Annotated in this window: 112 protein-coding genes and 1 riboswitch (1 of these 113 running past the window's edge); of the genes, 60 read left to right on the top strand and 52 right to left on the bottom strand. The window is 63.3% G+C overall.

The annotated features are described in order from the left end of the window. Positions 1-346 precede the first annotated feature (346 nt). Genes CXP40_RS15770 through CXP40_RS15780 form a run of 3 tightly spaced genes read left to right on the top strand, consistent with a single transcriptional unit; the run spans position 347 to position 3,909 of the window. Entirely contained in the window at positions 347-1,006 is a 660-nt protein-coding gene (locus CXP40_RS15770) for a paraquat-inducible protein A (protein WP_106734535.1), read from the top strand. Beyond that, a complete protein-coding gene (locus CXP40_RS15775) occupies positions 993-1,610 on the top strand; it encodes a paraquat-inducible protein A (protein WP_106734536.1) in 618 nt (205 codons plus the stop codon). Before CXP40_RS15770 ends, CXP40_RS15775 begins: the two co-directional genes overlap by 14 nt. Next, entirely contained in the window at positions 1,603-3,909 is a 2,307-nt protein-coding gene (locus CXP40_RS15780; RefSeq protein ID WP_106734537.1) for a PqiB family protein, read from the top strand. Before CXP40_RS15775 ends, CXP40_RS15780 begins: the two co-directional genes overlap by 8 nt. A gap of 104 nt (positions 3,910-4,013) precedes the next feature. On the opposite strand, the gene mksF is transcribed toward CXP40_RS15780, so the two are convergent. The 3 genes from mksF to mksB form a co-directional block, all read right to left on the bottom strand. Then, positions 4,014-6,845, bottom strand: coding sequence for an Mks condensin complex protein MksF (mksF, locus tag CXP40_RS15785; RefSeq protein ID WP_106734538.1), 2,832 nt, complete (start codon positions 6,843-6,845; stop codon positions 4,014-4,016). Beyond that, on the bottom strand, positions 6,842-7,534 hold the full coding sequence (gene mksE, locus CXP40_RS15790) for an Mks condensin complex protein MksE (protein WP_106734539.1): 693 nt from the start codon (positions 7,532-7,534) through the stop codon (positions 6,842-6,844). Before mksE ends, mksF begins: the two co-directional genes overlap by 4 nt. Before the next feature lie 158 nt (positions 7,535-7,692). After that, complete coding sequence (gene mksB / locus CXP40_RS15795; RefSeq protein ID WP_106734540.1) at positions 7,693-8,934, bottom strand: Mks condensin complex protein MksB; 1,242 nt, start codon at positions 8,932-8,934, stop codon at positions 7,693-7,695. A 305-nt stretch (positions 8,935-9,239) separates the two neighbouring features. Between mksB and CXP40_RS15800 the strand changes: the two genes are divergently transcribed. Both CXP40_RS15800 and CXP40_RS15805 read left to right on the top strand, forming a co-directional pair. Further along, complete coding sequence (locus CXP40_RS15800) at positions 9,240-10,337, top strand: carboxynorspermidine decarboxylase (RefSeq protein ID WP_036998618.1); 1,098 nt, start codon at positions 9,240-9,242, stop codon at positions 10,335-10,337. Between the two features lie 133 nt (positions 10,338-10,470). Further along, positions 10,471-11,715 (top strand): saccharopine dehydrogenase family protein, encoded by a 1,245-nt coding sequence (locus CXP40_RS15805; RefSeq protein WP_106734541.1) that lies wholly within the window; start codon positions 10,471-10,473, stop codon positions 11,713-11,715. Between the two features lie 60 nt (positions 11,716-11,775). Here CXP40_RS15805 and CXP40_RS15810 read toward each other — a convergent pair whose 3' ends face one another. From CXP40_RS15810 to CXP40_RS15820, 3 genes are read right to left on the bottom strand one after another with little or no spacing between them, the layout of a single operon-like run. Then, positions 11,776-13,083 (bottom strand): CitMHS family transporter, encoded by a 1,308-nt coding sequence (locus CXP40_RS15810; RefSeq protein WP_106734542.1) that lies wholly within the window; start codon positions 13,081-13,083, stop codon positions 11,776-11,778. A gap of 49 nt (positions 13,084-13,132) precedes the next feature. After that, entirely contained in the window at positions 13,133-13,453 is a 321-nt protein-coding gene (locus CXP40_RS15815; RefSeq protein ID WP_106734543.1) for a hypothetical protein, read from the bottom strand. Continuing rightward, positions 13,453-14,802, bottom strand: a complete 1,350-nt coding sequence (locus tag CXP40_RS15820) for an acyclic terpene utilization AtuA family protein (protein WP_106734544.1) — start codon at positions 14,800-14,802, stop codon at positions 13,453-13,455. The genes CXP40_RS15815 and CXP40_RS15820 overlap by 1 nt, the downstream gene beginning before the upstream one ends. 110 nt (positions 14,803-14,912) lie before the next feature. Here CXP40_RS15820 and CXP40_RS15825 point away from each other — a divergent pair, with 110 nt between their 5' ends. From CXP40_RS15825 to rimI, 3 genes are read left to right on the top strand one after another with little or no spacing between them, the layout of a single operon-like run. Beyond that, a complete protein-coding gene (locus CXP40_RS15825) occupies positions 14,913-15,851 on the top strand; it encodes a LysR family transcriptional regulator (protein WP_106734545.1) in 939 nt (312 codons plus the stop codon). A 20-nt stretch (positions 15,852-15,871) separates the two neighbouring features. Next, on the top strand, positions 15,872-16,660 hold the full coding sequence (locus tag CXP40_RS15830) for an energy transducer TonB (protein WP_106734546.1): 789 nt from the start codon (positions 15,872-15,874) through the stop codon (positions 16,658-16,660). Between the two features lie 32 nt (positions 16,661-16,692). After that, positions 16,693-17,145, top strand: coding sequence for a ribosomal protein S18-alanine N-acetyltransferase (gene rimI, locus CXP40_RS15835; RefSeq protein ID WP_021488733.1), 453 nt, complete (start codon positions 16,693-16,695; stop codon positions 17,143-17,145). A 101-nt stretch (positions 17,146-17,246) separates the two neighbouring features. On the opposite strand, the gene CXP40_RS15840 is transcribed toward rimI, so the two are convergent. The 3 genes from CXP40_RS15840 to hmpA are packed head-to-tail and all read right to left on the bottom strand — an operon-like array spanning position 17,247 to position 19,860. Next, positions 17,247-18,422 carry an NnrS family protein gene (locus CXP40_RS15840; RefSeq protein WP_106734547.1) on the bottom strand — a complete coding sequence of 392 codons (1,176 nt, stop codon included), beginning with the start codon at positions 18,420-18,422 and terminating at the stop codon, positions 17,247-17,249. Next, entirely contained in the window at positions 18,409-18,660 is a 252-nt protein-coding gene (locus CXP40_RS15845; protein ID WP_106734548.1) for a transmembrane sensor/regulator PpyR, read from the bottom strand. The genes CXP40_RS15840 and CXP40_RS15845 overlap by 14 nt, the downstream gene beginning before the upstream one ends. Positions 18,661-18,678: 18 nt before the next feature. Further along, on the bottom strand, positions 18,679-19,860 hold the full coding sequence (gene hmpA, locus CXP40_RS15850) for an NO-inducible flavohemoprotein (RefSeq protein WP_106734549.1): 1,182 nt from the start codon (positions 19,858-19,860) through the stop codon (positions 18,679-18,681). A gap of 192 nt (positions 19,861-20,052) precedes the next feature. On the opposite strand from hmpA, the gene norR reads away from it, so the two are divergent. Beyond that, positions 20,053-21,603 (top strand): nitric oxide reductase transcriptional regulator NorR, encoded by a 1,551-nt coding sequence (norR, locus tag CXP40_RS15855; RefSeq protein ID WP_106734550.1) that lies wholly within the window; start codon positions 20,053-20,055, stop codon positions 21,601-21,603. 56 nt (positions 21,604-21,659) lie between these two features. Here the strand turns inward: norR and CXP40_RS15860 are convergent, their stop codons facing one another. From CXP40_RS15860 to CXP40_RS15870, 3 genes are read right to left on the bottom strand one after another with little or no spacing between them, the layout of a single operon-like run. Continuing rightward, positions 21,660-22,589 (bottom strand): class I SAM-dependent methyltransferase, encoded by a 930-nt coding sequence (locus CXP40_RS15860; protein WP_106734551.1) that lies wholly within the window; start codon positions 22,587-22,589, stop codon positions 21,660-21,662. Next, entirely contained in the window at positions 22,582-22,920 is a 339-nt protein-coding gene (locus tag CXP40_RS15865; protein ID WP_106734552.1) for an FKBP-type peptidyl-prolyl cis-trans isomerase, read from the bottom strand. The genes CXP40_RS15860 and CXP40_RS15865 overlap by 8 nt, the downstream gene beginning before the upstream one ends. A gap of 1 nt (position 22,921) precedes the next feature. Further along, positions 22,922-23,350 (bottom strand): group II truncated hemoglobin, encoded by a 429-nt coding sequence (locus CXP40_RS15870; RefSeq protein WP_177429683.1) that lies wholly within the window; start codon positions 23,348-23,350, stop codon positions 22,922-22,924. Positions 23,351-23,499: 149 nt separating this feature from the next. Here CXP40_RS15870 and CXP40_RS15875 point away from each other — a divergent pair, with 149 nt between their 5' ends. The 5 genes from CXP40_RS15875 to CXP40_RS15895 all read left to right on the top strand — a co-directional run bounded on the left by CXP40_RS15875 (position 23,500) and on the right by CXP40_RS15895 (position 29,187). Further along, positions 23,500-25,863 (top strand): DNA polymerase II, encoded by a 2,364-nt coding sequence (locus tag CXP40_RS15875; RefSeq protein ID WP_177429684.1) that lies wholly within the window; start codon positions 23,500-23,502, stop codon positions 25,861-25,863. Between the two features lie 198 nt (positions 25,864-26,061). After that, entirely contained in the window at positions 26,062-27,048 is a 987-nt protein-coding gene (locus CXP40_RS15880) for a TerC family protein (RefSeq protein ID WP_099526620.1), read from the top strand. 64 nt (positions 27,049-27,112) lie between these two features. After that, a complete protein-coding gene (locus tag CXP40_RS15885) occupies positions 27,113-27,415 on the top strand; it encodes a hypothetical protein (RefSeq protein ID WP_106734555.1) in 303 nt (100 codons plus the stop codon). Positions 27,416-27,492: 77 nt separating this feature from the next. Further along, positions 27,493-27,664: riboswitch (yybP-ykoY riboswitch) on the top strand. A gap of 6 nt (positions 27,665-27,670) precedes the next feature. Further along, the gene (mntP, locus tag CXP40_RS15890; RefSeq protein WP_106734556.1) at positions 27,671-28,240 is read left to right on the top strand and encodes a manganese efflux pump MntP; all 570 of its coding nucleotides are present in this window, start codon (positions 27,671-27,673) and stop codon (positions 28,238-28,240) included. Positions 28,241-28,242: 2 nt separating this feature from the next. Beyond that, entirely contained in the window at positions 28,243-29,187 is a 945-nt protein-coding gene (locus CXP40_RS15895; RefSeq protein WP_106734557.1) for a hypothetical protein, read from the top strand. On the opposite strand, the gene CXP40_RS15900 is transcribed toward CXP40_RS15895, so the two are convergent. The 7 genes from CXP40_RS15900 to CXP40_RS15930 form a co-directional block, all read right to left on the bottom strand. Further along, on the bottom strand, positions 29,168-29,449 hold the full coding sequence (locus tag CXP40_RS15900) for a hypothetical protein (RefSeq protein ID WP_256579462.1): 282 nt from the start codon (positions 29,447-29,449) through the stop codon (positions 29,168-29,170). The two genes, CXP40_RS15895 and CXP40_RS15900, sit on opposite strands and share 20 nt — an antisense overlap. A gap of 142 nt (positions 29,450-29,591) precedes the next feature. Continuing rightward, a complete protein-coding gene (locus CXP40_RS15905) occupies positions 29,592-30,731 on the bottom strand; it encodes an FAD-binding oxidoreductase (RefSeq protein ID WP_106734558.1) in 1,140 nt (379 codons plus the stop codon). Between the two features lie 73 nt (positions 30,732-30,804). Beyond that, on the bottom strand, positions 30,805-32,253 hold the full coding sequence (gene rhlB / locus CXP40_RS15910; RefSeq protein WP_106734559.1) for an ATP-dependent RNA helicase RhlB: 1,449 nt from the start codon (positions 32,251-32,253) through the stop codon (positions 30,805-30,807). Between the two features lie 110 nt (positions 32,254-32,363). Then, the gene (locus CXP40_RS15915) at positions 32,364-33,527 is read right to left on the bottom strand and encodes a dipeptidase (protein WP_106734560.1); all 1,164 of its coding nucleotides are present in this window, start codon (positions 33,525-33,527) and stop codon (positions 32,364-32,366) included. Between the two features lie 62 nt (positions 33,528-33,589). Then, on the bottom strand, positions 33,590-34,528 hold the full coding sequence (locus tag CXP40_RS15920) for a GGDEF domain-containing protein (RefSeq protein ID WP_106734561.1): 939 nt from the start codon (positions 34,526-34,528) through the stop codon (positions 33,590-33,592). 191 nt (positions 34,529-34,719) lie between these two features. Beyond that, positions 34,720-36,621: an acyl-CoA synthetase gene (locus CXP40_RS15925; protein ID WP_106734562.1), complete on the bottom strand. Its 1,902-nt coding sequence runs from the start codon at positions 36,619-36,621 to the stop codon at positions 34,720-34,722. A 24-nt stretch (positions 36,622-36,645) separates the two neighbouring features. Beyond that, positions 36,646-37,305 carry an alpha/beta hydrolase gene (locus tag CXP40_RS15930; protein ID WP_106734563.1) on the bottom strand — a complete coding sequence of 220 codons (660 nt, stop codon included), beginning with the start codon at positions 37,303-37,305 and terminating at the stop codon, positions 36,646-36,648. A 477-nt stretch (positions 37,306-37,782) separates the two neighbouring features. Between CXP40_RS15930 and CXP40_RS15935 the strand changes: the two genes are divergently transcribed. The 4 genes from CXP40_RS15935 (at position 37,783) to CXP40_RS15950 (ending at position 42,113) form a co-directional block, all read left to right on the top strand. After that, positions 37,783-38,811: an amino acid ABC transporter substrate-binding protein gene (locus CXP40_RS15935; RefSeq protein ID WP_106734564.1), complete on the top strand. Its 1,029-nt coding sequence runs from the start codon at positions 37,783-37,785 to the stop codon at positions 38,809-38,811. A 239-nt stretch (positions 38,812-39,050) separates the two neighbouring features. Then, on the top strand, positions 39,051-40,235 hold the full coding sequence (locus tag CXP40_RS15940) for an amino acid ABC transporter permease (protein ID WP_177429685.1): 1,185 nt from the start codon (positions 39,051-39,053) through the stop codon (positions 40,233-40,235). 9 nt (positions 40,236-40,244) lie between these two features. Beyond that, positions 40,245-41,342 (top strand): amino acid ABC transporter permease, encoded by a 1,098-nt coding sequence (locus tag CXP40_RS15945; protein ID WP_099526610.1) that lies wholly within the window; start codon positions 40,245-40,247, stop codon positions 41,340-41,342. 9 nt (positions 41,343-41,351) lie between these two features. Next, positions 41,352-42,113: an amino acid ABC transporter ATP-binding protein gene (locus CXP40_RS15950; protein ID WP_017675242.1), complete on the top strand. Its 762-nt coding sequence runs from the start codon at positions 41,352-41,354 to the stop codon at positions 42,111-42,113. A 57-nt stretch (positions 42,114-42,170) separates the two neighbouring features. On the opposite strand, the gene CXP40_RS15955 is transcribed toward CXP40_RS15950, so the two are convergent. After that, positions 42,171-43,112, bottom strand: coding sequence for a GlxA family transcriptional regulator (locus CXP40_RS15955; protein ID WP_106734565.1), 942 nt, complete (start codon positions 43,110-43,112; stop codon positions 42,171-42,173). A gap of 200 nt (positions 43,113-43,312) precedes the next feature. On the opposite strand from CXP40_RS15955, the gene CXP40_RS15960 reads away from it, so the two are divergent. The 4 genes from CXP40_RS15960 (at position 43,313) to CXP40_RS15975 (ending at position 45,878) form a co-directional block, all read left to right on the top strand. Continuing rightward, positions 43,313-43,783 (top strand): nuclear transport factor 2 family protein, encoded by a 471-nt coding sequence (locus CXP40_RS15960; RefSeq protein ID WP_106734566.1) that lies wholly within the window; start codon positions 43,313-43,315, stop codon positions 43,781-43,783. 99 nt (positions 43,784-43,882) lie between these two features. Then, positions 43,883-44,602 carry a phosphatidylcholine synthase gene (pcsA, locus tag CXP40_RS15965; protein WP_099526607.1) on the top strand — a complete coding sequence of 240 codons (720 nt, stop codon included), beginning with the start codon at positions 43,883-43,885 and terminating at the stop codon, positions 44,600-44,602. Then, on the top strand, positions 44,599-44,880 hold the full coding sequence (locus CXP40_RS15970; RefSeq protein WP_099526606.1) for a GIY-YIG nuclease family protein: 282 nt from the start codon (positions 44,599-44,601) through the stop codon (positions 44,878-44,880). The genes pcsA and CXP40_RS15970 overlap by 4 nt, the downstream gene beginning before the upstream one ends. 62 nt (positions 44,881-44,942) lie before the next feature. After that, positions 44,943-45,878 (top strand): glutathione S-transferase family protein, encoded by a 936-nt coding sequence (locus CXP40_RS15975; protein ID WP_106734567.1) that lies wholly within the window; start codon positions 44,943-44,945, stop codon positions 45,876-45,878. 18 nt (positions 45,879-45,896) lie between these two features. Here CXP40_RS15975 and CXP40_RS15980 read toward each other — a convergent pair whose 3' ends face one another. From CXP40_RS15980 to yjeH, 4 genes are all read right to left on the bottom strand, one after another. Then, positions 45,897-46,217, bottom strand: coding sequence for a glutaredoxin family protein (locus CXP40_RS15980; protein WP_106734568.1), 321 nt, complete (start codon positions 46,215-46,217; stop codon positions 45,897-45,899). Positions 46,218-46,292: 75 nt separating this feature from the next. Continuing rightward, entirely contained in the window at positions 46,293-47,300 is a 1,008-nt protein-coding gene (gene yejK / locus CXP40_RS15985) for a nucleoid-associated protein YejK (protein ID WP_106734569.1), read from the bottom strand. Between the two features lie 286 nt (positions 47,301-47,586). Next, positions 47,587-48,912 (bottom strand): TAXI family TRAP transporter solute-binding subunit, encoded by a 1,326-nt coding sequence (locus tag CXP40_RS15990; protein ID WP_106734570.1) that lies wholly within the window; start codon positions 48,910-48,912, stop codon positions 47,587-47,589. Positions 48,913-49,064: 152 nt separating this feature from the next. Continuing rightward, on the bottom strand, positions 49,065-50,318 hold the full coding sequence (gene yjeH, locus CXP40_RS15995; RefSeq protein ID WP_106734571.1) for an L-methionine/branched-chain amino acid transporter: 1,254 nt from the start codon (positions 50,316-50,318) through the stop codon (positions 49,065-49,067). Positions 50,319-50,441: 123 nt separating this feature from the next. Between yjeH and CXP40_RS16000 the strand changes: the two genes are divergently transcribed. Further along, positions 50,442-50,861, top strand: coding sequence for an Lrp/AsnC family transcriptional regulator (locus CXP40_RS16000; RefSeq protein WP_106734684.1), 420 nt, complete (start codon positions 50,442-50,444; stop codon positions 50,859-50,861). After that, positions 50,858-52,078 carry an exonuclease subunit SbcD gene (gene sbcD, locus CXP40_RS16005; RefSeq protein ID WP_106734572.1) on the top strand — a complete coding sequence of 407 codons (1,221 nt, stop codon included), beginning with the start codon at positions 50,858-50,860 and terminating at the stop codon, positions 52,076-52,078. The genes CXP40_RS16000 and sbcD overlap by 4 nt, the downstream gene beginning before the upstream one ends. Positions 52,079-52,151: 73 nt before the next feature. On the opposite strand, the gene CXP40_RS16010 is transcribed toward sbcD, so the two are convergent. Further along, the gene (locus CXP40_RS16010; RefSeq protein WP_106734573.1) at positions 52,152-53,114 is read right to left on the bottom strand and encodes an integron integrase; all 963 of its coding nucleotides are present in this window, start codon (positions 53,112-53,114) and stop codon (positions 52,152-52,154) included. A 213-nt stretch (positions 53,115-53,327) separates the two neighbouring features. Here CXP40_RS16010 and CXP40_RS16015 point away from each other — a divergent pair, with 213 nt between their 5' ends. From CXP40_RS16015 to CXP40_RS16050, 7 genes are all read left to right on the top strand, one after another. Beyond that, entirely contained in the window at positions 53,328-53,810 is a 483-nt protein-coding gene (locus CXP40_RS16015) for a hypothetical protein (RefSeq protein ID WP_106734574.1), read from the top strand. A gap of 98 nt (positions 53,811-53,908) precedes the next feature. Continuing rightward, on the top strand, positions 53,909-54,214 hold the full coding sequence (locus CXP40_RS16020) for a hypothetical protein (protein WP_106734575.1): 306 nt from the start codon (positions 53,909-53,911) through the stop codon (positions 54,212-54,214). 846 nt (positions 54,215-55,060) lie between these two features. Continuing rightward, positions 55,061-55,666 carry an N-methyl-D-aspartate receptor NMDAR2C subunit gene (locus CXP40_RS16030; RefSeq protein ID WP_106734577.1) on the top strand — a complete coding sequence of 202 codons (606 nt, stop codon included), beginning with the start codon at positions 55,061-55,063 and terminating at the stop codon, positions 55,664-55,666. Positions 55,667-55,753: 87 nt separating this feature from the next. Then, positions 55,754-56,851, top strand: a complete 1,098-nt coding sequence (locus tag CXP40_RS16035; protein ID WP_106734578.1) for a diguanylate cyclase — start codon at positions 55,754-55,756, stop codon at positions 56,849-56,851. Between the two features lie 68 nt (positions 56,852-56,919). After that, on the top strand, positions 56,920-57,285 hold the full coding sequence (locus CXP40_RS16040; protein ID WP_106734579.1) for a hypothetical protein: 366 nt from the start codon (positions 56,920-56,922) through the stop codon (positions 57,283-57,285). Positions 57,286-57,338: 53 nt separating this feature from the next. After that, positions 57,339-60,773: an AAA family ATPase gene (locus CXP40_RS16045; RefSeq protein WP_106734580.1), complete on the top strand. Its 3,435-nt coding sequence runs from the start codon at positions 57,339-57,341 to the stop codon at positions 60,771-60,773. A 2-nt stretch (positions 60,774-60,775) separates the two neighbouring features. Continuing rightward, entirely contained in the window at positions 60,776-61,318 is a 543-nt protein-coding gene (locus CXP40_RS16050; protein WP_099526589.1) for a hydrolase, read from the top strand. Positions 61,319-61,423: 105 nt separating this feature from the next. On the opposite strand, the gene CXP40_RS16055 is transcribed toward CXP40_RS16050, so the two are convergent. After that, on the bottom strand, positions 61,424-62,212 hold the full coding sequence (locus CXP40_RS16055; RefSeq protein ID WP_106734581.1) for an ABC transporter substrate-binding protein: 789 nt from the start codon (positions 62,210-62,212) through the stop codon (positions 61,424-61,426). Positions 62,213-62,468: 256 nt separating this feature from the next. Here CXP40_RS16055 and CXP40_RS16060 point away from each other — a divergent pair, with 256 nt between their 5' ends. Together CXP40_RS16060 and CXP40_RS16065 are read left to right on the top strand one after the other, a co-directional pair. Beyond that, positions 62,469-63,242 (top strand): ABC transporter substrate-binding protein, encoded by a 774-nt coding sequence (locus tag CXP40_RS16060; RefSeq protein WP_106734582.1) that lies wholly within the window; start codon positions 62,469-62,471, stop codon positions 63,240-63,242. A 95-nt stretch (positions 63,243-63,337) separates the two neighbouring features. Continuing rightward, positions 63,338-64,582 (top strand): SLC13 family permease, encoded by a 1,245-nt coding sequence (locus CXP40_RS16065; protein WP_106734583.1) that lies wholly within the window; start codon positions 63,338-63,340, stop codon positions 64,580-64,582. A gap of 59 nt (positions 64,583-64,641) precedes the next feature. On the opposite strand, the gene rlmF is transcribed toward CXP40_RS16065, so the two are convergent. The 9 genes from rlmF to CXP40_RS16110 all read right to left on the bottom strand — a co-directional run bounded on the left by rlmF (position 64,642) and on the right by CXP40_RS16110 (position 76,818). Next, complete coding sequence (gene rlmF / locus CXP40_RS16070) at positions 64,642-65,643, bottom strand: 23S rRNA (adenine(1618)-N(6))-methyltransferase RlmF (protein WP_106734584.1); 1,002 nt, start codon at positions 65,641-65,643, stop codon at positions 64,642-64,644. 160 nt (positions 65,644-65,803) lie between these two features. Continuing rightward, the gene (locus CXP40_RS16075; RefSeq protein WP_106734585.1) at positions 65,804-67,633 is read right to left on the bottom strand and encodes an SLC13 family permease; all 1,830 of its coding nucleotides are present in this window, start codon (positions 67,631-67,633) and stop codon (positions 65,804-65,806) included. 32 nt (positions 67,634-67,665) lie between these two features. Then, complete coding sequence (locus CXP40_RS16080; RefSeq protein WP_106734586.1) at positions 67,666-67,962, bottom strand: helix-turn-helix domain-containing protein; 297 nt, start codon at positions 67,960-67,962, stop codon at positions 67,666-67,668. A gap of 180 nt (positions 67,963-68,142) precedes the next feature. Further along, positions 68,143-69,519, bottom strand: coding sequence for a sodium:proton antiporter NhaD (gene nhaD / locus CXP40_RS16085; RefSeq protein ID WP_106734587.1), 1,377 nt, complete (start codon positions 69,517-69,519; stop codon positions 68,143-68,145). A gap of 188 nt (positions 69,520-69,707) precedes the next feature. Then, positions 69,708-71,138 carry a Na+/H+ antiporter NhaC gene (gene nhaC / locus CXP40_RS16090; protein ID WP_106734588.1) on the bottom strand — a complete coding sequence of 477 codons (1,431 nt, stop codon included), beginning with the start codon at positions 71,136-71,138 and terminating at the stop codon, positions 69,708-69,710. A 138-nt stretch (positions 71,139-71,276) separates the two neighbouring features. Then, entirely contained in the window at positions 71,277-74,108 is a 2,832-nt protein-coding gene (locus CXP40_RS16095) for a valine--tRNA ligase (protein WP_106734589.1), read from the bottom strand. A 177-nt stretch (positions 74,109-74,285) separates the two neighbouring features. After that, positions 74,286-74,714 (bottom strand): DNA polymerase III subunit chi, encoded by a 429-nt coding sequence (locus tag CXP40_RS16100; protein ID WP_106734590.1) that lies wholly within the window; start codon positions 74,712-74,714, stop codon positions 74,286-74,288. Between the two features lie 60 nt (positions 74,715-74,774). Continuing rightward, entirely contained in the window at positions 74,775-75,194 is a 420-nt protein-coding gene (locus tag CXP40_RS16105; protein WP_106734591.1) for a DNA polymerase III subunit chi, read from the bottom strand. 136 nt (positions 75,195-75,330) lie between these two features. Continuing rightward, on the bottom strand, positions 75,331-76,818 hold the full coding sequence (locus CXP40_RS16110; protein WP_106734592.1) for a leucyl aminopeptidase: 1,488 nt from the start codon (positions 76,816-76,818) through the stop codon (positions 75,331-75,333). Between the two features lie 143 nt (positions 76,819-76,961). On the opposite strand from CXP40_RS16110, the gene lptF reads away from it, so the two are divergent. Beyond that, the gene (gene lptF, locus CXP40_RS16115) at positions 76,962-78,086 is read left to right on the top strand and encodes an LPS export ABC transporter permease LptF (protein WP_106734593.1); all 1,125 of its coding nucleotides are present in this window, start codon (positions 76,962-76,964) and stop codon (positions 78,084-78,086) included. Then, positions 78,079-79,143, top strand: coding sequence for an LPS export ABC transporter permease LptG (lptG, locus tag CXP40_RS16120; RefSeq protein ID WP_106734594.1), 1,065 nt, complete (start codon positions 78,079-78,081; stop codon positions 79,141-79,143). The genes lptF and lptG overlap by 8 nt, the downstream gene beginning before the upstream one ends. A 60-nt stretch (positions 79,144-79,203) precedes the next feature. On the opposite strand, the gene CXP40_RS16125 is transcribed toward lptG, so the two are convergent. Further along, positions 79,204-79,701 (bottom strand): RDD family protein, encoded by a 498-nt coding sequence (locus CXP40_RS16125; protein WP_106734595.1) that lies wholly within the window; start codon positions 79,699-79,701, stop codon positions 79,204-79,206. A gap of 168 nt (positions 79,702-79,869) precedes the next feature. After that, entirely contained in the window at positions 79,870-80,082 is a 213-nt protein-coding gene (locus CXP40_RS16130; protein WP_003459665.1) for a cold-shock protein, read from the bottom strand. Between the two features lie 604 nt (positions 80,083-80,686). Between CXP40_RS16130 and CXP40_RS16135 the strand changes: the two genes are divergently transcribed. Next, positions 80,687-81,589, top strand: a complete 903-nt coding sequence (locus CXP40_RS16135; protein ID WP_256579463.1) for a site-specific integrase — start codon at positions 80,687-80,689, stop codon at positions 81,587-81,589. On the opposite strand, the gene CXP40_RS16140 is transcribed toward CXP40_RS16135, so the two are convergent. From CXP40_RS16140 to CXP40_RS16210, 15 genes are all read right to left on the bottom strand, one after another. Further along, the gene (locus CXP40_RS16140) at positions 81,590-81,913 is read right to left on the bottom strand and encodes a hypothetical protein (protein ID WP_106734597.1); all 324 of its coding nucleotides are present in this window, start codon (positions 81,911-81,913) and stop codon (positions 81,590-81,592) included. Next, positions 81,910-83,796, bottom strand: a complete 1,887-nt coding sequence (locus CXP40_RS16145) for a DNA cytosine methyltransferase (protein ID WP_106734598.1) — start codon at positions 83,794-83,796, stop codon at positions 81,910-81,912. The genes CXP40_RS16140 and CXP40_RS16145 overlap by 4 nt, the downstream gene beginning before the upstream one ends. Continuing rightward, entirely contained in the window at positions 83,793-84,197 is a 405-nt protein-coding gene (locus tag CXP40_RS16150; RefSeq protein WP_106734599.1) for a hypothetical protein, read from the bottom strand. Before CXP40_RS16150 ends, CXP40_RS16145 begins: the two co-directional genes overlap by 4 nt. After that, complete coding sequence (locus CXP40_RS16155; RefSeq protein WP_177429686.1) at positions 84,194-84,961, bottom strand: phosphohydrolase; 768 nt, start codon at positions 84,959-84,961, stop codon at positions 84,194-84,196. The genes CXP40_RS16150 and CXP40_RS16155 overlap by 4 nt, the downstream gene beginning before the upstream one ends. A gap of 1 nt (position 84,962) precedes the next feature. After that, positions 84,963-85,187 carry a hypothetical protein gene (locus CXP40_RS16160; protein WP_256579464.1) on the bottom strand — a complete coding sequence of 75 codons (225 nt, stop codon included), beginning with the start codon at positions 85,185-85,187 and terminating at the stop codon, positions 84,963-84,965. Next, a complete protein-coding gene (locus tag CXP40_RS16165; RefSeq protein WP_106734600.1) occupies positions 85,184-85,975 on the bottom strand; it encodes a hypothetical protein in 792 nt (263 codons plus the stop codon). The genes CXP40_RS16160 and CXP40_RS16165 overlap by 4 nt, the downstream gene beginning before the upstream one ends. A gap of 70 nt (positions 85,976-86,045) precedes the next feature. Then, positions 86,046-86,348 carry a hypothetical protein gene (locus tag CXP40_RS16170; RefSeq protein ID WP_106734601.1) on the bottom strand — a complete coding sequence of 101 codons (303 nt, stop codon included), beginning with the start codon at positions 86,346-86,348 and terminating at the stop codon, positions 86,046-86,048. 3 nt (positions 86,349-86,351) lie between these two features. After that, complete coding sequence (locus CXP40_RS16175) at positions 86,352-86,678, bottom strand: pyocin activator PrtN family protein (RefSeq protein ID WP_106734602.1); 327 nt, start codon at positions 86,676-86,678, stop codon at positions 86,352-86,354. Next, a complete protein-coding gene (locus tag CXP40_RS16180; protein WP_106734603.1) occupies positions 86,675-87,142 on the bottom strand; it encodes a hypothetical protein in 468 nt (155 codons plus the stop codon). Before CXP40_RS16180 ends, CXP40_RS16175 begins: the two co-directional genes overlap by 4 nt. Continuing rightward, the gene (locus tag CXP40_RS16185; RefSeq protein ID WP_106734604.1) at positions 87,139-87,345 is read right to left on the bottom strand and encodes a hypothetical protein; all 207 of its coding nucleotides are present in this window, start codon (positions 87,343-87,345) and stop codon (positions 87,139-87,141) included. Before CXP40_RS16185 ends, CXP40_RS16180 begins: the two co-directional genes overlap by 4 nt. Beyond that, positions 87,335-87,625, bottom strand: coding sequence for a phage antirepressor KilAC domain-containing protein (locus CXP40_RS16190; RefSeq protein ID WP_106734605.1), 291 nt, complete (start codon positions 87,623-87,625; stop codon positions 87,335-87,337). Before CXP40_RS16190 ends, CXP40_RS16185 begins: the two co-directional genes overlap by 11 nt. An 8-nt stretch (positions 87,626-87,633) precedes the next feature. Then, complete coding sequence (locus tag CXP40_RS16195; protein ID WP_106734606.1) at positions 87,634-88,236, bottom strand: hypothetical protein; 603 nt, start codon at positions 88,234-88,236, stop codon at positions 87,634-87,636. Beyond that, positions 88,233-88,556 carry a hypothetical protein gene (locus CXP40_RS16200; RefSeq protein WP_106734607.1) on the bottom strand — a complete coding sequence of 108 codons (324 nt, stop codon included), beginning with the start codon at positions 88,554-88,556 and terminating at the stop codon, positions 88,233-88,235. The genes CXP40_RS16195 and CXP40_RS16200 overlap by 4 nt, the downstream gene beginning before the upstream one ends. After that, a complete protein-coding gene (locus tag CXP40_RS16205) occupies positions 88,553-88,774 on the bottom strand; it encodes a hypothetical protein (RefSeq protein ID WP_106734608.1) in 222 nt (73 codons plus the stop codon). The genes CXP40_RS16200 and CXP40_RS16205 overlap by 4 nt, the downstream gene beginning before the upstream one ends. A 99-nt stretch (positions 88,775-88,873) precedes the next feature. Beyond that, positions 88,874-89,590, bottom strand: coding sequence for a LexA family transcriptional regulator (locus CXP40_RS16210; protein WP_106734609.1), 717 nt, complete (start codon positions 89,588-89,590; stop codon positions 88,874-88,876). Between the two features lie 106 nt (positions 89,591-89,696). Between CXP40_RS16210 and CXP40_RS16215 the strand changes: the two genes are divergently transcribed. The 24 genes from CXP40_RS16215 to CXP40_RS16340 all read left to right on the top strand — a co-directional run. After that, on the top strand, positions 89,697-89,954 hold the full coding sequence (locus CXP40_RS16215) for a YdaS family helix-turn-helix protein (RefSeq protein WP_106734610.1): 258 nt from the start codon (positions 89,697-89,699) through the stop codon (positions 89,952-89,954). A gap of 405 nt (positions 89,955-90,359) precedes the next feature. After that, positions 90,360-90,875: a phage regulatory CII family protein gene (locus tag CXP40_RS16220; protein ID WP_106734611.1), complete on the top strand. Its 516-nt coding sequence runs from the start codon at positions 90,360-90,362 to the stop codon at positions 90,873-90,875. A 484-nt stretch (positions 90,876-91,359) separates the two neighbouring features. After that, positions 91,360-93,600 carry a VapE domain-containing protein gene (locus CXP40_RS16235; RefSeq protein ID WP_106734614.1) on the top strand — a complete coding sequence of 747 codons (2,241 nt, stop codon included), beginning with the start codon at positions 91,360-91,362 and terminating at the stop codon, positions 93,598-93,600. Beyond that, a complete protein-coding gene (locus CXP40_RS16240) occupies positions 93,597-93,971 on the top strand; it encodes a hypothetical protein (RefSeq protein ID WP_106734615.1) in 375 nt (124 codons plus the stop codon). The genes CXP40_RS16235 and CXP40_RS16240 overlap by 4 nt, the downstream gene beginning before the upstream one ends. A 579-nt stretch (positions 93,972-94,550) precedes the next feature. Further along, positions 94,551-94,913 (top strand): phage holin, lambda family, encoded by a 363-nt coding sequence (locus CXP40_RS16245; protein ID WP_157831690.1) that lies wholly within the window; start codon positions 94,551-94,553, stop codon positions 94,911-94,913. Beyond that, positions 94,906-95,298 (top strand): HNH endonuclease, encoded by a 393-nt coding sequence (locus CXP40_RS16250; RefSeq protein ID WP_371916966.1) that lies wholly within the window; start codon positions 94,906-94,908, stop codon positions 95,296-95,298. Before CXP40_RS16245 ends, CXP40_RS16250 begins: the two co-directional genes overlap by 8 nt. Before the next feature lie 100 nt (positions 95,299-95,398). Next, the gene (locus CXP40_RS16255; RefSeq protein ID WP_021442038.1) at positions 95,399-95,923 is read left to right on the top strand and encodes a P27 family phage terminase small subunit; all 525 of its coding nucleotides are present in this window, start codon (positions 95,399-95,401) and stop codon (positions 95,921-95,923) included. After that, positions 95,886-97,700, top strand: coding sequence for a terminase large subunit (locus tag CXP40_RS16260; RefSeq protein ID WP_106734617.1), 1,815 nt, complete (start codon positions 95,886-95,888; stop codon positions 97,698-97,700). Before CXP40_RS16255 ends, CXP40_RS16260 begins: the two co-directional genes overlap by 38 nt. Further along, positions 97,697-97,876 carry a hypothetical protein gene (locus CXP40_RS16265; protein ID WP_106734618.1) on the top strand — a complete coding sequence of 60 codons (180 nt, stop codon included), beginning with the start codon at positions 97,697-97,699 and terminating at the stop codon, positions 97,874-97,876. The genes CXP40_RS16260 and CXP40_RS16265 overlap by 4 nt, the downstream gene beginning before the upstream one ends. A gap of 2 nt (positions 97,877-97,878) precedes the next feature. Beyond that, positions 97,879-99,150, top strand: a complete 1,272-nt coding sequence (locus CXP40_RS16270) for a phage portal protein (protein WP_106734619.1) — start codon at positions 97,879-97,881, stop codon at positions 99,148-99,150. Further along, entirely contained in the window at positions 99,147-100,109 is a 963-nt protein-coding gene (gene sppA, locus CXP40_RS16275; protein ID WP_106734620.1) for a signal peptide peptidase SppA, read from the top strand. The genes CXP40_RS16270 and sppA overlap by 4 nt, the downstream gene beginning before the upstream one ends. A gap of 62 nt (positions 100,110-100,171) precedes the next feature. Next, the gene (locus CXP40_RS16280) at positions 100,172-101,494 is read left to right on the top strand and encodes a phage major capsid protein (protein ID WP_106734621.1); all 1,323 of its coding nucleotides are present in this window, start codon (positions 100,172-100,174) and stop codon (positions 101,492-101,494) included. A 58-nt stretch (positions 101,495-101,552) separates the two neighbouring features. Then, entirely contained in the window at positions 101,553-101,873 is a 321-nt protein-coding gene (locus CXP40_RS16285; RefSeq protein WP_106734622.1) for a hypothetical protein, read from the top strand. Further along, complete coding sequence (locus tag CXP40_RS16290) at positions 101,873-102,430, top strand: hypothetical protein (RefSeq protein ID WP_106734623.1); 558 nt, start codon at positions 101,873-101,875, stop codon at positions 102,428-102,430. Before CXP40_RS16285 ends, CXP40_RS16290 begins: the two co-directional genes overlap by 1 nt. A gap of 1 nt (position 102,431) precedes the next feature. Then, on the top strand, positions 102,432-102,977 hold the full coding sequence (locus CXP40_RS16295) for a hypothetical protein (RefSeq protein ID WP_139804682.1): 546 nt from the start codon (positions 102,432-102,434) through the stop codon (positions 102,975-102,977). Then, positions 102,974-103,579 carry a hypothetical protein gene (locus CXP40_RS16300; protein ID WP_106734624.1) on the top strand — a complete coding sequence of 202 codons (606 nt, stop codon included), beginning with the start codon at positions 102,974-102,976 and terminating at the stop codon, positions 103,577-103,579. The genes CXP40_RS16295 and CXP40_RS16300 overlap by 4 nt, the downstream gene beginning before the upstream one ends. Next, positions 103,579-104,046 carry a hypothetical protein gene (locus tag CXP40_RS16305; protein WP_106734625.1) on the top strand — a complete coding sequence of 156 codons (468 nt, stop codon included), beginning with the start codon at positions 103,579-103,581 and terminating at the stop codon, positions 104,044-104,046. Before CXP40_RS16300 ends, CXP40_RS16305 begins: the two co-directional genes overlap by 1 nt. Before the next feature lie 9 nt (positions 104,047-104,055). After that, positions 104,056-104,238: a glycogen branching protein gene (locus CXP40_RS16310; protein WP_106734626.1), complete on the top strand. Its 183-nt coding sequence runs from the start codon at positions 104,056-104,058 to the stop codon at positions 104,236-104,238. A gap of 60 nt (positions 104,239-104,298) precedes the next feature. Beyond that, the gene (locus CXP40_RS16315) at positions 104,299-105,072 is read left to right on the top strand and encodes a hypothetical protein (RefSeq protein WP_106734627.1); all 774 of its coding nucleotides are present in this window, start codon (positions 104,299-104,301) and stop codon (positions 105,070-105,072) included. Positions 105,073-105,152: 80 nt separating this feature from the next. Then, positions 105,153-105,635, top strand: a complete 483-nt coding sequence (locus CXP40_RS16320; RefSeq protein ID WP_106734628.1) for a DUF4124 domain-containing protein — start codon at positions 105,153-105,155, stop codon at positions 105,633-105,635. 57 nt (positions 105,636-105,692) lie between these two features. After that, positions 105,693-108,950 carry a phage tail length tape measure family protein gene (locus CXP40_RS16325; protein WP_106734629.1) on the top strand — a complete coding sequence of 1,086 codons (3,258 nt, stop codon included), beginning with the start codon at positions 105,693-105,695 and terminating at the stop codon, positions 108,948-108,950. Then, positions 108,950-109,393, top strand: coding sequence for a hypothetical protein (locus CXP40_RS16330; protein ID WP_256579465.1), 444 nt, complete (start codon positions 108,950-108,952; stop codon positions 109,391-109,393). Before CXP40_RS16325 ends, CXP40_RS16330 begins: the two co-directional genes overlap by 1 nt. 2 nt (positions 109,394-109,395) lie before the next feature. Beyond that, complete coding sequence (locus CXP40_RS16335; RefSeq protein ID WP_106734630.1) at positions 109,396-109,656, top strand: hypothetical protein; 261 nt, start codon at positions 109,396-109,398, stop codon at positions 109,654-109,656. Positions 109,657-109,720: 64 nt separating this feature from the next. Next, positions 109,721-111,311 carry the start of a hypothetical protein gene (locus CXP40_RS16340; protein WP_106734631.1) on the top strand. Its footprint extends 1,991 nt past the window's final position, so 1,591 of the gene's 3,582 nt are visible here — the first part of the coding sequence; the start codon lies at positions 109,721-109,723; its stop codon lies beyond the right edge, outside the window.

Consider the following 111,311-nt stretch of genomic DNA (forward strand, 5'->3'; position numbering starts at 1 on the left):
CAGATCGCGAAAGCGGTCTGGGGTTTCTTCTATCTGCGCAAAAAATGGTGTGTGGCGGTGAGAGTCCCGGGGCGCCGGCCGCCGGAGCGCCGGCCGGAACATCGTCAAGCTCCTATACGAAACCTCTGATCGCACACGCGGTCTGGGGTTTCTTCTTTGTGGCGTGGAAAATGTGCTCAGGCCATCGCGTTGGGGGCGCTGCGCGCACCGACCAAGATGCGGTGGCCGTGGTGCACATGGCGCACCCTACGTAGCTTCGCGAGCAGAGCTCGCTCCTACAGGCTTGGGGCACGCACCAATAAAAGCGCCGCTCGGGTAGAATGCGCGAATTCTGCTGGGGACTTTCATGTCTGACTCGCCGCGCGAACCGTCCTTGTCATCCTTGCCGATCGAGCAGTTGGTCGCCTGCCATGAGTGCGATCTGTTGATGCGTAAGCCGGTGTTGCAGGATGGCGAGAGTGCCGAGTGCCCGCGTTGTGGTTATGAGTTGTTCAGCCACCGTCACCATGTGGTTCGGCGCAGCCTGGCCTTGGTGCTGACGGCTCTGCTGCTCTATGTCCCGGCCAACTTCCTGCCGATCATGCAACTCAACCTGCTGGGGCAGACTTCGCAGGACACCGTCTGGAGCGGTGTCATCGGGCTGTATGAAAGCGGTATGCAGGGCATCGCCGTGGTGGTGTTTCTGTGCAGCATGGCGGTGCCACTACTCAAGCTGCTTTGCCAGTTGTTGGTGCTGCTCAGTATTCGCATCGACTTTGGCCGTAGCTATGGATTGTTGCTCTACCGGATTTACCACCACATGCGTGAGTGGGGCATGCTCGAGGTTTATCTGATGGGCATCCTGGTGGCGATGGTGAAACTCATGGATATGGCTGACCTGAGTCTTGGTCTTGGCCTGTTCTGTTTCATCGCGCTGTTGCTGGTGCAGGTCTGGCTGGAGGTCACCATGTCGCCGCATCAGATTTGGGAAGCCTTGTCCGGGGAGGATATCCATGCGGGCGATTGAGGCTGGATTGCTGGTCTGTCACGAGTGTCATCAACTCAATCCAGCCGACGACGCGGCCAAGCACCAGTACTGCAGTCGCTGTGGTGGGCAGATTCATGCCCGTCGTCCCAACAGCCTGATCAGGACATGGGCATTGTTGCTGACGTCGGCGATTCTCTATATCCCAGCCAATTTGCTGCCTATCATGACGGTCAACAGCCTCGGCAAAGGTTCACCTGCGACTATCATGGGCGGCGTACTGGAGCTTATCCACTTTGGCATGCTGCCGATTGCCGCGGTGGTATTTATCGCCAGTATTCTGGTGCCCACCTTCAAGCTGGTGGGCATTGCCCTACTGTTGTATTCGGTGCAGCGCCATCAACCGATGTCTGCCAAGCAGCGGATCCTGATGTATCGCTTCATCGAGTGGATTGGCCGCTGGTCGATGCTCGATATATTCGTCATCGCCATTCTGGTGGCGATAGTGAATTTTGGCAGCCTGGCAAGTATCGAAGCTGGAGCTGGTGCTGCCGCCTTTGCCAGTGTGGTGATACTGACCATGCTGGCTGCACTGACTTTCGACCCTCGCCTTATCTGGGATAACACGGAAACCGATCATGACTGACCTTCCTCTGGCCAAGACGCGCCCTGCTTCGAATTGGTCAGCCATCTGGGTTCTGCCGCTTATTGCATTGCTTATTGGCGGCTGGTTGGCGTGGCGCGCATACAGCGAAGCCGGCATACAGGTGGAGCTGATATTCGCTAGCGGCGAAGGCATTCAGGCTGGCAAGACCGAACTGATTTACAAGGGCATGGCAGTGGGGAAGGTAACGGCCACCAGTCTTGATCAGAGCGGCAAGAATCGAGGCGTTGTCGCTCAGTTGGAGGTCAATAAGGAGCTTGAGCAGTATCTGCGTGAGGGCACTCGCTTTTGGCTGGTCAAACCCAACGTCAGTCTGGCCGGTATCAGCGGTCTGGAGACACTGGTTTCCGGTAACTACATTACCTTCAGCCCCGCTACTGAGGGGGAGCCGACCTATAGCTTTACCGCTTTGGCTCAGGAGCCCCCCATGGGGGACGATGTCCCGGGGCTGCACATCACGCTCAAGGCAGAGCGGCTTGGTTCGCTCAATCGGGACAGCCCGGTTTTTTATCGGCAGATCCAGGTTGGTCGAGTGAAGAGCTACATCCTCAGTGACGATCAGAACACTGTTGAGGTGAAGGTCTTCATCGAACCCGCTTATGCGCATCTGGTGCGTAAACATACGCGCTTCTGGAATGCCAGCGGGATCAGCGTCGATGCCGACCTCTCCGGGTTCAAACTGCGTAGTGAGTCATTGGCCAGCATCGTCGCTGGCGGTATCGCCTTTGCCACGCCCGAGCATCGCAAGGACAGCCCGCCCACCGATCCAGCCCTGCCGTTTCGGCTTTATGAGGACTACGACGAGGCTCAGGCAGGTATCAAGATCGTCGTGAGACTCAGCGATTTTGACGGGTTGCAGGAAGGCCGAACGCCAGTCATGTACAAGGGCATCCAGGTCGGTTCGCTGAAAGCCATGAAGGTTGACCGTGACCTCAATAGCGCCACGGCCGAGCTGACGATCAATCCACTGGCCGAAGAGTACCTGGTGGAGGGCTCGGATTTCTGGGTGGTCAAACCCTCCATTTCGCTGGCTGGTATCACCGGCCTGGAGGCGTTGGTCAAAGGTAACTACATCGCTGTGCGGCCGGGAGAAAAGGGCAATCCGCCGGCACGCAACTTTGTCGCGCGGAGCAAGGCGCCGCCTTTGGATCTGGGGGCACCGGGACTGCATCTGGTGCTGTTCACCGATCAGCTCGGCTCTATCGAGGTCGGTAGTCCGGTGCTCTACAAGCAGCTCAAGGTGGGCTCGGTGCAGAGTTATCAACTGGCCCGCGACAACAGCCAAGTCGTGCTGGGCGTGCATATCGAGCCGGACTACGTACACCTGGTCAATACTTCCACGCGTTTCTGGAACGCCAGCGGCATCACCCTCAAGGGTGGATTGTCCGGTGTCGAGGTCAAGAGCGAGTCGTTGCAGACTCTACTGGCGGGCGGTATCGCTTTCGAGACGCCAGACCTGCAGGCGGCGAGGTCGGACCGCCAGGTGCAGCGCTTCGCTTTACATGCTGATCGCGACAGTGCCTTGCAGTTGGGGCAGCAGATCACCATACGCGTGGCCGATGGCGATGGCCTGCAACCGGGCACGCTGCTGCGCTACAAGGGGCTGGAGGTAGGCAAGGTCGAGAACCTTAGCCTGACCGATGACCTGCAGGCGGTGATTCTCAATGTGCGTATCACTCAGGCGGCGGAGCAGATCGCCCGTGAGGGGACGCAGTTCTGGGTGGTGAAGCCGGAGCTGAGCCTGACTCGTACCGCGAACCTCGGCACGCTGGTCAGCGGTCAGTATCTGGAGGTGCAGTTGTCGGCGCAGAAAGGCGCCCGCCGTACCGAGTTCACCGCCCTGACCAGTCCGCCGAACCAGACTGTGCGCGAGGAAGGCTTGCGCCTGGTGCTGAGCGCGCCACGGCGGGGGTCGATCAAGCCGGGGGTGATCGTTAGCTACCGCGAGGTGCCGGTGGGCAAGGTGGTGGATTTCGAGCTCGGACCGACCTCAGATCGTGTATTGATCCATGTGCTGATCGAGCCACGCTATGCGCCGCTGGTGCGTTCGGGCAGCCGCTTCTGGAATGCCAGTGGTATCGGTGTCGATGCCGGCCTGTTCAAGGGGCTGAAGGTGCGCACCGAGTCGCTGGAGGCATTGATCGAGGGCGGTATCGCTTTCGCCACGCCGAACAATCCGGAGATGGGCGGGCCGGCATTGCCGGGGCAGACGTTTGCCTTGTTCGACGAGCCTGTTGACGGGTGGCTGGATTGGGCGCCGAAGATCGTGTTGGAGCAATGAGCCAATCATTTTTGCGGCTATAAAAGCTCGCGGCTAAAGCGGAATGCCGCCCAGCCGCTCCTACACGTGCGTGAGTCGTAGGAGCGGCTTCAGCCGCGATGCGGTCAGGCAGGCTCGGCAGTTTCCTCCTGCACAGGCTCTTGGACCTTGGCACTTTCGCGTGGCTTGATGAACTTCCAATCCGCCTCGTCGATATAGATGCCGTTGGGGCCGCTGCCGCCTTCCAGGTCGATGGCCACATGGGCCGAGACCTGCGGCTTCACCGAGGCCAGGATCGGCACGAAGCCGAGCTGCAGACTGGTCTCGATCAGGGCCTGCTGGTTGCGTTCATCGATATCCGCCGCCTCGTCGAGGTAGTAGGGCAGACGCACGCGTCCGGCCTGCTCGCGATCCATCAGGTGCAGCAACAGGTACATGTTGGTCAGCGCCTTGATGGTCATCGTGGTGCCGTTGGAAGCAGCGCCATCGATGTCGGTGTGGATGATCGGCTGGCCATGCACCTTGGTGATCTCGAAAGCCAGTTCGAACAGATCCTTCAGGCCCAGCTGGTTGCCGTTGGCGGCGACCAGGCGCGACAGGTAGTCCTTGGCTTCCTCGTTCTTCGCATCCTGATCGGCCGATTGCGACAGGTCGAATACCGACAGGGTTTCACCTTCCTCATACTGGCCGGCGCTGTGGATGATCTGATCGATGTGGCGCAGGGCTTCCTTGTTCGGTGCCAGGACGATGCGGAAGCTTTGCAGGTTGGAGACCTGGCGCTTGTTGATCTCGCGGTTGAACAGCGCCAGCTGGTGTTCCAGGTTGTCGTAGTCGCTGCGGATATTGCGCAGGGTACGGGCGATATCGGTGACCGCCGCACGGCGCGCCTTGGCCAACGTCAGCGCCTCGTCCTGGCGATGGGCGTAGGCGTTGACCAGCAATTGCAGGCGTCGCTCTACATCATCTTCGCTGTCGAACTTGGCCACGCCCTTCAGGCGTACCTGGGCGTAGAGCGCCTCGATCTGGCCGTCGATGCGCTGCAGCGCCTGCCAGGTGTCCTGGTAGTCGTTGAGCAGCGGCAGCAGGTTGTCCAGCGAGTCGTCCACCGGGTCCATGAACGGTGTGCCGAAGGGCAGGTCGGCTGGCAGCAGCTGGCGACGACGCAGGGCGTCTTCCAGGGTGCGCTCCTTGGCTTCCAGATCGGCCAGTTGACGGCCAACCAGTTGCAGCTTGGCGGACAGCTGCTGCACGCGCTCGGCGAAGGCATCGCTGGCGCGCTTGAGCTCGTCCTGCGCGCCTTCCAGTTCGGCCAGGCGCTCCAGCTTCTGCGGCTCTTCGGCAGTCAGGGTCTGGCTCTTGCGGAAGTCTTCCAGGGCCTTCTGCGCATCCAGTACGGCTTGGTACAGCGTCTCGGCCTGGGCCTTGCTGGCGGCGCGGTCGGCGGCGACCGACTGCTGGGTCTTGAGCTGCTTGAGTTCGCGTTCCAGACGATCCTTCTGGTCGCGCAGGGCCGCGCGGTCGGCCAGGGCCTGCAGCGCCGGTGGCTCGATATGACTGAGGTCGATGGACAGGCCCGGCACGGCGAAGGTGTCGCCCTTGAAGCGATCCAGCACCGCTTCGACCGCCTTGACCCAATCGTCGCCCTCGGCCTGGATGCCTTTTTCGCCCAGCGGCAGGCTGAACAGCTGGCCGTTGAACAGGCGCATCAGGCGATCGACGTCCTGCTGGCTGAACTCCTCGCGCAGGCGTGAGTAGCTGTTGTTGTCGGCGTGATCGAGCTGCTGCTTGACCGACTTGAGGCGTTTTTCCAGATCGCGCAGGCGCTCGTCGAGGTCTTCGCTGGAGAACTGGCGCGACTGCGCCAGGGCACCGGCCAGTTCATCGTGGGCGTCCTTGGCGGCGAGTAGTTGCTCTTCCAGCACCTTGGCGTTTTCCACCAGGGCGAAGCGGTTCTTCAGCACCGACAGTTCGCCCAGCCAGCGCTGGATCTCGCTGATCTCGCGCTCCAGGCGCATCAGCTCGCTGGTACCACCACGCTGTTCGTTCTGTAGGCCGTCCTGCTCGTTGCGATAGTGCTCGGCCTGGATCACCAGCTCTTCCTTGCGCGCATCGGCGTAGTCGTGCCAGGTGCCCAGCAGGTTGTCGAGCAGCGGCGAGAGGCGATGCAGCTTGCCGCGCAGAGTCTCGCGCTGAGTGACGCCCGAGGCCAGTGCCTCGATCAGCGGGCCGGCAGTCACCAGCGCCTGGTAGTCCTGCTCCATGCGGCGCACATCGCGAAACGCCTCTTCCGTCGCGGCGATATAGTCGACGCTGCCCGAGCGCAGGCTGTGCTCGAAGGCGTCGAGGAACAGCTGCTTGAGTTTCGCCGCGGTGATCTCCCTCATATGGAGGAGGTTGATAAACAGGGCGCGGAAGGTTTTCAGACTCTGCTCGCTGGTCGAGCGCAGCGGGATCAGCGTCAAATCCAGAGGGATGCTAGTGTGACCGCCGACCAGCAGGCGACGCAGTTCGTCGGGCTTCAGTTCGTAGGCGGTGATGCCGGCCTGGCCAAGGTTCTTGAACAGTTCGCGCTGACGCAGGCAGGTGCCGTTCTGCTGGTAATGCTGCAGATCCAGCTCGCCGGCATAGGCGAAGAACTGGTGGCCGAAGCCGCCTCCCGGGCCGCGACCGGCCACGCCGATCACGTGCGGGCCGTGGGGCAGGGCAACTTCGACGAGGATGTAGCTGGTGTCGCTGGCGAAGTAGAACTTGCGCGAGGCTTCCAGGCTGTACTTGCCGAAGCTCATGTCCGACATGCGCGCCAGGATGGGGAACTGCAGGGCGTTGATCGAGGCGGATTTACCCAGGTTGTTGGCGCCGTAGACCGACAGCGGGTTTTCCAGCGGGAACAGGCCGAGGCTGTAGCCGGCGGTGTTCAGCAGGGCGAAGCGGCGGATGCCGTAGCGTTCCTGGCTCATGCGTCCATCTCCTGTGCGGCGCGTTCTTCGGCCATGGCGCGGGCCAGGGCGTCTTCCTCGGATTCTTCGACGTCCACGGCTTCGGCCGGATCGGCGTCGCCTTCATCGTCCAGCAGTACCGGCGCCGGCAGTGGCAGGTCGCTGCTGTGCAGGCTGGCGGCCAGGTCGCGGTCGTGTTGCACCGACAGGCAGACGTCGAGGAAACGGTGCATCGGTGGCAGGAAGCGGTACACGCCGTTGCTGTCCTCGGCGAAGCCGAGCTGGATGAGACGACGGATGATCTTGTCTTCCAGCTCCTCGAAGGTGGTGACTTCGGCCTGCAGGAACAGATCGCGGTACTTCTCCAGCAACGCCGGCAACTCGTCGCGACCGATGCTGCCGCCGTCGAGTACCGAGAGTGGGTCGCGGCCCTGGTCAGCCAGGTGCTCGACCAGAATGAAGGTGAACAGCGCCAGGCGTTGGGCGGTCTTGTTCACCTGCGGCGCCACCTGCTCGGGTACGAAGTAGTAGAAGCCGCGCGGGTCGCACACCAGCTCGAAGCCGAGGGCGCGGAACAGTGCACGATACTGATCCTGCATGCTGGACAGCTGGGCGTAGCACTCTGGCTCGCTGCGCGAGATGTGGTAGCCCTTGAACAGGTCGCGGAAGGCGGCCGCGAGTTGGGTCATTTCTTTTAGATCGATGTTCATACGCAAGTCATCTGACGAATGTGGGAGCGAGCTCTGCTCGCGAAGCGTCCCGTAGTCGTTCGCGAGCAGAGCTCGCTCCTACAGGCTCGATCAAGGCAATCAACAAGGTGGAGCAAAGAAGGCGTCGGCTGCGCACCCCGGTCCACCCTACGTAAAAATCAGGCACTGGGGCGGCCCACCAACGCATAGGAGCTGATGCTGATTTCATGCTCGCGGGTCAGGTAGGTCTGGCGCTCCAGACGGTCGCGCTGGAAGCGGCCCTCGCGCGACAGACGCGAGAACCAGTAGAGCAGCTCGTCGGTGGCACCTTCCGGCTCCTGTTCCAGCAGCCAGGTCATCAGGTCCGGTAGCGGCAGGGCCTGCTCGCAGCGCTCGATCATTTCCCGCGCGGTTTTCGGCGCCTTGGGCGCGCCGCCCTTGCGGCTGCTACTGGCCTTTGGGAAATGCGCCGGCTTGGCTTCGAAGCGCGCCAGGGCGTAGACGTAGGCCTCGACCTGGCTGGCCGAACCGAGGAAGTTGCTTTGCGGCCGGGTGAACAGCGGCATGGCTGCCTGCGGCACGGCGTCGATGCCTTTTTTGCGGATTACCGACAGCGCCAGTGCGGCTCCGCGGGTCACTGCGTTGTGCCGGCGGGCTTCCTCGCGCAGCGGCAGGAGCAATTCGCGGGCCTTGCGCAGGGTGAGTTGGGCGGTGGTCTGCATTTCCAGGATGCGCGCATGGGTGCGCAGCAGCAGGTCGTCGTCGACCAACTGGCCGAGGCGCTGTTGATCGCCGAGCAGGCGCAGCAGCACCTGTTCGACGCGGCGCACGCCCTGCTCGAAGGCGCCGTCAGCGGCGACCAGCTGGATCATCGGCTCGACGTATTCGTCCCAGGTGGCCAGCACCTCGGCGTAACGTTGGCGCAGGGGAATCTGCCGGTCGCTGGTCTTGGCCCGGTCGGCCACGCTGACCAGCGCTTGTTCATCGTTGGCCAACTTCTTCAGTACGTCGCGCACGCGCATGTCGAGCAGGCGCAACTGACGCGCCAGGTCGTGGGCGTCGCGCACCTCGAAGGCGTCCTGGATGTAGCCGGCCAGGCGCTCCAGGTGGCGCAGGTAGGCTTCGATCTCCAGGCACAGGCCGAGGCGGTGCTCGCGGCGCAGGTAGGCGAGAAAATCATGGATCTGCGCGTTGAGCTCGAAACGGTTGGGGCTCTTCGCCACTGGCACGAGGATGTCCAGGCGAATCCAGGTGTCGAGCAAGGCAGTGGTGTCGCTGGGCGTGGCATCGGGCAACTGCGTGGCGAGCTGGCCGCGCAGTTCGACCAGGCTCAGGGTGCCCGCGTCGAAACGTTCGCAGAGCGGTTCGAGCAACGTCCAGTGTTCGGCGAGGGCGCGCAAAACGCGCTTGGGATCGATCATCGAGGCGCCGGTTCCAGGCAAGTGAAAAAGGAGCAATTGTACTGCAAGGTGGATGCCCGGTTTGAGTCCGAATCGATCAGAGGCAGGTGTTGCGATGCAGGGCAAGGTGATCGCGCAGCGTCATCGGCCTGTAACCCCAGGTTCTTAGCCTGTCAGCTCGAACAGGCCCAATATTGGTCATGGCCTGTTGTACAAAAAATCCCCAATGCCCTTTCGATATTCGCCGGTTATCGGCACAATTCGCGTCCACTTTTTTCAGGGTGCCTTTTATGGTGCCCATTGGCCGACCTTGCTGGGGCGACGAGATGATCCAGACGCCGTACTACCTCATCGACAAACAGAAGCTTCTGGTCAACCTGGAGAAGATCGCCTACGTGCGCGAGAACTCCGGTGCCAAGGCGCTGCTGGCGCTGAAATGCTTCGCCACCTGGTCGGTGTTCGACCTGATGCAGCAGTACATGGACGGCACCACGTCGTCGTCGCTGTATGAGCTGAAGCTGGGCCGGCAGAAATTCGCTGGCGAAACCCACGCCTATAGCGTGGCCTGGGCCGACGACGAGATCGAAGAGATGGTCGCCAACTGCGACAAGATCATCTTCAACTCCATCGGCCAGCTCGAACGCTTCGCCGAGCGTACCGAAGGCACCATCCGCGGCTTGCGCGTCAACCCGCAGGTGAGCAGCTCCGACTACCTGCTGGCCGACCCGGCCCGTCCATTCAGCCGCCTCGGCGAGTGGGACCCTGCGAAGATCGAGCAGGTCATGGGGCAGATTTCCGGCTTCATGTTCCACAACAACTGCGAGAACGGCAGCTTCGAGCTGTTCGACAAGATGCTCACCACCATCGAAGAGCGTTTCGGCCACCTGATCGCTCAGGTCGAGTGGGTCAGTCTCGGTGGCGGCATCCACTTCACCGGCGAGGGTTATCCGATCGATGCCTTCTGCGCGCGCCTTAAAGCCTTCTCCGAAAAATACGGCGTGCAGGTGTATCTGGAGCCGGGCGAAGCGGCGATCACCCTGAGCGCCTCGCTGGAAGTGACCGTGCTCGACACCCTGTACAACGGCAAGCATCTGGCGGTGGTCGACAGCTCCATCGAAGCGCACATGCTCGATCTGCTGATCTATCGCCTCAACGCCAAGATGGCGCCGAACGATGGCGAACATACCTACATGGTCTGCGGCAAATCCTGCCTGGCGGGCGATATTTTCGGCGAGTACCAGTTCGACAAGCCGCTGCAGATCGGTGATCGCCTGTCGTTCATCGACGCGGCCGGTTACACCATGGTCAAGAAGAACTGGTTCAACGGTCTGAAGATGCCGTCCATCGTGGTGAAACAACTCGACGGTAGTGTCGAGGTGGCGCGCAAGTTCGAGTTCGACGACTACCTGTCCAGTCTGTCGTGATCTTGTCGTAGGGTGGATGACGCTTTTCCCATCCACCATGGCGCATGTGTTCGGTGGACGAATGAAGCGTCGTCCACCCTACGATTTCCAACGTAATAATTGTCCAAAACGCAGTACCCAGGAGGTGAAACAATTGAAGAAGAATGTTCTGATCATTGGAGCAGGAGGTGTTGCCAAGGTGGTGGCCCATAAGTGCGCGCAACACAATGACGAGTTAGGTCGCATTGCAATTGCGTCGCGCAACATCTCCAAATGCCAGGCCATCATCGACAGCGTGCAGGCCAAGGGCGGGCTCAAGCAGCCCGGCGAGATCAAGGCCTATGCACTGAACGCCCTGGACGTGGAAGCGACCAAGGCACTGATCCGCGAAACCGAATCGCAGATCGTCATCAACGTCGGTTCGGCGTTCCTCAACATGTCCGTGCTGCGCGCCTGTATCGACACCGGCGTCGCCTATCTGGACACCGCCATCCACGAAGATCCGAGCAAGATCTGTGAAACCCCGCCGTGGTACGGCAACTACGAGTGGAAGCACCTGGCCGAATGCCAGGACAAGGGCGTGACCGCGATCCTGGGCGTCGGCTTCGACCCGGGCGTAGTCAACTCCTATGCCGCTCTGGCGCAACAACAGTACTTCGACACGATCGAGTCGATCGACATCCTCGACGTCAACGCCGGTTCGCACGGCAAGTACTTCGCCACCAATTTCGACCCGGAAATCAATTTCCGCGAATTCACCGGTACGGTCTACAGCTGGCAGAACAGCCAGTGGACACCCAACAGCATGTTCGAGGTCAAGCGCACCGACGACCTGCCCGTGGTGGGCGTACAGAACCTGTACCTGACCGGCCATGACGAGGTGCACTCGCTGTCCAAGCACCTCGATGTACCGAACGTGCGCTTCTGGATGAGCTTCGGCGATCACTACATCAACGTGTTCACCGTGCTGAAGAACCTCGGCCTGCTCTCCGAGCAGCCGGTCAAGACCGCCGAAGGCCTCGAAGTGGTACCGCTTAAGGTGGTCAAGGCCGTGCTGCCGGACCCCGCCTCGCTGGCGCCGGGCTACACCGGCAAGACCTGCATCGGCGACCTGGTCAAGGGCACCAAGGATGGCCAGCCGCGCGAGCTGTTCATCTATAACGTGGCCGACCACGAAGACGCCTTCGCCGAGACCGACAGCCAGGGCATTTCCTACACAGCTGGCGTACCGCCAGTCGCCGCAGCGCTGCTGGTCGCGCGTGGCGAATGGGATGCCAAGCGCATGGTCAATGTCGAAGAGTTGCCGGCCGAGCCGTTCCTCACGCTGCTGGACGTAATGGGCCTGCCGACGCGCATCAAGGATGAGCACGGCGACCGTCCGTGGAATCAGCCCGCCTGATTCGCCCTGCAGAATGAAAAAAGGATCGCCTCGGCGATCCTTTTTCGTTTCGGAGCAGTCTCAGATTGTCACCACACCAAACAGCACGGCCGCTGCCAGCATCACCAGGCTGATGCCCCAAGCCCACAGCACGGTATAGCGGATGTGCTTGTACAGCTCGACGCCGGCCAGGCCGATGGCCAGGTAAACGCTCGGCACTACCGGGCTGATGCCGAAGCCGGTGTTCTCACCGATCAGCATGGCGCTGGCTACGGCTTGGGCGTCGACACCCGCAGCCACGGCGACATCGCGAATCACCGGCAGCAGGGCGAAGTAGTAGGCGTCCGGCGAGAACAGCATGCCCAGCGGCACGCCGAAGGCGCCGATGATCACGTGCAGCCAGTTGGCCGAGCCTTCGGGCAGGACGTTGATCATCCAGTGCGCCATGCCATCGGACATGCCTGCGCCGGATAGCACGCCGAGCAGGATGCCGGCCGCGAGCATTACCAAGGCCATCTGCATGGCATCGCTGGCGTGGCGCAATACGGCCTGGTTCTGCTCCGCCAGGCTCGGGTAGTTGAGCACCAGGGCGACGCCGAGGCCGACCATGAAGCAGGCGAACAGCGGAAAGGCACCAGTGAACAGGCAGGCGAGGATGATCAGGGTCAGCGCCAGGTTGGCCCAGTAGCGCCAGCTCATTGGACTCAGCTGACGGCTGTCGTCGCCAGATTCATCCGCATGCGCGGTTTCGTGACCGGCGATCACGCCATGGCCCTGGAAGCTGCGCTGGGCACGCAGGCCAAGGAACACCGCCAGCGCCATGACCAGTGCCAGGCCGACTGCCTGCACGGGAATCAGCGAGATCCACAACTGCGAGGCGTCGATGCCGGTTACCGCCGAGGCGCGCGCCGTGGTGCCGCCCCAGGGCACCATGTTCATCACCCCGGCGCTGAGCACCACCAGGCACAGGAGCATTTCGCGCTTCATGCCCAGGCGCAGGTAGAGCGGCAGCAGAGCCGGAATCACCAGCAGAAAGGTCGCGGCACCTATGCCGTCCAGATGGGTCACCGCCGTTACCGCGACAGTGACTACCGCTACCGCCAGCGGCTTGCCGCCGGTACTGCGCAGCAGGAAATTGACCAGCGGCGCGAACAGGCCACGCTCGCGCATGACGCCGAAGTAGAGGATTGCGAAGATGAACAGCGTGGCTGTTGGAGCCACGGCTTTCAGCCCCTCGGTGATGAACTTGCCGATTTCGCTCAGGCCGAAACCGGCGAGGGCGCTGGCGATCACCGGCAGGGTGACGAAGGCGACCAGTGGGCTGATTCTGCGCAGCAGGATCAGGGTGACGATGAGAAACATCAGGCCGAAGCCCAGGGCGGTGATCATATCGATCTCTCCGGTGTTGTTATTGTTGGAGACAGGGTGAAATGCCGGCTCAGTCTGGAGGCGGCAGCCTCAGGCCGAGCAGGGCGTAGCTGAGGCTCTTGCCGTGCCGGTCCAGTCCGGGGCTGGCGTTGACGCCGCCTTCCAAGGCGTTTTCCACCACGAAGTTGAGGCCGCCCAGGTTCGGCAGCTCGTAGCGTTTCACCGTGCCAATGGCGCGGTGGTTCAGGCATTCGGTCACCCGTTCGCAGGTCAACTCACGAGCCAGCCAGGCATAGTGCTCGGCGGCGAAGGCGAATACCGCCACGCTCAGGGTGTTGCCCTTGTCGCCAGCGCGAGCGTGGGCGTAGTCGCACAGCAGTACATCGGTCATCAGAACCACTCCAGCTGTTGCCGCACCGCGGTGCGTTCGATGAGGAAACTGGCGGTGCCGAGGGATTCGCCGATATGCCGGCGTACACCGCCACCGCCGGCGGGGCCGTTGGTGTAGAGCGATTCGGCATCGAGCAGCAGGCGCTCCAGCAGGGCCTTGTCACGATTCAGAAAGCTGATGCGCAGGCGCACATCCTGGCAATCGGCCGCCTGTGCCAGGTGCCGCTGCAGCCACTGACCGCCAGCGTCGTTGAACAGGCTGGCAACGCCGATCACATCGATCCAAGGCGTGAGCTGCGGCGCCAGCTTGGCGCAGCGTTGCAGCAGGATGTCGCGCGCCAGCGCTGCCCGAGCCACGGCGCCGGGGCCTGCGTAGGAAATCTCTGCTTCGGCGAACCACTTGCCGCGCAGGCCGACCAGGCCCTTGAGGTGTGTCGGCTGCGGCTTGCCGAGCACGCCCTCGACCGCCACCTGATTGGTTGCGACCTGCCGAACATGGGCCTGGCTCAGGTCCATGACCACGTCCGGTGTCAGGTAGCTGGCTGGGTCGTGGACCTCGTAGAGCAGTTGTTCCTTGACCGTGCGTTCGGTGACGCAACCTCCGGTGCCGGCCGCTTTGCTGATGATGATCTGTCCCTCGGCCGATACGCTGGCGATGGGACAGCCGACATTGGCCAGGTCCGGTACGTCCTTCAGGCCGGGGTGAGCGAAGTAGCCGCCGCTGACCTGGGTGCAGCATTCGAGCAGGTGGCCGACTGCCGTGGCCTGGGCGATGCGGTCCCAGTCATCGGCCTGCCAGCCGAAGGCATGGCGCAGCGGTCCGACCGCCAAGCTGGGGTCGGCGACACGGCCGCAGAGAACGATGTCGGCGCCCTGATCTAGCGCCTGGACGATGCCATCGGCACCGCTGTAGACATTGACCGAGACCACCTCACCATCGAGTTGCGCGGGCAGCCACTGCTGCAGATCGATGTCGCTGTCGAGCAGGTCGTCACCCAGTACGCAGGCGATGCGTGCCGAAGCGTGTCGCGTGCCCTGCAACTGCTGACGCAGACGTGTGGCGGCGGCGGTGGGGTTGGCAGCGCCGCCGTTGGTGACGATGGCGATGCCAGTGTCCAGGCAGGTCTCCAGCACCGGTTCGAGAAAGTCGAACAGACGCAGGGCGTAGCCGCTCTGGGCATCGTTGAGGCGGCGTAGCTGGGCTTCGGCCAGGGTGCGCTCGGCCAGCAGTTCGAAGAACAGGAAGCGTCGGCCGTCGCGACCAGCGAGGTCGTTGGCTAGCGCCAGCGCGGCATCGGGGCGATCATTGGCGAAGCCCGCGCCGCACCCGATATGGACTGTTGTGGTCATTGTCGATCCATTTCACGGTCAGGTATGCAGCAAGGGTGATGCCTATGGATTTAGTTGTGAATTCGAAATGTGATATGAATTGATAAGATAATTTTATAAGTTGCCGAACCATGGACATCAGCTTTCGCCAGCTTCAGGCCTTCGTCCTGATTGCCGAACACCGCAGTTTCAGTCGCGCCGCCGAGCGGGTTCACCTGTCGCAACCGGCGCTTAGCTACAGCCTACGCAAACTCGAAGATGCCCTCGGCTTGTCGCTGCTGGCGCGCAACACGCGCAGCGTGGAGCTGACCGCCGCCGGCCTGCGTTTTCTCGAGCAGGCTCGCCGTCTGCTGCGTGACATGGACAACGCGGTGCACGACGCGCATGAGCAACTGCATCTGGAGAGTGGCTCGCTGCGCATCGCCGTGTTGCCGTCGGTGGCCATCGAGCCCCTGCCACGGGTGTTGCAGGAATACCGGCGACGCTATCCCGGTATCGACATCAGCCTGCACGACGGCCGCGCCGGGGAAATCCGTCAGTGGGTGAGTGCGGCCGAGGTGGATTTCGCCATCACCTCGACGGCCGACGACCTCGGCGCGCTGGATTTCCAGCCGCTCTACGACGACAGCCTGGTGCTGCTTGTGCGCGGTCAAGAGCGCCTGCGCGGCAAGGCGTTACTCGCAGCGCTACGTGAGCAGGACTACATCGCCACCACCCGCGACACCAGTCTGCGTGGCATGGCCGATGAAACCCTGCAGCGTATGGGATTGCTGCGTGATCCTGCCTGGGAAGTGGCTTACATGAGCAGCGCCGCCGCGTTGGCGCGTGCAGGATTGGGCTTCGCCCTGCTGCCGGCCAGCGTCGCCGATACCTTCAACAGCGACGGTAGCCTCGCTGTGCACGTGCTCAGTCAAGCGCCAGCGCGCAGCATCGGCCTGCTGCAGCGCAAACCTTGCTACCTGAGCCCGCCGGCGCAGGTCTTCATTGCCTTATTGCGGCAACAGGTGGGCGACGCTCAGGGACTATCCGCGTCCCTCGATTCACGCGACAATCGCTCCCCTATCGAATGACTGCACTGGATACTTCTGGTTTGAATGCCGAGCTGCGCCGTCGCGCCTACCTCGATGCCATGCAGGTAGCCACCTGGCTGCCGCGTACCGAGCTGCCCTTTGCCGCGCCATCGCGTGCCGAGTTGCTGGCGCCGCCGCCTGCCGAACCGCCGCTGGCTATCGTGAGCGAACCGCTGGCTGCGGTGGCCGAGCCGGTACGCGAGACGCCGGTCGAGCGGCCGAAGATCGAAATTCCGCGCCCGGGCGCACAGCCCCGCCAGGCGTCTGTCGAGCCGGTGGCGGAACCGGAGCAGGTCGAGGAAAAGCCGGCTCGTGTCAGTGTCCCGCCGCCGCGTTTTTCCCTGCAGTTGCTGCGGGCCGGCGATTGTGCCTTGCTGGTGGAGCTGCCCACCGGGCAGCCTTTCCAGAGTCGCGACCCGGCCTACATCCTGCTCAAGGATTTGCTGCGCGCCGCCGGCCTGCCGGACAGCCCGCAACTGCTCGGCGAGCCGGTGCGCTGGCCGCTGCTGGTGCGCGGCAATATGGATCAAGGCCCGCAAGCGGCGCTGGAGTTCGTGCAGAGCTTCGTGGCTGCGCGTCTGGAAGAGCAGCCGAGCGCCTGCCTGTGGCTGGTTGGCCTGCCGGCTATTCGTTTCGCTGGTGAGGGTGACGAGCACAGCTACAATCGCGAGTTGCAGGTCGAGGGGCTGGGTACCTGCTGGGCCTTGCCGGGCCTGGAGCTGCTGATGGAAGAGCCAACGCGCAAGCGCGAGCTGTGGCAGGCGATGCGGCGTGTTCGTCAGCGCTGGCTAGCGCCTGCACATTCCTGAGAATCCCCGTCTTTGCCCTCGAGTTTTCCTTAATGAGCGATGCGATTTCCTTCCGCCCGATGACCGAGGCGGATCTCGATGCCGTGCTGAAGATCGAATACGCCGCCTTCAGTCATCCGTGGACGCGCGGCATCTTCACCGACAGCCTCAAGTCCTATAACTGCTGGCTTATGTTCGAAGGTAATCAGCAGGTCGGTCACGGCGTGATCAATCTGATCCTCGACGAAGCGCACCTGCTCAATATCACCGTCAAGCCGGAAAGCCAGGGCCGTGGTCTTGGCTTGCGCCTGCTCGAACATCTGATGAAAGAGGCTTACGAGTTGGGTGGACGTGAATGCTTCCTTGAAGTGCGCGCCAGCAACCAGAGTGCCTATCGCCTGTACGAGCGCTTTGGCTTCAATGAAGTCGGTCGGCGTCGCGATTACTACCCGGCTGTTGGCGGCCGCGAAGACGCGCTGGTGATGGCCTGCACGCTGGTTGATTGAGGTCTGGCTGCATTGGGCTTAGAACCGTTCGCGGTAGCAATCGGCTGACTGTTCGCTTGCGCTCCTGAGTCCTCCCTACGGTGTTGGCACTGCCAGTCCAGTCACCCTGGATGTCCGTCGACCCGTGCCCGATACAGCATCGGCGCGTAGTGCCAGGCGAACAGGGCGAAGGCTACGGCCCAGCAGAGCGCCGCCAGCCATAACCCACTGCTGCCTGCCGAGACCCGAATCAGCGCGCCTAGATTGAGTAAGCCGAAAGCCCACGACATCGCCCGGGGCGGTTGCAATGCGCGGCCGGTGTGGCCGAGGCTGACCCGCGCCATCATCGCCAGGATCAGCCCACCCATCGCACCCACCGCCAGGGCGTGGTTGGCCAGGCTGGGTTGCGTCAACCAGCCTAGGTGCCACGCAGCCATGCCGAGCGTCGCGAGTAGAAGCCAGGCGTAGCCCAGGTGGAGCGACCACAGCAGCGGCACGCCCCAGATGCAGCGCAGATGCCAGCGCCAAAGACGCAGGCCGTGCAGCACGCTCAGCACGATGAACGGCACGGCCAGCCAGGAGCGGGCCAGCAGGTTATGCCCGCTGGCGAACAGGGCGGCGACCAGCACGCCGCAGACCAGCAGCAAACGATCCTGCCGGGGATGGGCGGCGAAGGCCTCGACCCGACCCAGGCCGCGCTGGGTGAAGAAGGGAATCACCCGGCCACCGATCAGGCTCAGCATGACTGCAATCAGCCACAGTGCGGCCAGTGCGCCACGGCGTTGCAGGCTATCGTCGCCGTGTACCAGGCCGGCGAGCGTGACGGACTGACACAGCGCGAGCAGGCTCAGCACCAGCAGGATCGGGTAGTTGTTGCGTTGCCGGGCGGTGATCAGCTGGCGTGCCATCTGAGCAATGAACAGGCCGATAAAGGCCAGTTGCAGTGCGATCAGCAGTGCCAGTGGCACGGGGAAGAACCACACCAGGCGCGCGGCCAACCACAGCCCGAACAGTGCGACCAGAAGGCGGCCGCTGAGGCCCGGACTCCCAGTCCAGGTCTGCACGGCAGTGAGCAGGAAGCCGGCGATGATCGCCAGGCCGAAACCAAAGGGCATTTCGTGGCGATGCCAGGCCAGCATGCCACCCGGCACCGCCGGGTTGGTCAGCCCGTGCAGCGCCGCCGCCCAGAGGGCGATGGCGAGCACGGCGAACAGGGCTCCGGCGACAAAGAACGGGCGAAAGCCCAGGCGCCAGAAGGGCGCGATGGCCAGTGCCCGCTTGCGATCAAGCAATTGCATGTGCGCATGCCTCGTCTTTCAGGCGTTGCTGCGCGACCAGGCGCAGCACATAACCGATCTTCAAGATGCTGGGACCGAGTAGTGTCAGGCTGTGCGCCAGCACCAGCGTCGGCATGTTCAGGTGCTTCTCCAGGCCATAGGCTGCCACCAGCCCCACCAGCAGCAGGATCAGGCCGGCCCAGAGCAACTGGCTGGACAAGTGCAGAATCTGCAGCGGTGGAAGATTCAGTGGGTACATGGTTCACCTCCTCATCGTTCAGCTATCCAGAGCCGAGGCCGGGCCGAAGAACTCATAGCGGCTCTGCTCGGCCGGTACGCCCAGTGCCTGCAGGTGGCGCTTGACCTGCGCCATGAAGGGTTTCGGGCCGAGGAAGTAGGCGTCCAGATCGCGCTCGGCCGGCAGCCATTGCTCCAGCAGATCGCGGCTGAGAAAACCCTCGGCGTCGGCCCGGTCACCCGCGCGCGGCTCGCTGTAGCACACGTAGTGGCGAATCTGCGGATGCTCGGCGGCATGGGCATCGACCCAGTCGCGGAAGGCATGCACCTCGGCATTGCGTGCGCAGTGGATGAAATGGATGGGCCGGCCGCTGTGCCGCGCCGCGTCGAGCATGGCCAGTGCCGGGGTGATGCCGACGCCGGCGCTGATCAGGGCCAGCGGCTTGTCCGACTCGCTCAGGGTGAACTCGCCAGCGGGCGGGAACAGGTCCAGCACATCGCCGACCTGAACCTCGTCATGCAGATGGTTGGACACACGGCCGCCAGGCTCGCGCTTGACGCTGATGCGGTATTCACGGCCGTTGGCCAGGGACGACAGTGAGTAGTTGCGGCGTACCTCTTCGCCGTCCAGCAGCAGGCGCATGCCGATGTACTGGCCCGGCTGGTAGTCGAGCAGGGCACCACCATCGACAGGTAGCAGATGGAAGGAGGTGATCTCGGCGCTTTCGACGACCTTGCGTGCTACGCGGAAGGCCCGCGCGCCACGCCAGCCGCCAGGCGCGCTGGCGTTGTCCTGATAGAGCTGCTCCTCGGCACCGATAAAGATATCGGCCAGTTGCTGGTAGGCCACGGCCCAGGCATCGATCACCGCATCGGTGGCGATCTCGGCACCCAGCACCTCTCGAATCGCGCGTAGCAGACAACTGCCGACGATGGGGTAGTGCTCGGGGAGGATCTGCAGGGCGACGTGCTTGTTCACCACCTGGCGTACCAGCGGGCCGAGGGCTTCGAGTCGGTCGATATGGCGCGCGTACATCAATACGCCGTTAGCCAGGGCGCGCGGCTGATCGCCGCTGGCCTGGTGCGCCTGGTTGAACAGCGGGCGCACCTCGGGGTACTCACTGAGCATCATCCGGTAGAAATGGGTGGTGAGCGCTTCGCCGCCGCTTTCCAGCAGTGGCACGGTGGCTTTGATCAGGTCACGTTGAGCGTTGGTCAGCATTAGGGTATCTCCGCAAGGCAAATAAAGACGCCGGTGTGGCTCGTCTGGCCGGTTGTGGCGTGCTAGCGTTAGCGGTAGATACCTATCAGTAAGCGTGCCAGGTAAATAATCCTTAAATATCAGTGGCTTGCTTTTATTGTTGTTTTAATGACTCGCTCTGTTTACGGGTCATAAAGACTTTGAGTAGTCGAAATGACCGCTAATCCTCTGCTGGAAACTCTTATTCCCTTGGTCGCCGATCTGTCTCGCGAGCTGGACGATGGCGAGCGTTATCGCCGACTGCTCGCGGCCTTGCGCCAGTTATTCCCTTGCGATGCCGTGGCGCTGCTGCGGCTCGACGGAGAAATTCTGGTGCCCCTGGCGGTTGAGGGGTTGAGCGCCGATACCCTGGGACGACGTTTCAAGGTCAGCGAGCATCCGCGTCTGGCTGCGTTGCTGGAGCACGCCGGGCCGACCCGTTTCGCTGCTGATTGCGGCCTGCCTGACCCCTACGATGGACTGGTAGAGGGGCTGCATGGCCACCTGGAAGTGCACGATTGCCTCGGTTGCCCGCTGTACCTGGACGAGCAGCTCTGGGGTTTGCTGACCCTGGACTCGCTCGATCCAGCCAGCTTCGGGCGGCTCGATCTGGACAGCCTCGACGCCTTTGCTAGCTTGGCTGCGGCCACGGTCAAGGTCAGCCAGCGGATCAGCGGCCTGGCGCAGCGGGTCGAGGCCGAGCGCCAGCTCACCGAACTGTACAAGCAGGCGCGTCAGCAGCCGCGCGAGCTGGTGGGGCAGAGCGCGGCGCTGCGCAAGCTGCAGGACGAAATCCGCCTGGTCGGCGACAGCCCGCTGACCGTACTGATCACCGGTGAAACCGGTGTCGGCAAGGAACTGGTGGCCGAAGCCATCCACGCCGCCTCGCCGCGTGCGCAGCGGCCGCTGGTCAGCATCAACTGCGCGGCGTTGCCCGATGCATTGGTAGAGAGTGAACTGTTCGGCCATGTACGCGGCGCCTTCTCTGGCGCGATGAGCGAGCGCAGCGGCAAGTTCGAGCTGGCCGATGGTGGCAGCCTGTTCCTCGACGAAGTAGGTGAGCTGCCGCTGGCGATTCAGGCCAAGCTGTTGCGCGTGCTGCAGAGCGGCCAGTTGCAACGGGTTGGCTCGGATCGCGAGCACCGCGTCGATGTGCGAGTGATCGCCGCCACCAACCGCGATCTGGCGGCCGAAGTGCGTGCCGGACGGTTTCGCGCCGATCTCTATCACCGCCTGAGCGTCTACCCGTTGCCGGTGCCGCCGCTGCGGGAGCGCGGCCGCGATGTGCTGTTGCTGGCCGGCTACTTCCTCGAAGAGAACCGCGCCCGGCTCGGGCTGCGCAGCCTGCGCCTGAGTGCCGAGGCGCAGAAGGCGCTGCTGGGCCACGACTGGCCAGGCAACGTGCGCGAGCTGGAGCACCTGATCGGCCGCGCGGCGATCAAGGCGCTGGCGCGCCATGGCGAGCGACCGCGCATTCTCAGCCTGGATATGCAGGATCTGGACTTGCCGAGCAGTGAGGCGAGCGCAGCCGTCGAGGCCGTGTTGGCGTCCGGCGAGCCGGTGCCGGAAGGTGTGGAGCTGCGCACGGCGGTTGACGCTTTTCAGCGCCAGTTGATCGAACAGTGCCTGGCGCGCCATCAGGGCAAGTGGGCCGATGCGGCGCGTGAGCTGGGCGTGGATCGCGCCAACCTCAGCCGCTTGGCCAGGCGGCTGGGCATTCGGTAGGGTGCGCTGTGCGCACCGGGTCTGTCAGCGTTGGCTGGCGGTGCGCACGGCGCACCCTACGGAGCCTGGAACACCAGCGCCTTCAGGCCGCTCTCGGGCGAAATGTCGGGAAACTCCGGCGGGTTGTCCAGGCGCTCGACGAAGCGCAGTTGCGGCGCTTCGGCTGCCATGCCGTCGATGATGAAATCTGGGCCGATATCTGGGTCGTTGACGCAGGCCAGCACGGTACCGTGTCCGGTCAGCAGCTCAGGCAGGCGCCGGAGAATCTTGGCGTAATCTTGGGTGAGGGCGAAGCTGCCTTTCTGGAAGCTTGGCGGGTCGATGATCACCAGGTCGTACGGGCCGCTTTTGCGAACCTTGCCCCAGGACTTGAACAGCTCGTGACCGAGAAACTCCACTCGGGAGAGGTCGTGCCCGTTCAGGCGATGGTTGTCGCGCCCGCGCGACAGGGCCGCACGGGCCATATCCAGATTGACCACATGCGCGGCATCGCCAGCGATGGCGGCCACGGAGAAACCGCAGGTGTAGGCGAACAGGTTGAGCACGCGCTTGCCGGCGGCCTGCTCGCGCACCCACTGGCGGCCCAGGCGCATATCGAGGAACAGCCCGCTGTTCTGCTTGCTGCCCAGGTCGAGCAGGTAGTGCAGGCCGTCCTCGATGATCGGCCATTGCGCCTGCGGCTCGCCGGCCAGCCATTCACTCTCGCTGCCCAGCACGTAGCGGTGTTGCAGCAACAGGCCGCGTGCGCCGCTGGCATGCCATTGCGGCGTTTCCAGCAGTTCCATAAGCAGCGGTCGCAGTGCCGGCGACGGCTCGCGAAACAGCATCACCAGCACAACGCCGGACAGCCAGTCGACGGTGATCTGCTCCAGCCCCGGCCAGCAGCGACCACGGCCATGGAACAGGCGGCGGGTCTCGGTACCGGGGTGATTCTCCAATGCCAGCAGCAGGGGCTCGCGCAGGGTGGCGAGGGCGGTATCAGTCATCGCGGGTCAGCACTTCTAGCAGCTCGATTTCGAAGGTCAGGTCGGAGTTGGGCGGAATCGCGCCCATGCTGCGCTCGCCATAACCCAGATGCCCCGGCACTTGCAGCTTGCGTTTGCCGCCGACCTGCATGCCCATCAGGCCCTGATCCCAGCCCTTGATTACCCGGCCAGTGCCGATCACGCACTGGAACGGTTTGCCGCGCGAGTAGGACGAGTCGAACTCGCTGCCATCGGTCAGCCAGCCGCGATATTGAGTTGTGATCAGGGCGCCCTTGACCACGGCCTTGCCGTCGCCCAATTGCAGGTCTTCGATGATCAGTTGGTCAGTCATGTCAGGTTTCCTTGCGGTGACGGTTTTGGCTGGCTTGCACGGAGCGTTCGGCGGGCACGCGCAGTTGAACCAGCAGGTAGTCGGCGAACGCCGGGTCATAGTTCTGCAGGGCGATGGCGCCGGCCATGCAGCTCAGCCAGCTTTCGGCCAGTGTCTGGTCGATTGGCCACTGCGCATGAAAGGCCGGGATGCTGATGCTGCCGTATTTCTCGGCAAACAGCCGTGGCCCGCCAAGCCAGCCACTGAGGAAGCACGCCAGCTTGTCGCGTGAGGCGCTCAGGTCGGCTGGGTGCAGGGCGCGCAGGGCGGCGGCTTCGGGGTGTTCGTCCATCAGCCGGTAGAAGTTATCGACCAGACGGCGCAGGCCGTCGATGCCGCCAGCGGCCTGGTAGGACGCATCGCCGGTGCCGTAGGGAGGTGTGTCGCTCATCGCGTTGTTCCGCGGAAAAGGCGCCATTGTAACCGCTGGCGTAGAATGCTCGGCCAGTTTGGTTCGAGGTAATGGGCAACTGCAGAGGCTGTTTTCTCCCCTCTCCCATTCATGGGAGAGGGGGCTGATCGTGCTTGCCTGAAACGATGATGACGCAACCCCAGCAAGGCTTCGTGCTTAGCCGCCATTGGCGTGACACGCCGGAGGGCACTGAAGTGGCCTTCTGGCTGGCGACCGATGCCGGCCCGCGCCAGGTGCGCCTGCCATGCCAGGACGTGGTGGCGTTCATCCCGGCCGAGCAGCGTGCCTGGGCCGAGCCGTTGTTGCGTAATGAGAAAGGCATTGAGCTGCGCGAGTTGGCCTTGCGCGATTTCAAGCGTCGCCCGGTGTTGGGCCTGTACTGCCGCCAGTACCGTCAGTTACTGCAGCTGGAGAAGAAGCTGCGTCAGGTCGGCGTGGATGTGTACGAGGCCGATATCCGTCCGCCAGATCGCTACCTGATGGAGCGTTTCATCACCGCTTCAGTCAGCTTCGAGGGCGTTGAGCAGCAGGACGGCAGCCTGCTCTGCAAGTCGCTGAAACCCGCGCCTGATTACCGCCCGACGTTGCGCCTGGTGTCGCTGGATATCGAGACCAGCGCCCGTGGCGAGCTGTATTCCATCGCCCTGGAAGGCTGCGGTCAGCGCCAGGTGTATATGCTCGGTCCGGCCAATGGCGATGCCCGCATCGTCGACTTCGACCTGGAGTACTGCGACAGCCGCAAGGTGCTGCTCGAACGTCTGAATGACTGGCTGCGGCGGCATGATCCGGACGCCATCATCGGCTGGAATCTGGTGCAGTTCGACCTGCGCGTGCTGCGCGAGCATGCCGAGCAGTTCAAGGTGCCGCTGCTGCTGGGGCGTGGCGGTGACGTGATGGGCTGGCGCCAGCACAACAGCAGCCAGCACTACTTCGCCGAAGCGGCCGGGCGGCTGATCATCGATGGCATCGAGGCGCTACGTTCGGCGACCTGGAGCTTCCCCTCGTTCAGTCTGGAGTCGGTGGCGCAGACGTTGCTCGGCGAGGGCAAGGCCATCGATACGCCCTATGCGCGGATGGACGAGATCCAGCGCATGTTCGACGAGGACAAGCCGGCGCTGGCCCTGTACAACCTCAAGGATTGCGAGCTGGTCACGCGTATTTTCGCTTATACCGATCTGCTCACCTTCCTCCTGGAGCGCTCCAGTGTCACCGGCCTGGCGGCCGATCGCAGCGGCGGCTCGGTGGCGGCCTTCACCCACTTGTACCTGCCGCCCATGCACCGCCTGGGCTACGTCGCGCCGAACCTCGGCGATATTCGTGGCGAGAACAGCCCTGGCGGCTTCGTCATGGACTCGCGCCCCGGTCTCTACGATTCGGTGCTGGTGCTGGACTACAAGAGCCTGTATCCATCGATCATCCGCAGCTTTCTGATCGACCCGCTAGGCCTGGTCGAAGGCTTGCACCAGCCGGATGACGAGCACTCGGTGGAAGGTTTTCGCGGCGCGCGCTTCTCGCGTACCCGGCATTGCCTTCCGGCCATCGTCGAGCGCGTCTGGCAGGGGCGTGAGGCGGCCAAGCGCGACGGTAATGCGGCCTTGTCGCAGGCGCTGAAGATCATCATGAACGCCTTCTACGGCGTGCTTGGCTCCAGTGGCTGCCGCTTCTTCGACCCGCGCCTGGCGTCGTCGATCACCCTGCGCGGGCACCAGATCATGAAGCGTACCCGCGAGCTGATCGAAGCCGAAGGCCATGCGGTGATCTACGGCGACACCGACTCCACCTTCGTCTGGCTCGGTCGCGCTCACGATGAGGATGAGGCGACGCGCATCGGCCGCGCGCTGGTGGCCCGTGTGAATACCTGGTGGCGCGAGCATCTGCAGAATGAGTACGGCCTGACCAGCGCCCTGGAACTGCAGTTCGAGACCCATTATCGGCGCTTTCTCATGCCCACCATTCGCGGCACCGAGGAGGGCAGCAAGAAGCGCTACGCCGGCCTGGTGCTCGGCGCCGACGGCAGCGAACGCATGGTGTTCAAGGGCCTGGAAACGGTGCGTACCGACTGGTCGCCGCTGGCCCAGCGCTTTCAGCAGGAGCTGTACCGCCTGGTGTTCGCCGGCCAGCCCTATGAGGACTACGTGCGCGAGTATGTCAAACGCACCCTGGCCGGTGAGCTGGACGAGTTGCTGGTGTATCGCAAGCGCCTGCGCCGACGCCTCGACGACTACCAGCGCAACGTGCCGCCGCACGTACGCGCCGCGCGCCTGGCTGACGAGCACAACCAGCGCCTTGGCCGGCCCCTGCAGTACCAGCGTGGCGGCTGGATCAGCTACCTGATCACCACCGGCGGGCCGCAACCGCTGGAGCGCCTGCTGTCGCCGGTGGACTACGAGCACTACATCAGCCGCCAGCTGAAACCGGTGGCCGACGCCATCCTGCCGTTCGTCGGCGGCGAGTTCGAGCGCCTGGTGGACGGGCAGCTCGGGCTGTTCTGAAATTCGCTGGCGGCCGCTCTGGGCAGGCCATCCGCGCCGAGAGACGGGCTAATTGCCTTGAAATACCTTGTAAAATTCGCCTCGTTGAGCGGCGCTCGCGGCCTGAATATATTTGCGCCCGTGATGCCGGGCCCCTCTGGCGGTTAACACCGCGATGTCGGAATCACAGTCTGTTCAATCTGACTGTAGGAGGGGCTCATGACTGCCCTAGAACCGTTCCTCTTCGCCGACTTCCTCGGCACGGCCACCTGGTTGTGGCTGGTCTTCATCGCTGTCGTCATCTCCCTGCTGGCCTTCGACCTTGGCGTGCTGCATCGCGATAATCGCGAGATCGGCGTGCGCGAGAGCCTGTTGCTGTCCGCCGGCTACATCACTGCGGGTCTGCTGTTCGGTGTCTGGGTGTTCTTCCAGAAGGGCGGCGACGCCAGCATGGATTACCTCACCGGCTTTCTGATCGAGAAATCGCTGTCGATGGACAACGTGTTTCTCATGGCCATGATCTTCAGCTTCCTCGCCATCCCGCGGCAGTACCAACACAAGGTGCTGTTCTGGGGAATCATGGGCGTCCTGGTGCTGCGGGCGATCATGATCGGCCTCGGCGCCGCACTGATCCACGAGTTCGACTGGATCCTCTACGTGTTCGGTGCCTTCCTGTTCTTCACCGGTATCAAGATGCTGTTCTCCAAGCTCGACGATGCGCCGGACTTGCAGAACAACGTGCTGGTGAAGTTCCTGCGCAAGCACCTACGCGTGACCGATGAGCTGCATGGCCAACGCTTCTTCGTGCGCCAGGACGATGGCAAGGGACGCAGCGTGCTGTGGGTGACGCCGCTGTTCCTGGCGCTGATCATGATCGAGTGCGCCGACCTGGTGTTCGCCATCGACAGCGTGCCGGCGATCTTCGCCATCACCCAGGACCCGTTCATCGTCTATACCTCGAACATCTTCGCCATCCTCGGCTTGCGCGCCCTGTACTTCGCCCTGGCGGCGCTGATCCACCGCTTCGCCTACCTGAAGTACGCATTGGCTCTGGTGCTGGTGTTCATCGGCGCGAAGATCTTCCTGGTCGGCATCATCGGCAAGATTCCGGCCGTGGTGTCGCTGAGCGTGACCCTGGGCCTGCTGATCGGTGGCGTGCTGCTGTCGCTGTACAAGACCCGCGGCCAGCCGCCCGCCAAGATCTGACGAATAAGCTTTTTGCCCGGCTACGCCCCGTGTGTGGCCGGGACTTCGACACTGGAGAAACCTGATGCAAAACCCTTGGAAACACCGCTTGGCGCCTGCCGCACTTGGTCTGGCACTGATCGCCCTGGCGGGCTGCGACGCCGCCGAGCAGTCCGCACAGAAGCTCGCCGAAGAGGCGAAGAAGGAAGCGCAGGCGCTGATCAGTGACTCGGTCGGCGAGGTGGTGGATGAGGTCAACCGCCAGGTGGACTCCCTGCAGGAGTCCACCAACCGAACACTTGGCAAGGACGACAAGGAGGAAGAGCAGGGCGCCGAGACGCCGCAGGTGGAGCCCGAGAAAACGCTCGAGCAGGGCGTCGAAACCTGATGCCTGGTCGGTGGCGCAGGCTACCGCTGAGCGGTTGCTGGGCGCCGCCACTTCCGCCCCGGCGTGCGTGGGTTTATCCTGCGCGCCTCTTTGGGGAGTAGCCTGCCGTCGCGCTAGCGTCGGCGCGTTGGTCAACATTCTCGGCAACCTGCCGTGGCCAACGCATCCGCTGGGATTGGTGAGACCAACGACAGTCCTGTGCCAGGTCGGGCGCGCAGTGGCTTGTCGTTGACTCAGGCCCGGCTGGAGTTTCCCTTGAATCCTCTCTCGCTGCTTCTTCTATCGTTCGCCATGTCGACGGATGCCTTCGCGGCTGCCATCGGCAAGGGCTCGGGCCTGCACAAGCCACGCTTTGCCGAAGCCCTGCGTGCCGGCTTGATCTTCGGCACCATCGAAGCCATCACGCCGATCATCGGCTGGCTGATCGGCCAGGCGGCCAGCCGTTTCGTCCTCGAGTGGGATCACTGGATCGCCTTCGTGCTGCTGGTTGGGCTCGGTGTGCACATGATCCATGCCGGGCTCAGCGCAGATGACGATGCGTCTGAAGATAAACCCTCGCGCCATTCCTTCTGGGTGCTGGCCGTCACTGCCGTGGCCACCAGCATCGACGCGCTGGCCGTTGGCGTGAGCCTGGCTTTCGTCGAGGTGAACATCCTGGTCGCTGCACTGTGTATCGGTCTGGCCACCACCCTGATGGTGACATTGGGCATGTTGCTTGGTCGTATGCTGGGCCAACTGGTCGGCAAGCGTGCCGAGATCGTCGGCGGTGTGGTGCTGATGCTGGTTGGCGCGACGATTCTCTACGAACATTTTGCGAGTCTGTGAACATGAACATGTCCCTGCGTTTGCTGAAAAGCGCACTTCTGGCGGCTGCCGCGCTGGTCGCCGCCGCCCTGATGTTTTTTGCCTGGCAGTACTTCTTTCCGGTGCAGGCCGCCAGCGGCTGGTCGTACCGCGTTGCCTACGACGACGTGCAGAAGGCGGCCGGGCTGGCGCGAGCAGCGGATGGCGGGATTCTGGTCAGCCAGGAACTGCAGGATGGCCGCGGCAGCATCCTGTTGATGCAGCCCGACGGTGACCGCGAAGTGGTGGTCGAAGGCCTGTCCAAACCCGATGGCCTGCTCAGCGCCCGTGGTGGCCTGGTGTTCAGTCAGGAGTCGGGCGGCAAGCCGGTCAGCTTCCTGCAAGGTAAGCGTGTTTCCGAACTGTTCGCGGGCGATCAGGTGCAGGGGCTGTGGGATGACGGTCACTACCTCTATGCCATCGAGGACCGCAAGGGCAACGGTCGGCTATGGCGCTACCGCTGGGATGACCGGCAACTGAGCGTGGTGCGTGACAACCTCTCGGAAACCGAGTCGATCACCCGCTGCACGGACGGCCGTATGCTCTACAGCGAAAAGGAAACCGGTGTGATTCGCGAGCTGCGCGAGGACGGCCGCGATCCGGTGGTGATCGACGGGCTGCGTAATCCGACGTTCATGCTTTGCGACGAGCAGGGCCTGTGGATCAGCGAGGACTCGACTCATCGCGCCCGTCTGCTGCTGGTCGATGCCCAAGGCGCGCAGACCACCGTGTTGTCATTCCTCAAGGCGCCGCAGGCGATCTTGCCACTGGACGATGGCCGTTACCTGATCGCAGAGGGAGGGCGTGATCGGGTGTTGGAGTTGAGCCTGAACAAGGCTGGCGGTTTCCGTCGCGAGCTAGACCGCTCGGCCAAGCATGAAGAAGCGGCCGAGCGGGAGCAGGACGCACTCAAGGGCGTGGGTGGTTGAGCCGCTCCAGCAGCGCTGTCAACGCCAGGCCCGGCAAGGACGCCAGGCCCAACTGCGGCAATTGTGCGAGAAACAGCCCGCGAAGGATTTCGCCGGTCGTCCAGGTATTGCCGTAGGCACTGGCGAGCAGATTGACCGCGCAGTAAGCGGCGATAGCGGCGCACAGGCCGAACGCTGCCAGGACGACGAGGCGATGCTTCAGCATGCCGCTGGCAGCAGCCAGCAGAAACAGCGCGAATGCCGGCAGACAGGCCAGCGCCAACTCGATGGCGATCTGACCGTCAGGCTCCGCCGGCAGCGGCCAGGCCAGGCCAGTCCAAGCCCTCCCTGCTGCAGGTGATAGGTCAGCAGGCCGATGAACAGGGCTGTGGTGGGCAGCAGCAGCGAGGCCTGCACCAGCCTGATCAGTGCACCTGGCATGACGACAGCCGTGCCGGGCTGAGCATTGCTTCACTCAGGCCCGCCTCGAGCAAAGATTGCGGCAAGGGTTGCTTGCGGATCAGGGCCGCGCAGGCCTGACCCATCGCGGCGCTGGTCTGGATGCCGTAGCCGCCCTGCGCTGCCACCCAGAAGAAGTTTTCGGCCTGGGTATCGAAACCTCCGACCAGATCGCCATCGGCGACAAAGCTGCGCAGGCCGGCCCAAGTATGCGCCGGACGACGAATCTGCAGCGTGGTGTGGGTTTCGATCTGGTGGATGCCCAGGGCGATGTCCAGCTCTTCAGGCTGCACGTCATGCGGCGCCACTGGGTCGGCATTGGCTGGCGAGCCGAGCAAGAGACCGGCATCGGGCTTGAAGTAGAACGATTCATCCAGGCTCACCAGTGCCGGCCAGTGCTGGCAGTCGATGCCTGTCGGGCCGTTGAAAGTGAAGGCGGCGCGGCGCTTGGGCTGTAAACCGATGCCGGGTAGGCCGGCCAGACGCGCGATCTCGTCGCACCAGGCACCGGCGGCATTGATCAATACGCTCGCGCGATAGCTCTGCCCGGCGCAATCCACCTGCCAGCCGTCGGCGAGGCGGCTGATGCTGATGACCTCGCGCTGGCAATGAATCTCCCCGCCCTGTTGGCGGATACCACGCAGGTAACCCTGGTGCAGCGCGGCGGTGTCGATGTCAGCGGCGCTGGGGTCGAACAGCGCACCGTGCACGAGCTCGCGGCGCAACACCGGAACCAGCGCGCAGGCCTCGTCAGCACTGAGCAGGCGAGCCTCTGCAACATGCTCACGGGCCTGCTCGTACTGGCGCTGCAGCTCGGCTGCGTCACCGCTGAAGTCCACCACCAACTCGCCACGTGGCGTGAGCAGAGGATGCTCGGCAAAACCGGCTGGTGGGGCATCGTAAAAGGCGCGACTGGCAGCGGTCAGCGCGCGGACCTGTGGCGTGCCGTAGGCCACGGTGTAGAGCGCGGCTGAACGGCCAGTGGAGTGGTAGCCGGGCTGCGCCTCGCGTTCGAGCAGCAGCGTCTTGCCATGGCTGGCGAGAAAGTAGCCGGTTGAAGCGCCGGCAATGCCGGCGCCGATGATGAGGTAGTCGTAGTGTTGCATGGCGTATCAATCAACGGGGTCAAATGAAAAAGGCGAAGCTGGAGGGCTTCGCCTTTGTTCTGCTTCGGCCTTATCAGTGCTTGCGCGGCACCGGCTTGAGCAGCTCGTCCGGCGGCATTTCGCACTGGATCTTGCGGCCGATCAGCTCTTCGATTGGCGGCAGGGCGAAGGCGTCGTCCTCACCGGCGAAGCTGATCGAGGTGCCGCTGGTGCCGGCGCGGCCGGTGCGGCCGATGCGGTGCACGTAGTCGTCCGGGTCTTCCGGCAGGGTGAAGTTGATCACGTGGCTGATGGCATCGACGTGGATGCCACGACCGGCGACGTCGGTGGCGACCATGACGCGGATCTTGCCTTCGCGGAAGCCTTCCAGTGCGCGGATACGCTTGTGCTGCGGAATGTCGCCGGACATCTGCACGGCGCTGATGCCGTCGCGGGTCAGGCGCTCTTCGATGCGCCGGACTTCGTCCTTGCGGTTGGCGAAGACCATGACCCGCGTCCAGTCGTTCTGGCTGATCAGGTTGTACAGCAGTTTGTACTTGTCAGCCGAGGCTACGGCGTAGACGTGCTGCTCGACGGTGTCGCTGGCGACGTTCTCTGGCTCGATCTCGACGATGGCCGGGTTGACCGTCCACTGCTTGGCCAGGTTCATCACGTCGTCGGTGAAGGTGGCTGAGAACAGCAGGGTCTGGCGGTCACCCTTCATCGGCGTCTGGCGGATGATCTGGCGCACCTGAGGGATGAAGCCCATGTCGAGCATGCGATCGGCTTCGTCCAGCACCATCACCTCGACCATGTCCAGGTGCACTTCGCCGCGCTGGTTGAAGTCCAGCAGGCGGCCCGGGGTGGCCACGAGGATGTCGCAGAAGCGCGATTCCAGCTGCTTGAGTTGTTTGTCGAAGTCCATGCCACCGACGAATTGCATGACGTTGAGGCCGGTGTATTTGGTCAGCTCGGCGGCGTCCTTGGCGATCTGCACCACCAGTTCGCGGGTCGGCGCGATGATCAGCGCGCGCGGCTCGCCCATGTAGCGCTCTTTCGGCGCCGGGGTCTGCAGCAGCTGGGTGATGATCGAGATGAGGAACGCCGCGGTCTTGCCGGTGCCGGTCTGGGCGCGGCCGATGGCGTCCTGACCCTTGAGGGTGTAGCCCAGTACGCCAGCCTGGATCGGCGTGCAGTAGGGGAAACCGAGGTCGTGAATGGCGTGCATCAGCTCGGGGGCGAGCTTGAAGTCATGGAAACGGGTCTTGCCTTCGGCCGGCTCGACCACGAAATCTTCCAGCTTCCAGGTGTCGACTGGCTTGGCTGGGCGCTCGCGACGCGGTTTGTCGGCCTTGGGCGGGCGGGATTGTTGCGGCGCCGGGCTATCGCCTGCGCTCTCGCTGGCAGGGCGGGCGGGCTTGTTCTTGCGTGGGCGCTTCTGCTCTGCGTCACCGCTCTGGGCGGGCGCTGCTACGGATGACGGCGCTGGTTGTGGCTGCTCGTCTTCGGCTTTGCCGAACATTTTCTTGAGTGCTTTGAGCACGGGCTTCTCATCGACTGGTTAAGGAGTGAACGCCCGCCAGTGTAATGCAAGACGCGGGCGTGGCGAAGTGCTTCGCTCGCGTCTGTCAAGAGGACCGTGCGCCCAGCACCTCATTTCTCCGGCAGGCTGGCCAGCAGCAGGCGCTGTACATTGCCGCCCATGATCGCGGCAATGGCGTCATTGTCGAAGCCGGCGGCTTGCAGCCCCTCGGTAATTTGCGCCAGGCCGGTGACGTCGAACGGGGTGTGCACGGTGCCATTGAAGTCCGAGCCCAGGGCGACATGTTCGACGCCGACCTTGTCCGCCGCATAACGGATGGCTTTGACGATGGCGGCGACCGAGGTGTCGCAAACGGCGGTGCTCCAGTAGCCGATGCCGATCACCCCGCCCGTGGCAGCGATGGCCTGCAGGTGCTTGTCGCTGAGGTTGCGGGTGCCGGCGCAGGTGCCTTCGACGCCGGTGTGCGAGACCAGCACCGGGCGCTTGGCCATGGCCAGTACATCATCGATCAACGGGCGCGAAGCGTGGGCCAGGTCCACCAGCATGGATTTTTCTTCCAGGCGCGCGATGACCAGGCGCCCCAGTGGGGTCAGCCCGCCTTTTTCCAGGCCATGGGCCGAGCCGCCGACTTCGTTGTCGAAGAAGTGAGTCAGGCCGGCGATGCGGAAACCCGCGTCATACAGCACGTCGATGTTCTCCAGCTTGCCTTCGATAGGCTGCAGGCCTTCGGTGGCGAGCAGGCCGGCGACGCGGCGCGGGTCCTTTTCCCAGGCATCGACGAAATTCGCCAGGTCGGCGCGGGTGCGGATCAGCACCAGGCGCCCATCGCTGCCGGCGCTGGCGTCCTTGAGTTTCTGCGCCTGGTACAGGGCGCGCTGTAGCAGGCTACTCCAGGTTTCCCGTGGCCAGCGCTGGGCCATGGCCAGCAGGGTAATGTTGTCGCTGTCGGCGCCGTTGCTCTCCATGTTCAGCCCGCGTGGGGTCTTGGTCACGGTGGAGAACACCTGCAGGCCGAGACGCCCTTCGAGCATGCGTGGCAGGTCGGAGTGGCCGTAGTCGTAACGCTTGAGCAGGTCGCGCTCCCAGAGCAGGGCGTCGTCGTGCAGGTCGGCGACGAACAGCCCTTGGTGCAGCTTCTGTGCGCTGGCGCTGGTCGGATAGGGCGGTGGGCTAGCCACGCTGTTCATCTGTGCGTCGAGTACCTGGGGCAGGCCCAGAACGGCGAGGGCGGAAAGGGGGACGAGCAGAAGCACAGCGATCAGCAGTTTGCGCATGAGAAGCCATCCAGGCGTGTTGTTATGTGCGCCACTCTAGCAGGGAAGCGCGACGCGGGGTGTCAGCCGCTGAGGCAGTTACGCCCCTGCTGCTTGGCCTGGTACAGCGCGGCATCGGCACGCGCGATCAGGCCCTGCAGGCTGTCCTGATGCTGCATCTGCGCCAGGCCAATGGAGATGGTGACGCCCGGCAGAACGCCGACTGGCGAATAGAAGGAGGATATCTGCTCCAGGCTGAGGCGCAGGCGTTCGCCGATACTGCGTGCCGCCTCGGCACAGATCTCCGGCAGTAGAATGACGAACTCCTCGCCACCGAAGCGGATCAGGCTGTCCTTGGGCCGCAACTGACTGCGCAAGGTGTGAGCCACCATGCACAGGGCGTAGTCCCCTGCAAGATGACCGTGCTGGTCGTTGTAGGCCTTGAAGTGGTCGACATCGAGCATCAGCAGCGAGATGGGGTCGTCGTTGAAGGCGCAGCGGGTGCTTTCGCGTTCGAAGACGTGCTCCAGCCAGCGTCGGTTGAAGCAACCGGTGAGGGTGTCGACATTGGCATTCTGCTCGCTGTCGAGAATCTGCCGGTTGCCCTGGCGCACACGCTCACAGAGCAGTTCCAGTAGGTTCTGCATCATCTGCGGTGATTGCTGAAACAGCGCGACCAGCGATTCGCGATGCAGGCGCAGCACCGTGGAGGGGCGCTCGGCCACCACGTAGGCGGACGGATGTTCGTTGTCGATGAAGCTGATTTCACCCGCGCAGTCGCCGACTTCGAGGGTGCTCACGGCCTGGTTGTCCAGTGAGCCGAGATAGACGCGCAACTGGCCCTCGATCAGCAGATAGAGGTACTGGTTGCGATTGAAGGGGGAGAGCAACACTTCGCCGGCTTCCAACTCGCACGCGCGAAACTCCTGCAGCAACTGATCCAGGCTGCTGGTCGCGACATTCTGAAATAGTCGCAGGTGCTGAACTTGCTGCAGGTCTGCCTGCCAGTGCGCCGGTTTCATTGCGATCTCGTCGGGCCTGGCCGGGCGAATAGGCCTGAGGGCACCACCAACGCTCCCTGTCGTGTCTACGAATAGCGTTCGACATTATTCCCGGGCTCCAGGCGTGGCAATGTCTGCCAGTGGCTCGGCCGACCAGTGGTTGCACGAAAGTGCAAAGCTGTTAACTGGCGCGCGTCCTTGCGCGCTCTGGATCACGCTGCGAAGTGGATGCGATGGCCCACCGCGTAGCCGGACAGCCGTTCGCCAATGCTGGCAGCCAAGGCCTGATCCTGATTCGGCAGGTGGATGTGGGCCAATTGACCTGCCTTGTCATCGCTCAGCACTTCAACCCGAACAGCCGGGTGCAGCTCATCGATAGCCGCCTGGTAAACCCGGGCGATGGCATCGAAGCGCAGCGCTGGTTTGAAGGTCTTGCCCACCGCGGTGAGCGGAATGGCATCGATGATCCAGGCGTCCTTGGGTACAGCGGCGCGCTCGGGGATATGGGCGGCGGCATGCTCCAGCAATTCGACCTCGCTGGCCTGTGCACCGGGTTTGAGCTGGACGTAGACCACCGGCAGTTCGCCGGCCTTCTCGTCTGGCTTGCCCACTGCAGCGGCCATGGCCACTGCCGGGTGCTTGTGCAGCGCTTCCTCGATCATCTGCGGGTCGATATTGTGGCCGCCGCGGATGATCAGATCCTTGCTGCGACCGGTCAGCCAGATGTAGCCGTCGGTATCGACGCGGCCGAGGTCACCGGTATTGAACCAGTCGCCATCGACCCAGATACCGGCGTTCTTGCTCGCCTGCAGATAGCCCTTGAACACCGTGGCGCCGCGGATGCACAGGTTGCCGATTTCGTTGGGCGCGGCTTCGCGCAGATATTGCCCCTGCTCGTCGAGTACCTTGATACGCACTTCGCAGTAGGGCATCGGCAGGCCGATCGAGCCGGGGCGGCGCTCGCCGGCCGGAGGGTTGGCGCAGCTGCCGCAGGTGCCCTCGGTCAGACCATAGCCTTCGAGCAGAGTCAGCCCCGTCTTGGCCTCGAACTGGCGAATCAGCTCCACCGGCATGGGCGCAGCGCCGCACAGGGCGTACTTCAGCGAGGACAGGTCATGGCCTTCGCTAGGAATCTGCAGGAGGCCGGCATAAATGGTGGGCACACCGCTGAAGAAGCTGACCTTGTGGCGTTCGATGACCTTCCAGAAATTGCCGATCAAGGTGGTGTTGCGATAGCCCTGAGGTGTGGCCAGCAGCACTTCGGCACCGCCGATGAAAGCCGCCAGGCCGGTGACGATGACGCCGTTGACGTGAAACAGCGGCAGGCCGCAGAGTGTTACGTCGCCGACGCCGAAGCGAGTCACCAGGTTCATGCTGTAGGCCATCGCCACTTCGTTGCCGTGGCTGTGCGGCGCCAGTTTTGGCGTGCCTGTGGTACCACCGGTGTGGAAGTAGCTGGCGATATCGTCGGCGGCGATCACGCGGCCACTTTCCAGATGATCGGCTGGGCAGGCGGCGATGGTCTCGTCGAAGTCCAGCACGCCCTCTGGTAGCGGGCCGCGCTGGGCCTTGAGTGCGCTGCGTTGTGGCTCCGGCAGCAGGTTGGCCATATCCACGCAGAGAATCGCTTTCAACTCCGGCAGCTGATCGCGCAGAGCGTTGACCTTGTCCCACAGGTCGGTATCGGGGAAGGGCGCCAGGGTCACCAGCAGTTCGGAGTCCGACGCGTGGATCAGCTCGGCGATATGCTCGGCGTCGAGCAGCGGGTTGATCGCGTTGACGATGCCGGCTGCCTCACCGCCCCAGATGGTGTAGTGAGTCTGCGGCAGGTTGGGCAGCAGGAATGACACCGCCTTGCCCGGGCGCAGGCCCAGACGATGGAAGGCGTTGGCCGTCTGGGTGATTTTGCCGAGCAACTCGGTGTAGTTCAGGCGTAGCGGGGCTTCTTCGGCCGTGCCCTGGAGGATGAACGACAGCGCTGGTGCATGCGGACTGGCCTGGGCCGTGCGGCGGATCAGATCAAAGGTGCTCTCGGGCAGGCCGCGATCGCTCAGCGGCGTGCTCTCGATCTGTTGAATATCCTGCAGGCTACGAATGAGGGGCGCTGTGCTCATTTATTGTGCATCTCTTCGGTTCGGTCAGTCTGCCAGCAATTGGCTCAACCATTCGGCGATATCGCGAATCTCTTCCGGTAGCACTTCGTGGGCCATCGGATAGTCGCGCCATTGCACCGGCACCCCGCAGGCGTGCAGGCGGTCATACGCGGCGCGTCCCATGTCCGGGGGCACCACGTCGTCGAATCTGCCATGCAAACAAAGCACCGGCAGTTGTCTTTTTGTATCCGCCAGGGGCACCTCATCGCTGAAAGTCGGCGCATAGGTCGACAGCGCCAGTACCCCGCCGAGGGGTTGCAGATAGCGCACGAAGGCGGTGTGCAGCACCACCGCGCCACCTTGGGAGAAGCCCGCCAGGACAATGCGTTCAGCGGCGATGCCATCTGCACGCTCGGCTTCGATCAGGGCGATCACCTGGTCGGCGGATTCCTCCAGCTGCGCTTGGTCGATGGCCCGGGCCGGGGTCATGGCGAGAATGTCGTACCAGCTCGGCATGCTCCAGCCGCCGTTGATGGTCACCGGGCGGGTGGGCGCCTGCGGCAGGATGAAGCGTGTGCTGGGCAGGCGCTCTTGCAGCATCTCGGCGACCGGGAGGAAATCGTAGCGGTCAGCCCCCAGCCCGTGCAGCCAGATCACGGTGGCGTTGGCGGCCTGTGGGGGCTGCAAAATCATGGGTGCGGTCATTGGTAGCTCCAGTGTGGTGCGGGCGCCTTAATTTGGGGCGGCGCCCTGTTCAAGGCTTGGCTAATCTGTGAATAAGTTGTCGCACGGGTGAATCTTTTGCCCTTGACCCTTCCATATCCGGCCATTTGCCATGTGCTGGTACGGGGCTTGCTAAGGCTCATCTGAACTGACGACGCGGTGCGGTAACGGTAACACTGTGCCACTGCGCACCGCTCAACAGGCAGGAATCTGCTGTGTGGGGTTCCTAATAGACCGTCAGGGCGATCAATCGTCCAGACGGATGACGATCCGTCTCAGGCCCGTTCAACCAATGGGCTGGGCAGGAGCAGTTGGCCAGCAGAGGGTAAAGCCGACTAGACTCCCGCCTGACGTTCGAACTTCTCGTCGATGCCGTTGCTGCCAGCGGATCGCGTGCCTCAAAAGGGTGGGGAAGGCGGACGGAGACTCCAACACAACAAGAGCAACTGGAGGTTTTTGATGAAGATGGTGAAATCCACCCTGGCTGTGCTGACCACCGCAGCTGTGCTCGGTGTCAGTGGCTTTGCTCAGGCAGGCGCCACCCTGGATGCAGTGCAGAAGAAAGGCTTCGTGCAGTGCGGTATCAGCGACGGTCTGCCTGGCTTCTCCTACGCCGATGAAAAAGGCAACTACCTGGGTATGGACGTTGACGTCTGCCGCGCTGTTGCCGCCGCTGTATTCGGCGACGCTACCAAAGTGCGTTATAGCCCGCTGACCGCCAAGGAGCGCTTCACTGCGCTGCAGTCCGGCGAAGTCGACATCCTGTCGCGTAACACCACCTGGACCAGCTCGCGCGACGCCGCACTGGGCCTGAACTTCACTGGTACCAACTACTACGACGGCCAGGGCTTTTTGGTTAACAAGAAGCTGGGCGTTTCCAGCGCCAAGGAACTGGACGGGGCTACCGTCTGCATCCAGGCCGGCACCACCACCGAGCTGAACCTCTCCGACTACTTCCGTGCCAATGGCATGAAGTACACCCCCATCACCTACGATACCTCTGACGAGAGCGCCAAGTCGGTCGAAGCTGGCCGTTGCGACGTGCTGACCTCCGACCAGTCGCAGCTGTACGCACAGCGCATCAAACTGGCCAACCCGGACGACTATGTCGTGCTGCCGGAAGTCATCTCCAAGGAACCTCTGGGCCCGGTCGTGCGCCAGGGTGACGAAGAGTGGTTCGATATCGTGCGCTGGACCCTGTTCGCCATGGTCAACGCCGAAGAGCTGGGTGTGACCTCGGCCAACGTCGAAGCCACTGCCAAAGACACCAAGAACCCGGACGTAGCACGTCTGCTGGGTACTGAAGGTGAATTCGGTAAAGACCTCAAGCTGCCGAAAGACTGGGCAGTACAGATCGTCAAGCAAGTCGGTAACTACGGCGAGTCCTTCGACCGTAACGTTGGCGCCGGCAGCGAGCTGAAGATCGAGCGTGGTCTCAACGCCCTGTGGAACAAGGGTGGTCTGCAGTACGCACCGCCGGTGCGTTGACCGTCCACAGCGGCAGGCGAGAATCTGTTCATAGGCTCGCGAGCTAGAGGCATGCAAGGAAAAAACAGGCGAAGAAGCGCAGTTTACGAGTTGTAAATGAGCATTCTGAGCCTGTTTTTGACGAAGCAGGCCCGACGCGCAGCAGACTATGGACCGGTTCTCGGAGCCTGCCGCTGTCGTTTCCGATTACGTGAACTCCGGCTGGCTTGCGTGCGGCCGGGGCTTCCATGAGGGTTGTTATGCAAACGACTGCTAATGCCCCGCGCCCGCGAGGATCGCTTCTGAACGATCCGCAGGTGCGTGCTTGGGCTTTCCAGATCATTGCCGTTATCGCCGTTGTGGCGCTCGGCTGGTTTCTCTTCCAGAACACCCAGGCTAACCTGGAGAAGCGCGGGATCATTTCCGGCTTCGCTTTTCTCAATAACAGCGCCGGTTTCGGTATTGCCCAGCATCTGATCGACTACACGGAAAGCGACAGCTACGCCCGTGTGTTTCTGGTCGGCTTGCTCAATACCCTGCTGGTGTCTTTTATCGGTATCGTGCTGGCCTCCATCCTTGGCTTTCTGCTGGGTGTGGCACGGCTGTCGCCTAACTGGCTGATCAGCAAGCTGGCCACCGTTTACATCGAGATCTTCCGCAACATTCCGCCGTTGCTGCAGATCCTCTTCTGGTATTTCGCGGTCTTCCTTGCCCTGCCTGGTCCTCGGCAAAGCCTGGACGTGGGTGAAGTCTTCTTCCTCAACAGCCGTGGTCTGTACATGCCGGCGCCGAGCCCTTCGGAGAGCTTCGGTCTGTTCGCCGTGGTGCTGCTAGCGACCATCGTCGGCATCATCGCCCTCGGGCGCTGGGCCAAGAAACGCCGTGAAGCCACCGGCCAGATCTTTCCGCTGCTGTGGACATCGTTGGCGCTGATCGTGGTGATTCCTGGCCTGACCGCGCTGGTCGCGGGCAATCCGCTGGTGTGGAGTGTGCCGGAGCTGACCGGTTTCAACTTCCGTGGCGGCTGGGTGATGATCCCCGAGCTGATGGCGCTGACCCTGGCATTGACCATCTACACCGCGGCATTCATCGCCGAGAACGTGCGCTCCGGGATCATGGCGGTCAGCCATGGTCAGACCGAAGCCGCGCGCTCGCTGGGTTTGCGTCCGGGCGTCACTTTGCGTCTGGTGATCATCCCGCAGGCGCTGCGTGTGATCATTCCGCCGCTGACCAGTCAGTACCTCAACCTGGCGAAGAACTCGTCCCTGGCTGCCGGTATCGGCTACCCGGACATGGTGTCGCTGTTCGCCGGCACTGTGCTCAACCAGACCGGCCAGGCCATCGAGGTGATCGCCATCACCATGAGCGTGTATCTGGCGATCAGCATCAGCATTTCCCTGCTGATGAACTGGTACAACAAGCGCATTGCGCTGACTGAGCGGTAAGGAGCAGCCATGCAGACTCATACATTCAAACCGGACCTGCCGCCACCGCGCATGAGCGTCGGTGTGGTGGGCTGGCTCAAGGCCAACCTGTTTTCCAACTGGTTCAACAGCCTGCTGACCGTTTTTGCGCTGTACCTGATCTGGTTGATCGTGCCGCCGCTGCTGCAGTGGGCGATCATCGATGCCAACTGGGTCGGCAGCACTCGCGCCGACTGCACCAAGGAAGGCGCGTGCTGGGTGTTCATCCAACAGCGCTTCGGTCAGTTCATGTACGGCTTCTACCCGACCGAGTTGCGCTGGCGTGTGGATGCCACTCTGTGGCTGGCGATCATCGGCATGGCGCCGCTGTTCGTGCCGCAGATGCCGCGCAAGGCGGTGTACGGTCTGGCTTTCCTGGCGATCTATCCGTTCATCGCCTGGACCCTGCTGCACGGTGGTGTATTCGGCCTGGACGTGGTTTCCACCAGCCGTTGGGGCGGCCTGATGCTGACCCTGGTGATCGCTGCTGTCGGCATCACCGGTGCGTTGCCGCTGGGCATCCTGCTGGCGCTGGGGCGACGCTCCAACCTGCCGGCGATCAAGGTCATCTGCGTCACCTTCATCGAGTTCTGGCGCGGTGTGCCGTTGATCACTGTGCTGTTCATGTCCTCGGTGATGTTGCCGCTGTTCCTGCCCGAAGGCATGCATTTCGACAAGCTGATGCGTGCGCTGATCGGGGTGATCCTGTTCCAGTCCGCCTACATCGCCGAAGTGGTGCGTGGTGGCTTGCAGGCCATTCCCAAGGGCCAGTACGAAGCCGCTGCGGCCATGGGCCTGGGCTACTGGCGGATGATGGGCCTGGTGATCCTGCCGCAGGCGCTGAAGCTGGTGATTCCGGGCATCGTCAACGTCTTCATCGCCCTGTTCAAGGACACCAGCCTGGTGATCATCATCGGCCTGTTCGATCTGCTCAACAGCATCAAGCAGGCGACCACCGACCCGGCGTGGCTGGGCATGGCCACCGAGGGCTACGTGTTCGCCGCGCTGATCTTCTGGATTTTCTGTTTCGGCATGTCCCGCTATTCGCTGCATCTCGAGCGGAAGCTGGATACCGGCCACAAGCGTTAGGAGTGAGTCATGAGTGAAGCAATCAAACAACCCAGCGCCGAGCCGATGATCCTGCTGCAGGGCGTGAACAAATGGTACGGCCAGTTCCACGTGCTCAAGGACATCAACCTGAGCGTGCAGCAGGGCGAGCGTATCGTTCTGTGTGGGCCGTCCGGTTCGGGCAAGTCCACCACCATTCGCTGCATCAACCGTCTGGAAGAGCACCAGCAAGGGCGCATCGTGGTCGATGGCACCGAGTTGACCAGCGACCTCAAGCACATCGAGGCGATTCGCCGCGAAGTGGGCATGGTGTTCCAGCACTTCAACCTGTTCCCGCACCTCACCGTGCTGCAGAACTGCACCCTGGCGCCGATGTGGGTACGCAAGATGCCCAAGCGCCAGGCCGAGGAAATTGCCATGCACTTTCTCGAGCGCGTGCGTATCCCTGAGCAGGCAAACAAGTTTCCGGGCCAGCTCTCCGGTGGTCAGCAACAGCGTGTGGCGATTGCCCGCGCGCTGTGCATGAAGCCGAAGATCATGCTGTTCGACGAGCCGACCTCGGCCCTCGACCCGGAAATGGTGAAAGAGGTGCTCGACACCATGATCGGTCTGGCCGAAGACGGCATGACCATGCTCTGCGTGACCCATGAGATGGGCTTTGCCCGCACCGTGGCCAACCGCGTGATCTTCATGGACAAGGGCGAGATCGTGGAAGAGGCAGAGCCGAACGCCTTCTTCACCAACCCGCAGAACGAGCGCACCAAGCTGTTTCTCAGCCAGATCCTGCACTGAGTCGGCTTTGCGCCATCGATCAGGGAGCCTTCGGGCTCCCTTTTTCATTGCCTGGTTTTAACTTAGCCGCATGCGCTTGCGGAAGGCGCCCGGCGTTTCCCCGCACAACTGCTTGAAGCGCTTGGCGAAGGTCGCACGGTCGGTGAACCCGACCTGGCTGGCGATCTGTTCCAGCGACTGCGACGAGCCGACCAGCGCTTGCTGCGCCAGGCTGATGCGCAGGCGTTGCAGGTAATCGCCTGGGGTCAGCCCGGTGGCCTGCTTGAAACGGCGCAGCAGGGTACGCGGTGAACAGTGCGCCTGCTGCGCAAGGCGGTTTAGATCGATCGCCTCGGCGTGGTGCTCGCGTAGCCAGGTCAGAAGCGGGGCAAGGGCTTTATCGTCGTTGCTGGGCAGCAGCGGCGCGAAACGGGTCTGCGTGCCGCGCTGGCGTTCGATCACCATGGCGCTGGCAACCTGCTGCGCCAGCCATTCACCAGCATGCAGGGCAATCAGGTGCAGACACAGGTCGAGCCCGGCCTGGGCTCCGCCGGAGCAGAAAAACGGGCCATCCTCGGTCAACAGCAAGTCGCTGCGCAGTTTCACCTGAGGAAAATGCCGGGCGAAGGCGTCAGCCAGGGCCCAGTGGGTAGTCGCCTGACGACCATCGAGCAGGCCGGCAGCCGCCAGCAGGAAGGCGCTGCTGCACAGGCTCGCCAGTTGCTGCTGCTCGCGTCGGGCCAGCCAGGGCAGCAGCTTGGTGTTGCTCTCCAGGGTACGGCTGATGGCGCTGCCGGTGGCCGGCATAATCAGCAGATCGGCCTGTTCGGCCAACGGTAGGCCACCATCGACCTGAATCTGCGCGAAATCCAACTGCACGGGCTGGCCATCGAGGCTGAAACGCTGCAGCTGAAAGTGCGCTGTGCCGGCCAGGCGATTGGCCAGGCTGAAGGCATCCTGCGCCATGCTCAGGCTGGAACAGACGGTTTGTGGGCAGACGTACAAGGCGATGCGCAGCATGACGATGGCCTGGAGTGAAGTTGGCGATTATTGACACAAAGTTGTCTTTATAGCCAATCGCCACGTCCCCGCCGGACGAACAGACTGGAGTGAACCATCCTTGCGAACGTGCAGGGTGCGCCGTGCGCACCAGTGAGCGACGCAGTGACAGCGGTGCGCGCGGCGCACCCTACGTAATTAAAAGCCTGTAGGAGCGACTCATGAGCCACCCCAATGCCGATCTGATCCAGCGTTTCTACAGCGCCTTCCAGAAGCTAGATGCCGAGACCATGGCAGGCTGCTACGCCGAAGATGTGCGTTTCTCCGACCCGGTCTTCGTCGACCTGCACGGTGCTGAGGCTGGCGATATGTGGCGCATGCTGTGTAGTCGCGCCGAGGTTTTCTCGCTGACCTTCGATTCGGTGCATGCCGACGATCATGCCGGCAGTGCGCGCTGGGTCGCCAGCTACCGTTTCAGTGCCACCGGTCGTCAGGTGGTCAACCACATCCAGGCGCGCTTCGTGTTTCGCGACGGGTTGATCGTCGAACATCGCGATCACTTCGATCTATGGCGCTGGGCACGTCAGGCGCTAGGTGGCAAAGGGCTTCTGCTGGGGTGGGCGCCACCGGTTCAGGCCGCCATTCGTCGACAGGCGGCACGTGGTCTGGCCCAGTTTCGCGGTACGCGCTGAGGCGGGCGAATGAACGCAGTGGTAGGCTATCCGGTCTTAGCCTTCAATAAAGAGTGCGCACACCGGGTGCCGCACCTCCACTGCCAATCGAGACCTGCCGTGACCGAACTGATCGTTGCCGTAAAACAGGCCAAAGCCTGGGGGGTCCACGCTGTTACCGCCAGCGGCGTGATCCTCGCCCTCCTGGCATTGTTGGCCGTACTCGACGGCCAACCCAAGCAATGCCTGTTGTGGCTCGGCCTGGCGCTGCTGGTCGATGGGCTGGATGGTTCGCTGGCACGGCGTTACGACGTCAAGGGTGTGCTGCCGCACTTCGACGGCTCCACACTCGACCTGGTGATCGACTACCTCACCTACGTATTTATCCCCGCGATCTTCCTCTATCGCTTCATTCCGCTGCCGGATTACACGCCGCTGTTCGCCGTGGGCCTGATTCTGCTGTCCTCGCTGTTCTGCTTCTGCAACCTGAACATGAAGAGCAAGGACAACTACTTCGTCGGCTTCCCGGCGGCGTGGAACGTGGTCGTGCTGTATTTCTACATCCTCGACGTGCACCCCTGGATCACCCTGGCCATGATCGTCCTGCTGGCCGGCCTGACCCTCACCAAGATGAAGTTCCTGCACCCGTTTCGCGTGCGTCAGTTCATGCCGCTGAACATCCTCGTGACCTTCGTCTGGATGCTCTCCAGCGCGTTGCTGATTCTGCAGTACCCGGTCAGCCAGTTCTGGCTGCTGGCGCTCTGGTGGTTGGCTTCAGCCTACTTCGTCGGCATGTGCCTGTGGCGCTCGGCGCGTGAGTGGTTTCCTGCTCGCGGATGAATGCAGCAGTCGAAAAAGCCTGGTTCGTCTATCTGGTGCGCGCCGCCAATGGCGCTCTGTATTGCGGCATCAGCGATGATCCGCAGCGGCGTTTCGCCCAGCACCAGAGTGGCAAGGGCGCTCGCTTCTTCCATACCAGCCCGGCGCTGGCGCTGGCCTATATCGAAGCCTGTGCCGGCAAGGGCGATGCATTGCGCCGTGAACGGGCGATCAAGCGCCTGAGCAAAAGCGCCAAAGAAGCGCTCATTCTGGCCGTTGATGGTGGCTCATCAGCCTGAGGCGGTTGCGTGCACGTGCCGCGCGGGTAAGCTGAGGGCTTTGATCCGACGCGGAGCGCGCCATGCATGAGTTGATCCTTCATCACTATCCGACCTCGCCGTTCGCCGAGAAGGCCCGCCTGATGTTGGGCTTCAAGCAACTGTCCTGGCGTTCGGTGATGATCCCGCCGCTGATGCCCAAGCCCGATCTCACTGCGCTGACTGGTGGCTACCGCAAGACCCCGGTGCTGCAGGTCGGCGCCGACATCTATTGCGATACCGCGCTGATCGTCCGTCGCCTGGACGCCGAGAAGGCCACCCCGGCGCTGCTGCCCGAAGCTCAGGCGTTCAATGTCAGCCTGCTGGCGCAGTGGGCCGACTCGGTGCTGTTCCAGCATGCCGTTGCGCTGGTGTTCCAACCCGAGTCGATGGCGCTGCGCTTCGCCAAGGTCCCGCCGGAGTTTGCCAAGGCCTTTGCTGCCGACCGTGGTGCGCTGTTTTCCGGCGGTACGGCGAGTCGTCTGCCGTTAGAGCAGGCCAAGCATCAATGGCCGGCGCTGATGGGTGTCTTGCAACGCCAACTGCAAGGCGAGCAGGGCGATTTCCTTTTCGGTGAAGCGTCGCTCGCCGATTTTTCCGTAGCTCACTGTTTGTGGTTCCTGCGCGGTACGCCGGTCACCGCGCCACTGGTCGACGATTACCCTGAGGTCGCTGCGTGGCTTGCCCGTGTGCTCGGCTTCGGCCATGGCTCGCTGAGCGAGATGAGCAGCGAACAGGCGATCGCAGTGGCGCGTGAAGCGACTCCGGCAGCGCTGCCGAACGAAGATTTCGTCGACCCCAATGGCTTCAAGGCGGGCCAGGCGGTGAGCATCGCGGCAGTGGACTATGGTGTCGACCCGGTGCAGGGCGAGTTGCTGCATGCGGGGCGTGACGAGCTGATTCTGCGTCGCGAGGACGAGCGTGCCGGCATCGTACACGTGCACTTCCCGCGCCTGGGCTTCCGTATCGAGGCGCGTTGAGGGCTGTAGCGCCGCCTGTCAGTAGGCGGCGCGGATGGCGCGTACGTCATAACCGTGAATGACCTGCCCGCGCAGGTCGATCACCGGCACACCGCGGCCGCCAAGCGCTTGGTATTGGGCGCGGCCGGCGGTATCGGTCTCGATATTCACTTCGCGGTAGGCGATGCCGTCCTCGGCGAACAGCTCGCGGGTCTTGGCGCAGTAGCCACACCATTGCGTGGCGTAGAGCACCACTTCGCCGCTGGCGTTACGCGCCTGGGGCGGGTCGATCCAGCGCTCGATCTTGTCCCAGTTCTGCCACAGGGCCAGGGCGGCGAGCAGCAGCACAATCGTCTTCATGGTTTCGCATCCTTGTGTGATGGCACGGTCATGTCAGGGTAAACCGCGCCGGGCCATCCAGCCACTCGTTACATCTCAATCCTGACGGCGCTTGAGCTGGTCCTTCAATTGGGTCGGCAACTGGCGAATGATCAGCATGTCGCGGCCCTCGTCGTACTCGACCTTCGAGCCCAGCAGGTGCGCCTCGAAACTGATCGACAGGCCCTCGGCACGGCCGGTGAAACGCTGGAATTGGCTCAGGGTACGTTTGTCCGCCGGAAACTCCGGAGCCATGCCGTAATCCTTGTTGCGGATGTGCTCGTAGAAGGCCTTGGGGCGCTCCTCGTCGATCAGTCCGGAGAGTTCTTCCAGGGTGATCGGTTCGCCCATCTTGGCCTGGCCGCTGGCGTAGCCGACCAGGGTTTTGGTCTTCTCGCGCGCCTGCTCCTCGGGCAAATCCTCGCTCTCGACGAAGTCGCTGAAGGCCTTGAGCAGGGTACGGGTCTCACCCGGGCCGTCGACGCCTTCCTGGCAGCCGATGAAGTCGCGGAAGTAGTCCGAGACCTTCTTGCCGTTCTTGCCCTTGATGAAGGAGATGTACTGCTTGGACTGCTTGTTGTTCTGCCACTCGCTGATGTTGATGCGCGCGGCCAGGTGCAACTGGCCGAGATCCAGGTGCTTGGCCGGGGTCACGTCCAGCGCGTCGGTCACCGCCACGCCTTCGCTGTGGTGCAGCAGGGCGATGGCCAGGTAGTCGGTCATACCTTGTTGGTAGTGAGCCAGCAGCACGTGACCGCCGGTGGAGAGGTTGGATTCCTCCATCAGCTTTTGCAGGTGTTCGACGGCCTGACGGCTGAAGGCGGTGAAATCCTGCTCGCCATCGAGATAGGCCTTGAGCCAGCCACTGAACGGGTAGGCGCCGGATTCTTCGTGGAACAGACCCCAGGCCTTGCCCTGCTTGGCGTTGTAGCTCTCGTTGAGGTCGGCCAGCAGGTTCTCCATGGCTTGCGACGTGGCCAGCTCGCTGTCGCGAGCGTGCAGCACGGCAGGGCTGCCGTCGGGCTTCTTGTCGATCAGGTGGACGATGCAGTGGCGGATCGGCATGGCGGTCTCGATGGGCAAATGAAACGAAGGGCGAAGTTTACCTGAAGCAGAAAATGGATTGCGGGGCTGGGTGTGGATCTATCCGTGAAAAGCGTTGAAGACCACACAGCAGATCGCGGCTAAAGCCCCTCCCGCGGGTGTCACGAACACCCGTGGGAGTGGCTTTAGCCGCGATGCTTCTCTACTGGCGGCGTTGCTGTTGCAGCGTAGGGTGGATGACGCTTTTTCCATCCACCGCTTCGGCATCAGATGCTGCGCATCGGTGACATGAAAAGCGATGTCCGCCCTACGCCTGTCGGCGCCGCTGCAGCTCGCGCAGTCGTTCGATCACGTAGCGCACATGCATGTGCAGTTCGTACAGCTCGTTGGAGTACGACAGCGGCACTTCCACAGCCGCGAGTTCGTCCTCCATCTCCTCCAGGCGTTCGATCTCGCTGTCCAGCTCGTTGGGCAAGGAGCCTGCGTGCAGCTTGCGGTCGATCTCGCGCAGGTACTTGTACCAGCGGTAGATACGCGCGCGAATGCGCCACTGGTAGATCGGGCCGACAGCCTTGAGCAGTGGGATCATCACCACGATCAAGGGGATCAGCAGGATGATGTAGCGGTCGGCCAGCGAGGCGATGCGAAACGGCAGGTAGCGCTGCAGGATCGGCAGGCCCTTGTCGTAGTAGTGCCCGGCATCCTTGTGCAGCTCGAAGGTGCGAGGCTCGGCACTGGGAAAGGTGCCGGCGGCGTCGAGTAGGGTGCCGCTGCGCATCACTTCACGGCTGGCCTCGAGAAACAGCGGCACCAGGCCAGGGTTGAAGTCGTCGTTGACCACCAGGGTAGCGACCGGAGACAGGGTAACGATATCTCGGTCTGGTGCGTTGCTGGCCAGATCCAGCAGGCCTTCACCGACCTTCACCTGATTGAAGAACGGCAGTCGCGCCTCGTAAGCGGCGGCGCGCCGAAAGTGTGCGAGGGCGATGTCCGGGTTGGCCGCCAGTTGCTGCACCAGTGAGTTCTCTGCCGGGCCGACGAAGAACGCTGCATCCAGTTCGCCGGCCATCAGCGCCCGAGCGGCTTTGCCACCGCCGATGCTCTGCCAGCTTTCGGGATGTTGTTCCGGCTCGATGGCATTGGCGCCGAGAATGGCATCGCTGGCGGCACGGGTGCCGCTGCCTTCACCGCCCAGACCGACGCGCAATGGCAGCAGGTCGGCAATGCGATCCAGCTTCACGTCTCGTCGATAGAACAGCCACAGGGGCTCCTGATAAATCGCCCCCAGACTTTCCAGCTGACGCTGCTCGTCGGGAGCCAGCTGGAGCTCCAGGCCGCTCTGGACCAAGGCGATCTCCACTTGCGGGTCCTTGGCCAGCAGGCGTTGCAGGTTGTCGCGCGAGCCTGAGGTCGGTACCAGGTTCAGTTCAAAACCTTCCTTGGCCAACTCTTCCTTCAGGCGTTCGGCAAACTGCTGGTAGGCGCCCCCTTGGGTGCCGGTGGCCATGCTGGCGCTCATCGGTGGTGGCGGCGCGACGAACTGGAACAGTGCCCAGACCAGGCCTGCCACCACCGGGACGATCCACAGGTTGGCCAGGATCATGATTTTCAGGTCATTGAGTACGCGGAGCATGGGGCTTCCTTTCAGCGTTTGTCGCTTCAAGGATAGAACCCTCGAGCAACGATGGTCACGCATCGGCGGCGATACCGCTCGGGTTACGCCGTTTTCGACCGTCACCTGCCGGGAAGGTGCAAGCTGCGTTGCCGTGCTTATTGTCTCCTGCGCTAGGCCAGCGCCTTACCCAGCGAGCGCAGGCGATCAAGCAGCAGCAACACCCCAAGCAATGCCACTGCATACAGCGCATCGCCGCCAAGCATCAGCAGCACCCCAGCGCAGAGCAGCGCACTGAGACCGGCAAGCAGACGCCAGACGCCACTGAGCAGCACCCAGCCAGCGGCCATGCTCAACAGGTAGATCAGCACGAAGTTGCCGTTGGCATAGCGGATCAGATCGTCCACCGACAGGTTCAAGGTGGCCGAGAGCATGGCGCACAGCGCGCAGCTGATCACTACCAGCAGCAAGGCTTTGCCGGGTACACCATGACGGTTGCGCACGGCCAGCCTGGCCGGCAGACGGCCTTCATCGGCCAGGCTCCAGATCAGCCGGGCGAAGCCCTGGATGTACACGTTCATCGAGGCGAAGCAGGCCAGGCAACCGAGCACCGCCACCAGCACGCGTGCGTGCTCACCCAGCAGCTGTTCGAACAGACGGGGCAGGGCGGTGATGTCGCTGTGCACGTCGCCGTAAGTGGCAAAGCTCAGCACCGCGACCGAGCAGGCCCAGTACACCAGGCCGGCCAGCACCACGCCGAGCAACAGTGCCAGCGGGAAGTCGCGCTCGGGGTGTTTGAACTCCTCGCCCAGGTGAGTGAAGGCCTCTATGCCGACGAAGCACCAGAACATCACCCCCAGCGCCGTCGGCAGCAAGTGCCACTGGCCGTCCATCGGCGGCAGCAACGGTTGGCTGGCGCGCGGCAGGTCGCCGACCCACCAGATCAGCGCCACGCTGGCGACGATGGCCACGGCGATCAGCCCCTGCAGCATGCCCGATGCTTTCGGTGGGCGCTGGCCAAGCAGGAGAATGGCGCCCAGCGTCGCCAGTTCGATGAGCAGCAGTCCGCTGCGATCGAGGTCGAACAACGCCAGCCAGAAGCCGCTGGCGATATGCAGAGCCGCCGGCAAACCGACCGGCAACACGGCGAGAAACAGCAGGGCGCTGACGCCCTCCATGCGCAGACCGAAGGCGCGGCCGATCAGGTGCGGCGCGCCGCCGGCATGAGGGAAGCGCTTGCCCAACTGGGCGAAGGTGAACGCCACCGGTAGTACCAGGGCAATCAAGATCATCCATGCCCACAGCGACGCTTCGCCGGCTGCCGTGGCTGCCAGTGCCGGCACCACGAATATGCCGGTGCCGAGCAGCGAGGTGCTGAGCAGGGCGATGCCCTGCAGCAGGCCCAATTCCTTGTTCAATCGACTCATGGGGTATGCTCATCATTTTCCAGATACCGCCATGGTAGGGCGCCGGCCAGTTGCAGGCTGTCGCCTTTTGCCGACGAAATGGCGGTTTTCACCGTCAATCCGATTGCCGCCCGAGAAGCTCCCGTGGACAAGTTCGATCGCCAGATCCTCACTCTGCTGCGCAGCGATGCGCGCACCTCCGTCAGCCAGATCGCCCGTGAGATCAATCTGTCACGTTCGGCGGTCAGCGAGCGGATTCGCTATCTGGAGGAGAGCGGGGTGATTCGTGGTTATCACGCCCAGGTCGCGGTGCCGGGCGAAGGTGGAGTCAGGGCTTATCTCGAGCTTTTCTACCAAAACGCCCGTTGTCAGGATTACGTCGAGCGTATGCGCGAATACCCGGAAATCCGCCATTGCAGTGGCATCAGCGGCGAGACCGACATGCTGGTACTGGTCGAGGCGCCGAGCATGGCGCGCCTGAGCGAAGTGCGCGCGGCCATCGAGGCCTTCCCGCAGATGCAGCGGGTCAAGACTCATGTCGTCGTACAGGACTGGCCGCTATGAGCTTGCGCATCCTGCACACCTCCGACTGGCACCTGGGCCAGCATTTCATGGGCAAGACTCGGCAGGCCGAGCACCAGGCCTTCTGCGCCTGGCTGCTGGAGCAAGTGCGCGTGCACGACGTGGACGTGCTGTTGATCGCCGGTGATGTGTTCGACACCGGCGCACCGCCCAGTTATGCCCGCGAGCAGTACTACCGGCTGGTGGTTGAGTTGCGCGACGCCGGCTGCGCCCTGGTGGTACTCGGCGGCAACCACGACTCGCCGGCCATGCTTGGTGAAAGCCGTAGCCTGCTGGGGCAACTGGGCACGCAGGTGGTGCCGAGCGTAGGCGTCGACTTGGCTGAACAGGTACTGGTACTCAATGATCGTACTGGCCAGCCGGGCGCCATTCTCTGCGCCATTCCCTTCATCCGCCCGCGCGACGTGCTGGCCAGCCAGGCGGGGCAGAGCGCGCAGGACAAACAACAATCGCTGCAGCAAGCCATCGCTGAGCATTACCGAGAACTGTACGAGCTGGCGGCGAGCAAGCGTGATGAGCTGGGCCTGACGCTACCGATCATCGCCACCGGTCACCTCACCACGGTTGGCGCCAGTGCCAGCGAATCGGTACGGGAAATCTACGTCGGCAGCCTGGAAGCCTTCCCCACCAGCGCCTTCCCGCGGGCTGACTATATCGCCCTTGGCCATATCCACCGCCCGCAGAAGGTCGGCGGCCTGGAGCACATCCGCTATAGCGGCTCGCCCATTGCCCTGTCCTTCGACGAGGCGCGCCAGCAGAAGGAAGTCCTGCTGCTGACGTTCGAAGGCGCCACCCTGCAGTCGATCACGCCACTGCCCGTGCCGGTATTCCAGCCCATGGCCAGCCTGCGCGGCTCGCTCAAGGAGTTGGCAGGCTCCATCACCGAGGCAGCTGCACAGGGCACACCCGAGCGGCCCGTATGGCTGGAAGTGCAAGTGAGCACCGACGACTACCTGAGCGACCTGCAAAGCCGCATCAATGCCCTGTGCGAAGGGTGTCCCGTGGAGGTGCTGCGTATCCGTCGTGAACGCGGCAACGCCATGGCTAGCCTGGCCAGCGAAGCACGGGAAACGTTGGACGAGCTGAGCGTGGAGGACGTCTTCGCCCGCCGCCTGCAGCAAGAGACATTGGAAGAAGAGGATGCCCTGCGTTTGCAGGCGTTGTATCGGCAGGTGCTGGAGGCGCTGCCCAAGGCTTAGCGGCACAGACCCTGTAGCCCGGATGCAATCCGGGGATGGCGGTCGCGACAACCCAGCCAAGAGCTTGCCGCGCTCACCCCAGCGGGCTGACTACACCGGCAAACCCCTGGCCCAGCACATGCGTATAAATCTGCGTCGTACGTATATCCGCATGCCCCAGTAGCGTCTGCACTGTGCGAATGTCACTCCCCCGACGCAGTAGCTCGGTGGCGAAACTGTGGCGAAAGGTATGGCAACTGGCAGACTTGTGCAGATTGGATTGCCGCACGGCATGCCTGACAGCTTTCTGAATTGCACTGACATGAAGGTGATGACGAACGATCTGCCCGTCCTCATCCGTGCAAAGTCCGGTCGACGGGAACAGCCACTGCCACTCGAATGAACGTCCGGCCTTGGGGTATTTGCGACGTAGCGCAAATGGCAGGCTGACGGGCGCGTGATAAAAACTGTCCCGCTGCTTCCAGGCGCGAAACATACGTTCTCTGCGCTCCAGCAGCTGTGTGCTCAGGGGCGCCGGTAGAAGTGTCGTTCGGTCTTTGGCGCCTTTACCGTCATGAATGGTGATGATCTGCTTATCGAAATCCACATCCTTGATACGCAAACGTGCAGCTTCCACCACCCGCAAGCCGGCGCCATACATCAGCGAAGCCAGTAGCTGATGCGGTTGGCCGAGCCTGGCAATGAGCGCCGTGGCTTCCTCATGCGTAAGTACGCAGGGAATACGCGCTGAGCGTTTTGCGCGCACCACCTCACCCACTTGCCCGAGCGGTTGTTGCAAGACCTTGTCGTATAGGAAAACCAGCGAATTGAGTGCCAGATTCTGGGTGGCGGCAGCCACCTGACGCTCAACTGCCAACCAAGTGAGAAAAGCATTGACCTCGGTAGCACCAAGCTCCAGTGGATGGCGCAGTTTATGGAAACGGATGAAATAGCGAATCCAGTACCAGTAGGATTTTTCTGTCCGGATGCTGTAATGATGCAAGCGCATCACCGCCCTGAACTGCTCCTGCAGGCGAGGTTTGCTGGAGGTTTCCATGGCCGACTCCTTGGCTGTTTTTTTGTACAGTAGTAATGGTAGAGCAAAAAGAGGAAGTCAAGCGAATACATCCAGACATCAGGGGGTGGCTGGTAATGCCATGATTTGAAAAGAATTTTTCCAGGGCGGCGATGACGATAGCGCGGAGTTAGATGGAAGGCTCTACTATCGGATTAGTACCGCCCTCCATCTAATCACTGTTAGGAACACCGAATGCGTATCGGCGTAAAACTCAAATTCTGGCTATTCAGGAATTACTGGTGGCTTCTTGGCACAATACTGGTCGGAGCAGTAGCGTTTCTCTTATGTACTGAAACCTCAATAACATCCATCGCTACAGTTGCGGGCTCCGTACTGTCAGTTATTTACTTCATCCAAAAACAGCGCCTAGAAGAACTTAAGCTATTTCGTGAGCTCTTCAAAGAATTCAATGCCCGCTATGACGGCATGAATGAAAATCTGGCCAACATCATAAGCAAAAGCAATACACCACTAACCTCGGAAGAAGAATCCTCGCTAATTGATTACTTCAATCTTTGCGGAGAAGAGCACCTTTATTATGAGCTTGGCTATATTGACCCCGTCGTATGGAAATCGTGGTGTAACGGAATGAAGTCATTCATTGAATCACCAAGGGTAAAACCTCTGTGGGAAGCAGAAAAAGCAACAAGCTCTTACTACGGCATATCCCTATAACTTATGCGTGCGGTTTCCTAACTACTGGTTCAAGCCGTTCGCTTCGCTCACTCGGGACCGGCTAAAGCCGGCCCCTTAACCAAACGTTAGAGGAAGCTATGCCCGACGCTTCTGCAATAATCAAAACTGCGCTAGCCGAAGCACTGATGGAAGCCGAGGAAAAAGGTGATCTAGTCATTGCAACCAGCATAATTAATGACGTCACCGAGCCAATGGCGGAAGCAGTGAAATCTGTATACGCAGGAATTTTCACTACTCAAGAGCTTGCAGCCCTGAGCAATTTAGTTTTCCAAGCAACATCAGATGATCGATTTTACGACTGGGAAATGCCGACATTAGTTGGTTACACGCGCGAAGAAATGCAAAGTTTAGGAGAGAAACTCCGAGAACTGGCCATCCTCTAACAATGCGCTCAACTATCGCTCACTCCATTCGCTGGACGTCCAAAAGCTGCGCTTTTGGCCGCCCGTTAGCTTAATCGTTAGAGCACTATATGCAATTCAGCCAACTACCACTACATGATGCAACTCTAGCCTCAGTCCATATAAGCTGGAATGCCGCACGTTGCGACTTTCAAATCTATCGTACTGGCGAAGGAATACATTGCTTGGTATTTGAGGGATTCACAAATCTTGAGCTCCCCAAAGCAGAGCCATGGGGTCCGTCGGAATCAATTAATAACGTTCAGGAGCCATCGCCTGGTCATTTTGAAATTGAGCTTCAGTCAGGGGATACCATTCGCATTACTGCTGCTCATTGGCGCTTTTCCAGTGAGTAGGTCATGCCGCACTCTAACAATTGGTTAAAGTCGCTCGCTGCGCTCACTGAGATGGGTTTGCCATCCGTAACAGAGCATCATACGTATTTAGTATATTTACTGAGCTATAAGTAGGTCTTGAAATGAAAAAAGAAAGTAAAACGATCAAGAGTGCTGCGGGCCTTTAATTCGCTTTGCGCGGCCCTGTTTATAGACTCTGCAATTTACATAATGGCTATCGGTTTCAGCACCGTTGCCATGGCTATCTCCGTTGCTGGAGCTGCTGTACTTCCTGTTCAGAGCAGCGAGGGAGTTCTGGAAGTGATAACCGGCACCGTTGAAGCCATGATCGACGGTGTCCTCGCAGTTATCGAAGCTATAACGAGTGTGATCGCTAGCTTGTTCAGTTAGAAATGGAGCGCAGCTAGTTCAAACCAGCTCGCTGGCTCCGGCTAAAGCCCGGCCCTTAACCAACACACTATCGAGCCTCTAAATGATCCCTCTGCCATCATCCTGGGCCAGTGCCTGGTCAGACCTTGGCCTACAGCCTCCGTCAGGTCTGTTCGAGCAGCTCGTTCGTGCCTATGAGGAGCCGCAGCGGCACTATCATTCGCTGCAGCATCTGCGCGAATGCCTGATGCATTTCGAGCAGGCGCGGCATCTGGCGCAGCAGCCGGGGGAGGTGGCCATCGCGCTCTGGTTCCATGACGCCATCTACGACGTGCGCGGCAAGGATAACGAGCGCCTTAGCGCAGATTGGGCCATCCGGGTGCTTGCGAGCTGTCACGCCAGCCAGGCGACGTTGGCGCGGGTCGAGCAACTGATCATGGTCACCCGGCATGATGCGACGCCGAGCGAGCCGGATGAGCAGTTGTTGGTGGATATCGACCTGGCCATTCTCGGCGCCACGCCGGAGCGTTTCGCCGAATACGATGCTCAGGTGCGCGCCGAGTACGCCTGGGTGCCGGCCTTTGTCTATCGCATGAAGCGGCGCAGCGTTCTTCAGTCATTTCTGGCGCGCCCAACCATCTACAGCACGGATCATTTCAGGGCGCGCCACGAGGCGCAGGCGCGGAACAATCTGGCCGGCGTCGTTTGAAGGCGACTCAATAGCGGAGCCCACATCGCATGCTGCGCAACAAGCGTTCTATGCTGTGAGTGGTGGCGTTTCGACAGGGGAGCGAAAGTGCCGTTGTTCAATGCTTTGCTGCGTGCGCTTGACCCTTTGCATGGAGTGCCAGAGGCGACTCGGCAGGCGTTCGCCTGCTGGTACCTGCAAGCGAAGATTCCGCAGATCCGCTACGTGGCGTTCCTTACCACCGGGTTGTATCTGATCTATGCCGCCATCGAGCAGAACGTCGAGACCAATCAGTCTGTCGCGCGGCTGATCTGTCATGCGTTGTTGGTGCCAGCGGCGTTGCTGAGCATCGGCTTGCTGAGTTTCCAACCCAAGCGACAGCCGTTGATGCTGGGGTTACTGACAGCCGCTCCAATTTTCTCGGTACTGGCCAACCTCTACTTCAACTTCGGTTCGCCGCGCTTTGCTTTCTACGCGCCGGAGATTTACCTCAACCTGATGTGGACCTTCGCCATCTCCGGTCTCACGCTGAAGCGCGCGATGCTCACGTCGCTGGTTTCGCTGGCGGCTATTCTGCTGGTCACGCTGGAGCACTCGCTGACGCCCGGTATACAGCGCCTACACCTGATCTGGATTCTTGCATCGTTCTCCTTCGGTCTGCTCAGTGCCTTTCTGCTGGAGAAGGCGCATAAACGTATGTTCTTGCACCAGGACAGCCTGGCCTTGAGCGCCAGCATCGACAGCCTGACCGGCCTGTGGAATCGCGCGCGCACCTTGCATTTTCTGATCGAGGAGGTGGCGCGGGCCAATCGCTACTGCACGCCGTTCTCGGTGGTGCTGATCGACATCGACCACTTCAAGAGCGTCAACGACACCCATGGCCATGCCGTGGGCGACAGTGTGCTGCGGCAGTTTGCCGGGTTGTTGCGCGACGGCGTGCGAGTCATGGACAAGGTCGGCCGGCTCGGCGGCGAGGAGTTTCTGATCATCCTGCCGGAGATCGATGCGGCGCACGCCGAGCGCGCCATGCAGGCTCTGCAGAAGCGCATCAACGCTCTCGCCTTCGACCGTGTGCAGCGCAAGAGCGCCAGTTTCGGCATTGCCGAATATCGCCCAGGTGAGAGCCTGGACAGCCTGATGGAGCGTGCGGACCAGGCGATGTACCTCGCCAAGGCCAATGGCCGCGACCGTATCGAGATACTGTGAACTCGGGCCTGAACCGCGCATGAGCGGTCGGGGTCGAAATCGCTACACCCATTCCAGTGGAGAGCGTCATGCAAAGAGCGGCATATTTTCTTCTCGCGGCTGCGGCCATTCCCCTGTTGTTGGCCGGCTGCGCGACATCTTCCAGCGAGCAGGATGCCAAGGTGACCGAGCAATGGTTGGGGCGTTGGAACGGGCCAGAGGGCACTTACCTGGATATCAGCGGCACGCCGGCTGACTACCGCCTGACCATCGCCAACCTTGACGGCCCGCGACGGTTTGTCGGCCGTGCGCAGGGCGCGAAGATCGTCTTCGTGCGCGATGGCGCGGTGGAGAGCATCAGCGCTACCGACGGCGAAGCCACCGGCATGAAATGGCTGCTGGACAAGCAGAACTGCCTGACCGTGCGTAGCGGCGAGGGTTATTGCCGCGACTGAATCGTTACCGGGATATGCCAGAATGACGGCCTTCAACGGCTTACGACCTGTGCATGAAAATCCTCAGCCTGCGCCTCAAGAACCTCAATTCCCTCAAGGGTGAATGGAAGATCGACTTCGCCGCCGAGCCTTTCGCCGGTAGCGGTCTGTTCGCTATCACCGGGCCGACCGGGGCGGGCAAGACCACCTTGCTCGACGCCATCTGCCTGGCGCTGTACCACCGCACGCCGCGCATGAGCACGCTGTCGGCCAGCGGTAATGAGCTGATGACTCGGCACACCGCCGATTGTCTGGCCGAAGTTGAGTTCGAGGTTAAAGGGCAGGGCTACCGCGCCTTCTGGAGCCAGCGCCGCGCGCGGGACAAGGTCGACGGTGCGCTGCAGGCGCCCAAGGTGGAGCTGGCGCGTATCGCCGATGGCGAAATTCTCACCGACAAGATTCGCGAGAAGGAAAGCCTGACCGCCGAGCTGACCGGCCTGGATTTCGAGCGATTCACCAAGTCGATGCTGCTCGCTCAGGGCGGCTTCGCGGCGTTTCTCGAGGCCAATGCCAACCAGCGCGCCGAGCTGCTGGAGGAACTGACCGGCACCGAGGTCTATGGGCAGATATCCCAGCAGGTTTACGAACGCACCAAGGCCGCCGAACAGGCACTGGGCCTGCTGAAGAGCCGCGCCCAGGGCATGGAGCTGCTGGACGAGGCGCAGCGTGCCGAATTGCAGGCCGAAGCCGAGCGCCTGGCGCAGGAACAGGCCCCGTTGCAGGCTGAGCAACAAGCGCTGCTGGCTGGGCAGCGCTGGCGTGAGGCGCTGCAGCGAGCCGAGCAACAAGCCGGCGAGGCAGCGCGAGGGCTGGAGCAGGCCCTGCAACGTCAGGCTGCTGCGGCCGATGACTTGCAACGTCTGGCCGCCAGTGAGCCGGCAGCGCGTCTACAACCGCTGCACCAGGCCTGGCAGCAGGCGCAGCACGACAGTCAGCAGGCCGAGCGCGGTCTGTTCGTACTGCGTGAGCAGATGCAAATGTGTGCCGAGCGTGAACGGCAGGCGCTGTGGCAGGCCAGCCATCATGCGGGGCATTGGCGTGAGCAGCGGCACATCGCGTTGACGCAGGCGCAGCACCAGCACGCCGAGGTGCAGGCCTGGCTGAGCGAGCGCAGTTCGCATGCGCGCCTGGGCGAGTTGCTCAGTGGCTGGGACGAGCGCTTCACGCAACGGGCCAAGGCTGAGCAGGCGCTGCAGACAGCGCAAACGCGCCAGAGCGAATCCGCGGTACAACTGACGACGTTGCAGCGTCAGCGTGACGAGCAGGGTGTGCGTCTGACCACGCTACAATTGCAGGTGCAGCAGGCGCGTGAGGCCGAGGGGCAGCAGCAGGGCGGCTTGCAGGGTCTGCTGGGTGATGCCGGTGAGGCAGGCTTGCGCCAGGGCTGGCAGCGCCTGCAAGCGCGCAGTCGGGTGTTCGACCGCCTGCAACAACTGGCGCAGAGCCGCGAGGCCTTGGCCGTACAACTTGCCGAGCTGCCCCCGCGCCTGTCTGAGCTGCAGCGCCGACAGGCGCACAAGAGCACCGAGATCAACGCCCTGCGTGAGCGTTACAAGGCACTCAAACAGCAGGTCGCCGACAAGGAAAAGTTGCTGGAGCAGGAAAAACGCATTCAGGATCTGGAGGCCTATCGCGCCCGCCTGCAACCGGGCGACGCTTGCCCGCTGTGCGGCTCGCACGAGCATCCGGCGATCAGTCAGTACCAGGCGCTGAACGTCTCGGCCACTGAGCAGGCGCTGGTGCAGTGCCGCAGTGAGTTGGCCGAGCTGGAGAGCCAGGGCGCCAACCTGCGTGATGAGCTGACCCGTCTCGCCGCGCAGATCGAGCAGGTGCAGCAACAACAGGCACAGGCCGAGGCGCAATTGCTGCCGCTGGATCAGCAGTGGCAGCAGCAACTGAGCGAACATGACATCCGCCTGCAGGACGTGGCCGAGCTGACAGGTGTACAACAGCAGCACGAGCAGGAATTGGCTGCGCTCCAGGCGCGCCTGGAAGCACTGCAGGCACAGCAAACCGAGCTGCAGCGTTTGCGCGAGTTGCGCGAAAGCGCTGAGCGCGAGCAGGCCGATTCCGAGCGGCAGCAGGCAATTCTCAGTCGTGATCTGGACAACACCCAGGCGCGCCTTGCCGAGCAACAGGCGCATCTGAGCGCACTGCAGACCGAGTTAATGCAACAGGCCCAGGAACTGCTGGCCAGCCTGCAGGGCTTCGCCAGCGAACTGCCGGCCGACGGCGCAGGCTGGTTGACGCAGCAGAAAGCCGCCTGGCACGCCTGGCAACAGACGCAGGCGCGCGAGCAGCAGTTGCTCGAACTCACGCGCGAGGCGCAACGACAACTGGACGAAGCTCAGACGCAGGCCGAGCACTGGCAGCAGCGTTGGCAGGACGCAGGTGCGCCGGGCCTGGCGACCCCGGAACCGCCAGCCGATCCGCAGCAGGCCCTGCGTGAATCCGCCGAGCGGTTGGCCGCGACCCTGCGTGAACGCGATGGCCTCGCTGGCAGTGAGCAAGCTCAAGAGGCCTTGCTGGCGCGTGAGCAGCAACGTCTGCAAAGCTGTCAGCAGGCTTGGCAACAGGCGCTGCTGAGCAGTCTTTTCGCCGATCAGGCGGCGTTCGAAGCGGCGCTGTTGAGTGAGGATGAACGCCTGCGCTTGGTGCAACTCAAGGCGGATCTCGAGCGTGCGCACACCCAGGCCGCGACCCTGCTGGCGGCGGCTCAGGCCGAGGTGCAGCGCCTCAAGGCCGAAGCGCAAACCGCCTTGAGCCTGGAGCAGTTGGCCGAGCAGCTCCAGGCATTGCAGGAACGCCTGCGCGCCCTGAGCGAGCGTCAAGGCGAGCTGCGCGCGCAGTTGCAGGCCGACGAGGCGCGGCGCAGTAGCCAGCAGGCCCTGTTCGCCGAAATCAGTGCGCAGGAGAGCGAGCAGCGCCTGTGGCAACAGCTCAACGGCCTGATCGGCTCGGCCGACGGTGCCAAGTTCCGCAAGTTCGCCCAGGGCCTGACCCTCGATCACCTGATCCACCTGGCCAACCGCCAATTGACGCGCCTGCACGGCCGCTACCAACTGGCGCGCAAGGGTAGCGGTGAACTCGAGCTGGAAGTGCGCGACACCTGGCAGGCCGACGTGGCGCGCGATTGCCGCACGCTGTCCGGCGGCGAGAGTTTTCTGGTCAGCCTGGCGCTGGCGTTGGCGTTGTCCGATCTGGTCAGCCACAAGACCAGCATCGACTCGCTGTTCCTCGATGAAGGCTTCGGCACCCTGGACGGCGAGACGCTGGAGATGGCGCTCGATGCGTTGGACAACCTCAATGCCAGCGGCAAGACCATCGGCGTGATCAGTCACGTCGAGGCGATGAAGGAGCGTATTCCCGTGCAGTTGCGGGTGCACAAGGGCGTCGGTCTCGGTTACAGCCGGCTCGATGCGCGTTTTGCGGTGAAGGAAGGAGCGTAGTGATGCTGATGCGAGCGAAGGATTCCACCCTATTGGTGATCGATCTGCAGGAGCGGCTGCTGCCAGCCATCGACGGTGGCGCGGCAGTGGTCGAGCAGGCCACCTGGCTGGTGCAAGTGGCGCGGCGCCTGCGCGTCCCGGTGATCGCCACCGAGCAGTATCCGAAGGGGCTGGGTTATACCGAGCCGGGCCTGCATGAGCTGCTGCCGGGCGATGGGCTGCGGGAAAAGATTCATTTCTCGGCAACCGCCGGGGCTGGGCTGTTCGACTTGCCCGGTGGCGAGCGCAGGCAGTTCGTCGTCTGCGGCACGGAAACCCATGTCTGCGTGCTGCAGACGGTAATGGGCTTGCTGGCGGCCGGGCGTGAAGTGTTCGTGGTCGACGAGGCGGTGGGATCGCGCCGGCCACGCGACAAAGCTCTGGGGCTGGCGCGCATGGAGCGTGCCGGCGCGGTGATCGTCTCGCGTGAGATGGTTGCCTTCGAGTGGCTGGAGCAGGCCGGCACCGAGCTGTTTCGCGAGGTCAGCAAGGGCTTTATTCGCTGATCATTGACTGCCCATTTCTGGGTCCCCGCCTGCGCGGGGATGACGACTGTCTAGAGTTCTCGTCATTCCCGCGCAGGCGGGAATCCAGGCGCCACGTTTTTTCGGTTATGGCGCGGCATCTTCCGGCACGGGTTGATAGTGGCCAGCCTGCAGGTCGTCGAAATACTTCTGGTAACGGCCGTCGTCGCGAAACTGTTGCAGGCGAGCGTTGAAGCGTTCGCGTAGCGCTTCGCTCTGCGCCAGGCGCTTGGGCAGCATCAGGTAACTGAGGTTGACCAGCAGCGGTTTGGGGTGGTGGGTGATGCGCTCGGCATCGGCGCTGGAGAACTCGTTACGCAGCGCGGCGTAGCCGACGTTGAGCTCCTGCGGGTAGAGCACAACGCGCTCCTTGAGCAGCTTCTCGAAGTTCTGCCGGTCGCTGGACACTCGTTCGATGCGCACCTTGCCTTCGGCGAGAAAGGCATCGAACGCCGGCCCATAGCTGTATTCCAGGCCGCCGCCGAGGGTCATGCCGCTGAGGTCGTCGAAGCGCTGCCAGTCGAACGGCTGGGTTTTCAGGTGGAAGAACACGAACTGTTCGTTGAGCAGTGGGGCGCTGAAGAGAAAGTCGGCCTCACGCTCGGTCTTGTGCATCCATACCGCGGTGGCGTCGAACCGGCCTGCGGCGGCTTCGGCGTAGGCGCGGGGCCAGGGCAGGAAGGTGAATTCGACACGGTAGCCTTCCTCGGCCAGCAGGTCGCGCAGCAGGTGGGCCACTGGCCCCTGGTGTTCGAGTCTGGCTGACAGATAGGGCGGCCATTCGCCGGCGCTGATCCGTAGCAAAGGTGCCTCTGCAGCCCCAAGCGGGCTGCAGCAGAACAGGCTAAACAGCACAATCAACAGGCCGTGACGCATCTGTAGTCCTCGACGGCTCGGGCAACAGGATGATGGCACTTTAAGGGTTTTGTCCTGTTGATCCCAGTCATGCCGCTGGCTGCCAGGCAGTGCAATGATCGAAGTCTGGCGTCTGACCTGGTGAGCGCAAACGTGCACCAAATTGCTGCAGACGACTCAGGGCGAATATGCCTATGCTTGGAGCAGGACAATAAGTCGGTGACAAACCGCGGATCGAACGCCTGCTCTCAGGCGTTCCGGTGATGGAGTCTGGTTTTTGCACAAAGCGCTGCATTACTGCCTGCTCTGGCTGTTGGTCGGCACCTGCTACGGTGCCCAGCCAACCTTGACGTTCTGTCATGAAGATCAGAACTCCTACCCCTGGGTCATGACCGACGGCACTGGCCTCAATCTGGAATTGCTCGGCTTGGTACAGCAAGCGCTGGCGCTGCAGGTGGTGTACGTGGCGGTACCCTGGAAGCGCTGTCTGTCAGGCATGCAGCAGGGCCTCTATGACGGTGCTTTCGCTGCCAGCGTCAAATCCGAGCGGCTGCAGATGGGCCATTACCCCACCGATACCGATGGCCGCGCGGATGCCGCCAGGCGTTTGCACACCTCGCGTTATACCCTGTACCGCCGCGTCGGCAGTGCAGTGTCCTGGGATGGCCAAGGTTTCAGCCAGGTGAATGGCCGCGTCGGCTCGCTCAGTGGCTTCTCCATTCGCGATCTGCTGCTGGCGCACGGGCTGGAGGTGGATGAATCGAGTCGCGATCCACTGGCGCTGTTACAGATGCTGGTGCACGGTCGGGTCGAAGCAGTCGCCTTGCAGACCATGCGCGGCGATTTCGTCTTGCAGGCCAATCCGCAGTTGGCTCAGCGGGTGGAGAAACTGCCGCAACTGCTCGAGGAAAAGCCCTATTACCTGATGTTGTCCAACGCGCTGCTGGCACGTGACCCCGAGTTGGCCGAACGAATCTGGGCCGAGGTGCAGCGTCAGCGTGAGTCGCCGGCCTATCTGGGGCGGGTGGCGACTTACATGTCGCGGCCCTGAAACGCGCAAAAAAGCATGCCGTGGCTATTCCCGCGGGGCACTGGCCTGGCTAGAGTCCGCTGCTTCCAACCTGCATCCGTTTGGGTGAATCGCGCATGACCTTCGCAGCCTGGCTGACCCTTGGCCTTTTCGTTCTCACCTACCTGGGCATGGCCGCTGGCGGCGTTCGCGGCCTGCGTATCGACCGCAGCTGGATCGCCTGCTGCGCGGCAGTGCTGTTGCTGGTCAGCGGTGCGTTGAGCATGGAGGATGCGGCCCATCATCTCGACCCTGGCGCGTTGTTGCTGCTGTTGGCGTTGATGCTTATCTCGGCGCAGTTCGATTTTTCCGGGGTGTATGCCTGGCTCAACCGCTACCTGACCGAGCATGCCGAGCGCCCGGCTGTGCTGCTGATGGGCGTGGTGCTGCTGGGTGGCGTGCTATCGGCGGTGCTGGTCAACGACATCGTCGCTTTTGCCCTGACTCCGCTGTTGTGTCGCAGCCTGCATCTGCGCGGGCTGGAGCCGCGGCCGTTTTTGTTGGCGCTGGCGTTATCGTGCAACGCCGGCTCGGCGGCGAGCCTGATCGGCAACCCGCAGAACATCCTCATTGGCCAGGCCGGTGGTCTGGATTTCTGGGGTTATGTGGCCGTGGCCGGGCCACCGGCAGTGATCGCGATGGCCATCGTTTATGCGGTGATCTGGTTGCAGTGGCGTCATCGCTGGGGCGAGGCCAGGCCGCTGACCGCGGACGATACGCCGGTCGAGCATATCTACGGCGCACACAGCTATCTCAAACCGCTGCTGGCCAGTCTCGCGCTGCTGGCGCTGTTCGCCACGGCGCTACCGCGCGAGCTATCGGCGCTGTTGATCGCGGTGCTGGTGATGGTGTCGCGGCGGGTGGACAGTCGCGACTACGTGAACAAGGTGGACTGGAACCTGCTGTTGCTGTTCGTGGGCTTGTTCCTGGTCAGCGGCGCCGCGCTGCAGTTGCCGCAAATGACGCAGGGAGCCACCTGGCTGGCTGAGCATGGTCTGTTACCGCAGGGCGTGGTGTCACTGGCCACCGCATCGCTGGTGGCGGGCAATCTGATTGGCAACGTGCCCTTCGTGGTGTTGCTGCTGGGTCTGATGCCGGAGTTGTCGCATTCGGTGCTGATCGGTCTGGCGATCATGTCGACCCTGGCCGGCAACCTGCTGCTGATCGGCAGTGTGGTCAACCTGATCGTCGCCGAAGGGGCGAAGCGTCAGGGCGTCAGGCTTGGTTTCGTCGATTATGCGCGCAGCGGCGTGCCGGTGACGCTGCTGAGCATGACGGTTGCCGGTCTCTGGCTGGTGTTGGGTGGCTGGTTGCCCTGGTAGGGAGATCGGTGCGCACGGCGCACCCTACAGCTATGGTGCGCTGTGCGCACCGGCAGGTCTCAGCGCCAGCGACTCTTGCTCCAAGCGCTACGTTCTTCGGCATTCTTGAACGTCCAGGCCACCAGGCGGCTCTGCTTCTGCCCCTGCGACATTCCGAGGATGCGCACCTCAGTCGTGCCGGCCTTGGCCAGCCAGCCCTGTAGCAATTCCACATGGCTGCCTTTGGAGACCAGGCTGCTGAACCACAGCACCTGCTCCGCCACTTGCGCGCTTTCGCTGGCCATGCGCTTGAGAAACGCGGCTTCGCCACCGGGGCACCATAGCTCGGCCGCCTGGCCGCCGAAGTTGAGCACCGGTAGCTTGCGCTTCGGGTCGAGCTTGCCCAGGTTGCGCCACTTGCGCGTGCTGCCACGGGTGGCTTCATCGGCGCTGGCGTGGAAGGGTGGGTTGCACAGGGTCAGGTCGACTGCCTCGTTCGATTGCAGCAGACCGAGAAATACGTGCTCGGCATTGGCCTGCTGGCGCAATTCGATGCCACCCGCCAACTGCGGATTGGCCCCGATGATGGCGCGCGCAGAGGCCAGCGCCGCGTCTGCGATATCTGCCCCGAGAAACTGCCAGCCGTACTCGCAATGACCGATCAGTGGGTAGATGCAGTTGGCGCCGACGCCGATATCCAGGGCTTGCACCTTTGCGCCGCGGGGAATCTGCCCGTCGTTGTCAGTCGCCAGCAGGTCGGCCAGATTGTGCAGGTAGTCGGCACGGCCGGGAATCGGCGGGCACAGGTAGCCATCGGGAATATCCCAATGGCGGATGCCGTAGTACTGCGTCAGCAGCGCGCGGTTGAACACCTTGACCGCTGCCGGGTTAGCGAAGTCGATGCTTGCATTGCCATAAGGGTTGGTGATGACGAAGTCGCCCAGTTCGGGGCTTGCCTTGATCAGCGCGGGGAAGTCGTAGCGCCCCTGGTGGCGGTTGCGCGGGTGCAGTTCACCCTTGGCCGGCGCGGTTTTCACAGCGGCGGGAGCGGGCTTGCGGGGGCGTTTCGGCGGCTGGGGCATGAACGGGCTTCGGCGATTCGGGGGGCGGGATTTTCCCATAGTTGGGCAGGGCTTTGTAGGAGCGAGCTCTGCTCGCGAATTCGTTGGCCTTCAGCGAACCTGGCTAGCGGCAAAAAGCTTCGCGAGCAGAGCTCGCTCCTACGCTTGGTGATCCCCCGCGTTACAGCGGAAAGAGCAGCGGCACCAGCGCCACGCTGACGATCATCACCAGCAGGGTGAAGGGCACACCGATGCGCACGAAGTCGCCGAAGCGGTATTGGCCGGGGCCGAGCACCAGAGTGTTCACCGGCGAGGAGATCGGCGTCATGAACGCGGCCGATGCAGCCAGAGCCACGGTCATGGCGAAGGGCAGCGGCGAAACACCCAGTGCCTGGGCGGTGGCGATGGCCACCGGCGCCATCAGCACCGCTGTGGCTGTGTTGGAGATGAACAGGCCGATCACCGCGGTGAGGGCGAACAGGCAGGCGAGGATCAGTCGTGGCCCGGCATCGCCCAGACCGCCGACCAGCCCCTCCACGGCCAACTCGACGCCGCCGGTTTGCTGCAACGCCTGAGCGAACGGCAGCATGCCGACGATGAGGATCAGCGTTGGCCAGTGGATGGCGCGGTAGGCGCTGTCCAGGTCGATGCAGCGAAACGCGCCCATTAGCAGGCAGGCGATCAGCGCGGCCTGCACGTTGGGCACCAGACCGCTGACCATCAGCAGCACCATCACCGCCAGGCTGAGCAATGCGTAGGGCGCCTTGCGCGCAGCCGGCGCCACCTCGGCCACTTCCGCCGGCAGGCTGAGCACCAGGAAATCGCGGCTCAGCCCCTGCAGGCGGTGGATGTCGCGCCAGGCGCCGGCCACCAGCAGAGTGTCGGAGGCCTTGAGTTTCTCGTCCACCAGCACGCCCTCCAGCGCCTGGCCCTGGCGGCGCAGGCCGACCACGTTGAGCTTGTGCCGCGAACGAAAGCCCAGTTCCTGAATGGTCTTGCCCGGCAGTTGCGACTCCGGCGGCAACGCCACCTCGGCCAGGCCCAGTTCATGGGCGTGCAGGCTGAAATACGAATGCGGCAGCGGCATGGGTTCTAGACCCAATGCCTGATAGCTGCCGAGCAGGCCGATGGTGGGGCTGGCGATATCCACCAGCAGCACGTCGCCCGGCTCCAGCAGGGTATTGCCGCTGGCCATCAGCAACAGGGTGCGTAGGCGCTGGCGGCGCTCGATGGCGATGACGTTGATGCCATGATCACGGCGCAACTGCAGCTCGTTGAGCACCTGATTGGCCAGGGGCGAGTCGGTGCGTACCTGCAGGCGCCGCTCGCGCTCGCTCAGGCGATAGCGTTCGGCGAGGTCGGCCAAGGTCAGGCGTGGTGGCTCGGCATTGCCACCTGCTTCGCTGCGTACCAGCCAGCGTCGGGCGATCAGCATGTAGCCGATGCCGAGCACCAGCACTGCCAGGCCGATGGGCGTGAGATCGAAAAAGCCAAAACCATCCAGCCCGGCGCGGCGCAGTTCGGCATGCACCACCAGGTTCGGCGGTGTAGCGACCAGCGTCAGCATGCCGCTGATCAGCCCGGCAAACGCCAGTGGCATCATCAGTCGCGCCGGGGCGATGCGCAGGCGTGCAGCCACCCCGAGCACCACGGGGATGAAGATCGCCACCACGCCGGTGGAGCTCATCACCGAACCCAGGCCGGCCACGGCCAGCATCAGCAGAATCAGCAGACGCGTTTCGCTGCTGCCGGCCTTGGTCACCAGCCAGTCACCCAGGCGGTAGGCGATACCCGTGCGCACCAGGCCGTCGCCGATGACGAACAGCGCGGCGATGAGGATGACGTTGGCATCGCTGAAACCGGCCAGGGTCTGTTGCAGGTCGAGTACGCCAGTCAGCGGCAGGGCGACCAGCACCAGCAGGGCGACCACGTCCATGCGTGGCTTGCCGATGACGAAAAGCGTGACAGCGCCGGCCAGCAGGCCGAGCACCCAGAACAGATCCGGATTCATCGTAATTCCCAGGAGATATGGGACGAATTATCTCAGGGATAACCGAGAGTGGTTTTGATCTGCTGCAGGTTAGCGGCGATCCAACGCTTGTCGATCGGCCCCCAGTCGCGAATCTGGTAGTGACCGGCGTTGTTGCGTTCGCCCTCGCTCTGCTCGAACTGGCAGTCGATATCCAGCTCGGCGAGGGCGGTCAGGGTGTCCTGTGCGGTGCGCCGGGGCATGCCGGTGGCGTCCATCAGTGCCGGCACGCTGACGGCCTGGCCGCTGTCGATCAGCCAGGCCACGTAGAGGCGGCGGTAGAAGCTGGTGCGGGTCTTGCTCGTCTGCATGGTGACTTCCTGTTCGTATCCGAGCGCCTTAGCAGGCTGTTGAAAAACTACCTACGTTGCCATTGCTGCGTTAAAAACAGGCTCAAAATGCTCATTTACAGCTCGTAAACTGCGCTTTCTCGCCTGTTTTTGCCTTGCACTGGCTGCCTCGGCTACGTTTTTCAACGGCCTGCTAGCCAATCAGGCGGCGAACATCAGCATATAGGTGACGGCACCGGCCAGGTAGCCGATGAAGGCCAGGCCGCTGATCTTCTTCAGGTACCAGATGAAGTTGATCTTTTCCATGCCCATGGCGGCCACGCCAGCAGCCGAGCCGATGATCAGGCAGCTGCCGCCGGTCCCGGCGCAGTAGGCGAGCATTTCCCAAAAGTTGCCGTCGACCACGAAGTTGCGCAGCCATGGCAGCTCGCTCGCTGCGGCCGCCGCCAGGTTTTCAGGGCTGACCAGTGGATACATCTTCATGGCACCGGCAACCATCGGCACGTTGTCCACCACGGCCGAGAGCATGCCGATGGAGATGGCGATGCTGTAGATATTGCCCAGGCTGTCCTTGAGCAGGGTCGCCACCTGGATCAGGTGGCCGGCGCTGGACAGCGCGGAAACCGCCAGCAGGATGCCGAGGAAGAACAGCACGCTGGTGATGTCGATACGGCGCAATACGCCCACTACCGACAGCGGGTCCTTCTCTTCGCTGTTCTTGCTGCGGTGGATGATCTCGGTGGTGATCCACAGCAGGCTGAGGCCGAAGAGGATGCCCATGTATGGCGGCAGATGGGTGATGGTCTTGAACACCGGCACGAAGATCAGCGCACCGAGGCCCAGGCAGAACACCAGGTTACGTTCGAAGGGCGTGGTCGGGTCGCGACGGCTCTCGGCGCTTTCCTTGATACGCGGTTCAGCCACTTCACCCTTGAGGCGGAAGCTCATGATCAGCAGCGGCACCAGCAGGCAGATCAGGCTGGGCAGGAACAGCTTGGTGATGATGCCGGTGGCGGTGACCTGATTGCCAATCCACAGCATGGTGGTGGTCACGTCACCAATTGGCGACCAGGCGCCGCCGGCGTTGGCGGCAATGACCACGATGCCGGCGTAGAACCAGCGCTCGTGGCGGTCGGCGATCAGCTTGCGCAGCAGCGAGATCATCACGATGGTGGTGGCCAGGTTGTCCAGCGCAGCGGACAGGAAGAAGGTGATCAACCCCACCAGCCACAGAAGGTGCACGCGCTTGTGGGTGCGGATGCGATCGGTGATGACCTTGAAGCCCTCGTGGGCATCGATCAGCTCGACGATGGTCATGGCGCCCATGAGGAAGAACAGGATCTCGGAGATCTCGCCGAGGTGGTGGCGCAGTTCTTCCACCACGTGATGGGTGTTGGTGCTGGAGCCGGCGGTGCCGGTGCCGAGCATTGGCAGGATGCTATCTGCGCCAAGAACCAGCAGGGTCCAGGCGATCACGGCGGTGAGCAGGGCGGAGGCTGCCTTGTCGATCTTTAACGGGTGCTCAAGTGCAATGCACAGGTAGCCGAGGACGAAGACGAGTGCCATCAACGCATACATGTTCGGAGTTCCGCTCTGATTTTTATTAGTGGGGACGTGCCGGAGGGCTGCTGCCAGGCGGGTGAAGATGCCTGAAACAATTGGAAAAAGGGAAGGTTTTTATAGCGAAAGGAGCAAAAGAGATGAGCGCTTTGCTACTTAATGAGGCGTTCGGGCCGCTGCGCTGGCTGGCCCGAACGGCTGCGAAATCAACCGGCAGTCTGCTGTTTGGGCGGCAGCAGGTAGGCGAGGGCTATGGCCAGCACTGGCATGATCAGGTTGAAGAAGCAGTACGGCAGGTAGCTCAACGTCGCCACGCCCAGCGTCGCGGCCATGTAGGCGCCACAGGTATTCCAGGGCACCAGCACCGAGGTCAGGGTGCCGCCGTCTTCCAGCGCGCGTGACAGGTTGGTTGGCGCCAGGCCGCGTTTTTCGTATTCAGCGCGGTACATGCGCCCTGGCAGCACCAGGGCGATGTACTGATCGGCGGTGATGACGTTGGTGCCGATGGTGGTGGTAATGGTGCTGGCGACCAGGCCGCTGTTGCTGCGCACCAGGCGCAGGGCACTCTGCAGCAGGCGCTGCAGCAGGCCGAGGCGCTCAAGTACGCCGCCGAAGCACATGGCGCAGATGATCAGCCACACCGTGGTGAGCATGCTGGCCATGCCGCCCTTGGACAGCAGGCCATCAAGCTCGGCGTTGCCGCTGGCCGATTCATAACCGGCGAACAGCGCAGTCCATACCGTTTTCAGCGGCGCCAAGGCGCCAGCTTGTGGGTCAGTCAGGCGCGCCATCACCTCCGGCTGGAACACCACTGCGAATACCGCACCGAGCAGGGCGGCGAGAAACACCGCTGGGAAAGCTGCCCACTGGCGTACCGCGAGCAGCAGCAGGAAGGCCACGGGCAACAGCAGGTGCCAGCCGAGATTGAACTGTGCCTCCAGCGCGCTGAGCACCTCGGCGATACGGCTGGTGTCATGTTCGGCGCTGGCCTGCTGGCCGAGGGTAAAGAAGATCGCCAGGGCGATCAGCAACGCCGGCACCGTGGTGCGCAACATGTTGCGGATATGTGCGAACAGGTCGGCGCCGGCAGCGGCTGGCGCCAGGTTGGTGGTGTCCGATAGTGGCGACAGCTTGTCGCCGAAGTAGGCGCCGGAAATGATCGCGCCGGCGGTGATCGCCGGGTCCAGCCCCAGGCCTGCTGCCACGCCCATCAGACCGATGCCGAGGGTGCCGGCTACCGTCCACGAGCTGCCGATGGACAGCGCGGTGAGCGCGCAGATCAGGCAACTGGTGAGATAGAAATACTCAGCGCTGATCAGCTTCAGACCCAGCCAGATCATGGTCGGCACCGTGCCGGCGAGAATCCAGGTGCCGATCAGCGCACCGACCGCCAGCAGAATCAGGTTGGCTTTCATCGCCATGTGGATGCCAGCGAGTATGCCTTCTTCGATCTCGGCCCAGCGCAGACCATTTTTCAGGCCGACCAGGCCGGCGACGAAGGCTGCGCTCATCAGCGCGATCTGGTTCGGGCCGCTGGAGGAGGCGTCACCGAACAGGTAAACGGAGAGGCTGAGCAGCACGACGAGCACGCCAATCGGCAGCAAGGCGTCGAGCAGGGAAGGGGAGCGGGCAGTCATGGGTGTTCCGGGAAATCAAACTAACCGTGGGAGGGGCTTCAGCCGCGACTTTGCGGTTAAAGCTCGCGGCTGAAGCCCCTCCCACAAAAAACAAACCCGCGCCGGTTGGGGCGCGGGTCTGTGGGTGTCGCGCGGTGATCAGAGTGCGGCGATCTTGCCGCGCTGCTCGACCATCTTGGCCAGGGCTTGTTCAGCCTCGGCCAGCTTGGCGCGCTCTTTATCGAGCACTTCGGCCGGCGCCTTGGCGACGAAGCCTTGGTTGCTCAGCTTGCCGCCGACGCGCTGCACTTCGCCTTCCAGGCGACCGATTTCCTTGTCCAGGCGCGCCAGTTCGGCGTCCTTGTCGATCAGCCCGGCCATCGGTACCAGCACTTCCATCTCACCGACCAGAGTGGTGGCGGACATCGGCGCTTCTTCACCGGCAGCCAGCACGCGCACTGACTCCAGCTTGGCCAGCTTGCTCAGCAGTGGCTCGAAGTCGGCCAGGCGGCGCAGGTCTTCGGCACTGGCGTTGGCAACGATGATATCGATGCGCTTGGCCATGGAGATCTTCATCTCGCCACGGATCTGGCGCACGCCCAGCATCAGTTGCTTGACCCACTCGATGTCGCCTTCGGCGGCGGCGTCGATGCGGCTCTCGTTGGCCACCGGCCAGGGTTGCAGCATCAGCGTTTCGCCCTGCACGCCGGCCTGGGCCTTGATGCGCTGCCAGATTTCTTCGGTGATGAAGGGCATGAACGGGTGAGCCAGGCGCAGGATCACTTCCAGCACGCGCACCAGGGTGCGGCGGGTGCCGCGCTGGCGCTCGATGGGCGCGTTCTCGTCCCACAGAACCGGCTTGACCAGCTCCAGGTACCAGGCGCAGTACTCGTCCCAGATGAACTCGTACAGAGTTTGCGCCGCCAGGTCGAAGCGGAAGGCGTCGAGGTGGCGGGTCACGTCAGCCTCGGTGCGCTGCAGGGCGGAGATGATCCAGCGGTCCACCGGCGACAGCTCGACTGCCTCGCCGTTGATGCCGGTGTCCTTGTCATCGGTGTTCTCGATGACGAAGTTGGCGGCGTTCCACAGCTTGTTGCAGAAGTTGCGGTAGCCCTCGACGCGGCCCATGTCGAACTTGATGTCGCGGCCGGTGGAGGCCAGCGCCAGGTTGGTGAAGCGCAGGGCGTCGGTGCCGTAGGCGGCGATGCCATCGGGGAATTCGGCGCGGGTCTGCTTGGCGATCTTCTCGGCCAGCTTGGGCTGCATCATGCCGCTGGTGCGCTTGGCCACCAGGGATTCGAGGTCGATGCCGTCGACGATGTCCAGCGGGTCGAGCACGTTGCCCTTGGACTTGGACATCTTCTGACCCTGACCATCGCGCACCAGACCGTGCACGTAGACGGTCTTGAACGGAATCTGCCCTGTCAGGTGGGTCGACAGCATGATCATCCGGGCGACCCAGAAGAAAATGATGTCGAAGCCGGTGACCAGCACGTCGGTGGGGTGGAAGGTCTTGAGGAAGTCGGTCTGCTGCGGCCAGCCAAGGGTGGAGAAGGTCCACAGGCCGGAGCTGAACCAGGTGTCGAGCACGTCGTCGTCCTGGCGCAGGTTGGCATCGCCGAGGTTGTGCTTGGCACGGACTTCCGCTTCGTCGCGGCCAACGTAAACGTTGCCGGCATCGTCGTACCAGGCCGGAATGCGGTGGCCCCACCACAGCTGACGGCTGATGCACCAGTCCTGAATGTCACGCATCCAGCTGAAGTACATGTTCTCGTACTGCTTGGGCACGAACTGGATTTCGCCACTCTCGACCACGGCGATGGCTTTTTCGGCCAGCGGCTTGGTGGAGACGTACCACTGGTCGGTCAGCCACGGCTCGATAACGGTGCCGGAGCGGTCGCCCTTCGGCACTTTCAGGGCGTGGTCGTCGATCTTCTCCAGCAGGCCGGCGGCGTCGAAGGCGGCGACGATCTGCTTGCGCGCGACGAAGCGGTCGAGGCCGGCGTATTCGGCTGGCAGGCTGCCATCGATCTCGGCGTTTACGCTACCGTCGATATTGAACACCTGGGCCTGAGCCAGCACGGCGGCGTTCTTGTCGAAGATGTTGATCAGCGGCAGGTTGTGGCGTTTGCCCACTTCGTAGTCGTTGAAGTCATGCGCCGGGGTGATCTTCACGCAGCCGGTGCCGAACTCTGGGTCGCAGTAATCATCGGCGATGATCGGGATGCGGCGGCCCAGCAGCGGCAGCTCGACGAAGCTGCCGATCAACGCCTTGTAGCGCTCGTCTTCCGGGTGCACGGCCACGGCGCTGTCGCCGAGCATGGTTTCCGGGCGGGTGGTGGCGACGATCAGGTAATCATTGCCTTCAGCGGTTTTCTTGCCATCGGCCAGCGGGTAGCGCAGGTTCCACAGCGAGCCCTTCTCGTCGTGGTTTTCCACTTCGAGGTCGGAGATGGCGGTGTGGAACTTGGTGTCCCAGTTGACCAGGCGCTTGCCGCGATAGATCAGGCCGTCTTCATGCAGACGTACGAACGCTTCTTTCACGGCTTCGGACAGGCCGTCGTCCATGGTGAAGCGCTCGCGCGACCAGTCCACCGAGCTGCCAAGGCGGCGAATCTGACGGGTGATGGTGCCGCCGGACTGTTCCTTCCATTCCCAGACCTTCTCCAGAAATTTCTCGCGGCCCAGGTCGTGGCGGCCAATACCGTCGGCGGCCAGCTGACGCTCGACCACCATCTGCGTGGCGATGCCCGCGTGGTCGGTGCCCGGCTGCCACAGGGTGTTGCGGCCCTGCATGCGGCGGAAGCGAATCAGCGCATCCATGATCGAGTTGTTGAAGCCGTGGCCCATGTGCAGGCTGCCGGTGACGTTCGGCGGCGGGATCATTATGGTGTACGGCTCGCCCGAGCCTTGCGGGGCGAAGTAGCCCTTGGCTTCCCAGTTCTGGTACAGGGCGGTTTCAATGGCGTGCGGCTGGTAGGTCTTGTCCATGCGCGGCGGGACCCTTTGACGGCTGATCGGAAAAGCCGACAAGTATACCGCTTCTGAGCACCAAGCCATAAGCCCTGCGCTATAGGGCAGACCAGCGTTCGGTTTTGTAGGAGCTCCGCCTCGGGGCGAAGCTTTTGCTGTCGGGTGGCAAACTCTTGCCCCGGGGCGGGGCAGGGATTACTTGCGTGGCGGCAGCAGGCGCGGCAGGCGGGCTTCGAGGCGGCGCTTGAGTTCGGCCTCGATCTGCGGCACGAAATCGTCGATCACGTCCTGCAGGATCAACTGGGCGGCGGCGCGCAACTCGCCATTCAAATGCTGCAGATCGCGGGCGCTGTCATGCAGGCGCGGCTCGATGCTGTCGCGCAGCGGGCTTGGTGCTGGCGCAGGCTGCGAGGCTGGTGTCGGTTTGGGCGTCGGCGTTGCATGAAAAGGCGGCGGCGGGCCGGGCGGCGCGCTGACGATGTCGGACAGTACCGGAATGCTGTCCGGGTCCAGCGAGTCGATCAGCAGTGGCGGTTCGCTGCCGTTATCGCCCAGCAGCTCGCGAATCGACTCCAGGTCGTGCAGCAGCTGAGCAGGTTTTTGTGGGGGCTTGGGGGTGTCCATGGTTATCGGCGCAGCGAGAAAAAGGGCTGGAATGGCTTGTGTTGTGAGCGTGCACGGACACTAAAGTTCGACGCGTTGCGGATCATACCCGCGCTGGCGATAAGTACGGAAATTCTCGCGACAGGCGCTCAGCAACTCGGGCTGCTGATTGACGATCTCGATGATGCGGGAAAAGCGCTCGACATGCGGCGACAGACTGCTGCCTAAGTTGATCAGCACGCCCTGCTCGGTACTCGGCACTTCGTCGATGCCCAGTACCACGGGTGACAGTGGTGCTTCATGGTGCAAGTCATGGGGTACGAAGCGTTCGGCTTTGAACGTCCACAGCAGTTCGTCGAGTTCACCACACTGCGCCTCGTCGCTGCCGCGAACGAACACCGGCAGGCCGGCGCTCCACGCCTTGAGCGCCAGTTGGCAGGCGGCGCGCAAGCGGCCCGTGGCGTCTTTGGAGGAGAGAACGTAGAACTCGATTCTGGGCATCTGAAGATTTTCGATGTTGAAGGGCGGCTGTAGGAGCGAGCTCTGCTCGCGAATCTTGGCAATACAAAAGCTTCGCGAGCAGAGCTCGCTCCTACGATATCCATCGTAGCCCGGACTGTGTCCGGCTACAGGCGCATCAGACCTTGGCGCGATCCAGCAGGTACTGGGTCAGCATCGGCACTGGACGGCCGGTACCGCCTTTGTCCTTGCCGCCGCTGATCCAGGCGGTGCCGGCGATATCCAGGTGCGCCCAATGGAAGTTCTTGGCAAAACGCGACAGGAAGCAGCCTGCGGTGATGGTGCCGGCCTTCGGCCCGCCGATGTTGGCGATGTCGGCGAACGGGCTGTCCAGCTGCTCCTGGTACTCGTCGTATAGCGGCAGTTGCCAGGCGCGGTCGTCGGCGCTTTCGCCAGCCTTGAGGATCTGCTTGATCAGCGCGTCGTTGTTGCCCATCAGACCGGAGACGTTGCTGCCCAGGGCGACGATGCAGGCACCGGTGAGGGTGGCGATATCGATCACCGCCTGCGGCTTGAAACGCTCGGCGTAGGTCAGGGTGTCGCACAGCACCAGACGGCCTTCGGCGTCGGTGTTGAGGATTTCCACGGTCTGCCCGCTCATGGTGGTGACGATGTCGCCCGGGCGGGTCGCACGGCCGCTGGGCATGTTCTCGGCGCAGGCCAGCAGGCACACCAGGTTGATCGGCAGTTGCAGCTCCAGCACGGCCTTGAGGGTGCCGAACACGCTGGCGGCGCCGCACATGTCGTACTTCATCTCGTCCATGCCGGCTGCCGGCTTGATGCTGATGCCGCCGGTGTCGAAGGTGATGCCCTTGCCGACCAGGGCGAAAGGTTTGTCATCCTTCTTGCCGCCCTGGTAGTGCATGACGATCATCCGCGGCGGCTGCTCGCTGCCCTGGGCTACGGCGAGGAAGGCGCCGGCACCCAGTTCCTTGAGTTTCTTCTCGTCGAGGATTTCGACCTTGAGGTTCTTGTGCGCCTTGCCCAAAGCCTTGGCTTCTTCAGCCAGGTAGCCGGGGTGGCAGAGGTTCGGCGGCAGGTTGCCCAGATCCTTGGTGAAGGCGACGCCGCTGGCGATGGCGCGGGCGTGTTGCAGGCCGCGTTCGGCGTCGGCCAGCTCGGCCTTGTCGACAACCAGGGTGATTTTCTTCAGTGCACGTGGGTCGGCTTTCTGGCTCTTGAACTGCTCGAACAGATAGGTGCCATCGGCCAGCGTCTCGACGATCAGGCGGGTCTTGCCGTAGCTGTCGCGGCCCTTGACCTTGAGTTCGCCCAATGCGAGCAGGGCATCGCTGCCGCCCAGGCCTTTGAGTACGCCATGCACGCTTGCAACCAACTTGCGCAGTTGACGGTCGGATAGATCACCCTTGCCGCAGCCGACCAATAGCACGCGCTCGGCCTTGAGCCCCGGCAGGCTGTGCAGCAGCAGGGTCTGGCCCGGCTTGCCGGCGATGTCGCCGCGCTTGAGCACGGCGCTGAGCGCACCGTTGCTGGCCAGGTCGACGGCCTTGGCGGTGTCGCCGAGCTTGCGGCCTTCACCGATGGCGACGACCAGGGTGGCGGTTTTCAGGGTTTCTGCACGGGTGCTTTTGACGAGGAATTCCATAGTGAGCTGTCCCCAAGACAAAGAGTCGGGTTTGACGGATAATGGCCGCCATTTTTCGAGGGTCCACCCTGCGGTGGGCCGGCAAGTAGGTGCAGCTAGTGTGAGCGCTCGCGCCTGAGCCTGACAACCCTGGAGCGTCCGGTTTGATCGTCTTCCGTTATCTGTCCCGTGAAGTGCTGGTGACCCTCAGTGCGGTGAGTGCCGTGCTGCTGGTGATCATCATGAGCGGTCGTTTCATCAAATATCTGGCCCAGGCCGCACAGGGTGTACTCGATCCTGGTGTGCTGTTTCTGATCATGGGTTACCGGATTCCCGGCTTCCTGCAACTGATCCTGCCGCTCGGCCTGTTCCTCGGTTTCCTGCTGGCCTACGGGCGCCTGTACCTGGACAGCGAGATGACGGTGCTGTCTGCCACCGGTGTCAGTCAGCAGCGCCTCACCGTCTACAGCCTGGCGCCGGCGCTGATCGTCGCTCTGTTGGTGGGCTGGCTGAGCATGGGCCTGGCGCCGCAAGGTGTGGCCAGCGTAGCGCGCATCCTCAACGAGCAGGACGCCCTGACCGAACTCGATACTCTGGTACCGGGGCGCTTCCAGTCGCTGCGCGATGGGTCGCGGGTGACCTACTCGCAGGAGCTGTCGCCTGATCGCAGCGAGCTGCGTGGCGTGTTCATGTCGGAGAAACGCTTCTCCACCGATGGCACCTCGGAGCGCGGCATTACCGTGCTGGTAGCCGAAAGTGGTCGTCAGGAAATTCAGGAAGATGGCAGCCGCTATCTGATTCTGGAAAACGGCTATCGCTATGACGGCGAGCCGGGCGAGGCCGATTATCGGGCCATCCAGTACGACACCTATGGTGTGTTGCTACCCAAGCCCGAAGTTGCCATCGAGGCCAGTGAGCGCGAGGCGACGCCGACTCGTGAGCTGTTCGGCAGCGACGATCCGCGCATGCAGGCCGAGCTGCAATGGCGCCTGTCACTGCCGTTGCTGGTGTTCATCGTCACCCTGCTGGCCGTGCCGCTGTCGAAGGTCAATCCGCGTCAGGGGCGCTTCCTCAAACTGTTGCCGGCTATCTTCCTCTATATGGCTTACCTTGGCCTGCTGATCGCCGCTCGTGGTGCGCTGGACAAGGGCCGTTTGCCGGCGGCGCTGGGGTTGTGGTGGGTGCATGGCATCTTCTTCGCCATCGGCATGCTGTTGTTGTATTGGGAGCGTCTGAGTCTGTGGTGGGCCAGTCGTCGTGCGCCGGTGTCGGAGGTGGCTCATGGCTAAGTTGGATCGCTACATTGGCACTCAGGTGTTCTTCGCCATTCTGGCGGTGCTGGGCATCATTCTCGGCCTGGCACTGCTGTTCGCTTTCATCGACGAGTTGGGCGACCTGAACAAGGGCGATTACGGTCTTGGTCAGGCGCTCTGGTACGTCTTGCTGACCGCGCCTCGCCGCGCCTACGAGATGCTGCCGATGGCGGCGCTGATCGGCTGTCTGATCGGTCTCGGTACGTTGGCCAGCAACAGCGAGTTGACCATCATGCGTGCGGCCGGTGTTTCCATCGGGCGCGTCGTCTGGGCAGTAATGAAGCCCATGCTGGTGCTGATGCTGGCCGGCATTCTGATCGGCGAATACGTTGCGCCGCTGACCGAAAACCAGGCGCAGGCGGATCGCGCCCTGGCTCAGGGGGGTGGTGCGGCGCAGAGCTCCAAGCGCGGTATGTGGCACCGTCAGGGGCAGGAATACGTGCACATCAACGCCGTGCAGCCCAATGGCGTCCTGCTCGGGGTGACGCGTTACCGCTTCGATGACGAGCGTCGCCTGCTTTCCTCCAGTTTCGCCCGTCGCGCCGAATACCGTGACAACCACTGGATGCTGCGCAACGTGCAGACCACGCTGCTGCATGAGGACCGTTCCGAGGTGATCAATCAGCCGGAAGAGCGCTGGGAGATCGAACTCAATCCCGAGCTGCTCGGTACCGTGGTGATGGAGCCAGAGGCGCTGTCGGTCACCGGGCTGTGGCAGTACATCCATTACCTCGGTGAACAGGGGCTGAACAACGCGCGCTACTGGCTGGCGTTCTGGACCAAGGTGCTGCAGCCGCTGGTAACCGGCGCGCTGGTCTTGATGGCGATTTCCTTCATCTTCGGTCCGCTGCGCTCGGTGACCCTGGGGCAGCGCGTATTTACCGGTGTCTTAGTGGGCTTCATCTTCCGTATCGCCCAGGACCTGCTTGGTCCATCGAGCCTGGTGTTCGGTTTCTCGCCGCTGCTGGCGGTGTTGGTGCCGGCCGGTATCTGTGCGCTGGCCGGGGTTTGGCTGTTGCGCCGAGCTGGATGAGTCGTTTGCACGCATGAAAAAGCCGGTTCATTGAACCGGCTTTTTTGCATCTGCTCTGGGCTATTTTTTGTGAATGTTCTTCGGCAACTGCACCATGCGGCTGTCGGAGTAGATGTCGTGCCAGGTGCGGCCCTGCTTGTCCCACAGTAGCCAGAGGAATCCCAGGCCGGCGAACAGCCAGGAGCCAATGGCGACCACGAAGCGCAGCAGTGCCTGCCACAGGTCGATGGCGCTGCCATCGGCATTCTGGATGCGAAGCCCCCAGGCCTGCATGCCCAGTGTCTGGCCATTGTGCGTCCAGAACTTGGCGAAGAAGGCGAACAGCGACAGCAGCACCAGGCTGGCGAGAATCGGGTCATGATCCAGGGCGCCGGCCTCGGCCATGGCCATCAGTGCATCGCCGCCGTGAATCAGGCGCAGAATGCCCTGTTGATAGATTAGGGTGACCACCATGATCAGTGCCACGCAGAGCAGGAAGTCGTAGAAGAGGGCCGCCAGGCGACGAATCAGCCCGGCAGTGGGGAAGTCTCCCTGCGGACGTAATTGGTGTTTCGGCATGATGGGCTCGCTGAGACGAAAGTGCGCGCCATTCTAACCGCGACTTTGCGATCAATATAAAGATGTACGTGGGCTATCTGTAACCTGGCGCTGCGAAAGGTGAGTTACAGAAATGACAGGCAAAAAAAACCCCTGACTGATATCAGGGGTTCTTCAAAGCAGCGGCGATTAGCCCAGGACTTGAACCTGGTCAGCCTGCATGCCTTTTTGACCTTGCACAGCTACGAAGCTGACTTTCTGGCCTTCTTTCAGGCTCTTGAAGCCGTTACCTTCGATCGCGCGGAAGTGCACGAACAGATCCGGACCGCTTTCGGGAGTGATAAAACCAAAACCTTTCTCGTCGTTAAACCACTTGACGGTACCGTTCTGACGATTCGACATGTCTTTTTCCTTGAAACTAGAGTTGATGACAGCCTCCAAGTATAGAGGGCTGAGACTGGTTGCAAGGAGTAATAGAAGTCGAGCGGGATGTAGCGGATCTAGATGATCTGCTGCACCAGAGTCACGATTCACAGCGACCCATGCAAACAGTTGACTCACTCTACGCTAACTTTTGCGCAATTGCCAACCCCCGCCAGCAAGGTCGCCGGCCAGGTTTTGCGGGGCTTGTCGGGGTGTCGGAAAAGTTTTTCGGCAACATGCTTGCAACAATTGCCCAAGTTGTTCGCGCAGATACGAAAAAGCCCGCAAGACAATGTCTTGCGGGCTTCGAATCGTGGTGCCCCGGGGGAGACTCTAAGTCGCGTGGCAGTTAGCGGCAGTTTCTGCCAGTACCGTGCAGGCACCGCATTAGAAGGGTTTCGCCGTTTTGCGCTGCCGCAGTACGGGGCAGTTTCGGGCAGTTCCGTGTTAGTGTTTACGCCAAAATTACGCCAAACAGGGGGCAGGCGTGGCGTCGTACAGGAAGCGAAGCGGGGGCTGGCGGGCTGAGATCGTAAAGCGTGGCGTGCGGGAGTCTCAGACCTTTCCGACCAAGGCTCAGGCCGTGGCCTGGGCAACGCAGCGCGAGGCCGAGATTCTGGCCGCAATACCTGGCCATTCGTCCGGCAGCAATTCCACTCTGGCAGATGCCATCGGCCGGTACAAGGCTGAGGTGACGCCTACAAAGGAAGGCAAGCGCTGGGAGGAAGTTCGCCTAGATAAGCTGCTCAACGAACTGGAGTTCGTAGGCGAGCGCCTGGGCGACGTGACGGCGGACCAGATCGCCGAGTGGCGTGATGCCCGGCTGAAGCTGGTGGAAGGCCCGAGCGTGCGGCGCGAGATGACGTTGCTGTCCAGCGTGTTCGAGCAGGCGCGCACTGAGTGGAAGTGGTGCCGGCATAACCCGGTGCGAGAGGTGAAGCGGCCCGGCAACAACCGGCCGCGTGATCGGCGCATCAGTGCTGATGAGGAGAAGGCCCTGCTCGATGGTATGGGCTATGTCGAAGGCCAGCCGCCCGCCACCAAAACGCAAGAAGTGGCCTATGCCTTCCTGATCGCCCTGGAAACGGCAATGCGCCAGGGCGAGATCCTGGGGCTGACCAAGCCTGCCACGCGGCTTGCTGATCGCTATGTGCGGCTGGCCACGACCAAGAACGGTGACGCGCGCAACGTACCGCTGACCAAGCGCGCGGTGCAGCTGCTGCAGATCCTGCTCGATGCGGCGAAGGGGCGGGACAATCTCTTCACGGTCAACTCGGTCAATGCCGACGTGTTGTTCAGGAAGGTGCGGGACCGGCTGGAGATCAACGACCTGCGTTTTCACGATACCCGGCATGAGGCCACGACGCGCCTGGCCAGGAAGCTCGATGTGCTGGATCTGGCCCGGATGACCGGGCACCGTGATCCACGTTCGCTGATGGTTTACTACAACGCCACGGCCACCGAGGTGGCCGGTCGGTTGGATTGATCAGGCGGCCTTGCGGCCGGCCCTGCCTGTGGGGAGTTTCGAGGCGTTCTTTCTGGCCCAGCTGCGCACGTCGACGGCAAACCACCGCTTGGCCGCGCGTGGGCCGGTGTCGCATGGCTGCAGCGGCGCGGGGAAGTCCGGCCGGGTCACGACCCGGCGCTCTGTGGAATCAGTGGATAGCTTGAGGTAGTCGGCGATGTCCTCGGCGGTCCATAGCTGATCCTCGGCCGGCACCTGCGGCCGCTTGAGCTGGGCGACCAGATCCTGCAGGGCAGCGAGCAGGCTGGCCTGATCCTCGGGCAGTTGGTTGATGGGTTCGTTCATGCTGCCTCCTGCATAACTTCAACTTCTCTCGGGAACAGCGGGTTGGCTTGCAGCAGGGCCTTGTAGGGCAGGGGCGAGACTGAGTTGCCCACCATCTTGACCTTGGCCTTGTTGCTGAACCGGCGCCCGTCGTGGCCGATGTCGATCTTGTATGTCGGGCGGAAGCCCTGGATCAGGTACAGCTCGCGCGGGGTGAGCATGCGCATGCCGATATCAACGATCACATAGGGGCTGCCCTTGATGGTCACCGTCACCAGTGCGAGGCGGTCGCGGGTGGTGATGGTGGCGGCTGGGTTGCGCGGGTCGTAGGTGTTGTCTGACCCGTAGTAGCCCATCAGGAACGCCGCCACGCGCTCGGCCCCTGCCTGGTGCTCCGGCGACAGCGTGCATTCCATCAGCGCCAGGTGCGTGCCGCCGGCGGTGATTGCTGGGGCCTGGTCGCGCAGATCCTCGCCGACGCTGTTGTTGCGCAGGGTGATCAGGCTGGCCGTGACAACGTTCTGCTGGCTGCCGGTGGTGGTCAGGGCAGTGGCTGGCTCTGCTGGATGACGGCCCAGCGTGGCGTTGTACCCGCCGTTGTGTTGCGCCAGGTAGGCGACGCCGACCGCACGGTGGTTCTCGGTGAGGATCGCGCCGGCCGGTTGCTCGCAACTGGTCGGCTTGCCGGCGTAGCTTGGGCTGCCAGCGCCCACCAGCACCGGAGCGACCACGGCGAAGTGCCCGCCCTTTACCTCGCTGCAGATGGTGCGCCCGGGCTCGGCCGCGCTCATGTTGCGCTGGTTGCTGGCGTTGGCGTGCTCGGTGATGAACGGGGCGAGCAGCGGTTGCGCGACGGCGAAGCCATGGCTGCCGGTGATCGTCGCGGCTGGTTCGTTCACGGCCTGGCCACGGAACTCGGCGCCGCCGTGGTTCACGCTGACGATGAACGGGTCGGCGTGTTCCAACACGTAGCGGCGCACGCCCTTGCGCAGGCGCTCCATGGTCTTGCCGACCAGCGGGCGGCGCACGCCTGCAGCTTTGCCGGCCTCGGCGTCGAGGAAGATCGACGGACACGGCAGGCTCCAGTCGATGTAGGTGGCCACCGGCACCCATGGCAGCTGGCCCGGCCCTGGCACCTTGGCGTGGGTCGCCTCGGGCCAATTCAGTTGTACGCCGTCGCGGCGGGCGATGAAGAACAGGCGCTCGCGCGTGGTGGCGGCGCCGAAGTCGGCGGCGACCATCTTGTCGAAGTGGAACTGATAGCCCTTGTCACGCAGCAGGTGCAGGAAGCGCGCCCAGGTCTTGCCGCGCCGCTTCACGTCGGGCACCAGATACTGCCGCTGTACGGGCACGCGCTCGCCTGGTTCGGCTACGCGGTTCACCGGTTTGCCGGTGACGGGGTGCGGCACCATGTCGAGCGTGATCACTCGGCCGGTGTCCGGGCAGCGCTTGGCCACCAGCGGCCCCCATTGGAGGATCTGCATCACGTTCTCCATGGTGAGCATCAGCGGCAGCGTTTGGCCTACCCACTTGATGACCATCCACGACAGTGACCGGCTTTCCTTGCTGCGCGGCTGACCGCCACGGGCCTGGCTGTGGTGCGTGCATTCCGGGCTGGCGTGCAGGCGGCCGACCGGACGGCCCTGGGTTGCAACGCGCGGCTCGACTAGGCGGATGTCTTCGCGGTAGTGGGTCGTCTGTGGGTGGTTGACGATGTGCATGCTGATCGCGTCGTCATCGTGGTTGATGGCGATGTCGACGCATTCCCCGGTGGCTTCTTCCATGGCGTCAGAGGCGCCACCGCCCCCGGCGAACAGATCGATGTTGAGGTACTCGCGCAGGTCCAACGGCAGCTGTGCCTGGTAGACGGCCTGGGCGAGGTCGTGACGGCGAAAGGCTGTCATTGGGCATCCTCCTGGCTGACCGGCAGCGTGTGCCCGTGGCAGGCAGGGGAGGCGCTGTGCCAGGCAATCGCGGTCGGATCATGGCGAACGGTTGGCCATTCCGCGGCGTCTGGATGGGTCGCATACCCCTCGACAAGCTGCGCGTGCGGGCGGTTTTGAGAGCGGAGCGATGGGCTCAACTCGCGGGCGCGGCGCACGCCTGTCGTGGGGTGTGCAGCTGCTGCGCAGCTGGCGGGCAGGGTATTGGATGATGTCGCGCCTTCGGCGCGGCGGTTTATAACGCCCCCGCGCGAGTCCTGCAGGCGGCCGGCTTGCACCGTGCACGGCAGGTTCAGCGGGTGACGGCCGCCGCCGTGCTGTCGCACGGCAGTGGCGATGGTGGTGGCGGGGGCTTGGGTCATGCCTTCACCTCCTGCGCCCAGTTCATGAGCCCTGCAGGCGAGCCGGTGCCTGTGCCGTGGACCAGCTCGCGCTCGGCCTGGGCGAATACCTTGGCGCGGTGAGTGGTGGACAGCAGCTCCATCAGCTGATGGTGGTAGGCCTGGCGGGCGTAGGCGGGCGTCCATTCGGGGATTGCTTTGTTCAGCGGCTGCACGCCTTCGAGGCATGCCCAGGGCTCGGGGTGCGGGGGCATGAGCTGCTGACGCTCGGTGGCGAGGGCGATCATGTCCGCCTCGTGCACGCAGTCGGGCAGCTCAGGGTCAAGGTCGAAGCGTTCGCAGATGGTCACCCACATGCGGGCCTCCAGCTGCTTGTAGGTATCGATCAGGATCGACAGCCCGTTGAACTCGGCGTCATTGAAGATGCGCAGCGAGCTGGCATAGCCCCAGGCGTCTGTCGGCTTGAGCGCGTGGAGGTTGAGCACTTCCATCCATGCATTGTTACGGCGCTTGGCGGCTTCGATCATTAGCAGCTTGATGGGGCGGGCAATGTCGGCCAGGTAGGCCTCGGTGGCGTCGTGCAGCAGGCCGGCCAGCTTGTGCTCCTGCGGCACGATGTCGGCGACGATCAGGCAATGCTGTGCGACCGAGTAGTGGTGGCGGGTCTGGCCATTGAAGCGGCAGACGAAGGCCAGGCCGTGGCAGATGTCGTCGATGCGGATCTGTTTGGCCTGGGGCTTGAGGATGTCCACCTGGGTGGCGCTTTGGGTGAGTATCCAAGTCATGTCAGGCGGCCTCTTTCTTAAGGTCGACCAGCAGCACCGCGTTGCGGGTATCGGTGCGCAGTTTCCAGAGGGTTTCGGCGCCGCACTGGATGCGGATCTGGTTCTGCAGCTCGGTGTGTTCGCGCTCCAGCTGGGCGAGCTTGGCGATGGCGCGGTCGTAGTCGTGCTGCAGCTTGCCGGCCGCCTCGGGGGTGAGGCGCAGCAGGGGGAAGTTACGGCGGATCATGCTGCGTCCTCCTGCACAGCGAGGCGGGCAGTTTCGGCGGTGCGCTGATTGCGCTCGTCGCTGTCGGCTTTGGCCTTAGTCAGGAGATCGCGCAGGTGCTCGGGCAGCTCGCTGCCATAGGCATTGAAGGTGATAGTTGCCAGCCCTTCATCCGGGTTGATGCCGGTGACTGCGGTGCGGTCAAGCCACTCGATCAGGTCGGTGTCGGTGATGCCCTGGTAGTCGTAATCGCACAGGCGCGGTGGCTGGTCGAGGATGGCCTTGACGCGCTCGGCAAGGGCGTTGATCTGCGCTTGTGCCAGGGCCGGCTGGTTGGTCTTGCTGGTGCCGCTGCGCGCTACCTGGTGGGCGGCGATGCCGAGTTGCTTGGCGGCCAGCTTGAGGGTCAGCCAGTCATCGCTGGTGAGGCGCTTGGCGGTTTCTTCATTCAGGGCTGCGAGCAGATCACGGATGACGTTTTCGCGGTCGTTCTCGGCGAAGTGCATGTGCTCTCTGAGCTTGGCCAGGGTGGCGGCGTGGTCGGCCGTCTCCAGCTCGATACTCTGGCGAAGCGCTGCCATTTCGCGGGTGCGTGCGTCGAGCAGGTCGCGGGCTTCGCCCAGGTCGGCGCGGACGTTGCCGACGATCTTGCGCCAGTAGTTCTTCGCGACGTTGTGGCCTTGCTCGTAGCCTGCCGCTTTGCCGGTGCGCAGGCCGATGCAGTAGAAGATGGAGCCGGCGATGGCGGCGCAGCTGAGTGCGGCGAAGATGCTGTAGATCTGCGCGGTGGTGAAGGTGATGAGTTCCATGTGGTGCTCCTCGGGTTGGTCGTTCGCTGGTGGTGGCAGCGGGTACGGCTGTCAGGTGGTTTTGGGTGGATCAGTACGGGGCGAAGTCGCCTGTCTCAGCGAACTGCTGCAGGAATGGCAGCAGCGCCTTCACTTGGTCTTGCGTCAGGTGCATGCGGCCACTGCACAGCGCCCCGGCAGGCAGCGGCATTTCCTGCCATCCGCGCTGATCGCTGCCTGGTTTCGGCAGGATCATCACCTTGGGCGTGTTGATGCCCAGCCAGATGCAGCGCTCGTCTGCCAGGCTGCTCAGTTGAAGGCTGCTCTCGTGGTGGTAGTGGTCGACAAAGTCGATTCGCGGGAAGCCGCGCGGGGCGCTGGGTTTGAGTTCCATAGGTCAGCTCTCCTGCTCTTTGCCCAGCACCTTGGCCAGGGCGTCGTCGGCTTGGCCGGCACGTTGGTCGATGTGGGCGGCCAGGTGGTGGATCTCGATGTAGCGCAGTGCCTTGCCGCTGTCCTGCAGGGTCGTGACCGGCAGGGGAAGTTCTGCGGTGCCGACCTGGCGGCCGAAGCGGTCTGCGTTGAGGTTGCGGAACAGCTCAGTGCGCAAGGTCTCCAGCGGGATCAGGACGGTGCCGAACATGCGAAAGAGCATGTCCAGCGTCGTCGGCCTGGGGGCTGGCAGCAGGCGCAGGGGCTGCTGCTGGTCGTTGGGTGGGCTCATGCGCGGCGCGCCTCACGGGCTTTGCGCGGCAGCAGGCGCAGCGGGTTTTTGTTGGGGTGGCGAGCCTTGGGCTTGGCCTGGCCCGTGTTGATGCCAAACGCGGCGATAGCCTGGTTGAGCTGGCTAAGCACGCCTTGGGCGGTGGAGCCGAAGCCGGTGAAGCGGATCTCGTCGGCCTTGCCGATGGCTTCGATGTAGGCGAACAGCTCGATGCCGCTCAGGTTCGGGCCAAGGCGCAGGGTGGTGCGGTGGGTGAAGCCTTCGCCCATGGCCTCGGTGAGGCGGGCGACGGCGCCTTCGAGCTGCATGTGCTGCAGCTGCAGGTCGGTGGCCTGGCCGAGGCGCAGGCCGGCCGCGCTGGCAGCCAGGTGCAGGGCGCTGCTGATGACTTCGCTGTTGCGCTGTGCCTCGGGCATGCGCAGCAGGTCCAGCAGGGTGTCGTCGAGTAGCTTGATGTCTTTCATTGTTTGCTCCGGGCTGGGTGTTCCCAGGCGTTGCGGCCCATGGTGCGCACGAGGGCGCGCAGGTGTTCGGGCACGTGGTTGGCAATGGCTGCTTTGCGCTCGTCCAGGGTGGGCAGCTTCGAGATGACGGTCACCCACTGGCGGGCAGAGGTAGGGGTGATCTGCCGCCCGTCCGGGGTGGTGTAGAGGAGGTCAGGCGACATCGCCCGGGTCCGCCTTTGGTTCGGGCATTGGGCGCTCGATGCCGAGCTTGTCGGCGAGCCACGGGATACCGGCATCGGTGACGCGGGTGGTGCGAGTGAGCCGCCAGCCCTTGGTGTCGCTGTAGAACGGGTTCTCGCGCGTCACCAGATAGAGCTTGGTCAGCTCGGGATTCGCCGGCAGATTGAAGGTGTCCAGCAGGCCCTTTTCGCGCATCAGCTTCATCATGGCGCGATGCTTGAGCCCGAGGCGTTCGGCGGTGTCTTTGAGTGAATGGCTCATGTGACCTCCTACGCTGCGGCCACGCGCTGGGGCGTGGCGATGATGTGCAGGTGCTCGATGCTGATCAGCAGGCGCTTGAGGCATTCGCGCTGATCGCCGCGCACGGTGAAGCACTTGGTACGCGGGCGAGCGGTGCCAATGCTGGCGATGACGGTCACGCCCTCGGCCGGTCGGGTGCGGTGCACTGCGACGTTGATGGGGTGCTCGTGGCCGGTTTCGAGGCTGGTAAAGCCGCCGTAGCGCACCATGTGCTTGAGCCGGCCTAGCTGGGTTTCGCTCAGTAGGGCGTCGGGCTCGGGCAGAAGGGGCTGGCGGGTTACGCGGGGCGGTGCCGGCTCGCCGCCGTCGACGCGGCCGTTGGCAATGGCGTCGATAAAGTCCGCCACCTGCAGGTGCTTCTCGGGGTGCGCGGTCTGCACGTCCATGCTGTGCACCGTTTCGCCCATCTCGATGCGAACGGTCGTACGGAACTGGCCACGCTCGATACCGATGCGGAACATCACCTGATCGCGGCTATAGGGCATGCGCGAAACAGTGTGATTGAACGTGCCGGTGAGGTTGAGCTGGGCACTCAGGCGCTGCAGGGCGTCTTCGGGGAGGGCGAAGTTCATGCTGCCACCTCCTGCGGTTGGTTTTCTGGCAGGTAGGCGGCCAGCGCGGTCTTCAGCTGCTCAAGCTCTGCAATTGGCTTGCTTGCTGGGTCTTCGTTGTCCCAAGGGTGCGGCTTGCCATGGCCGTAACGAATGTCGGCCTTGAAAAGGGGCGGCTTGCTGCCGGCGCCGATGTACTGGTGGTCGGCCGGATAGATCCGCACATAGACCGATTCAACATGGCCGGTGAGATCGACGAGGACGTGGAACTGGCCGGCGCTGGTGATGCGCAGGCCAAGGGCGCAGATGCTCAGAATGAGCGCTTCGATGGTCGGGTTCATGCCGCATGCCCTCCATCGTTCGGATCGAAGGGCGGCTGATCGGCCACGGTGTAACGGCGGTCGGCGGCTTCCCTGGGCAGGAAGTCGACGTGGCCGGTGGCGAACAGGAACTTGGGTTTTACGCGGGAGAACTGGCAGCCGGTGGCCTGGGCGGCGCGGCGTAGTTCAAAAACGCGCGTCTCCGGGCAGGAGGGCAGCGCGTGAAGGGATGCAGACATGGTTTACCTCGGCTCTGTGGTGGAGAGACGAGGCAAATCTACAAGTGATTTTGTAGGGTGGTCAACAGTTTTGTTTGTAGGCTTGTTTGTTGTCGCCTGTTAAAGCTGTTGGACCTTCCACATTCCACGGCCGCAAATGTGCCATTCCTCGGTCATGTGGATGTAGCGAGGATTCCAATCAGGGTTCAGGGCTTCGAGGAACCACTTGCCCTCCTCCTGGCGAAGCCGCTTGAAGGTGACTGAGTTGGAGTCAGTAAGTTTTGCGACTACGAAGTCGCCAGAGTTGGCTTCCTTATCGGGGTCAACCACAACCTTGTCGCCATCGGTGAAGCTAACGGCGGCGTTGGGGTTGTACATGCTGAACCCTTCAATACGGAGCACGAACGCTCTGGGGCCTACCGGCCCTGGGGCTTCGATCCACTCTTCTGCATCGCCTGGCTGAAAATTATCGACGGCCTCGCACCAGACGCCCGCTGCTACTGATCCAATCACTGGCAGTTTCCTTCCTGCTTCCCCGACTACAACGGCTTCTGAACCGTAGGGGATCGATGTTTCCCTCACCAGATTAGGGCCGGGGTGTGCTGGGTCTACCGCTTGAGGCGGTATTCCTAACACGCGGGCTATCTGCGCCAGGTACTTCGAATGCTTGGTCTTGCCTTGCTCGATGGCTGCGTATGACTGCTGGGTGAATGCTGCACCTTCGCCCAGCAGGGCACGCACGCCGGCCGCGACGTCGCCTTGGCTCAATTTGAGTTCGGTGCGGCGCCTCTTGAAAAGGTCGGCGATGACCTGGAGTCGTTTGGTTTGGGTAGTCATGCCGCGAATCTACAAATGTATTTGTTAATGAACAAACAAAATTGCCTGTTGCTACTTAACAGTTTTGTTTGTAGATTTGGGCCTGGCTTCACAAGAGGTTCCTGTCATGAGTCCCGAAGAGTTGATGGCTGAGGCTTTTGCCGAGGCCGTGAAGGCTGCCAAAGGGCAGTCGGCGCTTTCGCGAAGCCTGGCCGCCATGGGGCGTAAGGTTTCGCAGCAGTTGTTGCACCACCACCTGCGTGTCAACGGTCGTTGCCCTGCTGAGTGGGTGCTAGCCATTGAGTCGATCTCTGGCGTTAGCCGCTACCGGCTGCGTCCCGATGTTTTTGGCTCTGAGCCTGTGGCAGAGGATCAGGCCGCTTAGAAAAAAGGCGCCGTGAGGCGCCTCGTTTCCCGGCCGCCGTTGTAGCGGTGGCCGCCAGAGCCCGAGGGCTCTGTGTTTGCCTGCCTCTCCACCACAGATCAGCAGGCGTATGGACCACCTGACGAGGAGGGCCATGGCGTGGACTATATCAACAGCCCCCGCCCTGGTCACTGGCAGCTTGCTGCGGCGGCTGCCATACCCGAGGCGCGCACCACCACTGCGCGCCGAACCTGGGCCGGGATGCCTGGGGTTGTTCGTTCGCTGCCACCACCAGCGGGCGAGCTGCAAGGGCAGGGCCTGTGCGGAGCATGGGCCTTGCTCGGGGTGCGGTCGGTTCGCCGGCTGCATGCGACCACCTGACGACTATGAGGCCGTGCCTTCGGGCTGGCTTCGGGAGTTTTTGCCATGTCTTACCGTTCCCGCTGGAGCAGTATCGAGCGCGCGAAGCGTTCGATTCTGACTCTGCCTCAAGCGCTGCATCACGCGGCACACGACTACCCAGGCGGCGCCACCGCCATTGCCGCCGTTGACGGCCAGGTCAACCCGACCACCCTCAATCACAAGCTGTCCCTGACCAACCGCACGCACACACCGAACATCAATGACCTTGAGCTGGTGCTGGATTTGACCCGCGACCCGCGCATTGTTGACGCCATCCTGCACCCGATTGGCTGGGTGGGCATCGACATCAGCGATCTGCGCGAGACCGATACGCCCCAGGCCCTGCTGGCCAGCCTGGGCGACATGCTCAAGCGCGAAGGGGAGCTGATTAATCAGCTGACTAAGGCGCTGGCGGATGACCACCTGAACTGCGACGAGCTGGCCGAGTTCGAGCAGCTGGCCGAGCGCCTGGTGCAGGGTGTGTTCAAGTTGGGTGCGGTGGTGCGCCGCAAGCATGACGAGGGGCGAGCCGATGGCTGATATCGCTGATCGTGCGGCAGCTGAGTACGCCGTGTATGAGGAAGCCCGCGCTGCTGCCCGCCTGTCCAAGCCGGCGCCTGTGCATACCGAGTATTGCGATTCCTGCGGTGTGACGATCCCAAAAGCGCGCCTTGAAGCGCTGGCAGGGTATGACTGCCTGACCTGCATCGATTGCCAGGTGCTGCTGGATCGGAAAGGGGGTGGGCGATGAGCGAACCCATCAAGCTTGAGGTCGGGCGGACATATCGTGCCAAAAAACCTAGACCTGTGAGCTGCGGCCTAGCTCAGGTTGTTAACGACCGAACTGTCTTGTTCGTAGGTGCATTTGAGGTGCAGTACGACGGCCCGGCCGTTGGCCATGGGCGTCACTATCCTCGGCTTTCCATAGAGAAGTTCTCTCAGTGGTGTGATCGAGACGTGACAGACGAGCTGCCTCCCGGCGATTGGGCCTCTTGGCCTCCGGCTAAGGCTAAAGGGGGCGCCAATGACTGACCGTCACGAACTACTCGACGACGTGCTGGCCCAGCTGCAGGACGCGGGCCTTGATCCTGATACGCCGCTGATGCTGGACGTGCGCACGCGCTGCCGGGCTGCGGGCGACAAGGGCAAGACGAAGACCGGCTTCTATGTGATCTATGAGCACTCGAACGCGGGGCGCACCTATTACGCGGGTGCGTTCGGCTCGTGGCGCGAGGGCGAGAAGGGCGACTTCCATAAGCTGAAGCCTGTGGGCGGCCGCATGAGCGAGGAGGACCGCAAGGTCATCAAGGCGCGCATTGAGGCGGCGAAGGCGAAAGAGGAGGCCAAGCGCGCCGCACGCGCAGCGGGTGCTCGGCGCCGGGCGGCGCGTATGTGGGAGTCCCTGCCGGAGCGCGGGCGCTGTGGCTATCTGGAGCGCAAGGCGGTGCCGGCTGTTGGGTTGAAGTTCGGCCGCAAGCCGGATACCGCGCTGGTGCCGATGATCAATGTGCACGACAAGGTTGTCGGCCTGCAGGTGCTGTTCGGCACGCCGGATGCGGACGGGCTGAGCAAGCGCTTTTGGCCGGCCGGTGTTGACCCGGTTGGGGCGTTCCATCTGTTGGGGCCGCACCCGGAGCCAGGCGAGCCGGTGTTGATCTGCGAGGGGTATGCGACGGCGGCCTCTGTGCACCTGGCCACTGGGCTGTGCGCCTGCGCAGCCTTCACGGCGGGCAATTTGATGCCGGTAGCCGAGGCGTTGCGCGAGCGCTTCCCTGGCCGGCAGTTCCTGTTCTGCGCGGATGACGATTGGAAGACGAAGACGGCGAAGGGCGAGCCGTGGAACCCTGGCATCGAGAAGGCCGAGCACGCGGCGCATGTGGTCGGCGGGCGAGTGGTGTTCCCTGTGTTCAGCGGGGAGCGTGACGACAAGTGGACCGACTTCAACGACCTGCAGCTGGCCGAGGGGTTGGACGCAGTGCGGCGCCAGGTGCTGGCGGCCGTGCGCCCGCCTGCCGATGCCGAGTGGAAGGCGGCGCTGCACCGTAACGGGAAGGGCGCGCTGCTGTCGGTGGTGGCCAACGTGGTGCTGATTCTGGAGAACGACGAGCGCTGGAAGGGCGTGATCGGTGAGGATCTGTTCGCCGGCCGCACGGTGAAGCGTCGGGCGACGCCCTATGGTGGCCGTGCTGGCGAGTGGTCGGACCTCGACGATACGCGCACAGGGATCTGGCTGGCTGAGCAGTATGGGCTGCAGGTGAAGTCGCTGGCGGTGCTGGAGGCGGTGGCGGTGGTCGCCAATCAGAACCCGTTCCACCCGGTGCGCGATTACCTGCAGGGCTTGAAGTGGGACGGCACGCCGCGCTTGCGGACCTGGGTTAAGGACTACCTGGGCGGCGTTGCGCTGGCCGGTAACGATGATTACCCCGGCATAGCAGGGATGCGCTACCTGATTTCGGCCGTGGCACGGGTGATGGTGCCGGGGGCGAAGGCCGACTGTGTGATCATCCTCGAAGGCGAGCAGGGGCTTAACAAGTCCTCGGCGCTGCGGGTGCTGGGCGGTGAGTGGTTCATGGATACGCCGATCCCGTTGGGGGATAAGGAGGCATACCAGTCGATCCAGGGTATGTGGATCGTCGAGCTGGCCGAGCTGGATGCGTTCAACAAGGTTGAGAGCACCAAGGCGAAGTCGTTCTTCGGGGCGGAGGTGGACATTTTCCGGCCGAGCTATGGACGGCGGAACATCCGGTTGCCGCGCCAGTGCGTGTTCGCCGGCTCGACGAACCAAGACGAGTACCTACGCGACCCGACCGGGAACCGCCGTTACTGGCCGGTGCTGTGCATGAAGGTGGACCTGGCCGGCCTGCGCGAGGTGCGTGACCAGCTGTGGGCCGAGGCGCTGCGCCTGTACGAGGCCGACGAGCCATGGTGGCCGCAGCATGACGAGGAGGCGATGTTCGGTGCCGAGCAGGACGTGCGCTTTCAGGGTGACGCCTGGGAGCCGAGGATTGTGGACTACTTGGAGCGGAACCCTTGCGAGGCTATCGGCGGTGACGTGCTGCTGGAGAAGGCGCTGCTGCTCGACCCTGGCCATTGGGGGCGGCCTGAGCAGACGCGGCTCGGGCAGATCATGCATCGGCTCAAGTGGCGGCGTAAGCGGATGGCGCCCGAGGGGCGTGGCGGGGTGCGACCGTACAAGTACGAGCGGCCGGAGAGCTGGAAGACTCCGGGGCAGATTCCGCTTCAGCAGCGGGAGTCGTTCGCATGATCCGGTATATGGACGAGGCGCTGCAGCTGTGGGCGGCCGAGCTGCACCCGGACCATGATGCGACGCCGATTGTTTGCGGTGGCGGCGGCAGTGTGCTGGCTGCTCTGATAGACTCGCGCGGCGAGCTGATCCGCAGTACGCGAGGCAGCAAGGTGCTGCTGGAGCAGTCGGCCGAGATTGAGCTGCTGGTTAACCGGCATCTGCCGGATAAGGAACGCCAGGTGGTGATCGAGCACTACACCAACTATGACAGCCGTGATTCGCAGAAGTGGGCGGCGTGCGGCTGTAGTCGACCCCAGTATTACCGACGATTGCACCAGGCGCATGAGAGCCTGGAGCGTGAGTTGATCAACCGGAAGCGCGCCGCATGAGGCGCGCTTTTCGTTTGTGCCCCACCTGGCCTACCGCGTTTGGTATGTGGGCCACGCTTGAGGCCGCGTATTTGCTGGGCGTGTCCTACCTCCCCACCTTCACCCCGTGCACGTATGTGCAGGCACCACGCGTGTATACACGCGCACGCGTGCTCGCGCGCCCTCACAATCTATTAATTCCTTTGGAAAGGTGGGGAGGTGGGGAATAGTCAGTGGGGATGCGGGGTGTAGCGTTGTCTCACCTTGAAATGCGGTGGGGCATGTGGGGTTGCGCCTGCGGCGCGGTAGCCGGTGATTGTTATATTGCCGGCGCATTGCGGGCGCTTTGTCGGCGCATTGCTGGTGCATTGCTGGGGTGGCAGTCTCAGGCCCTTGCTGCCATGAGAATCGAGGGGTATAAATCAGCCATCTTCGAAGAGGTCCGCTAAGGCGGGCTTACCGCAAACCCCGGCCGCCGCGCCGGGTTTTTTGTTTATGGCGCTCCGGTGGTCCCGGCGCCTGGTGCAAGGATGCACCTACCCATTCGAGCCTCGGCAGTTGCCGGGGCTTTTTTGTTTCCGCCATCTGGAGAGCGGCGTGATGGATAAAGATCCAGGCCTGTGGGCCGAGTTCCTCGCCTGGTTGCTTGAACCATCCCCGGCCGTACAGGGGTTCGTTATGGCTCTGGTGATTGCTTGCTTGCGTGTGATCTACGACCGCAAGGAAAAGGCGTGGCAGCGCATCGCGCTGGAGGCTGGGCTTTGCGGCCTGCTGACGGTGGCCGGTACGTCGCTGGCTGCTCTGGCCATTCAGCTGTGGTGGCCAGAGTTCCAGGCGTCGTTGGCACAGGTTGCTGTCGGCATCGGCGGCGTGGTCGGCTTCTTCGGTGTCGAGGCGGTGCGCCGCCTGGCCATCCGCCTGCTGAACATCAAGTTGACGGATATGGGTGAGCCGCGTGGCTAAGGCTAAGCCGCTGACCTCTGCCGCGAAGGGCTACGGCTACCGCTGGCAGCAGGCCCGGGCGGATCACCTGCGGCGCAACCCGCTCTGTGTGTACTGCCGGGACAAGGGCCGGGCGGTGGCCGCCAGTGTGGTCGACCACATCAAGGCGCCACGCTTAGGTGACGCCAGGTTGAGCGGCGACGCCGAGCGAATCGCCGAGGCCTGGCGCCTGTTCTGGGATCGCACTAACTGGCAGTCGCTGTGCGGGACGTGCCACAACTCGACCAAGCAGCGTATGGAGAAGGGCGGCCGGCTCGGTTGCTCTGACTCGGGCCTGCCGCTCGATCCGCGCCACCACTGGAACCGCCCGGCCCAGGCTGCCAAGCCAGGGGTAGGGGGGGGGTAAAAACTTTTCGCCGCCCGAACCTAGAACGACGTCTGGAACCTCGTGTGCAACGCCGGGAAAAATGGGGGGGTGGGGGCTTCAGACTTTGGAGGGTTGATCGATGGCCGGGAATGCCAATTCAGGCCGCCCGCCGTTGCCGGCTACCGTGCATCAGCTGCGCGGCGACCCCAGCAAAAAGGGCATGGCCGCGCTACAAGCGGCTGCGCAGGCACCCGCTGTGCCGGTACAGGCTCCACCTAAACCCGACTTCCTGAGCCCGGAGGGCGCGCAGGAATGGGACCGTGTGACCGAGGCTCTGCTAGCGCTGGGCTGGGTCAGTGAGCTGGACATGATGGCGCTTGCCTCGTACTGCGAGGCGGTGGGCGACTGGGTGCGGTTCCGCCGCAAGATCGCCGACCTGAACGCCGAGCTGGAGGGCAAGGGCGACGTGCAGACGTACAAGACCGGCGCCCAGCAGATCAGCATCTGGCGGCAGCTCGCCAACGACGCCGAGCGCCGCGCGAACCAAGCGGGGGCGCTGTTCGGCTTTTCCCCGGTTGCGCGCCGCGCCATGAAGGCGCTGGTGCCTCAAGGCGAGTTGTTCCCCAATGCACCAAGAGACGCTGCTGACCAATACTTCAGCTGATTGCCGCGTGCGTGGCTTCGCCATGGCCGTGCTGGCTCGCCAGATCGTGGCCGGGCCGGATGTTCGCAACGCCTGCCAGCGGCACCTGAACGATCTGGAGCGCGGCGGCGAGCGCGGCCTGGTATGGGATCAGGCTGCGGCCGACCGTGCCATCGGCTTCTTCGAGGACGTGCTTTGCCTCAACGGCGGCGACTATGAGGGCTCGCCATTCCAGCTTGCGCCCTGGCAAGCGTTCGTCGTGGGCAGCCTGTTCGGCTGGTACGTTGACGACGGCGTGCGCCGCTACCGCCTGGCCTATATCGAAACGGGCAAGGGCTCTGGCAAGTCGCCACTGATTGCGGGTATCGGGCTGTATGGCTTGGTGGCCGATGGTGAGCAGCGCGCCGAGATCTACGCCGCCGCGACCAAGAAAGATCAGGCCATGATCATGTTCCGCGACGCGGTGTCGATGGTCACCATGTCGCCCAAGCTGGCGGCGCGCATCGAGCAGAGCGGCCGCAACGAAAAGATCTGGAACCTGTTCTACCCGAACACCAACAGCTTCTTCCGGGCCATCAGCAACGATGATGGCCAGTCGGGGCCGCGCCCGCACATGGGCCTGCTGGACGAGGTGCACGAGCACAAGACGGCTTCGGCCGTCGAGATGATGCGGGCCGGCACCAAGAACCGGCGCCGCGCCCTGGTGGCGATGATCACCAACAGCGGGTCGGACAAGAACAGCGTGGCCGGCCAGTACCACGATTACGGTGTACGCGTGTGCCGTGGCGATGTCATCGACGACACCTTCTTCGCGTTCATCTGCTCGCTGGACGAGGGCGACGATCCGCTGACCGACGAGGCCTGCTGGCCGAAGGTCAACCCGTCGCTCGACTTCATTCCCGAGGGGCGCACCGATGGCATTCCGGGGCGTCGCTACCTGCGCGAGCAGGTGGTGGCGGCGCGCGGCCTGCCGGCGAAAGAGGCCGTGGTAAGGCGGCTGAACTTCTGTCAGTGGACGGCGGCGGAAAACCCGTGGATCAGCGGCGACGTTTGGCTGGGCGCTGCAGAGCGCGTGCCGATGCGGATGCTGCGCAATCGGCCGTGTGTGGCCGGCCTCGACCTGGCTAGCACCACCGACCTGACATCGTTCGTGCTGGAGTTCTACCCGACCGAGGCTGATCCGCACTGGCGGCTGTTGCCGTACTTCTGGATACCCGATCACGACCTTGAGGGCCGTGAGAACCGCGACCGCGTGCCGTACCGCGTGTGGATCGCCGAGGGGCATCTGGAGACGACGCCGGGCCGGGCTATCAGCAAGCTGCATGTACTGCGGCGCCTGCAGACGATCTGCGCGTACTTCGACGTGCGCAAGATCGGCTATGACCGCTGGCGGATCGAGGATCTAAAGCAGCTGATGATCGAGCACGATATCGAGCTGCCGGAGATGGAGCCATTCGGCCAGGGCTATCAGAGCATGTCGCCGGCCGTGGACGAGTTCGAGCGTCGGTTGCTGGGCATGCCGCCCCAGGTGCTGGATGAGGACGGCAACCCGCTCGACATCGACCTGAGCGAGTTCGAGGTGGTGGAGACGTTGCGGCACGACGGCAACCCGGTGTTGACCATGTGCGCGGCCAACGCCGTGACCACCTCCGACCCGGCGAACAATCGCAAGGTCGACAAGGCGAAATCGAACGGCCGGATTGACGGCATCGTTGCCTCGGTCATTGCAACCGGCGTCAGCGGCTCGGCGCCGCCTGGTGGCGGAACATCCATCTATGACAAGGGCGTGGGCATATGAGCCGGCTGCTACAGATCCTTTCCTGGCTCGCCGGGCTGGTGGGCTTCGGCCTGCTGGTCGCGGGTGTGGCTCAACTCAACGTGCCAGCGGCGTTCATCGTCGCCGGCCTCGGCCTGCTGGCCTGGTCGCTGCTTGCTGACCGTGCAGCGGCTGCCATCAAAATCCAAGGGGGCTGAGCATGTTCTTTTCGAGCCTGCGCGGCACCGGCCAGCAGGGCACGCTGGAGAGCTTCGGCGACTTCTGGCGCGGCCTGATCGGCTCTGGCGGTGGCAACAGCGCCGGGGTATCCGTCACGCCCGAGACGGCGCTGGGCGTGCCCATCCTGCACAACTGCGTCACCCTGCTGGCCGAGACGCTGGCACAGCTGCCGCTGGAGGTCTACGAACGCAAGGACAAGGGCCAGCGCGAGTCGGCCATTAACCACCCGCTCTACGATGTGCTGCGCTATCAGCCCAATGGCTTCCAGACGCCTTTCGAGTTGATCGAGTGCGGGCAGATGGCCTGCGGCCTTCGCGGCAATGGTTACTCGTGGATCGACCGGCGCGAGGATGGCAACGTTACGGCGCTGTGGCCGCTGGATAACAACAAGGTTCAGGTGCTCAAGGGCGCCGACCTGTTGCCCTACTATCGCGTTGGCACCTCTGACCCGGTGCCGGCGCGGATGATTCACCACGTGCGTTGGACATCCACCAACCATTACGTGGGCCTGTCGCCCATCGAGCTGCACGCCGAAACGGTGGGCATGGCCCAGGCCATCACCCGCTACACCGGCAAGTCGTTCGCCAATGGCGCCACGGTATCCGGCGTCATCGAGCGGCCTCGCGAGGCGCCTGCGATCAAGGATCAGGCGAGCATCGACAAGCTGGTTGAGCAGTGGGGGCAGAAGTACAGCGGCATCGACAACGCCAAGAAGGTTGCGCTGCTGCAGGAGGGCATGACCTTCAAGCCCATCTCGATGACCAACGTCGATGCAGACGTGGTGAACGTGCTCAAGCTGACCGGCACCAACATCGCGCGGATCTACAAGATCCCGCTGCCGATGGTGAATGACCTGGAGAAGGCCAACTACAACACCATCGAGCAGCTGCTGATTCAGTTCGTGGTGTTCGCCCTGCTGCCGTGGGCCAAGCGGCACGAGCAGGCGATGATGCGCGACTTCCTGCTGCCGCAGGATCGGCGCACGTATTTCATCGAGTTCAACCTTTCCGGCCTGATGCGCGGCGACCAGAAAAGCCGCTATGAGGCCTACGCCATTGGCCGGCAATGGGGCTGGCTGTCGGTCAACGACATTCGCCGGCTGGAGAACATGCCACCCGTTCCGGGCGGCGATCTGTACCTGCAGCCGCTGAACATGGTGGACGTGAGCAAAACCGCCGACCTGACCAACCCCAACGTGCGCGCGCAGCTGGAGCTGCAGCACGCCGAGATCACGAGGATTCTCCAGCAATGAAACGTCACTTGAGAGCGTCCAGCCTGCTGTTCAATCAGCCGCTGCTGGTGACGCCTGACATGCTCGACCTCGGCGTGAGCTGGGCGAACCGGGTCATGCACCTGAACATCATCAACATCGGTGCCGGCGCTGGCGGTGACGCCAAGCTCTGGCACGACGACGATGACAACGCCTACGCCACGCGTATGGAGCGCATGGAAGAAAGCCGGCGCCAGGCCATCGGCCGCACCGGCGTCGAGGTCATCCCGGTTAGCGGCATTCTGGTGAGCCGTGGCGCTCACCTTGATGCCTGCGAGGTCATGACCAGCTACGAGGATCTGCGCCGCCAGCTGCGCACGGCGGTGGCAGACCCCATGGTCGAACGCATCGTGCTGGACATCGACAGCCCTGGCGGCTCGGCCGTTGGTGCCTTCGAGCTGGCCAGCGAGATCCGCGCCATGACCCAGCAAAAGCCCATCACTGGCCTGGTCAACTTCATGGCCTACAGCGGCGGATACCTGCTGGCCTCGGCCTGCAGCGAGGTGGTGATGAGCCAGACCAGCGGCGTCGGTTCCATTGGCGTCATCGCCAAGCACCTCGACCGCTCGGTGATGGAGGAAAAAGCCGGCGTCAAGGTCACCACCGTCTATGCCGGCGCGCACAAGAACGACTTGAGCCCGCATGAACCGCTCACCGACCAGTCGCTGAAATTCCTCAACGACCTTGTGCAGGAGAGTTATCAGATGTTCGTCAACGCTGTGGCCGAGTATCGCGGCCTGAGCATCGAGCAGGTCAAGGCCACTGAGGCGGCGCTGTACCAGGGCCAGCACGGTATCGCCGCTGGCCTGGCTGATCGCATCCAGAGTCCACAGGATGCCGTCGACCACCTGGCGCGCGCCGTGGCCGAGAGCCGCGCGGGGCGTGGTGCTGGCGGTATCTCGGTACGCGCCCGCGCTGCGGCCATTCAATCCCAACTCTGACCGCGTTCGCGGCAGTCACCCAAGCCCGCCTCGTGCGGGCTTTTTCATGCCCAGGAGGCACCATGTCCAAAGTTCTACAACTGCGTAGCGAACGCGCCGAGCTGAACACCAAGCTGCAGGCGCTGGCAAAAATCGAGGCTGACGGCGGTAGCCTGAACGCCGAGCAGCTGGCCGAGTTCACCAGCCTGGAAACTCAGATCGCGGATCTGTCCGCCAAGCTGTCCCGCGCCGAGGCGGCCGAGAAGTCGGCGGCCCTGGCTGCGGTGCCGGTCGAGGAGGGTGCGCAGGGTGCGCAGAGCCCGCCTGCGGCTGGCCTGCACGGTGGTGAGGGCAAAGAGCAGGTTAAGGGCGCCGGTATGGCGCAGATGGTTCGCCTGCTGGCTGCTGCGCAGGGTAACCAGCAGTTGGCTGCCCAACTGGCGAAAGATGGCAAGTACGGCTCTGACGTACAGATGGCGCTGTCCACTGTCACTGCTGGTGCTGGTGGTGTGCTGGTGCCGCAGAACTTCGCATCCGAAGTGATCGAGTCTCTGCGGCCTACCTCGATTGTGCGCAAGATGGGCGTCATCAGCCTGCCGCTGAACAACGGCAACCTGACCATGCCGCGCATCACTGGCAACACCCAGGTGGGCTATATCGGCACTGAAACGGATATCCCGTTGACTGGCATGACCTTCGGCGACACCAAGCTGTCGGCGAAGAAAATGGCCGCGCTGGTGCCCATCTCCAACGACCTGCTGCGCATGTCGGGTGTGAACCCTCGTGTAGACCAGCTGGTGGCGAATGACCTCGCGACCAGCATGGGCCTGTCCGAGGATCTGCACTTCATCCGTGCAGACGGCACCGGGGTGTTGCCGAAAGGCCTGCGCTACTGGGCCATTTCGGCGAACGTCGTGCCGGCGCCGGCTCAATCCGGCATTAGCCTGCAGGCCATCGACCTGTACCTGGGCGGCCTGATGCTGCGCCTGGAAACGGCCAACGTACAGATGCAGGCCTGTGGCTGGCTGATGCATCCGCGCCTGATCCGCTGGCTGCAAAGCCTGCGCGACGGTAACGGCAACAAGGCGTACCCGGAGATCGAGCAAGGCCTGCTCAAGGGCTACAAGTACGGCCTGAGCAACCAGATCCCGGTCAACCTGGGCGTCGATGGCGATGAAACCGAGATCTACTTCGTCAACTTCGCCGACGTGATGATCGGCGAGGACATGGATCTGGTCATCGATTTCAGCAAGGAAGCCACCTACAAGGACGCTGGCGGCGAGGTGGTCAGTTCCTTCCAGCGCGACCAGACCCTGGTGCGCGTGATCGCCAAGCACGACATCGGCCCGCGCCACGTGGAGTCCATCGTGGTCGGCACCGCCTGCGATTGGGGTGCAGGCATGTGATTCACCGCCCTGCCTTCGGGCGGGGCATTCCCTGTTTCCCCATTCGTAAGGTGATGACATGAGCAATGAAAAAGTAGCGGTGAAGTTCACCAAGTCCTGGCGCGGCTATTCGGCGGGCGAGGTTGCATGCTTCGGTGAGGTTGCGGCCGGTGATCTGGTGAAGGGCAAGGTGGCCGAGCTGGTCAAGGCTGGCAAGGCGCCTGACAAGCCTGCTGCCTCTGCGCCAACCGGGAAGGGTGGTGGCAAGGGCAAGGGCAGTGGCAAGGGTGGCAGCGGCGAAGCCGCCCCGGAGCCTGGCGCTCCTGTTGATACCCAGCCAGCCCCGGACACCCCGCCTGCTGATGAAGAGCCGGGCGACGACGACGAGCCTAAACCCTAATGGCCCGCCGCATCGCGTACACGGGGGCGGCAGTGATCACCGTGGACGAGGTAGCGGCGCAGTGTCGGGTAGAGGCGGGTGACCTGCAGGCGGATCTCGTCGAGCAGGTCATCATTCCTGGCGTCACGACTCAGGCCGAGGCCAAAACCGGCGCCGCCATTCGGGCTGCTGAGTACGTCGAGGAGTGGCCCGAGTCTTACGGCTCGGGCCACGCGCTCGACGTTGGCCAGGCGACAGAGGTCGTGAGCATTGGCCGCGTGGAGAGTGACGGCAGCGTCACCGACCTGCAGCCGCTGCCCGCGCACCGTCTCCAGCAAGGCCAGCGCGAGAGCTTCCTGCACTTCCCGCAGGGGCGCCCGGCTGGCCGCCTGGTGATCCGCTACAAGGCCGGCGCGGATCTCGACGCGTATCCGGGCGTGAAAACGTGGCTGCTGATGGCAGCGGCTACCGCGCACGAGTTCCGCGAGACGCTGGTGGTCGGCACCATCCTGGCCGAGCTGCCCAGCCACTACACAGACACGCTGCTGGCCGAGATCGAAGTGCCACCGAGGTTCTGACATGAGAGCAGGCCGATTGCGCAACCGCGCCACACTGCTTGCGCTGGGTGACCAGCTGCAGGTGGTCGAGCTGGGGCAGCGCTGGGTAGACATCCGCACCAAAGAGGGCGCCACCCCGGCGCCTGCCGGGTTACGTCAGAGTTCCCTGGTGGAGATCCGCGCGCGGTTCTCCGACATTTTCCGATCTGGTCGCTACCTGCAGCACGGCGGCCGGCTGTTTCACTTGGTCAGCCCGCGTCCGGTTGGTAATGGCGCCGAGCTGGTCGTATCCGCCGAGGAGCTGGCGGGCACGCCTGCCACCTACACCGCAACGCCAGGTGCCACGGCGCTGCCTTGCCGGGTTTTCCTGGCCTATGGCGTCAGCCGGCCGGGGCAGTTCTCCGGGGCGGTTGAGTACGTGACCGAACTGGAGGCTGCTGTGGTCGAGGTGGGCCGCCCGCAGCCTGGTGCTGTGTTCGAGGTGGAAGGCGTGGCCTGGCGCGTTGCTGGCCTGGTCGAGACCGAGGATGACCGCGTAGTGCGGCGCATGTGGGTGAAGAAGGTATGAACCGCATCGACGTGAGCCTGCCGCCGTTCGAGGGCGGCGCCGCTGCCTTTGGCATCGACGAGAAGCGCTTCGCCCGGATCGAGATCAACTCGACCAACCGGGCGGCGCGCTGGGTCAAGCGCGTGTTGCTGGTGGAGCCATTCTCCAAGGCGACCGGCGTGCGTCGCGTGATCTTCAATGACCGCATTCGCCTCGACTTGGCCAACACCAACCGGCCCGAGGCGAGCATTGTGCCGTCGTCGGCCAGCATTCCGGCTCGCTGCTATCGGCACCGTGCCGACACGCTCAGCGGCTCCAAGATCCGCGCGCGGGTGCTGGTGGACTGGTGGCGCGGTGAGAAGGTCGCGGCCGGCTTCATCAACCCGGCAAGCGCGCGAAAGCTGCCCCTGGCCACCCGTAGCGTGCGTGAGCGCAACGTGCGGCCGACCACCCGCAACCCCGGCGTCAAGGAATACCGCTACGACTACGTTGTGCCACGCGATGCCAACGGCCCATCGGCCGCCGCGCTGTTCCGTGTCGCTGTGGATGACAGCACCCGCGAGAAGGCCGCCGAGCGCCTGGCGCTGGAGTTCAACCTTGACCTTGATAAGGAACTGTTCTGATGCAGCTGACCGCCACCTGTGTGACTGACTTCCTGGCCGCCCAGCTGCGCACGTTCGCCACGGCCAACGGCTACCCGCTGGATCTGTCCGGTGTGCACGTTGGCCAGTTCTACGAGGATCTACCGCAGGGTGAGCCGTTGCCGCTGGCCACGCTGGTGGCGGCTTCCACCAGTGATGCGGTCACGCCGAATGGCGTGGTGATGTCCGGCATGCGCGGTCGGGCCTATCAAGTCGAGGTCGTCGTGAACTTCGACCAGCATCCCGACATCGAGCGGCATGCGCTGCTGGATCAGATCGAATGGGGCATCGGCCGTGCTGTGCGTGAGCGTCCACCGCCTGAGCTGCGCGGGATGCTGCAGAGCGTCACCCTCGGTGACGTGCAATTCAACTACCCGGCCCCGGGGCACAGCATTGCCATTGTGCAGGCCCAGGTCGCCGCTGTTTTCGTCGAGCAATACCAACCCTAGGAGGGTGATATGTCCAACCCAAAAGCAACCAAGGCCTTCACCTTCCGCGAGGGGGGCAAGGTCAAGCTGTACAAGAAGGGCGCGGAACTGAGCGGCGCGGCCCTCGCGCATGCTCAGGCCGAAGGCTTCGCACCGAAACCCGAGCCGGAAAAGCCCAAGGCTGAAGCCAAGCCGGCCGCTGAGCCGAAGTAGCCCATCACCCACCCGCTTCACCTGGCCGCCTGCGCCGCATCCTGACATCGAGGTAAACCCATGATCACCGTTCAAGACGCCAGCCTTATCGGCTATGGCGATATTTTCTCGCGCGCCTATCAAACGCAAAAAGCGCTGTTGCCCTGGGGTAACACCAGCGAACTGCAGATCGCTCACACCGAGGATCAGCAGACCCTGCCCAATTACATTACCGGCGCCGGCAACCGCAACACTTCGTCCCGTGTGACCGGTGTTACCGCCAGCTTCACCCTGTACGACGTGAACGCGCGTAACCTGGCCCTAGTAGGCCGTGGCACGGTTCGCGGCGTCGCTGCTGGTGTGGTCTCCGCGCCCGAGCCGTATGTGTGCGAAGGCCTGGCAGGCGAGCTGATCCCGTTCAACGAGCTGCCCGACTTGTCGGCGTCGGTCGAGATCCTGCCGGCCGGTGGCGGCGACGCCTATAGCCCCGGCTCGGATTACCTGCTGACGCCCTATGGCATCCAGCTCACCAGCGGCACCACGATTACCAGCGCAGGCTTCACGGCCAGCTACACCAAGCTCAAGGCCAACGTGGTGGAGATGCTGACCACCGCGCAGGTGGAGCTGGAAATGTACTTCGCCGGCCTCAACGCCGCACAGGGTGGTTCGCCGACTCCGGCCCGCCTGCGCCGCTTCAAGCCTGGCTTGGTGCAACAGATCCAGCTTAGCGGCACTACCTATGCGGCCTATCAGGTCACGGGTGAGCTACTGGCGGATATGCTCGTGGTCAACGTGGATGGCGACGATACGCCGCTGTCGCAGTTCTACAGCCTGGGCATGAAGGCTGCGGCCTGATGGCAGTGAGCCCGGCTTAGGCCGGGTTCCTGTGCTGGCGTTGTGATGGTAGATTCGGCCCGTTATCGGGAGGAACTGCCATGGATCGACGCTATCTTTTTATTGCTGCGCTGCTTGCCACGGCTGATGCCAGCGCCGCGAACTTGAATAAGTGCGTGGACGAAAGCGGCCACGTTACGTTTACCCAGGCAGCTTGCCCTGGAGGCCTGGCTGGGGAATCGATCACTGTCCAGCGAGGTGGCGCCGGGATGTCCCTCGGCCCAGCAGCGACGCCTGTTGTCCCTGAACAGGCAGTGCCCCAAGCTCAAGCGTCTGGTCAGGTCAATGTTGTCGGGGGTGGTTCCGCTTGCGATGGTGGCTCTGAACAGGACATCAGGACGGCGATTGTGCGCAAGCAGGTATATGCCGGCATGACGGACAAGCAGGCCCGCCAGGCATGGGGGCCGCCAAACGAGATCAATCGTAGCTCCAGTGGTGATGATCAGTGGGTCTACTATCGTGGCAACGTTGATATGCAATTCATTTACGTGGATCAAAACGGCTGTGTAACCGGCTGGAACTGACCGCGAGCTCTCAAAACAACCCGCCTCGGCGGGTTTTTTATTGCCTGGAGAAAAGTGATGTCCGTTCGTGATCGCCTGATCCAGCTCACCCTGCGCGCCCGCAACTTCCTGAGCGGCGACGTGGCGCCGGCCACCGAGTCGATGCGCGAGCTGACCGAGGAAGGTCGCCGGCTCAAGGCGAGCATGGACGAGGTAGGCCGCGCCCGTGGCCTGGCTCGCACTCTGCGCGATAACCAGCAGGCCACCGAGGGACTGGCACGCAGCCAGGCCGACGCCCGTGCGACGCTGGATGACCTGACCCGCGAGATTGGCGACAACGCCACTGCCACTGCTGGCCAGCGTATCGCCCTGCGCGAGGCGCGGCGCACGCTGGAGGAAGCCGAGCGCGCTTATAAGCGCAACCAGCAGGCCATCAAGAACACCACCAGCGAGCTAAAAAAGCTGGGGGTGGATACCGACAATGTGGTGGCCGAAGAAAAGCGGCTGACCGGCGAGCTAGAGAGCAGCAAGCAGGCGCTGGCCGCCAACCGCGAAGCTATCCGCGAAAAGCGCGTCGAGGAAAAGAAGGCCGCCGACACGGCCAAGGAACACGCTGACCGCATCGACGCGGCCAAGGGCGCAATGGCCAGCGGTGTGCGCCAGGTGGTGGCGTTCGCCGCTGCTTACGTCTCGCTCAACGCTGCCATGGGGCTTGTTCGGTCTGGCCTCAATCTGGTGCGTGATGGTATTCGCGCCATTGCGATGGAGGGCTCCGACAAGCAGCAGGCGCTGGCCCAGCTGGAGGCCACGCTGGCGTCTACTGGCCGGCAAGCCGAGTTCACGACGCAGCAACTGCTGGACATGGCTGATGCCATGGAAGCCAACTCGATGCTTACTGCCGAGCAGGTTCAGTCGGCTCAGGCGCGTTTGTTGTCGTATACGGACGTGGCGGCGAATGAGTTCCCGCGTGCCCTGCAGATCGCGATTGATCAGCAGCAGCGGCTCGGCATCAGCGCTGAAGCGTCGTCCGAGATCGTTGGCCGTGCGCTGCAGTCGCCGTCCAAGGCCATGGCCGCACTTAGTCGACAGGGCTTCACCCTGGAGGCCGGCCAGCAGCGGCTGCTCAAGCAGCTGGAGGCAACCGGCCGGATGGCCGAAGCGCAGTCCATCATCATGGACATGCTCACCGAAGCCTACGGTGGTGCAGCAGCTGCTGCGCGCTTGAATACGGCGGCGGGCCTCTGGAAAGGGATCACGGATCGTATCGGCGACTTCACCAGCCGAGTCGCCAACTCGGGCGCGTTTGACTATATCCAGCGCAAGCTGGTGGAGGTGAGCGACGGCCTGGATGCAATGGCCAACGATGGCCGCCTTGATCGCCTCGCGCAGAGCCTGTCGGATGCCTTCGTTGCTGGCTCTGAAGCGCTGTCGAAGTATGTCGAGAAACTGGCAACCGTCGACTTCGAAGGGCTAGCAGCTCGTGCTGCTCGAGCTGCTGAACAGATCGGCCCGGCTATTGAAACCACTGTGCAGTCTGCGCGCGTTGTCACTGCAACGCTTTCAACCGTGTGGAACGCCTTCGCCGGCACCGTGAACGCGGCCGGTGCTGCCTTGGTGCTGGTGGTGCAACAGACCGTTGGCCGGCTTGGGCTTGCCATCGGCCAGATTGCTGACATGTTCGGCGACAGCGACCTGCGCGCCAAGGCGGATAGCCTGTACAACTTCCTTGGCGAGTTGAGCCAGGGTTATGCCGAGCAGGCCAAGATCGACTATCAGCAGATCGCTGATGCCTGGGATACCACGACCGAGCACGTCAAGACCAAGGCAAAAGAGCAGACAGAGACCATTAGCCTGGAGAGCGTCAGCCAGGCCGATTTCGTCCTGCAGGCGGTCACGTCCATGCAGGCCGCCCTGGATCAGATCAGCGCGGCCAAGACGGTCGCGCAACTGCGCCAGGTCGGCGATGAGATGTACGCCGCGTATAAGCGTGGCGACATCAGCCAGCAGGAATACTCGGCCAGCTCCGTCGAGCTGAATCGCCGGCTTGCCGAGCTGGGTGGCGCTGCCAAGAGCATGGCCGGTGATGTTGGCATTGCGGCCGAAAGCCTCAAGTCCCTGGCCGACGTGCAGCGTGCGATCAGCGACGCAAAAACCGACCGCGACATTACCGCGATCCGCACCGCCATCAAGCGGCTCTACGATGAAGGCAACATCGGCGCGGCTGAGTACAACGCCGAGCTGGCCAAGCTGAGCACGCGCCAGAAGGAACTGACCCAGGCCCTGCAGGGCAGCAAGAAAGCCCAGGACGATAAGAACGCCTCGGACAAAGAGGCCATCGTCACCAGCGAGCAGCTACGCCGCGAAAGCGGCAAGCGCATGGAAGCCGAGCGCAAGGCCAGCGGCGAGGCGATGGTGCGGCGCCGCAAGGAATCCAGCGACGCCAAGCAAGATATGGGGGCGCTGGAAGGCTTCTTCGGCGGCGTGATGAGTCGTGCGCGTGAAGGTGCTGCGGGCTTGAGCCGTGCCGCGCTGGAGGCCTTCGACGCGCTGCGCAATATCAGCAGTGCCTCGCCGAGTATCGACACGGGCAGTTTGGATGCCACCCGTAGCAGCCTGGAGCGGGTGACTAAGGCGCTCGGCGATATCCGCGCCGACCTGGCACGCCCGATGATGAGCAGCTTGGCGCGTTGGGCTGCGGAAACGCAGCGCGACAGCCTGGCCACTCAGCAGGCGTTTCTCGGCCAGAAGGCGGCGCTGCAATCGCTGATGCAGGACTACGAGCGCGGTTCGATCAGCGCGCAGAAGTTCGTTAGCCGGGCGCGTGGCATGCGTCAGGCGCTGAGCTTGCTTGATGAATCCGACCTGAGTGGGCTGGAGTCGGCTATCGAGGCAGCCAACCAGCGTATGCAGCAGATGGGGCAATCCACACGCAGCACGCTGGAGAGCCTGCAGGACGAACTGGACGGGCTGCAGGGGCGGCAAGACGACATCGAGCGTCGCCGCTTCGCAGCTCGCCAGCGCGAGCTGCAGGCCCAGGTAGCCGAGGCGCAGGCAGGCGGTGACGCCCAGGCGGTGGCCAACGCCAACCGCGCTCTGGGTTTGCTGCGGCAGATCGAGGCCGAGAGCGCCCAGGCCCGCCAGGCCGAGGAACAGAAAAAGCGCATGGAAGCGCAGCAGACTACCCAGCCGGCCGCACAGCAGCCGACGCAAACGCCGAGCAAGGTCATCCGCCTGGAGATTCCGGGCCGCCCTGCGGTCGACGTGGCAGTGAGCGGTGATGCCGCCGAGACCAACTTGCTGAGCATTCTCGAACAAGCCGGCTTGAGGAGCCTGTAATGCAACTGACCCTGGATAGCCTCGACCTGGCTGCCGATCCGAAGCTGGGCGGCGAGCAGATGGAGTGGGTAGACGAGTGGGACTGGAACGCCATCGAGCAGGAGCAGGACCGCTCGCTGACAGGTGCGTTGATCGTGCAGGAGGGCGTCAAGCTGTACGGGCGCCCGATCACCCTGGCGAGCAACGGCGGTGCCTGGTTCCCGCTGGCCACCGTGCGTGCCCTGGAGGCCATGGCCAGCGTGCGCGGTGCTGTGCACCAGCTCACGCTGCCGAGCGGCGATCAGCACTATGTGACGTGGAACCGCGTCGCAGGGCCTGTCGTTCAGGCCGTGCCGGTGCACCGCACCGTTGCGCCTGGCCCGGACTGGCTCTATCAGCTCACCCTGCGCCTGATCACAGTGGCGCCCCCCGCGCCACCCATTGAACCTGATTCTGAGGATTGACCATGGCTCTGATTGCCTACTCGCTTGGCCGCAACATTGTTGCCGCCGCCAGCCCAGCCGACGCGATTGCGGTGATGGATCGTCACGAGGCGCCTGGTCGCTGGCGTATCGATGACGTGCTCCAGCTGGGCGCCGATGACCTCGAACTGCAGGTCGATGAGTCGTCACCTGAAACCGTTGCCGAGGCCATCGCCAGGCTTGGCCCTGTGTCGGGGCCTGGTTATCTCGTTCGCTGGGATTACCCCGCGGACCCCGCGGACTGATCCGCCCCTGTATTCCACCAAGCCCGCCACCGCGCGGGCTTTTTGTTGCCTGGAGATTGATGGCATGACCATTGCCGCAACTGACGTAAAGCTGCTGAAAAGCCAGCGCCTGACAGACGAGAACGACGGCGGCGGGCGCGCCACTGGCAATGCCGTGGTCGATGGCGAAGTGAACAACGTGTTCCCTGACATCAGCCGGCTCGACCGCACCACTGGCCGCATCAACCTGCGCAAGCTGTTCGGCGGGCCGATGACGCAGAACGCCGATGCCTACCTGGGTGCTCACGCCATCGTCACCAAGTCGTCGGCTGACCCGCGCGTGAGCGTGCTGCTGTTCAACACCGGCAGCCAGATCGACGAACGCCGCGACGCGCAGAACGCCATCGAGAGCTACGTGGCGGCCGCGACCACTGCGCAGTTCGATCTGCTCGGCACCCAGCTGGCCGGCCAGCGTGCCATCGCGTGCGTGCAGCGTGAGGAACAGCGCGTGCCGGAGATCGGCGAGGTGTTCCAGCTGGTAACCGCCACCGCTGCGCAATACGTGCGCCTGACCGGCGTTGACGCTCGCCTCGAGCAATTCACCTTCGACTATGGCAACGGCAACTTCGTCAACTTCACCCGGCGCCGGCTGGATCTGCAGATCAGCGCGCCGCTGCTGAATGAGTTCCCAGGCGGCCAGGTCACGCCGGCCGGCACTTCGTCGACGGCGCTGAGCGGCGCGGCCAAAGCCCGTGTGCTGTCCACCCAGGTGGCCGATGCTGCCCGCTACTACGGTATCAGCCCGCTGGCTGAGGCTGTTGCGCAGGGCGCGCTGACTCTGCGCGTGCAGTCGGTCTACAGCCAACTGGTGCCGAGCACAACTAAAGAGTCGGCGCTTGTCGACGTGCTGGGCGGCTATCAGCGGCAGATCTACGTGCCGGCCGGGCCGTCTCGTTCGGTTGCGCTCACCGTTGCTGCCGGCGCGCTGGCGGGCGAATCCCGCACGTTCCTCGGCACCGGTTGTGCGCCTGGCACGCTGACCATCGTGGCCAACGGTGGCACCTACAGCGACGACAGCAAGGGCGGCCTGCGCTATGTGAGCGGCAGCAACTGGCTCAGCTCTGGCCGCGTGGATTACCAGACGGGCGAGATCACCCTGGCCCGTACCGGCACCAGCTGGACGGGTAGCGCGAACGGCACCTATCGCCCTGGCGCGGCTGCGACCGGTGACACGATTACCGGTGAGGTGCAAATTACGCTCGGCAACCGTGGCTACGTTTACACCCTGAACCTCTCCGGCGCCGTGCCGCGCGCAGGCACGCTCAGCGTCAGCTTCATGGCCCTAGGCAAGTGGTACGAGCTGCGCGACCAAGGCGACGGCCTGCTGACTGGCGAAGGCGCTGGCACCATCTCGTTTGGCACCGGCTCGGTGTCGTTGACGCTCGACGCGCTGCCCGATGTCGGCAGCTCGCTGGTCTACAGCTACGTCAGCTCGGCTGACAACGCCATCACCGAGCGCTCGGGCGGCAGCGTCGTGCCCAAGCTGGAGGTGCGCTACACCCTGCCCGAGGGCGGGGTGCTGCCGGGTTCGTTCTCGGCGACTTTCACGGCGGGCACCGTGCGCACGCTCACTGACAATGGCCAGGGCGTGCTAAGCGGTACCGGGGGCACCGGCA

It is taken from the genome of Pseudomonas sp. YY-1 (genome assembly GCF_002843095.1).
Lineage (GTDB): Bacteria > Pseudomonadota > Gammaproteobacteria > Pseudomonadales > Pseudomonadaceae > Aquipseudomonas > Aquipseudomonas sediminis_A.

What these genes read in the sequence shown, in the direction of transcription:
- CXP40_RS16235 (WP_106734614.1), top strand. Translation starts at nt 91,360, where the DNA reads ATGACTGACCGTCACGAACTACTCGACGACGTGCTGGCCCAGCTGCAG.
- CXP40_RS16310 (WP_106734626.1), top strand. Translation starts at nt 104,056, where the DNA reads ATGTCCAACCCAAAAGCAACCAAGGCCTTCACCTTCCGCGAGGGGGGC.
- CXP40_RS16210 (WP_106734609.1), bottom strand. Translation starts at nt 89,590, where the DNA reads ATGACTACCCAAACCAAACGACTCCAGGTCATCGCCGACCTTTTCAAG.
- CXP40_RS16125 (WP_106734595.1), bottom strand. Translation starts at nt 79,701, where the DNA reads ATGCCGAAACACCAATTACGTCCGCAGGGAGACTTCCCCACTGCCGGG.
- CXP40_RS15825 (WP_106734545.1), top strand. Translation starts at nt 14,913, where the DNA reads ATGGACATCAGCTTTCGCCAGCTTCAGGCCTTCGTCCTGATTGCCGAA.
- CXP40_RS15775 (WP_106734536.1), top strand. Translation starts at nt 993, where the DNA reads ATGCGGGCGATTGAGGCTGGATTGCTGGTCTGTCACGAGTGTCATCAA.
- CXP40_RS16080 (WP_106734586.1), bottom strand. Translation starts at nt 67,962, where the DNA reads ATGCAGACGAGCAAGACCCGCACCAGCTTCTACCGCCGCCTCTACGTG.
- CXP40_RS16325 (WP_106734629.1), top strand. Translation starts at nt 105,693, where the DNA reads ATGTCCGTTCGTGATCGCCTGATCCAGCTCACCCTGCGCGCCCGCAAC.
- CXP40_RS15945 (WP_099526610.1), top strand. Translation starts at nt 40,245, where the DNA reads ATGCAGACTCATACATTCAAACCGGACCTGCCGCCACCGCGCATGAGC.
- CXP40_RS16200 (WP_106734607.1), bottom strand. Translation starts at nt 88,556, where the DNA reads ATGAACCCGACCATCGAAGCGCTCATTCTGAGCATCTGCGCCCTTGGC.
- CXP40_RS16185 (WP_106734604.1), bottom strand. Translation starts at nt 87,345, where the DNA reads ATGTCGCCTGACCTCCTCTACACCACCCCGGACGGGCGGCAGATCACC.
- CXP40_RS16075 (WP_106734585.1), bottom strand. Translation starts at nt 67,633, where the DNA reads ATGAATCCGGATCTGTTCTGGGTGCTCGGCCTGCTGGCCGGCGCTGTC.
- CXP40_RS15970 (WP_099526606.1), top strand. Translation starts at nt 44,599, where the DNA reads ATGAATGCAGCAGTCGAAAAAGCCTGGTTCGTCTATCTGGTGCGCGCC.
- CXP40_RS16165 (WP_106734600.1), bottom strand. Translation starts at nt 85,975, where the DNA reads ATGGAACTCATCACCTTCACCACCGCGCAGATCTACAGCATCTTCGCC.
- CXP40_RS15920 (WP_106734561.1), bottom strand. Translation starts at nt 34,528, where the DNA reads ATGAAACCGGCGCACTGGCAGGCAGACCTGCAGCAAGTTCAGCACCTG.
- rlmF (WP_106734584.1), bottom strand. Translation starts at nt 65,643, where the DNA reads ATGCCCCAGCCGCCGAAACGCCCCCGCAAGCCCGCTCCCGCCGCTGTG.
- CXP40_RS15770 (WP_106734535.1), top strand. Translation starts at nt 347, where the DNA reads ATGTCTGACTCGCCGCGCGAACCGTCCTTGTCATCCTTGCCGATCGAG.
- nhaC (WP_106734588.1), bottom strand. Translation starts at nt 71,138, where the DNA reads ATGACTGCCCGCTCCCCTTCCCTGCTCGACGCCTTGCTGCCGATTGGC.
- CXP40_RS16040 (WP_106734579.1), top strand. Translation starts at nt 56,920, where the DNA reads ATGCAAAGAGCGGCATATTTTCTTCTCGCGGCTGCGGCCATTCCCCTG.
- CXP40_RS15925 (WP_106734562.1), bottom strand. Translation starts at nt 36,621, where the DNA reads ATGAGCACAGCGCCCCTCATTCGTAGCCTGCAGGATATTCAACAGATC.
- mksF (WP_106734538.1), bottom strand. Translation starts at nt 6,845, where the DNA reads ATGAGCCAGGAACGCTACGGCATCCGCCGCTTCGCCCTGCTGAACACC.
- CXP40_RS16110 (WP_106734592.1), bottom strand. Translation starts at nt 76,818, where the DNA reads ATGGAATTCCTCGTCAAAAGCACCCGTGCAGAAACCCTGAAAACCGCC.
- CXP40_RS16330 (WP_256579465.1), top strand. Translation starts at nt 108,950, where the DNA reads ATGCAACTGACCCTGGATAGCCTCGACCTGGCTGCCGATCCGAAGCTG.
- lptG (WP_106734594.1), top strand. Translation starts at nt 78,079, where the DNA reads ATGGCTAAGTTGGATCGCTACATTGGCACTCAGGTGTTCTTCGCCATT.
- norR (WP_106734550.1), top strand. Translation starts at nt 20,053, where the DNA reads ATGACCGCTAATCCTCTGCTGGAAACTCTTATTCCCTTGGTCGCCGAT.
- CXP40_RS16295 (WP_139804682.1), top strand. Translation starts at nt 102,432, where the DNA reads ATGAGAGCAGGCCGATTGCGCAACCGCGCCACACTGCTTGCGCTGGGT.
- CXP40_RS16205 (WP_106734608.1), bottom strand. Translation starts at nt 88,774, where the DNA reads ATGTCTGCATCCCTTCACGCGCTGCCCTCCTGCCCGGAGACGCGCGTT.
- CXP40_RS16280 (WP_106734621.1), top strand. Translation starts at nt 100,172, where the DNA reads ATGTCCAAAGTTCTACAACTGCGTAGCGAACGCGCCGAGCTGAACACC.
- CXP40_RS16300 (WP_106734624.1), top strand. Translation starts at nt 102,974, where the DNA reads ATGAACCGCATCGACGTGAGCCTGCCGCCGTTCGAGGGCGGCGCCGCT.
- CXP40_RS15875 (WP_177429684.1), top strand. Translation starts at nt 23,500, where the DNA reads ATGACGCAACCCCAGCAAGGCTTCGTGCTTAGCCGCCATTGGCGTGAC.
- CXP40_RS15950 (WP_017675242.1), top strand. Translation starts at nt 41,352, where the DNA reads ATGAGTGAAGCAATCAAACAACCCAGCGCCGAGCCGATGATCCTGCTG.
- CXP40_RS15940 (WP_177429685.1), top strand. Translation starts at nt 39,051, where the DNA reads ATGCAAACGACTGCTAATGCCCCGCGCCCGCGAGGATCGCTTCTGAAC.
- CXP40_RS16220 (WP_106734611.1), top strand. Translation starts at nt 90,360, where the DNA reads ATGTCTTACCGTTCCCGCTGGAGCAGTATCGAGCGCGCGAAGCGTTCG.
- CXP40_RS16065 (WP_106734583.1), top strand. Translation starts at nt 63,338, where the DNA reads ATGACCTTCGCAGCCTGGCTGACCCTTGGCCTTTTCGTTCTCACCTAC.
- CXP40_RS16215 (WP_106734610.1), top strand. Translation starts at nt 89,697, where the DNA reads ATGAGTCCCGAAGAGTTGATGGCTGAGGCTTTTGCCGAGGCCGTGAAG.
- CXP40_RS16190 (WP_106734605.1), bottom strand. Translation starts at nt 87,625, where the DNA reads ATGAGCCATTCACTCAAAGACACCGCCGAACGCCTCGGGCTCAAGCAT.
- CXP40_RS16195 (WP_106734606.1), bottom strand. Translation starts at nt 88,236, where the DNA reads ATGAACTTCGCCCTCCCCGAAGACGCCCTGCAGCGCCTGAGTGCCCAG.
- CXP40_RS16270 (WP_106734619.1), top strand. Translation starts at nt 97,879, where the DNA reads ATGTTCTTTTCGAGCCTGCGCGGCACCGGCCAGCAGGGCACGCTGGAG.
- CXP40_RS16145 (WP_106734598.1), bottom strand. Translation starts at nt 83,796, where the DNA reads ATGACAGCCTTTCGCCGTCACGACCTCGCCCAGGCCGTCTACCAGGCA.
- CXP40_RS15780 (WP_106734537.1), top strand. Translation starts at nt 1,603, where the DNA reads ATGACTGACCTTCCTCTGGCCAAGACGCGCCCTGCTTCGAATTGGTCA.
- hmpA (WP_106734549.1), bottom strand. Translation starts at nt 19,860, where the DNA reads ATGCTGACCAACGCTCAACGTGACCTGATCAAAGCCACCGTGCCACTG.
- CXP40_RS16305 (WP_106734625.1), top strand. Translation starts at nt 103,579, where the DNA reads ATGCAGCTGACCGCCACCTGTGTGACTGACTTCCTGGCCGCCCAGCTG.
- CXP40_RS16290 (WP_106734623.1), top strand. Translation starts at nt 101,873, where the DNA reads ATGGCCCGCCGCATCGCGTACACGGGGGCGGCAGTGATCACCGTGGAC.
- yejK (WP_106734569.1), bottom strand. Translation starts at nt 47,300, where the DNA reads ATGCCGATCCGCCACTGCATCGTCCACCTGATCGACAAGAAGCCCGAC.
- CXP40_RS15845 (WP_106734548.1), bottom strand. Translation starts at nt 18,660, where the DNA reads ATGTACCCACTGAATCTTCCACCGCTGCAGATTCTGCACTTGTCCAGC.
- CXP40_RS15960 (WP_106734566.1), top strand. Translation starts at nt 43,313, where the DNA reads ATGAGCCACCCCAATGCCGATCTGATCCAGCGTTTCTACAGCGCCTTC.
- CXP40_RS15905 (WP_106734558.1), bottom strand. Translation starts at nt 30,731, where the DNA reads ATGCAACACTACGACTACCTCATCATCGGCGCCGGCATTGCCGGCGCT.
- CXP40_RS15895 (WP_106734557.1), top strand. Translation starts at nt 28,243, where the DNA reads ATGAACATGTCCCTGCGTTTGCTGAAAAGCGCACTTCTGGCGGCTGCC.
- CXP40_RS15915 (WP_106734560.1), bottom strand. Translation starts at nt 33,527, where the DNA reads ATGCGCAAACTGCTGATCGCTGTGCTTCTGCTCGTCCCCCTTTCCGCC.
- CXP40_RS16105 (WP_106734591.1), bottom strand. Translation starts at nt 75,194, where the DNA reads ATGCCCAGAATCGAGTTCTACGTTCTCTCCTCCAAAGACGCCACGGGC.
- CXP40_RS15815 (WP_106734543.1), bottom strand. Translation starts at nt 13,453, where the DNA reads ATGACCGATGTACTGCTGTGCGACTACGCCCACGCTCGCGCTGGCGAC.
- CXP40_RS16150 (WP_106734599.1), bottom strand. Translation starts at nt 84,197, where the DNA reads ATGACCCAAGCCCCCGCCACCACCATCGCCACTGCCGTGCGACAGCAC.
- yjeH (WP_106734571.1), bottom strand. Translation starts at nt 50,318, where the DNA reads ATGAGTCGATTGAACAAGGAATTGGGCCTGCTGCAGGGCATCGCCCTG.
- CXP40_RS15870 (WP_177429683.1), bottom strand. Translation starts at nt 23,350, where the DNA reads ATGAGCGACACACCTCCCTACGGCACCGGCGATGCGTCCTACCAGGCC.
- CXP40_RS15930 (WP_106734563.1), bottom strand. Translation starts at nt 37,305, where the DNA reads ATGACCGCACCCATGATTTTGCAGCCCCCACAGGCCGCCAACGCCACC.
- CXP40_RS16045 (WP_106734580.1), top strand. Translation starts at nt 57,339, where the DNA reads ATGAAAATCCTCAGCCTGCGCCTCAAGAACCTCAATTCCCTCAAGGGT.
- CXP40_RS16335 (WP_106734630.1), top strand. Translation starts at nt 109,396, where the DNA reads ATGGCTCTGATTGCCTACTCGCTTGGCCGCAACATTGTTGCCGCCGCC.
- CXP40_RS15885 (WP_106734555.1), top strand. Translation starts at nt 27,113, where the DNA reads ATGCAAAACCCTTGGAAACACCGCTTGGCGCCTGCCGCACTTGGTCTG.
- CXP40_RS16320 (WP_106734628.1), top strand. Translation starts at nt 105,153, where the DNA reads ATGGATCGACGCTATCTTTTTATTGCTGCGCTGCTTGCCACGGCTGAT.
- CXP40_RS15810 (WP_106734542.1), bottom strand. Translation starts at nt 13,083, where the DNA reads ATGATCACCGCCCTGGGCTTCGGCCTGATGTTTCTCATCGTCACCCTG.
- rimI (WP_021488733.1), top strand. Translation starts at nt 16,693, where the DNA reads ATGAGCGATGCGATTTCCTTCCGCCCGATGACCGAGGCGGATCTCGAT.
- CXP40_RS16245 (WP_157831690.1), top strand. Translation starts at nt 94,551, where the DNA reads ATGGATAAAGATCCAGGCCTGTGGGCCGAGTTCCTCGCCTGGTTGCTT.
- CXP40_RS15800 (WP_036998618.1), top strand. Translation starts at nt 9,240, where the DNA reads ATGATCCAGACGCCGTACTACCTCATCGACAAACAGAAGCTTCTGGTC.
- CXP40_RS15860 (WP_106734551.1), bottom strand. Translation starts at nt 22,589, where the DNA reads ATGACTGATACCGCCCTCGCCACCCTGCGCGAGCCCCTGCTGCTGGCA.
- CXP40_RS16240 (WP_106734615.1), top strand. Translation starts at nt 93,597, where the DNA reads ATGATCCGGTATATGGACGAGGCGCTGCAGCTGTGGGCGGCCGAGCTG.
- CXP40_RS15820 (WP_106734544.1), bottom strand. Translation starts at nt 14,802, where the DNA reads ATGACCACAACAGTCCATATCGGGTGCGGCGCGGGCTTCGCCAATGAT.
- CXP40_RS15865 (WP_106734552.1), bottom strand. Translation starts at nt 22,920, where the DNA reads ATGACTGACCAACTGATCATCGAAGACCTGCAATTGGGCGACGGCAAG.
- CXP40_RS16315 (WP_106734627.1), top strand. Translation starts at nt 104,299, where the DNA reads ATGATCACCGTTCAAGACGCCAGCCTTATCGGCTATGGCGATATTTTC.
- CXP40_RS16260 (WP_106734617.1), top strand. Translation starts at nt 95,886, where the DNA reads ATGCACCAAGAGACGCTGCTGACCAATACTTCAGCTGATTGCCGCGTG.
- CXP40_RS15935 (WP_106734564.1), top strand. Translation starts at nt 37,783, where the DNA reads ATGAAGATGGTGAAATCCACCCTGGCTGTGCTGACCACCGCAGCTGTG.
- sbcD (WP_106734572.1), top strand. Translation starts at nt 50,858, where the DNA reads ATGAGCTTGCGCATCCTGCACACCTCCGACTGGCACCTGGGCCAGCAT.
- CXP40_RS16015 (WP_106734574.1), top strand. Translation starts at nt 53,328, where the DNA reads ATGCGTATCGGCGTAAAACTCAAATTCTGGCTATTCAGGAATTACTGG.
- CXP40_RS16155 (WP_177429686.1), bottom strand. Translation starts at nt 84,961, where the DNA reads ATGACTTGGATACTCACCCAAAGCGCCACCCAGGTGGACATCCTCAAG.
- sppA (WP_106734620.1), top strand. Translation starts at nt 99,147, where the DNA reads ATGAAACGTCACTTGAGAGCGTCCAGCCTGCTGTTCAATCAGCCGCTG.
- CXP40_RS16285 (WP_106734622.1), top strand. Translation starts at nt 101,553, where the DNA reads ATGAGCAATGAAAAAGTAGCGGTGAAGTTCACCAAGTCCTGGCGCGGC.
- CXP40_RS16180 (WP_106734603.1), bottom strand. Translation starts at nt 87,142, where the DNA reads ATGAAAGACATCAAGCTACTCGACGACACCCTGCTGGACCTGCTGCGC.
- nhaD (WP_106734587.1), bottom strand. Translation starts at nt 69,519, where the DNA reads ATGTATGCGTTGATGGCACTCGTCTTCGTCCTCGGCTACCTGTGCATT.
- CXP40_RS15840 (WP_106734547.1), bottom strand. Translation starts at nt 18,422, where the DNA reads ATGCAATTGCTTGATCGCAAGCGGGCACTGGCCATCGCGCCCTTCTGG.
- CXP40_RS16010 (WP_106734573.1), bottom strand. Translation starts at nt 53,114, where the DNA reads ATGGAAACCTCCAGCAAACCTCGCCTGCAGGAGCAGTTCAGGGCGGTG.
- CXP40_RS16030 (WP_106734577.1), top strand. Translation starts at nt 55,061, where the DNA reads ATGATCCCTCTGCCATCATCCTGGGCCAGTGCCTGGTCAGACCTTGGC.
- CXP40_RS16100 (WP_106734590.1), bottom strand. Translation starts at nt 74,714, where the DNA reads ATGGACACCCCCAAGCCCCCACAAAAACCTGCTCAGCTGCTGCACGAC.
- CXP40_RS15975 (WP_106734567.1), top strand. Translation starts at nt 44,943, where the DNA reads ATGCATGAGTTGATCCTTCATCACTATCCGACCTCGCCGTTCGCCGAG.
- CXP40_RS16050 (WP_099526589.1), top strand. Translation starts at nt 60,776, where the DNA reads ATGCTGATGCGAGCGAAGGATTCCACCCTATTGGTGATCGATCTGCAG.
- CXP40_RS16130 (WP_003459665.1), bottom strand. Translation starts at nt 80,082, where the DNA reads ATGTCGAATCGTCAGAACGGTACCGTCAAGTGGTTTAACGACGAGAAA.
- CXP40_RS16170 (WP_106734601.1), bottom strand. Translation starts at nt 86,348, where the DNA reads ATGGAACTCAAACCCAGCGCCCCGCGCGGCTTCCCGCGAATCGACTTT.
- CXP40_RS15980 (WP_106734568.1), bottom strand. Translation starts at nt 46,217, where the DNA reads ATGAAGACGATTGTGCTGCTGCTCGCCGCCCTGGCCCTGTGGCAGAAC.
- CXP40_RS16140 (WP_106734597.1), bottom strand. Translation starts at nt 81,913, where the DNA reads ATGAACGAACCCATCAACCAACTGCCCGAGGATCAGGCCAGCCTGCTC.
- CXP40_RS16265 (WP_106734618.1), top strand. Translation starts at nt 97,697, where the DNA reads ATGAGCCGGCTGCTACAGATCCTTTCCTGGCTCGCCGGGCTGGTGGGC.
- CXP40_RS15955 (WP_106734565.1), bottom strand. Translation starts at nt 43,112, where the DNA reads ATGCTGCGCATCGCCTTGTACGTCTGCCCACAAACCGTCTGTTCCAGC.
- CXP40_RS16055 (WP_106734581.1), bottom strand. Translation starts at nt 62,212, where the DNA reads ATGCGTCACGGCCTGTTGATTGTGCTGTTTAGCCTGTTCTGCTGCAGC.
- CXP40_RS16175 (WP_106734602.1), bottom strand. Translation starts at nt 86,678, where the DNA reads ATGAGCCCACCCAACGACCAGCAGCAGCCCCTGCGCCTGCTGCCAGCC.
- mksB (WP_106734540.1), bottom strand. Translation starts at nt 8,934, where the DNA reads ATGATCGATCCCAAGCGCGTTTTGCGCGCCCTCGCCGAACACTGGACG.
- CXP40_RS15880 (WP_099526620.1), top strand. Translation starts at nt 26,062, where the DNA reads ATGACTGCCCTAGAACCGTTCCTCTTCGCCGACTTCCTCGGCACGGCC.
- CXP40_RS16255 (WP_021442038.1), top strand. Translation starts at nt 95,399, where the DNA reads ATGGCCGGGAATGCCAATTCAGGCCGCCCGCCGTTGCCGGCTACCGTG.
- CXP40_RS16095 (WP_106734589.1), bottom strand. Translation starts at nt 74,108, where the DNA reads ATGGACAAGACCTACCAGCCGCACGCCATTGAAACCGCCCTGTACCAG.
- CXP40_RS15990 (WP_106734570.1), bottom strand. Translation starts at nt 48,912, where the DNA reads ATGCTCCGCGTACTCAATGACCTGAAAATCATGATCCTGGCCAACCTG.
- CXP40_RS16160 (WP_256579464.1), bottom strand. Translation starts at nt 85,187, where the DNA reads ATGATCCGCCGTAACTTCCCCCTGCTGCGCCTCACCCCCGAGGCGGCC.
- CXP40_RS16020 (WP_106734575.1), top strand. Translation starts at nt 53,909, where the DNA reads ATGCCCGACGCTTCTGCAATAATCAAAACTGCGCTAGCCGAAGCACTG.
- mksE (WP_106734539.1), bottom strand. Translation starts at nt 7,534, where the DNA reads ATGAACATCGATCTAAAAGAAATGACCCAACTCGCGGCCGCCTTCCGC.